General features: G+C 73.0%; 113 protein-coding genes (2 of these 113 cut by a window edge). 55 read left to right on the forward strand and 58 right to left on the reverse strand.

The annotated features are described in order from the left end of the window. The 5 genes in view from ACIBFB_RS09185 to ACIBFB_RS09205 are tightly spaced (each overlapping or abutting the next) and all read left to right on the forward strand, a layout consistent with a single transcriptional unit that may run on beyond the window. On the forward strand, positions 1-818 hold the 3' portion of the coding sequence (locus ACIBFB_RS09185) for an ABC transporter substrate-binding protein (protein ID WP_397228013.1). It extends 667 nt beyond the left edge of the window; only the last 818 of its 1,485 coding nucleotides appear in the window; the start codon falls outside the window, past its left edge; the stop codon is at positions 816-818. Beyond that, positions 818-2,620 (forward strand): ABC transporter permease subunit, encoded by a 1,803-nt coding sequence (locus ACIBFB_RS09190; RefSeq protein ID WP_397228015.1) that lies wholly within the window; start codon positions 818-820, stop codon positions 2,618-2,620. Before ACIBFB_RS09185 ends, ACIBFB_RS09190 begins: the two co-directional genes overlap by 1 nt. After that, a complete protein-coding gene (locus ACIBFB_RS09195; RefSeq protein ID WP_397228017.1) occupies positions 2,617-3,657 on the forward strand; it encodes an ABC transporter ATP-binding protein in 1,041 nt (346 codons plus the stop codon). The genes ACIBFB_RS09190 and ACIBFB_RS09195 overlap by 4 nt, the downstream gene beginning before the upstream one ends. Next, on the forward strand, positions 3,654-4,478 hold the full coding sequence (locus ACIBFB_RS09200; RefSeq protein WP_397228019.1) for an ATP-binding cassette domain-containing protein: 825 nt from the start codon (positions 3,654-3,656) through the stop codon (positions 4,476-4,478). Before ACIBFB_RS09195 ends, ACIBFB_RS09200 begins: the two co-directional genes overlap by 4 nt. Beyond that, positions 4,475-5,743 (forward strand): MDR family MFS transporter, encoded by a 1,269-nt coding sequence (locus ACIBFB_RS09205; RefSeq protein WP_397228021.1) that lies wholly within the window; start codon positions 4,475-4,477, stop codon positions 5,741-5,743. Before ACIBFB_RS09200 ends, ACIBFB_RS09205 begins: the two co-directional genes overlap by 4 nt. On the opposite strand, the gene dhaL is transcribed toward ACIBFB_RS09205, so the two are convergent. The 4 genes from dhaL to ACIBFB_RS09225 all read right to left on the reverse strand — a co-directional run bounded on the left by dhaL (position 5,704) and on the right by ACIBFB_RS09225 (position 9,326). Further along, entirely contained in the window at positions 5,704-6,345 is a 642-nt protein-coding gene (gene dhaL / locus ACIBFB_RS09210; RefSeq protein WP_397228023.1) for a dihydroxyacetone kinase subunit DhaL, read from the reverse strand. The two genes, ACIBFB_RS09205 and dhaL, sit on opposite strands and share 40 nt — an antisense overlap. A 29-nt stretch (positions 6,346-6,374) precedes the next feature. Further along, positions 6,375-7,373: a dihydroxyacetone kinase subunit DhaK gene (locus ACIBFB_RS09215; RefSeq protein WP_397228025.1), complete on the reverse strand. Its 999-nt coding sequence runs from the start codon at positions 7,371-7,373 to the stop codon at positions 6,375-6,377. Positions 7,374-7,552: 179 nt separating this feature from the next. Next, the gene (locus ACIBFB_RS09220; RefSeq protein ID WP_397228027.1) at positions 7,553-8,224 is read right to left on the reverse strand and encodes a lysophospholipid acyltransferase family protein; all 672 of its coding nucleotides are present in this window, start codon (positions 8,222-8,224) and stop codon (positions 7,553-7,555) included. A gap of 172 nt (positions 8,225-8,396) precedes the next feature. Further along, complete coding sequence (locus ACIBFB_RS09225) at positions 8,397-9,326, reverse strand: threonine/serine dehydratase (RefSeq protein WP_397228029.1); 930 nt, start codon at positions 9,324-9,326, stop codon at positions 8,397-8,399. A gap of 103 nt (positions 9,327-9,429) precedes the next feature. Here ACIBFB_RS09225 and ACIBFB_RS09230 point away from each other — a divergent pair, with 103 nt between their 5' ends. Then, positions 9,430-10,368, forward strand: coding sequence for a LysR family transcriptional regulator (locus tag ACIBFB_RS09230; protein ID WP_397228031.1), 939 nt, complete (start codon positions 9,430-9,432; stop codon positions 10,366-10,368). On the opposite strand, the gene ACIBFB_RS09235 is transcribed toward ACIBFB_RS09230, so the two are convergent. Continuing rightward, positions 10,365-10,997: a trimeric intracellular cation channel family protein gene (locus ACIBFB_RS09235; RefSeq protein ID WP_397228033.1), complete on the reverse strand. Its 633-nt coding sequence runs from the start codon at positions 10,995-10,997 to the stop codon at positions 10,365-10,367. The genes ACIBFB_RS09230 and ACIBFB_RS09235 overlap by 4 nt on opposite strands. Before the next feature lie 183 nt (positions 10,998-11,180). Here ACIBFB_RS09235 and ACIBFB_RS09240 point away from each other — a divergent pair, with 183 nt between their 5' ends. After that, entirely contained in the window at positions 11,181-12,539 is a 1,359-nt protein-coding gene (locus ACIBFB_RS09240; protein ID WP_397228035.1) for a dihydrolipoyl dehydrogenase family protein, read from the forward strand. 102 nt (positions 12,540-12,641) lie between these two features. On the opposite strand, the gene ACIBFB_RS09245 is transcribed toward ACIBFB_RS09240, so the two are convergent. Then, entirely contained in the window at positions 12,642-13,652 is a 1,011-nt protein-coding gene (locus ACIBFB_RS09245) for an N-acetylglucosamine kinase (protein ID WP_397228439.1), read from the reverse strand. A 212-nt stretch (positions 13,653-13,864) separates the two neighbouring features. Here ACIBFB_RS09245 and ACIBFB_RS09250 point away from each other — a divergent pair, with 212 nt between their 5' ends. The 5 genes from ACIBFB_RS09250 (at position 13,865) to ACIBFB_RS09270 (ending at position 17,905) form a co-directional block, all read left to right on the forward strand. Continuing rightward, positions 13,865-15,145: a GNAT family N-acetyltransferase gene (locus ACIBFB_RS09250; protein WP_397228037.1), complete on the forward strand. Its 1,281-nt coding sequence runs from the start codon at positions 13,865-13,867 to the stop codon at positions 15,143-15,145. A 267-nt stretch (positions 15,146-15,412) separates the two neighbouring features. Continuing rightward, positions 15,413-15,607, forward strand: a complete 195-nt coding sequence (locus tag ACIBFB_RS09255; RefSeq protein ID WP_397228039.1) for a DUF1918 domain-containing protein — start codon at positions 15,413-15,415, stop codon at positions 15,605-15,607. 297 nt (positions 15,608-15,904) lie between these two features. Continuing rightward, positions 15,905-16,696, forward strand: coding sequence for a hypothetical protein (locus ACIBFB_RS09260; RefSeq protein ID WP_397228041.1), 792 nt, complete (start codon positions 15,905-15,907; stop codon positions 16,694-16,696). A 67-nt stretch (positions 16,697-16,763) separates the two neighbouring features. Next, positions 16,764-17,036, forward strand: a complete 273-nt coding sequence (locus ACIBFB_RS09265; protein ID WP_397228043.1) for a hypothetical protein — start codon at positions 16,764-16,766, stop codon at positions 17,034-17,036. Then, entirely contained in the window at positions 17,033-17,905 is an 873-nt protein-coding gene (locus ACIBFB_RS09270; RefSeq protein ID WP_397228045.1) for a hypothetical protein, read from the forward strand. The genes ACIBFB_RS09265 and ACIBFB_RS09270 overlap by 4 nt, the downstream gene beginning before the upstream one ends. A gap of 24 nt (positions 17,906-17,929) precedes the next feature. Here ACIBFB_RS09270 and ACIBFB_RS09275 read toward each other — a convergent pair whose 3' ends face one another. Next, positions 17,930-18,988 carry an aminotransferase class V-fold PLP-dependent enzyme gene (locus ACIBFB_RS09275; RefSeq protein ID WP_397228047.1) on the reverse strand — a complete coding sequence of 353 codons (1,059 nt, stop codon included), beginning with the start codon at positions 18,986-18,988 and terminating at the stop codon, positions 17,930-17,932. Positions 18,989-19,055: 67 nt separating this feature from the next. Beyond that, positions 19,056-19,595 carry a MarR family winged helix-turn-helix transcriptional regulator gene (locus tag ACIBFB_RS09280; protein WP_397228049.1) on the reverse strand — a complete coding sequence of 180 codons (540 nt, stop codon included), beginning with the start codon at positions 19,593-19,595 and terminating at the stop codon, positions 19,056-19,058. Positions 19,596-19,867: 272 nt separating this feature from the next. Here ACIBFB_RS09280 and ACIBFB_RS09285 point away from each other — a divergent pair, with 272 nt between their 5' ends. From ACIBFB_RS09285 to ACIBFB_RS09310, 6 genes are all read left to right on the forward strand, one after another. Next, entirely contained in the window at positions 19,868-20,827 is a 960-nt protein-coding gene (locus ACIBFB_RS09285) for an MBL fold metallo-hydrolase (protein ID WP_397228051.1), read from the forward strand. A 146-nt stretch (positions 20,828-20,973) separates the two neighbouring features. Next, positions 20,974-22,665, forward strand: a complete 1,692-nt coding sequence (locus tag ACIBFB_RS09290; protein ID WP_397228053.1) for an FAD-dependent monooxygenase — start codon at positions 20,974-20,976, stop codon at positions 22,663-22,665. A gap of 46 nt (positions 22,666-22,711) precedes the next feature. After that, a complete protein-coding gene (locus ACIBFB_RS09295) occupies positions 22,712-23,917 on the forward strand; it encodes a homogentisate 1,2-dioxygenase (protein ID WP_397228055.1) in 1,206 nt (401 codons plus the stop codon). After that, positions 23,914-24,765 carry a hypothetical protein gene (locus tag ACIBFB_RS09300; RefSeq protein ID WP_397228057.1) on the forward strand — a complete coding sequence of 284 codons (852 nt, stop codon included), beginning with the start codon at positions 23,914-23,916 and terminating at the stop codon, positions 24,763-24,765. The genes ACIBFB_RS09295 and ACIBFB_RS09300 overlap by 4 nt, the downstream gene beginning before the upstream one ends. 24 nt (positions 24,766-24,789) lie before the next feature. Beyond that, the gene (fahA, locus tag ACIBFB_RS09305) at positions 24,790-26,004 is read left to right on the forward strand and encodes a fumarylacetoacetase (protein ID WP_397228441.1); all 1,215 of its coding nucleotides are present in this window, start codon (positions 24,790-24,792) and stop codon (positions 26,002-26,004) included. Positions 26,005-26,163: 159 nt separating this feature from the next. Beyond that, a complete protein-coding gene (locus ACIBFB_RS09310) occupies positions 26,164-26,580 on the forward strand; it encodes a hypothetical protein (RefSeq protein ID WP_397228059.1) in 417 nt (138 codons plus the stop codon). On the opposite strand, the gene ACIBFB_RS09315 is transcribed toward ACIBFB_RS09310, so the two are convergent. The 6 genes from ACIBFB_RS09315 to ACIBFB_RS09340 form a co-directional block, all read right to left on the reverse strand. Beyond that, entirely contained in the window at positions 26,567-27,262 is a 696-nt protein-coding gene (locus ACIBFB_RS09315; RefSeq protein ID WP_397228061.1) for an alpha/beta hydrolase, read from the reverse strand. The two genes, ACIBFB_RS09310 and ACIBFB_RS09315, sit on opposite strands and share 14 nt — an antisense overlap. 135 nt (positions 27,263-27,397) lie before the next feature. Continuing rightward, on the reverse strand, positions 27,398-27,823 hold the full coding sequence (locus ACIBFB_RS09320) for a VOC family protein (protein ID WP_397228443.1): 426 nt from the start codon (positions 27,821-27,823) through the stop codon (positions 27,398-27,400). 199 nt (positions 27,824-28,022) lie between these two features. Beyond that, a complete protein-coding gene (locus tag ACIBFB_RS09325; protein WP_397228063.1) occupies positions 28,023-28,472 on the reverse strand; it encodes a carboxymuconolactone decarboxylase family protein in 450 nt (149 codons plus the stop codon). A 49-nt stretch (positions 28,473-28,521) separates the two neighbouring features. Further along, positions 28,522-29,709: an aminotransferase class V-fold PLP-dependent enzyme gene (locus ACIBFB_RS09330; RefSeq protein ID WP_397228065.1), complete on the reverse strand. Its 1,188-nt coding sequence runs from the start codon at positions 29,707-29,709 to the stop codon at positions 28,522-28,524. A 1-nt stretch (position 29,710) separates the two neighbouring features. Beyond that, positions 29,711-31,030, reverse strand: coding sequence for a pyridoxal-phosphate dependent enzyme (locus ACIBFB_RS09335; protein ID WP_397228067.1), 1,320 nt, complete (start codon positions 31,028-31,030; stop codon positions 29,711-29,713). Further along, entirely contained in the window at positions 31,027-32,514 is a 1,488-nt protein-coding gene (locus tag ACIBFB_RS09340) for a hypothetical protein (RefSeq protein WP_397228069.1), read from the reverse strand. Before ACIBFB_RS09340 ends, ACIBFB_RS09335 begins: the two co-directional genes overlap by 4 nt. 548 nt (positions 32,515-33,062) lie before the next feature. Here ACIBFB_RS09340 and ACIBFB_RS09345 point away from each other — a divergent pair. Further along, complete coding sequence (locus ACIBFB_RS09345) at positions 33,063-35,390, forward strand: FGLLP motif-containing membrane protein (RefSeq protein ID WP_397228071.1); 2,328 nt, start codon at positions 33,063-33,065, stop codon at positions 35,388-35,390. Positions 35,391-35,432: 42 nt separating this feature from the next. On the opposite strand, the gene ACIBFB_RS09350 is transcribed toward ACIBFB_RS09345, so the two are convergent. Beyond that, positions 35,433-36,056 carry a TetR/AcrR family transcriptional regulator gene (locus ACIBFB_RS09350; RefSeq protein ID WP_397228073.1) on the reverse strand — a complete coding sequence of 208 codons (624 nt, stop codon included), beginning with the start codon at positions 36,054-36,056 and terminating at the stop codon, positions 35,433-35,435. Positions 36,057-36,116: 60 nt separating this feature from the next. Between ACIBFB_RS09350 and ACIBFB_RS09355 the strand changes: the two genes are divergently transcribed. Continuing rightward, positions 36,117-37,529, forward strand: a complete 1,413-nt coding sequence (locus tag ACIBFB_RS09355; protein ID WP_397228075.1) for an aldehyde dehydrogenase family protein — start codon at positions 36,117-36,119, stop codon at positions 37,527-37,529. A 19-nt stretch (positions 37,530-37,548) separates the two neighbouring features. Here ACIBFB_RS09355 and ACIBFB_RS09360 read toward each other — a convergent pair whose 3' ends face one another. Both ACIBFB_RS09360 and ACIBFB_RS09365 read right to left on the reverse strand, forming a co-directional pair. Next, on the reverse strand, positions 37,549-39,099 hold the full coding sequence (locus ACIBFB_RS09360) for a polysaccharide deacetylase family protein (protein WP_397228445.1): 1,551 nt from the start codon (positions 39,097-39,099) through the stop codon (positions 37,549-37,551). Positions 39,100-39,373: 274 nt separating this feature from the next. Then, on the reverse strand, positions 39,374-40,438 hold the full coding sequence (locus ACIBFB_RS09365) for a pyroglutamyl peptidase (RefSeq protein ID WP_397228077.1): 1,065 nt from the start codon (positions 40,436-40,438) through the stop codon (positions 39,374-39,376). Between the two features lie 236 nt (positions 40,439-40,674). Here ACIBFB_RS09365 and ACIBFB_RS09370 point away from each other — a divergent pair, with 236 nt between their 5' ends. Next, positions 40,675-42,222 (forward strand): aldehyde dehydrogenase family protein, encoded by a 1,548-nt coding sequence (locus tag ACIBFB_RS09370; RefSeq protein ID WP_397228079.1) that lies wholly within the window; start codon positions 40,675-40,677, stop codon positions 42,220-42,222. A gap of 224 nt (positions 42,223-42,446) precedes the next feature. On the opposite strand, the gene ACIBFB_RS09375 is transcribed toward ACIBFB_RS09370, so the two are convergent. Further along, positions 42,447-42,986, reverse strand: a complete 540-nt coding sequence (locus ACIBFB_RS09375; RefSeq protein WP_397228081.1) for a hypothetical protein — start codon at positions 42,984-42,986, stop codon at positions 42,447-42,449. Between the two features lie 224 nt (positions 42,987-43,210). On the opposite strand from ACIBFB_RS09375, the gene ACIBFB_RS09380 reads away from it, so the two are divergent. Together ACIBFB_RS09380 and ACIBFB_RS09385 are read left to right on the forward strand one after the other, a co-directional pair. After that, positions 43,211-43,690: a MarR family winged helix-turn-helix transcriptional regulator gene (locus ACIBFB_RS09380; RefSeq protein ID WP_397228083.1), complete on the forward strand. Its 480-nt coding sequence runs from the start codon at positions 43,211-43,213 to the stop codon at positions 43,688-43,690. 60 nt (positions 43,691-43,750) lie between these two features. Beyond that, the gene (locus ACIBFB_RS09385) at positions 43,751-44,179 is read left to right on the forward strand and encodes an organic hydroperoxide resistance protein (RefSeq protein ID WP_397228085.1); all 429 of its coding nucleotides are present in this window, start codon (positions 43,751-43,753) and stop codon (positions 44,177-44,179) included. Between the two features lie 97 nt (positions 44,180-44,276). Here ACIBFB_RS09385 and ACIBFB_RS09390 read toward each other — a convergent pair whose 3' ends face one another. From ACIBFB_RS09390 to ACIBFB_RS09405, 4 genes are all read right to left on the reverse strand, one after another. Further along, complete coding sequence (locus ACIBFB_RS09390) at positions 44,277-45,284, reverse strand: hemolysin family protein (RefSeq protein ID WP_397228087.1); 1,008 nt, start codon at positions 45,282-45,284, stop codon at positions 44,277-44,279. Then, complete coding sequence (locus ACIBFB_RS09395) at positions 45,281-46,660, reverse strand: hemolysin family protein (RefSeq protein WP_397228090.1); 1,380 nt, start codon at positions 46,658-46,660, stop codon at positions 45,281-45,283. Before ACIBFB_RS09395 ends, ACIBFB_RS09390 begins: the two co-directional genes overlap by 4 nt. Before the next feature lie 226 nt (positions 46,661-46,886). Beyond that, positions 46,887-47,447, reverse strand: a complete 561-nt coding sequence (locus ACIBFB_RS09400) for a TrmH family RNA methyltransferase (protein WP_397228092.1) — start codon at positions 47,445-47,447, stop codon at positions 46,887-46,889. 135 nt (positions 47,448-47,582) lie between these two features. Beyond that, positions 47,583-48,245: a class I SAM-dependent methyltransferase gene (locus tag ACIBFB_RS09405; RefSeq protein WP_397228094.1), complete on the reverse strand. Its 663-nt coding sequence runs from the start codon at positions 48,243-48,245 to the stop codon at positions 47,583-47,585. A 140-nt stretch (positions 48,246-48,385) separates the two neighbouring features. Between ACIBFB_RS09405 and ACIBFB_RS09410 the strand changes: the two genes are divergently transcribed. Continuing rightward, complete coding sequence (locus tag ACIBFB_RS09410) at positions 48,386-48,892, forward strand: dsRBD fold-containing protein (protein WP_397228096.1); 507 nt, start codon at positions 48,386-48,388, stop codon at positions 48,890-48,892. A gap of 214 nt (positions 48,893-49,106) precedes the next feature. Further along, on the forward strand, positions 49,107-50,366 hold the full coding sequence (locus tag ACIBFB_RS09415) for an APC family permease (RefSeq protein ID WP_397228098.1): 1,260 nt from the start codon (positions 49,107-49,109) through the stop codon (positions 50,364-50,366). Here the strand turns inward: ACIBFB_RS09415 and ACIBFB_RS09420 are convergent. From ACIBFB_RS09420 to ACIBFB_RS09440, 5 genes are all read right to left on the reverse strand, one after another. Then, positions 50,354-51,142, reverse strand: a complete 789-nt coding sequence (locus ACIBFB_RS09420) for an NUDIX domain-containing protein (protein WP_397228100.1) — start codon at positions 51,140-51,142, stop codon at positions 50,354-50,356. The two genes, ACIBFB_RS09415 and ACIBFB_RS09420, sit on opposite strands and share 13 nt — an antisense overlap. Then, positions 51,139-51,873 carry an HAD family hydrolase gene (locus ACIBFB_RS09425; RefSeq protein WP_397228102.1) on the reverse strand — a complete coding sequence of 245 codons (735 nt, stop codon included), beginning with the start codon at positions 51,871-51,873 and terminating at the stop codon, positions 51,139-51,141. The genes ACIBFB_RS09420 and ACIBFB_RS09425 overlap by 4 nt, the downstream gene beginning before the upstream one ends. Positions 51,874-52,015: 142 nt before the next feature. Next, positions 52,016-52,963, reverse strand: coding sequence for a VWA domain-containing protein (locus ACIBFB_RS09430; RefSeq protein ID WP_397228104.1), 948 nt, complete (start codon positions 52,961-52,963; stop codon positions 52,016-52,018). A 78-nt stretch (positions 52,964-53,041) separates the two neighbouring features. Next, on the reverse strand, positions 53,042-54,010 hold the full coding sequence (locus ACIBFB_RS09435) for a DUF58 domain-containing protein (protein ID WP_397228106.1): 969 nt from the start codon (positions 54,008-54,010) through the stop codon (positions 53,042-53,044). A gap of 5 nt (positions 54,011-54,015) precedes the next feature. Further along, a complete protein-coding gene (locus ACIBFB_RS09440) occupies positions 54,016-55,083 on the reverse strand; it encodes an AAA family ATPase (RefSeq protein WP_397228108.1) in 1,068 nt (355 codons plus the stop codon). Between the two features lie 150 nt (positions 55,084-55,233). On the opposite strand from ACIBFB_RS09440, the gene ACIBFB_RS09445 reads away from it, so the two are divergent. The 5 genes from ACIBFB_RS09445 to ACIBFB_RS09465 all read left to right on the forward strand — a co-directional run bounded on the left by ACIBFB_RS09445 (position 55,234) and on the right by ACIBFB_RS09465 (position 60,997). Further along, on the forward strand, positions 55,234-55,956 hold the full coding sequence (locus ACIBFB_RS09445; RefSeq protein WP_397228110.1) for a hypothetical protein: 723 nt from the start codon (positions 55,234-55,236) through the stop codon (positions 55,954-55,956). Positions 55,957-56,275: 319 nt separating this feature from the next. After that, positions 56,276-57,043, forward strand: a complete 768-nt coding sequence (locus tag ACIBFB_RS09450; RefSeq protein ID WP_397228112.1) for a HipA family kinase — start codon at positions 56,276-56,278, stop codon at positions 57,041-57,043. Next, the gene (locus ACIBFB_RS09455) at positions 57,040-57,477 is read left to right on the forward strand and encodes a DUF3037 domain-containing protein (RefSeq protein ID WP_397228114.1); all 438 of its coding nucleotides are present in this window, start codon (positions 57,040-57,042) and stop codon (positions 57,475-57,477) included. Before ACIBFB_RS09450 ends, ACIBFB_RS09455 begins: the two co-directional genes overlap by 4 nt. Positions 57,478-57,722: 245 nt before the next feature. Continuing rightward, positions 57,723-58,892, forward strand: a complete 1,170-nt coding sequence (locus ACIBFB_RS09460; RefSeq protein ID WP_397228447.1) for a multidrug effflux MFS transporter — start codon at positions 57,723-57,725, stop codon at positions 58,890-58,892. 158 nt (positions 58,893-59,050) lie between these two features. Then, positions 59,051-60,997: an AMP-binding protein gene (locus tag ACIBFB_RS09465; protein WP_397228116.1), complete on the forward strand. Its 1,947-nt coding sequence runs from the start codon at positions 59,051-59,053 to the stop codon at positions 60,995-60,997. 247 nt (positions 60,998-61,244) lie between these two features. On the opposite strand, the gene ACIBFB_RS09470 is transcribed toward ACIBFB_RS09465, so the two are convergent. Beyond that, positions 61,245-61,907 carry a response regulator gene (locus ACIBFB_RS09470; RefSeq protein ID WP_397228118.1) on the reverse strand — a complete coding sequence of 221 codons (663 nt, stop codon included), beginning with the start codon at positions 61,905-61,907 and terminating at the stop codon, positions 61,245-61,247. Continuing rightward, entirely contained in the window at positions 61,859-63,127 is a 1,269-nt protein-coding gene (locus ACIBFB_RS09475; protein WP_397228120.1) for a histidine kinase, read from the reverse strand. The genes ACIBFB_RS09470 and ACIBFB_RS09475 overlap by 49 nt, the downstream gene beginning before the upstream one ends. A 335-nt stretch (positions 63,128-63,462) precedes the next feature. On the opposite strand from ACIBFB_RS09475, the gene ACIBFB_RS09480 reads away from it, so the two are divergent. Together ACIBFB_RS09480 and def are read left to right on the forward strand one after the other, a co-directional pair. Beyond that, positions 63,463-63,906: an SMI1/KNR4 family protein gene (locus tag ACIBFB_RS09480; protein ID WP_358564603.1), complete on the forward strand. Its 444-nt coding sequence runs from the start codon at positions 63,463-63,465 to the stop codon at positions 63,904-63,906. Positions 63,907-64,015: 109 nt separating this feature from the next. Then, positions 64,016-64,684: a peptide deformylase gene (def, locus tag ACIBFB_RS09485; RefSeq protein WP_397228122.1), complete on the forward strand. Its 669-nt coding sequence runs from the start codon at positions 64,016-64,018 to the stop codon at positions 64,682-64,684. 63 nt (positions 64,685-64,747) lie between these two features. Here def and ACIBFB_RS09490 read toward each other — a convergent pair whose 3' ends face one another. Beyond that, positions 64,748-65,122 (reverse strand): VOC family protein, encoded by a 375-nt coding sequence (locus tag ACIBFB_RS09490; RefSeq protein ID WP_397228124.1) that lies wholly within the window; start codon positions 65,120-65,122, stop codon positions 64,748-64,750. A 246-nt stretch (positions 65,123-65,368) separates the two neighbouring features. Between ACIBFB_RS09490 and rnhA the strand changes: the two genes are divergently transcribed. Then, positions 65,369-65,839 (forward strand): ribonuclease HI, encoded by a 471-nt coding sequence (gene rnhA, locus ACIBFB_RS09495; RefSeq protein ID WP_397228126.1) that lies wholly within the window; start codon positions 65,369-65,371, stop codon positions 65,837-65,839. A 97-nt stretch (positions 65,840-65,936) separates the two neighbouring features. Here the strand turns inward: rnhA and soxR are convergent, their stop codons facing one another. Together soxR and ACIBFB_RS09505 are read right to left on the reverse strand one after the other, a co-directional pair. Next, entirely contained in the window at positions 65,937-66,413 is a 477-nt protein-coding gene (gene soxR / locus ACIBFB_RS09500; RefSeq protein WP_397228127.1) for a redox-sensitive transcriptional activator SoxR, read from the reverse strand. A 9-nt stretch (positions 66,414-66,422) separates the two neighbouring features. Next, positions 66,423-66,935, reverse strand: coding sequence for an ABC transporter ATP-binding protein (locus tag ACIBFB_RS09505; protein WP_397228129.1), 513 nt, complete (start codon positions 66,933-66,935; stop codon positions 66,423-66,425). A 744-nt stretch (positions 66,936-67,679) separates the two neighbouring features. On the opposite strand from ACIBFB_RS09505, the gene ACIBFB_RS09510 reads away from it, so the two are divergent. Continuing rightward, positions 67,680-68,633, forward strand: a complete 954-nt coding sequence (locus ACIBFB_RS09510) for a GlxA family transcriptional regulator (protein ID WP_397228131.1) — start codon at positions 67,680-67,682, stop codon at positions 68,631-68,633. A gap of 136 nt (positions 68,634-68,769) precedes the next feature. Next, complete coding sequence (locus ACIBFB_RS09515) at positions 68,770-69,756, forward strand: DUF2332 domain-containing protein (protein ID WP_397228450.1); 987 nt, start codon at positions 68,770-68,772, stop codon at positions 69,754-69,756. A 51-nt stretch (positions 69,757-69,807) separates the two neighbouring features. Here the strand turns inward: ACIBFB_RS09515 and ACIBFB_RS09520 are convergent, their stop codons facing one another. Both ACIBFB_RS09520 and ACIBFB_RS09525 read right to left on the reverse strand, forming a co-directional pair. Beyond that, positions 69,808-70,797 (reverse strand): adenosine deaminase, encoded by a 990-nt coding sequence (locus ACIBFB_RS09520; protein WP_397228133.1) that lies wholly within the window; start codon positions 70,795-70,797, stop codon positions 69,808-69,810. 455 nt (positions 70,798-71,252) lie between these two features. Next, positions 71,253-71,849, reverse strand: a complete 597-nt coding sequence (locus ACIBFB_RS09525; protein ID WP_397228135.1) for a TetR/AcrR family transcriptional regulator — start codon at positions 71,847-71,849, stop codon at positions 71,253-71,255. Positions 71,850-71,932: 83 nt separating this feature from the next. Between ACIBFB_RS09525 and ACIBFB_RS09530 the strand changes: the two genes are divergently transcribed. Further along, positions 71,933-72,775 (forward strand): NAD(P)H-binding protein, encoded by an 843-nt coding sequence (locus ACIBFB_RS09530; protein ID WP_397228137.1) that lies wholly within the window; start codon positions 71,933-71,935, stop codon positions 72,773-72,775. A 58-nt stretch (positions 72,776-72,833) separates the two neighbouring features. Here ACIBFB_RS09530 and ACIBFB_RS09535 read toward each other — a convergent pair whose 3' ends face one another. Beyond that, a complete protein-coding gene (locus ACIBFB_RS09535) occupies positions 72,834-73,145 on the reverse strand; it encodes an SHOCT domain-containing protein (RefSeq protein WP_397228139.1) in 312 nt (103 codons plus the stop codon). A 134-nt stretch (positions 73,146-73,279) separates the two neighbouring features. Between ACIBFB_RS09535 and ACIBFB_RS09540 the strand changes: the two genes are divergently transcribed. Further along, positions 73,280-74,479 carry a sensor histidine kinase gene (locus ACIBFB_RS09540; RefSeq protein ID WP_397228141.1) on the forward strand — a complete coding sequence of 400 codons (1,200 nt, stop codon included), beginning with the start codon at positions 73,280-73,282 and terminating at the stop codon, positions 74,477-74,479. Next, positions 74,476-75,129 carry a response regulator gene (locus ACIBFB_RS09545; protein ID WP_397228143.1) on the forward strand — a complete coding sequence of 218 codons (654 nt, stop codon included), beginning with the start codon at positions 74,476-74,478 and terminating at the stop codon, positions 75,127-75,129. Before ACIBFB_RS09540 ends, ACIBFB_RS09545 begins: the two co-directional genes overlap by 4 nt. A gap of 109 nt (positions 75,130-75,238) precedes the next feature. On the opposite strand, the gene ACIBFB_RS09550 is transcribed toward ACIBFB_RS09545, so the two are convergent. Then, on the reverse strand, positions 75,239-75,922 hold the full coding sequence (locus ACIBFB_RS09550) for a TetR/AcrR family transcriptional regulator C-terminal domain-containing protein (RefSeq protein ID WP_397228145.1): 684 nt from the start codon (positions 75,920-75,922) through the stop codon (positions 75,239-75,241). A gap of 91 nt (positions 75,923-76,013) precedes the next feature. Here ACIBFB_RS09550 and ACIBFB_RS09555 point away from each other — a divergent pair, with 91 nt between their 5' ends. After that, positions 76,014-76,601 (forward strand): DUF1772 domain-containing protein, encoded by a 588-nt coding sequence (locus tag ACIBFB_RS09555; protein WP_397228147.1) that lies wholly within the window; start codon positions 76,014-76,016, stop codon positions 76,599-76,601. Positions 76,602-76,608: 7 nt separating this feature from the next. On the opposite strand, the gene pip is transcribed toward ACIBFB_RS09555, so the two are convergent. Next, positions 76,609-77,562, reverse strand: a complete 954-nt coding sequence (pip, locus tag ACIBFB_RS09560) for a prolyl aminopeptidase (protein ID WP_397228149.1) — start codon at positions 77,560-77,562, stop codon at positions 76,609-76,611. A gap of 140 nt (positions 77,563-77,702) precedes the next feature. Here pip and ACIBFB_RS09565 point away from each other — a divergent pair, with 140 nt between their 5' ends. Continuing rightward, the gene (locus ACIBFB_RS09565) at positions 77,703-78,107 is read left to right on the forward strand and encodes a pyridoxamine 5'-phosphate oxidase family protein (protein WP_397228151.1); all 405 of its coding nucleotides are present in this window, start codon (positions 77,703-77,705) and stop codon (positions 78,105-78,107) included. Between the two features lie 16 nt (positions 78,108-78,123). On the opposite strand, the gene ACIBFB_RS09570 is transcribed toward ACIBFB_RS09565, so the two are convergent. The 4 genes from ACIBFB_RS09570 to ACIBFB_RS09585 all read right to left on the reverse strand — a co-directional run bounded on the left by ACIBFB_RS09570 (position 78,124) and on the right by ACIBFB_RS09585 (position 82,209). Continuing rightward, on the reverse strand, positions 78,124-79,065 hold the full coding sequence (locus ACIBFB_RS09570; protein ID WP_397228153.1) for a ribonuclease Z: 942 nt from the start codon (positions 79,063-79,065) through the stop codon (positions 78,124-78,126). Positions 79,066-79,172: 107 nt separating this feature from the next. Beyond that, positions 79,173-79,880, reverse strand: coding sequence for an ArsR/SmtB family transcription factor (locus ACIBFB_RS09575; protein ID WP_397228155.1), 708 nt, complete (start codon positions 79,878-79,880; stop codon positions 79,173-79,175). Between the two features lie 55 nt (positions 79,881-79,935). After that, positions 79,936-80,712: a putative protein N(5)-glutamine methyltransferase gene (locus tag ACIBFB_RS09580; protein ID WP_397228157.1), complete on the reverse strand. Its 777-nt coding sequence runs from the start codon at positions 80,710-80,712 to the stop codon at positions 79,936-79,938. A gap of 513 nt (positions 80,713-81,225) precedes the next feature. Beyond that, positions 81,226-82,209, reverse strand: a complete 984-nt coding sequence (locus tag ACIBFB_RS09585) for an aldo/keto reductase (protein ID WP_397228159.1) — start codon at positions 82,207-82,209, stop codon at positions 81,226-81,228. A 92-nt stretch (positions 82,210-82,301) separates the two neighbouring features. On the opposite strand from ACIBFB_RS09585, the gene ACIBFB_RS09590 reads away from it, so the two are divergent. From ACIBFB_RS09590 to ACIBFB_RS09605, 4 genes are all read left to right on the forward strand, one after another. Beyond that, a complete protein-coding gene (locus ACIBFB_RS09590; protein ID WP_397228161.1) occupies positions 82,302-82,904 on the forward strand; it encodes a TetR family transcriptional regulator in 603 nt (200 codons plus the stop codon). Positions 82,905-83,754: 850 nt separating this feature from the next. Beyond that, positions 83,755-84,333 carry a hypothetical protein gene (locus tag ACIBFB_RS09595; RefSeq protein ID WP_397228163.1) on the forward strand — a complete coding sequence of 193 codons (579 nt, stop codon included), beginning with the start codon at positions 83,755-83,757 and terminating at the stop codon, positions 84,331-84,333. Positions 84,334-84,456: 123 nt separating this feature from the next. After that, positions 84,457-85,092: a hypothetical protein gene (locus ACIBFB_RS09600; protein WP_397228165.1), complete on the forward strand. Its 636-nt coding sequence runs from the start codon at positions 84,457-84,459 to the stop codon at positions 85,090-85,092. Between the two features lie 66 nt (positions 85,093-85,158). Continuing rightward, the gene (locus ACIBFB_RS09605) at positions 85,159-85,791 is read left to right on the forward strand and encodes a hypothetical protein (RefSeq protein WP_397228167.1); all 633 of its coding nucleotides are present in this window, start codon (positions 85,159-85,161) and stop codon (positions 85,789-85,791) included. A 62-nt stretch (positions 85,792-85,853) separates the two neighbouring features. Here the strand turns inward: ACIBFB_RS09605 and ACIBFB_RS09610 are convergent, their stop codons facing one another. Beyond that, positions 85,854-87,023, reverse strand: a complete 1,170-nt coding sequence (locus ACIBFB_RS09610; protein WP_397228169.1) for a thiolase family protein — start codon at positions 87,021-87,023, stop codon at positions 85,854-85,856. Between the two features lie 103 nt (positions 87,024-87,126). Between ACIBFB_RS09610 and ACIBFB_RS09615 the strand changes: the two genes are divergently transcribed. Next, positions 87,127-87,615, forward strand: coding sequence for a winged helix-turn-helix transcriptional regulator (locus ACIBFB_RS09615; protein ID WP_397228171.1), 489 nt, complete (start codon positions 87,127-87,129; stop codon positions 87,613-87,615). An 18-nt stretch (positions 87,616-87,633) separates the two neighbouring features. Here the strand turns inward: ACIBFB_RS09615 and ACIBFB_RS09620 are convergent, their stop codons facing one another. The 4 genes from ACIBFB_RS09620 to ACIBFB_RS09635 all read right to left on the reverse strand — a co-directional run bounded on the left by ACIBFB_RS09620 (position 87,634) and on the right by ACIBFB_RS09635 (position 90,265). Beyond that, the gene (locus ACIBFB_RS09620; protein WP_397228173.1) at positions 87,634-88,590 is read right to left on the reverse strand and encodes a LysR family transcriptional regulator; all 957 of its coding nucleotides are present in this window, start codon (positions 88,588-88,590) and stop codon (positions 87,634-87,636) included. Between the two features lie 38 nt (positions 88,591-88,628). After that, entirely contained in the window at positions 88,629-89,324 is a 696-nt protein-coding gene (locus tag ACIBFB_RS09625; protein ID WP_397228175.1) for a type 1 glutamine amidotransferase domain-containing protein, read from the reverse strand. 210 nt (positions 89,325-89,534) lie between these two features. Next, the gene (locus ACIBFB_RS09630; RefSeq protein WP_397228177.1) at positions 89,535-89,816 is read right to left on the reverse strand and encodes an NAD(P)H-dependent oxidoreductase; all 282 of its coding nucleotides are present in this window, start codon (positions 89,814-89,816) and stop codon (positions 89,535-89,537) included. Then, the gene (locus ACIBFB_RS09635) at positions 89,714-90,265 is read right to left on the reverse strand and encodes an NAD(P)H-dependent oxidoreductase (RefSeq protein WP_397228179.1); all 552 of its coding nucleotides are present in this window, start codon (positions 90,263-90,265) and stop codon (positions 89,714-89,716) included. The genes ACIBFB_RS09630 and ACIBFB_RS09635 overlap by 103 nt, the downstream gene beginning before the upstream one ends. A gap of 14 nt (positions 90,266-90,279) precedes the next feature. Here ACIBFB_RS09635 and ACIBFB_RS09640 point away from each other — a divergent pair, with 14 nt between their 5' ends. Continuing rightward, entirely contained in the window at positions 90,280-90,693 is a 414-nt protein-coding gene (locus tag ACIBFB_RS09640) for a hypothetical protein (protein ID WP_397228181.1), read from the forward strand. A gap of 77 nt (positions 90,694-90,770) precedes the next feature. Here ACIBFB_RS09640 and ACIBFB_RS09645 read toward each other — a convergent pair whose 3' ends face one another. Next, positions 90,771-91,541, reverse strand: coding sequence for a Mut7-C RNAse domain-containing protein (locus ACIBFB_RS09645; RefSeq protein WP_397228183.1), 771 nt, complete (start codon positions 91,539-91,541; stop codon positions 90,771-90,773). 4 nt (positions 91,542-91,545) lie between these two features. Further along, positions 91,546-92,535 (reverse strand): GlxA family transcriptional regulator, encoded by a 990-nt coding sequence (locus tag ACIBFB_RS09650; RefSeq protein ID WP_397228185.1) that lies wholly within the window; start codon positions 92,533-92,535, stop codon positions 91,546-91,548. Positions 92,536-92,663: 128 nt separating this feature from the next. Between ACIBFB_RS09650 and ACIBFB_RS09655 the strand changes: the two genes are divergently transcribed. Next, complete coding sequence (locus ACIBFB_RS09655; protein ID WP_397228187.1) at positions 92,664-93,119, forward strand: nuclear transport factor 2 family protein; 456 nt, start codon at positions 92,664-92,666, stop codon at positions 93,117-93,119. Here ACIBFB_RS09655 and ACIBFB_RS09660 read toward each other — a convergent pair whose 3' ends face one another. Together ACIBFB_RS09660 and ACIBFB_RS09665 are read right to left on the reverse strand one after the other, a co-directional pair. Continuing rightward, positions 93,120-93,881, reverse strand: coding sequence for an SDR family oxidoreductase (locus tag ACIBFB_RS09660; RefSeq protein WP_397228452.1), 762 nt, complete (start codon positions 93,879-93,881; stop codon positions 93,120-93,122). It abuts the gene before it with no gap. Positions 93,882-93,971: 90 nt separating this feature from the next. Continuing rightward, entirely contained in the window at positions 93,972-94,514 is a 543-nt protein-coding gene (locus tag ACIBFB_RS09665) for an MOSC domain-containing protein (protein WP_397228454.1), read from the reverse strand. A gap of 391 nt (positions 94,515-94,905) precedes the next feature. Here ACIBFB_RS09665 and ACIBFB_RS09670 point away from each other — a divergent pair, with 391 nt between their 5' ends. Continuing rightward, positions 94,906-95,892: a hypothetical protein gene (locus ACIBFB_RS09670; protein WP_397228189.1), complete on the forward strand. Its 987-nt coding sequence runs from the start codon at positions 94,906-94,908 to the stop codon at positions 95,890-95,892. A 144-nt stretch (positions 95,893-96,036) separates the two neighbouring features. On the opposite strand, the gene ACIBFB_RS09675 is transcribed toward ACIBFB_RS09670, so the two are convergent. Beyond that, positions 96,037-96,153 (reverse strand): methionine/alanine import family NSS transporter small subunit, encoded by a 117-nt coding sequence (locus ACIBFB_RS09675; RefSeq protein WP_397228191.1) that lies wholly within the window; start codon positions 96,151-96,153, stop codon positions 96,037-96,039. Continuing rightward, a complete protein-coding gene (locus ACIBFB_RS09680) occupies positions 96,153-97,697 on the reverse strand; it encodes a sodium-dependent transporter (RefSeq protein ID WP_397228193.1) in 1,545 nt (514 codons plus the stop codon). Before ACIBFB_RS09680 ends, ACIBFB_RS09675 begins: the two co-directional genes overlap by 1 nt. Positions 97,698-98,056: 359 nt before the next feature. Here ACIBFB_RS09680 and ACIBFB_RS09685 point away from each other — a divergent pair, with 359 nt between their 5' ends. The 6 genes from ACIBFB_RS09685 to ACIBFB_RS09710 all read left to right on the forward strand — a co-directional run bounded on the left by ACIBFB_RS09685 (position 98,057) and on the right by ACIBFB_RS09710 (position 103,200). After that, a complete protein-coding gene (locus tag ACIBFB_RS09685; protein WP_397228195.1) occupies positions 98,057-99,211 on the forward strand; it encodes a Gfo/Idh/MocA family protein in 1,155 nt (384 codons plus the stop codon). After that, the gene (locus ACIBFB_RS09690; RefSeq protein WP_397228197.1) at positions 99,208-100,368 is read left to right on the forward strand and encodes a dihydrodipicolinate synthase family protein; all 1,161 of its coding nucleotides are present in this window, start codon (positions 99,208-99,210) and stop codon (positions 100,366-100,368) included. Before ACIBFB_RS09685 ends, ACIBFB_RS09690 begins: the two co-directional genes overlap by 4 nt. Then, a complete protein-coding gene (locus tag ACIBFB_RS09695) occupies positions 100,365-101,294 on the forward strand; it encodes a sugar phosphate isomerase/epimerase family protein (RefSeq protein WP_397228199.1) in 930 nt (309 codons plus the stop codon). Before ACIBFB_RS09690 ends, ACIBFB_RS09695 begins: the two co-directional genes overlap by 4 nt. Positions 101,295-101,391: 97 nt before the next feature. After that, positions 101,392-101,547, forward strand: coding sequence for a hypothetical protein (locus tag ACIBFB_RS09700; RefSeq protein WP_397228201.1), 156 nt, complete (start codon positions 101,392-101,394; stop codon positions 101,545-101,547). Further along, positions 101,538-102,635, forward strand: coding sequence for a mandelate racemase/muconate lactonizing enzyme family protein (locus ACIBFB_RS09705; protein ID WP_397228203.1), 1,098 nt, complete (start codon positions 101,538-101,540; stop codon positions 102,633-102,635). Before ACIBFB_RS09700 ends, ACIBFB_RS09705 begins: the two co-directional genes overlap by 10 nt. 163 nt (positions 102,636-102,798) lie before the next feature. Beyond that, positions 102,799-103,200 carry a DUF2784 domain-containing protein gene (locus ACIBFB_RS09710; RefSeq protein ID WP_397228205.1) on the forward strand — a complete coding sequence of 134 codons (402 nt, stop codon included), beginning with the start codon at positions 102,799-102,801 and terminating at the stop codon, positions 103,198-103,200. On the opposite strand, the gene ACIBFB_RS09715 is transcribed toward ACIBFB_RS09710, so the two are convergent. Beyond that, a complete protein-coding gene (locus ACIBFB_RS09715) occupies positions 103,158-103,889 on the reverse strand; it encodes a MerR family transcriptional regulator (protein WP_397228207.1) in 732 nt (243 codons plus the stop codon). The genes ACIBFB_RS09710 and ACIBFB_RS09715 overlap by 43 nt on opposite strands. A gap of 116 nt (positions 103,890-104,005) precedes the next feature. Here ACIBFB_RS09715 and ACIBFB_RS09720 point away from each other — a divergent pair, with 116 nt between their 5' ends. Beyond that, entirely contained in the window at positions 104,006-105,268 is a 1,263-nt protein-coding gene (locus tag ACIBFB_RS09720; protein WP_397228209.1) for an erythromycin esterase family protein, read from the forward strand. A 118-nt stretch (positions 105,269-105,386) separates the two neighbouring features. Here ACIBFB_RS09720 and thrS read toward each other — a convergent pair whose 3' ends face one another. The 5 genes from thrS to ACIBFB_RS09745 form a co-directional block, all read right to left on the reverse strand. Then, the gene (gene thrS / locus ACIBFB_RS09725; RefSeq protein ID WP_397228456.1) at positions 105,387-106,679 is read right to left on the reverse strand and encodes a threonine--tRNA ligase; all 1,293 of its coding nucleotides are present in this window, start codon (positions 106,677-106,679) and stop codon (positions 105,387-105,389) included. Positions 106,680-106,760: 81 nt separating this feature from the next. Beyond that, entirely contained in the window at positions 106,761-107,792 is a 1,032-nt protein-coding gene (locus tag ACIBFB_RS09730) for a LacI family DNA-binding transcriptional regulator (protein WP_397228211.1), read from the reverse strand. A gap of 74 nt (positions 107,793-107,866) precedes the next feature. Next, complete coding sequence (locus ACIBFB_RS09735; RefSeq protein ID WP_397228213.1) at positions 107,867-108,766, reverse strand: NAD-dependent epimerase/dehydratase family protein; 900 nt, start codon at positions 108,764-108,766, stop codon at positions 107,867-107,869. A 52-nt stretch (positions 108,767-108,818) separates the two neighbouring features. After that, positions 108,819-109,667: a PmoA family protein gene (locus ACIBFB_RS09740; RefSeq protein ID WP_397228215.1), complete on the reverse strand. Its 849-nt coding sequence runs from the start codon at positions 109,665-109,667 to the stop codon at positions 108,819-108,821. Beyond that, positions 109,664-109,927, reverse strand: the 3' end of a protein-coding gene (locus ACIBFB_RS09745) for a Gfo/Idh/MocA family protein (RefSeq protein ID WP_397228217.1). 909 nt of this gene lie beyond the right edge of the window; 264 of the gene's 1,173 nt are visible here — the last part of the coding sequence; its start codon lies off the right edge, out of view — the gene reads right to left on this strand; it ends in the stop codon at positions 109,664-109,666. Before ACIBFB_RS09745 ends, ACIBFB_RS09740 begins: the two co-directional genes overlap by 4 nt.

Here is a 109,927-nt window from a genome sequence, read left to right on the forward strand (position 1 = left end):
CCGACGGCACCGCGCGCGCCGCCGCCCTGCGCACCGGCGAGGCCGACGTGGTCGAGGCGGTGCCCGTCTCCCAGGCCGCCCTGCTGGACCAGGAACTGCTGACCGAGGTGCCGATGCCCCGCACCAACACCCTCCACCTCAACACCGGGAACGGCCCGTTCACCGACCCCGGGGTGCGCGCCGCCGTACGCGAGGCCATCGACCGCCAGGCACTCGTGGAGGGCGTCTACGAGGGCCGCGCCGACGTCGCCGAGGGCCTGCTCGGCCCGGCCATCCCGTGGTCGGCCGACCGGCCCGAGCGCACCGGGTTCACCGAGGCGACCGACCCCGGCGGCGCCTCGATCACGCTGGCCACCTACAGCGACCGGCCCGAGCAGCCCGAGATCGTCACCGTCCTCGCACAGCAGCTGGAGGACGCCGGCTTCGAGGTGGAACAGGTCGTCCGCGAGTACGCCAACATCGAACAGGACATGCTGGCCGGGGAGTTCGACGCGTTCGTCCTCTCCCGCGCGACCGTCCTGGACTCCGGCGACCCGCTCGCCTACATGGCCAGCGACTTCTCCTGCGAGGGCTCGTACAACATCGCGCGGCTGTGCGACGCCGACGTCGACGACCTGCTCGCCGAGGCGGAGCCGCTGGCCGCGGGCGCCGACCGGCGCGCCGCGATCCTGGCGGCCGAGGCGGAGATCCTGGCCACCGACGCCGCCCTCCCGCTGCTGCACGAGCGCGTCATCCAGGGCGACGCCGCGCACGTCGTGGACTCGGCCAAGGACCCGCGCGAGCGCCTACTCGTCACGCCCCGGACCCGGCTGGGCTGATGGGGGCGTCCACCTCGCCGGGCCTCTCCTGGCTCGGCCCCCTGGCCTCCCGCCTCACCGCGCTGGCCGCCGTCACCGTCGTGGTCGGCCTGCTGCCGTGGCTGTCGGACCGCGACCCCGCGCTGGCCCTGCTGCGCGCCAGGTCGGCCGAGCGGGAACCCACCCCCGAGGCGCTCGACGCCATCCGGGAGGAGTACGGCCTGGCGGACGGGCCGGTGGTCCTGCTCGCCCGCTGGTTCTCCGGCGTCCTCCGGGGCGACCTGGGCACGTCCTGGGTGTCGGACACGCCCGTCCTGCCGTCGGTGCTGTCGGCCACGGGCGTGTCCCTGTCCCTGATGGGCGCCGCCCTGGCCGTCGCGCTCGCCGTGGCCGCCGCGCTGTTCGCCCCGTCCCTCGTCCGCGGCGTCCGCGGGAGCGCCCGCCCGGCCGGATCCGGCGGCGGAGCCCTCGCGGCCGCGCTGACCGCCCTGCCGGAGTTCCTCGTCGCCATCGTCCTGATGGTGGTGCTGTCGGTGTGGCGGGGTTGGCTGCCGCCGTACGGCTGGACGGGACCGGAGCACCTCGTCCTGCCCGCGCTGGCGCTCGGGCTTCCGGCCGGCGGACTGCTCGGCCGCCTGGTCGACGACGCGCTGCCCTCGGTCCTCAACGAACGCTGGGTGGCGCTGTGGGCGGCCTCCGGCTGCTCACCCGCCCGGATCGCGGGCGCTGTCCTGCGCCGCGCGGTCCCGGCCCTCGTACCCCAGCTCGGCCTGGTCGCGGTCGGACTCACCGGTGGCGCGGTGGCCGTCGAGACCGTCTTCGCCGTCCCCGGGATCGGCCGCACCGCGCTGGGCGCCGCCCGTTCCCAGGACCTGCCGCTGCTCCAGGGCGCGGTCCTGGCGCTGGTCCTGCTCGGCATCCTGGCCGGACTCCTCGCCCAGACCGCCCACCGCCGCCTGCTCGGCCCCGGCCTGCGCGACGCGGCCCTGTCCCTGGCCCCGCCGCCCACCCTCCCCGCCGGGCCGCTGCGCCGGGCGGTCCCCGCCGCGTGCGGCGCGGTCCTGCTCACCGTGACCGTGTGGGGCCTGACCCGCGACCCGCTGACCGTGAGCACCTCCGACCGGCTCGCCGCCCCCTCCTGGGCCCACCCGCTGGGGACCGACGCGGTCGGTCGCGACGTGCTCGCCCGGCTCGGGCACGGCGCGGCCACCACCGTCGGCCTCGCCGCCCTGGTGTGCCTGCTCGGCCTGGCGATCGCCCTGGTCGTGGGGTTCCGTCCGGCGCTCGCGTCGGGCGCCGTCGAGATGACCAACGCCCTGCCCCCGGTGATCGCGGGGATCCTCGTCGCCGCCGTGACCGGCCCCGGCCTCCTGGGCGCGTGCGCGGCCATCACCCTCGTGTCGTGGCCGATGCTGGCCGCCCACACCGCGGCCCTGGTCCAGGAGACCCGCGCGGCCGCCTACCTGACCGCGCAGCGCGCCATCGGCGCCTCGCCCCGCTGGATCCTGCTCCGACACGTGCTCCCCGCCGTGGTCGGCCCCGTCGCCCGGCACGCCGTGCTCCGGCTGCCGGGGATCGCGCTGGCGCTCGCGTCCCTGGGCTTCCTCGGGCTCGGCGCCCAACCGCCCTCCGCCGAGTGGGGACTCAGCCTGTCGGAGTCCCTGCCCTACGTCGAACGCGCGCCGCTCGCCTCCCTGGCACCGGCGGGGATGCTCCTGCTGCTCGCCGCGTTCGCGGTGTCCCTGTCCACCCTGCCCACGGCGGCACGGCCCCGCGACGGCCGCCGGACGCCGACCGCCACACCGCGAGGAGCGCGGCGATGAACCCCGACCCCGTGCTCTCCGTGCGCGACCTGCGCGTCACCCTCGGTGCCCGACAGCGGACCCGCCCGGCCGGAGCCCGCCACGGCCGGGGCGTGCCCGTCGTGCGCGGCCTGTCCTTCGACGTCCTGCCCGGTGAGGCGCTCGCCCTCATCGGGGAGTCGGGGGCGGGCAAGTCCCTCACCGCCCGGGCGGTCCTGGGGCTGGCGCCGCACGGCGCGACCGTCACCGGCAGCGTACGCGTCGGCGGCCGGGAGGTGGTCGGCGCCGCCCCGTCGACGCTGCGTGCCCTGCGCGGCCAGCGGATGGCGCTCATCCCGCAGGACGCCCTGTCGGTGCTCAGCCCCGTGCACACCGTGGGCGCCCAACTCGTGCACGCGCTGCGCTCGGTGCGGCGCCTGACCCGCGCGCGGGCCTGGGAGCGGGCCGTCGCGGCCCTGGACCGGGTGGGGATCCCCGACGCCGCGCGCCGCGCCCGCGCCTACCCGCACGAGTTCTCCGGTGGCATGCGCCAACGCGCGGTCATCGCCATGGCCACCGTGAACGAGCCCGACGTCGTGTTCGCCGACGAGCCGACCACCGCCCTCGACCCCCGCGCCCAGGCCACAGTGCTGGACCTGTTCGACGAGCTGCGCGCCGCCACCGGCACGGCGGTCGTCCTGGTCACCCACGACCTCGCCTCCGTCGCCGGCCGCACCGACCGGGTGGTGGTGCTCTACGCGGGGCGGCACGTGGAGTCCGGTCCCGTGGGCCGTGTGTTCGGCGCGCCGCGCGCGCCCTACACCGCGGGTCTGCTCGCGTCGGTGCCTCCCGCGCAGGCCCGGGACCGCCGCCTGCCCGCGATCGGCGGAGCGCCCCCGTCGCCCCGGGACCTGCCCGACGGCTGCGCCTTCGCCCCGCGGTGCCCCCTCGCCGCCGACCGCTGCCGCACCGACCTGCCCGAGCCCGAACCCACGGGCGACGGCCGCCTGGTCTCCTGCCACCGCTGGCGGGACCTGCCCGACCCCGCCCACACCCTGTTCGCCGGAGGGACGCCATGACCGGCACCGCACCGCCGCTGCTGCGGGTCCGCGACCTCGTCGTGCGCTACCCGGCGCGCGTCCGGGGGACCGAGCCGATGCCGGCCGTCGACGGCGTCTCCTTCGACCTGCACGCGGGGCAGACGCTCGCCCTGGTGGGGGAGTCGGGTTGCGGCAAGTCCAGCACCGCCGCGGCCGTGCTCGGGCTGCGCCGCCCCGAGTCGGGATCGGTCCGCTTCGAGGGCCGGGAGCTGACCGGCATGGACGAACGGACCCTGCGATCCCTGCGCCCGGCGCTCCAACCGGTCTTCCAGGACCCCTACGGCTCGCTCAGCCCCCGCCTGCGCGTGCGCGACGCCGTCGCCGAACCCCTGCGCGTCCAGGGACGCTGGGACCGCCGGACCGGTCCCGCCCGGGTGGCCGAGCTGCTGGACCGCGTGGGGCTGGACCCCGAGTACGGCGACCGGCTGCCGCACGAGCTGTCGGGCGGCCAGTGCCAGCGGGTCGGCATCGCCCGGGCGCTGGCCAGCGAGCCGCGCCTCATGGTCCTGGACGAGCCGGTCTCGGCGCTGGACTCCTCCGTCCGCGCGGGGGTGCTCAACCTGCTCACCGACCTCCAGGACGAGCTCGGCGTCGGCTACCTGTTCATCTGCCACGACCTGGCCCTGGTCCGCCACCTCGCGCACCGCGTCGCCGTCATGCGGCGGGGGCGGATCGTGGAGACCGGCCCGGCCCGGCGCGTGTGCGCCGAGCCCGAGCACCCCTACACCCGCGAACTCCTGGCCGCGGTGCCCTGGCCCGCTCCGGCGGCGCCCGGCGCCCCCGTCGCGAGCGCGCCGTGACCCCGCGCGCCACGGGCCTTCGCACGCGTCCCCCCGGCGTGGTGGACGACCTGCGCGCGGTCGGGCCGGTCTCCCGACTGCTCATCGGATCGCAGCTGGCGTTCAACGTCGGGTTCTTCGCCGTCCTGCCCTACCTGGCCGCCCACCTCACCGACGCGATCGGCCTCGCCGGGTGGCTGGTCGGCCTGGTCCTGGGACTGCGCACGTTCAGCCAACAGGGGATGTTCGTCGTCGGCGGGGCGCTCACCGACCGGTTCGGGGCGCGCCCGGTCGTCCTGGCCGGCTGCGTGCTGCGCGTGGCCGGGTTCGCCTGGCTCGCGTTCGCCCGCGACACCGCGTCGGTCATCGCCTCCGTGCTGCTCATCGGGTTCGCCGCCGCCCTGTTCTCCCCGGCGGTCGAGACCGAGACCGCCCGTCAGGCGGTCCGCCACGAACAGGCCACCGGCACACCGCGCACCCGCGTGCTCGGCCTGTTCTCCGTCGCCGGCCAGGCGGGCACGCTGATCGGTCCGCCGCTGGGCACGCTGCTGCTGTTCACCGGCTTCCCGACCGCCTGCCTCGTCGGCGCGGGCGTGTTCACCCTGGTCCTGGCCGCCCACCTGCGATGGATGCCGCGCCGCGTCCCGGGAGCTCCGGAGCACGGCGACCGGCCGCGCGTGCGGGAGGGCGTGCGCGCCCTCCTCGGCCACCGCCGGTTCCTGCTCCTGTGCCTGGCCTACAGCGGCTACCTCCTCGCGTACAACCAGCTCTACCTGGCCCTGCCCCAGGAGGTGGAGCGCGCGACCGGCACGCAGACGGCCCTGGGCTGGCTGCTGGCGTGGGCGTCGCTGCTCTACATCGTCGCGCAGTTGCCCCTGCTGCGCTGGGTCGGCGACCGCCTGACCCGCCGGGCGGCCGTCCGGTGGGGGCTGGCGCTGCTCGCGGCCGGGTTCGCCGCCGTGCCCGCGCTCGCGCCGCTCGCCTCCCTCGGCGGCCTGCTGCCCTCCGCGGTCCTCGTCACCGCGCTCACCCTCGGCCAGGTCCTCATCGTGCCGACCGTGCGCGCCTGGGTGCCCGATCTGGTCGACGGAGCCCGCCTGGGGCTGTTCACCGGCGCGATGTCGTCGCTGTCGGGGCTGGTGGTGCTCCTGGGGAGTGTGCCCGTCGGTGCGCTCCTGGATCTCGGCGGCCCGGCAGTGTGGATCGTGCTGGCCGCCGTGCCCCTGCTCGGAGCGGCCTGCGTGCCTCAGTCCGTGTCCGCCAGGGCGTCGAGCGCGGCCCGGTAGAAGAGCCCGATCGTGACGGCCCCCGGGTCGGGCACGCCGAGGGCCGCCTCGCCCACGTAGCTCGTCCGGCCCTTACGGCCCAGGATCCGGCTCGTGCCCTCCGCGCCCCGCTCGGCGGCCTCCGCCGCCGCCCGCAGACCCGCCTCCAGGGGGTCGGCCTCCTCCGCCGACCGCTTCAGGGCCTCGGTGGCGGGAGCGATGGCGTCGACCATCGTGCGGTCGCCGACCTTGGCCGACCCCAGCCGGGTGATCGTCGCCCAGCCCTGCGCGCTGGCCTCGGCCACCGCGCCCAGGGTCAGGAAGTCCACCTGCGCCCCCACCTTGGCGAAGTCGCGGAACCACATGCCGAACAGCGGGCCGCTCGTGCCGCCGCTGTGGGACAGGAAGGTGTCGCTGAGCACGTGGAACGGCTCGCCCGGGGTGCTCGGCCGCTCGGGCAGCGCGGCCAGGGCACGGCGCAGGCCGGTCGTCATGTTCACGCCGAAGTCGCCGTCGCCGCTGCGGCGGTCCATCTCGGTCAGCCGATCGTTCGCGTCCTCCACCGCGGCGGCGAAGCCGCGGACCCAGCGGTCGGCGAGTGCGGGGCTGAGCTGGTCGGCCATGTCGGTTCTCCTCTACGGTCGCGGACGGTTCACCAGGTGAGCGCGGGCGTGGCCACGGGGGCGTCCCACAGGTCGAGGATCTCGTCGTCGGCGCGCACCAGCGTCACCGAGCAGCCCGCCATGTCCAGCGAGGTGACGTAGGAGCCGACCAGGGAGCGCGCGACCCCGATCCCGGCCGCGCCCAGCACCCGCCGGACCTCGCCGAACACGCCGTACAGCTCCAGGTCGTGCGTGCTGCCCAGGCCGTTGACGATCACGATGACCCGTTCGCCCCCGGCCAGCCCCAACGCCTCGATGACCGGCGCGGTCATCTGGGGCACGATCGCACTCGCGGGGCCGAACGCGCGGCGCTCGCGGGCCCTCTCCCCGTGGATGCCCACGCCGAACTCGATCTCGTCGGCGGGCAGCTCGAAGGAGGGTTCGGCCTGTCCGGGGTGGGCTCCGGCGGCCAGGGCCACCGACAGCGTCCGGCTGCCCGCCGCCACCCGGCGCCCGAGTTTGGCGAGTTCGTCCAGGTCGGCGCCGCGTTCGGCCGCCGCTCCGCACACCTTCTCGACCGCCACGACGGCGGCCGTGCCGCGTCGCCCCGGGGCGTCGGGATCGTCGGTGTCGGTGGCCAGGTCGTCGTCGACCAGAACGAACTCGGTGCGCACGCCCTCGTCGGCCAGGAGTTCGCCCGCGATGCGGAAGTTGAGCACGTCGCCGGTGTAGTTCTTGACCACGTGCAGGACGCCCCGGCCGCCGTCGGCGGCCAGCGAGGCGGCCTTGATCTGCATGGCGGTGGGCGAGGCGAAGACCGCCCCGGGCACCGCCGCGTCGAGCATGCCCTCGCCCACGAAGCCGACGTGGAGGGGTTCGTGGCCGGAGCCGCCGCCGGAGACGACCGCGACCTTGTCCCGGGCGGGGGCGGCGCGGACGACGTAGCTCGGCTCCGGGCTCCAGCTGACGTGGTGCGGCCACGCGGCGGCGAAGCCCGCCAGGGCCTCGGGCACCACGTCCCCGGGAGAGTTGATGAATTGTCGCCGCATGCCCTGCCCCCGTCGCGTCGCCCCTGTGCCGGCCGGCGTGGCACATCCAACCACGGCGGACCCCGGAGGTGCCAGAGCCGCGCGGGGAGGGGCCCGTCGGGATCGGCGGGGCCTGCGGGTGTTCTCCGCTCGCCGATGGCGACGGGATCCCGGGCGATCGGGCCCGTCGGGCCCGCGGCCTACTCCTCGGAGCCGAACGAGTTGTACTCGCCCGCCCGCTCCTGCCCGGACAGGCCGTGGATGGCGTCCATGATCCGGTCGGTGATCTCCCGGCGCGCCTTGGCGGGGGAGAGGTGGTCGTAGCCGCGGGAGAAGTCCATCGGCGTGCCGAAGCGCACCGTGAACGGGTGCGGGCGGGGGACCGGGGCGCCGATCGGCTGCACGTGCTGGGTCCCGGCCACCGCCACCGGCACCACCGGCGCCTTGGACTCCAGCGCCAGGTGCGCCACGCCCGTCCGGCCCCGGTAGAGCCGCCCGTCGCGCGACCGCGTCCCCTCGGGGTAGACCACGCACGCCTCGCCGTCGCGCAGCCGGTCGAGCATCGTCTCCAGCGAGAGCATCGCGTCGCGGGCGCTGCCCCGCCGCACGGGCATTGCGCCCAGCGACCCGAACAGCGCCTTGGTGGCCTGCCCCTTGACCCCCGTGCCCTCGAAGTAGTCGCTCTTGGCCAGGAACCGGACCCGCCGCGTCCGCACCGCCAGCGGGATCACCACGCTGTCGACGAAGGACAGGTGGTTGCTCGCGAGCAGGACGGCCCCCGTCGCGGGGACGTTCTCCCGGCCCTCGATGGTCGGTCGGCACAGGGTCCGGGCGAGGACCGCCGCGGTCTGCCGCAACGCACCGTAGAGCACGTGTTCTCCCTCACGAAGGTGGTCGGATGTGACCCCAATGTAAGGGCGACCCATGGGTAACAAGGGCGTGGGGCAGGTGAACGGCCTCACGCCGCGGAGCCGGTGATCGGTCACCAGTGCGTCCACGACGTGCGAAAACGCCATACGAAGGGCGTTGTGGACCTTTGCGGGCTCAGTCCGCGCGCCGCCAGTCCGCGTTGGCCCCGCACACCACCAGGCACGGGTTCTCGCCCGGCACCCGACCCGCCAGCCACGCGGCGAAGGGCACCGCCGCGGCCGGTTCGGTCGCGATCCGGAGCTCCTCCCACAGCCGGTCCTGAGCCTGGATGATCTCCTCGTCGCTGACCAGCGCGGGAGTCACCGGGTGGGCGCGCAGCACCTCGAACGGCACCCGGCCCAGGATCGTCGCGCCCAGCGCCGAGGCCGCGACCGAGTCCACGGGACCCGCGACGGGCCGCCCGGCGGCCAGTGCGGCGTGCAGGCTCTGGCAGCCCTCGGGCTCCACCGCGACCACGCGCCGCTCGCCCGCGCCCAACCGCACCCCCGCGACCAGACCGCCTCCGCCCACCGCCACGGCGACGGAGTCGCACTCGGGGGCGTCGGCGGCGATCTCCAGCCCGATCGTGCCCTGCCCGGCGACGACCAGCGGGTCGTCGTAGGCGTGCAGGTAGCGCACCCCCTCGGCCTCGGCCCGGGTCCGGGCGGCGTCGGCGGCGTCGGCGTACCGCTCGCCCACCCGCACGATCTCCGCGCCCGTCGTGGCCAGCGCCGCCGCCTTGGCCTCGGGAACCGTCTCGGGCACGTACACGGTGGCCCGGATGCCCAGCAGCGAGGCCGCGGTGGCCACGCCCAGGCCGTGGTTGCCCCCGGAGGCGGTGATCACCCGGTCGGTGGGCTCCCCGCCGAGCAGGGCGTTGAGGGCCCCGCGCAGCTTGAACGCCCCGGTGCGCTGCAGGTACTCGAGCTTCAGGGTGAGCGGACGCCCGTCGATCTCGGCGCGCATGACCGGAGTGCGGCGGGCGTAGGGAGCGATGCGTTCGGCTGCGGCACGGACGTCGGTGGCCGTGGGCGTGCGAGCGGCACGCGCGGTACTCGGGCTCATGGCCCCATGGTGCCGCTACTGACCATTAACTTAAAGTTGGGTCTGCTAAAGATTGTTAAGCAGAACTTTGTACCTGATTTTGTTGCGCCTAGGGGGAGCGCCCGTGCTCGACGCCAACCGGCTCCGCGTCCTCGTCGAGATCGCGCACGCCGGATCGATCGCCGCCGCCGCCGAACGGCTCTCGTTCACCCCTCCGGCCCTGTCCCAACAACTCACCAAGCTCGAACGCGAGGTCGGCTGCCCGCTCGTGGAGCGGGGGCGCACCGGCGCCACCCTCACCGAGGCCGGACGGGTCCTGCTCGACCACGGCGAACGCGTCATGGGCGAGCTGCGCGACGCCGAGGCCGCCGTCCGCGCCATCGCGGGCGAACCCCCGCGCCGCCTGTCCCTGGGCGCCTTCGCCAGCGCGGGCAAGGTGCTGCTGCCCGACACGCTGGCCGCTTTCGGCCGCGCCCACCCGCACGTGCGCCTGTCACTGTCGGACATCGAACCGCCGGGCGGGTACGGCCTGGTCACCTCGGGCGACCTGGACCTGCTCGTCACCCACCGCTACCCGGGGGCGCCCCTGCCCCGGATCGGCGGACTGCACCGCGAGCGCGTCCTGGTGGATCCGCTCGTGGTCGTCGCCCCGGCCGGGCACCCCGTCGTCCAGCACCGGTCCCCGACCCTGGCCGACCTCGCCGACGAGGAGTGGATCTGCGGCGCCCCGGGCATCCCCAACCGGGTCAGCCTGGACACCGCCGCCACGGCCGCCGGGGTCCGACTCGGCGTGGCCTACGAGACCCGCGACTACGAGGTCGCGCTGGCGCTCATCGAGGCGGGTGTGGGGGTGGCGCTCGTCCCGCGCAGCGTCCTCGGGGCCGCCAGACGGGGAGACTGGGTCAGCCGCCCGCTCCGGGGGGCCCGCCTGGCCCGGGACATCTTCACCGTGCACCGCCGTCGCCCCTCCGAGCCGGTGTCGGCCATGGTGGCCACCCTGCGGCGCACCGCCGCGGGAGTCCTCGGCCGGGGCGAGCCGTCCGCGGAGGACGGCGACGCCTAGCGCGGCGGCGCCCCGGGCGGGAGCGGGGCGTTCCACCGGTAGCGCAGCGCCAGCACGCGGACGGTGAAGCACGTCGCCGCGCCTACGACCGCGACCCACCCCGCGGCGAACCCGGCCACGCTCATGACCACCACGAACCCCGCGCCCAGCACCGCCGGAATCGCGTACAGCCGCGAGTCGGCGCTGAGCACCGTCGGGATCCGGGTCAGCAGGACGTCGCGGATGGTCCCCCCGCCCACCGCGGTCAGCGCCCCCAGGATTGTCGCCTGGAGGGGGCCGACGCCCAGCTCCAGCGCCCTGGTCGCCCCGATCACCGCGAACAGGCTCAGCCCGGCCGCGTCGAACAGCAGGATCGGCTTGTTCAGGTGGTGCAGCCACCAGCTGAGGAAGTACGCGACCGTGGCCCCCATCAGCGCCGTGACCAGGTAGCGCCAGTCCTGGAAGGTCGCCGGGGTCACCCCCAGCAGCACGTCGCGGATGATGCCGCCGCCGATCGCGGTGACCACGCCCAGCGACATCACCCCCACGATGTCCACCCGCGCCCTGCGGATCGCGGTCAGGGCGCCGTCGAGGGCGAAGGCGAACACCCCGAGCAGGTCGAGGACGAGCAGGAAGGTCTGGGTGGACATACGACCGCGCCGTGACGGCGCCCTTTCCGGGGTGACGAGGTGCGACAACCGGCCAGTACACCATGGCGCCCCGCCCCGGCCGCGGGAGCACCCCCGGATACGTGCGCGTGTCGCCCCTTCCGCCACCGGCCGACAGGCGACACGATCGAGTGGACCGACTGGTACTGGGCGGAGTTGAGGCACATGGAGCACGTCGACGTGATCGTCATCGGCATGGGGCCGGGGGGTGAGACGGTCGCCTCCCGGCTCCTGGACGCGGGGCGCCGCGTCGCCGTGGCCGAGCGCGCCCTCATCGGAGGGGAGTGCGCCTACTACGCCTGCATCCCCTCCAAGGTCCTGCTCCGCCCGCCCGAGGCCCGTCAGGAGGCCGCGGGCGCGGCCGGGCTGGACACGCCCGGCCTCGACTGGCCCGCGCTGCGCGACTACCGCGACGCGATGATCCGCCACCTGGACGACACAGCGCAGGCCCAGGGGTACCGCGACCGGGACGCCCTGGTGCTCCGGGGCACGGCCAGGGTCACCGGGCGCGACCCGTGGCGGGTGGCGGTGGGCGACACCGAGCTGACCGCCGACCACGTGGTCGTGGCCACCGGCTCCGAAGCCGTGCGCCCGCCCGTGGAGGGGCTGGACGAGCTCGGCCCCGCACAGGTCTGGACCAACCGCGAGGCCACCACGCTCGCCGACGTCCCCGGGAGCGCCCTGGTGATCGGCGGCGGCGCGGTCGGCGTGGAACTCGGCCACTTCCTCAACCGGATGGGCGCCGACGTGACCCTCGTCCAGCGCGGCCCGCGCCTGCTGGACCGCGAGGATCCGCGCCTGTGCGCGCTGGTCGGTGGGCGCTTCGCCCGCGACGGCCTCGACGTGCGGGTGGGGACCCAGGTGGTCTCGACGGCCCGCGACGGCTCCGGGGTGCTCTCGACCCTCGACGACGGCGAGCGCGTGCGCACCGACGTGGTCCTCCTGGCCTCGGGGCGCCGCCCGTGCGCCGACGGACTCGGACTGGAGGACTGGGGTGTGGCCCTGCGGGGCACCGCGCTCCCGGTGGACGAGTGGTGCCGGGCCGCCCCCGGCCTGTGGGGCGTCGGGGACGTCACGGGCCGGGCGATGTTCACCCACGTGGCCAAGTACCAGGGACGCCTGGTCGCCGACAACATCCTGGGCCTGGGCAGGATCGCCGACTACACGGCCGTGCCCCGCGTGGTCTTCTCCGACCCCGAGATCGCCGCCGTCGGCCTCACCGAGGAACAGGCGCGCGACCAGGGAATCGACGTGGCCACCGCCGAGGTCGACGTGCCCGCGGCCCTGGCACGCCCGTGGACCTACACCACCGACCCCGAGGGCACGCTCGGCCTGGTCGCCGACCGCGACCTCGGGGTGCTGGTGGGGGCGTGGGCCTTCGGCCCCCTGGTGTCGGAGTGGATCCACACCGCGGCCCTGGCGATCCGGACCCGGGTGCCGATCCGGGTGCTGCTCGACTCGATCCCGCAGTTCCCCACGTTCAACGAGGCCTACCTCGTCGCTTTGGAGAAGCTGGGGGTCTGACCCGCACCGCGCCGGTGCGCCACCCTCGCGCCGACCGCGGTCAGGGCCGGCGGCGGGCCGGGCCGGCCGTCGGGTGCGGGCGCCATCGCACCGTGCCGCGGGTCAGGCGGCGTCGCTGCGACCGCCGCGCCGCCCCACCCGGGTGAACACCTCGTGCAGCGCGCGGTCGGCGCCGGACACACCCGCGCGCACGGCCGCCAGCCACGCGGCCCCGCCCGCCGTGCACCCGGCCATGGCGATCTCCGTCCCCGACGACCCCAGCGCCAACTTGCGGGTGAGCGCGGCTCGCACCGGCTCCGAGTGCGTGAGCACCCCGCCGGACAGCACCACCGGGGTCCGTTCCCCCGGTGTGCGCACCTGGTGCACCGTGTGCGCCAGGTGTCCGGCGGCCGCCTCGACGATCACGTGCGCCGCCGGGTCACCCGCGGTGTGCGCCTGGCTGACCAGAGGAGCCAGCGTCGCCAACGCGATCGGCGGGCCCTCGGTCAGCGTGCGGGCGAAGTTGCGGGCGTGCTCCTCGGGCCGGTGGTCGTCCCCGCCCGCCGGGCGCTGGCCGGGGATGACCCGCTTGGCCACCGTGCGCGCCAGCGGACTGAGCTCCCCGCCCCGGGACAGCTGCCGCGCGGTCTCCTTGGCGGCCTGGTGCCCGATCCAGAACGCCGACCCGTCGTCGCCGATGAGCCACCCCATCCCGTCGGCCGACCGGGTGCGCCGACGGTCCTCGATCCGCGTCGCGATCGCCCCGGTCCCGGCGATGAGCACCGTCCCGTCGGGCAGCGGTGTGCCCGAGGCGAAGGCCACCTCGTCGTCCCCGGTGAACTCCGCCGTCCCAGGAGGCAGACCGGCCTCGGCCAGGGCCTCCTCCATCCGCGCGCGCACGTCCGGGTCGCGCAGCGCCGACACACCGGCCAGCCCGATCACCGTCGCCACGACCTCCTGGCGGGCCCAGCGCTCGGCCCGGTCCAGCGCGCCCTCGACGGCCTCCGTCAGCTGCGCGGCGGCGCGGATCACGCCGTGGGTGTTGGGGTTGGCCCCGCCCGCCCACGACTCGCCCAGCCGTTCGCCGGACAGGGTGGCCACGAGCGCGCGCGTGGTCGTGCCGCCCGCGTCCACCCCCACCACGAGACGCGCGGGGCCTCCGCGCGCGGACCGGGATCGCTGTCGCTGGGGCGCAGAAGGAGGAGTCACACCGTAGAGGTGCCCCACCGCGAAGTCGGCTACTCCTCCGCGGGGTCCGGCCCTCGCTGCTGGACGCTCCGTCCGGTGATGGCGCGGGAGGAAAAACGGGTGGCCACGTGAAGGGCGCTCCTGATAGTCAGGCTGTCATGACGAAGACTTCCGAACCGGACCCGACGCCCGTCCCCGCCCCGGACTGGACGGTACGCGGTATCGACCGTGACGAGTTCCCCAGCGTCGCCCGGGTGGTGGGGGAGGCTCTCCTGGCCTCCGACAGCCCCCAGGGACGGACCGAACGGCTCCGCCCGCTCATGGACGCCCACGGCTACGACCGCTTCCTCGTGGCCGTGGACGGCGACGAGGTCGCCGGGTCCGTCAACTCCTTCCGGTTCGAGATGACGATGCCCGGCGGTCCGCGACCGGTCGCCGGAGTCTCCGGTGTGGGCGTGTGGCCCACGCACCGCAGGAAGGGCGTGCTGAGCGCGCTGATGCGTCGCCAGCTCCGCGACCTGCGCGACCGGGGCGAGAGCCTCGCGGCGCTGTGGGCGTCCGAGGGCGGCATCTACGGCCGGTTCGGCTACGGCGCGGCCTCGATGGAGGCCGAGCTCACCGTCGCCCGGCCGCACGCCCGGCTCGTCCCCGACGCTCCCCGCGATCCGGCGCTGAACCTGCGGCTGCACTACGTCGACGAGGTGCGCGACCGCGTCGTCGAGGTGTTCCGGAAGCTCGCCCCCACCCAGCTCACCCGCTTCCAGCGCGCCGACGTGTGGTGGGACCGCGTCCTGGCCGACACCCCCGAGGCACGCGGGAGCTTCGGCGGTCTGAAGGTCGCTCTGGTCAGCAGTGCCGACGGCCCGCAGGGGTACGCGCTGTACCGCACCCGCGCCGAGTACGACCAGGCGGGTTGGCACAGCGAGTTGCGCGTGCACGAGCTGGTCGCCGGCACGCCCGCCGCACGCGTGGCCCTGTACGACCACGTGTTCAACCGTGACCTGGTCGCCAAGGTGGTCGTGGAGAACACCGCCGTGGACGACCCGCTGTGGAACCTGCTGGCCGACCGGCAGCGGATCAGCGCGGTGCCGACCACGGGCCTGTGGATGCGGCTGGTGGACGTGCCCGCGGCCCTGGCCGAACGCCCCTACGCGGTGCCGGTCGAGGCGGTGGTCGAGGTCGCCGACCGGTACGCGCCGTGGAACGCCGGGCGGTGGCGGATCAAGGCCGACGAGGTCGGCGCCGACGTCGAGCTCACCGACGAGGCCCCCGACCTGTCCCTGGACGTGTCCCATCTCGGGGCCGCCTTCCTGGGGCAGCACACTCTCTCCGCCCGGGTGGCGGCCGGAGTGGCCACCGAGCACACTCTGGGCGCGGCAGCCCGACTGGACGCGGCACTGCGGGTGGCCCACGCGCCGGTGTGCGGCGTGATCTTCTAGGCGGTCGGGGGGCTGGGGGCGTTCACGGGCCGCCGGGGCGACCGAACCGCTGGTCACCACCCGGCCCGAACGGGTCGGGCCGGGTGTGGAGGTGACGTGTCCCGGGTAGGCCTCCACCGTCAATCACAACGCTGAGCTTCCAAACTGACACGGAGGGCGATGTCCGGAGCGGTGGGGCTCGGTCCACGGCCGACCCGAGCCGCGATCGGGACCGCCCGCCAGCCGTGGACGGTCGGAGCCGGCGACGGGCGCAGGGGAGCTGGAGACATGCACGCGACTGTGGGGGACCGGGTCCGGATCAAGGGCCGGGTCGTCGGCATGAGAGAACACGTCGGCGAGATCATCGAGGTCCGCGGGTCACAGGGCGAACCGCCCTACCGGGTGCGGTTCGACGACGGGCACGAGTCCCTGATCTTCCCGGGCCCCGACTGCGTCATCGAGCAGCGTCGCCCCATGGACTGAGGTCGGGGGCGCGGGGACAGGCCCGCGCGCCTGGCCCACCGCGCCCCCGGCGCGTCCTGGCTCGATTGTCCCGCGGCCCCGGGGCGGACTCGGGGAACGCGGAGCGCGCGGGCGATTCCAGGGCGGTCGGCGGACCGGTTTCGGCCCCGCTCGGCGGTGCCCCGGTCCGCATCGCGCACGGCGCGCGGGGCACGCATCGGCTCCCGGACGGACCAGTGACACTCGTTCCGGCCTGGGTTGGTCTGATGCGGACAGATCGATGCCGGGCGAAGAGGGACATGGGAAACTCCTCGGCGCGTGCGCCCCGAACTCAGGATGCTGATCGGTGTCGCGCGAAGTGGTACGACGGCGTTCCTTCATCTCATGTCTCAGAGTCCCCACGTTCGCACGGCCACGTGGTCGATGAAGAGCACCCTTCGTGACGGTCACGTCGACTACGGTGTCTACGATCGCCTCTGCGACCGTCCCGTTCTCTTCTACAAGGCCTCATTCGGTCGGCGTTCGCCGGCCGAATGCCGGTACGATCCGTTTCGATCCGTCGAGGACGTGGTCACGGTTCGGCTCCTCTTCCTGTTTCGCGACCCGGTCCAGTGCTTGAATTCATGGCGCCGTATGGGCTGGGGCAGGGACGTTGAGCTCTTCAGCGTCGCCTACCGGCATGCACTGGACCTGTGCCGGACGGCCAGGGGGAGTTCTGATTCCGCCGTCTGTGTGTCCTATGAGCACCTTGCGGCGCATGCGGATTCGATCTTCCCTCAGATCTTCTCCCACTGGGGAATTCCCTACGAAGGGATGACGGTCGCGTGGGCCGTGCCGGTCGGGGGTCCGAGCATATCCGTGGACTGGCTTTCCGAGCGCCGCCTCAAAATGATGAGGCATCTGGGTTCCGGCCTGCACGCGAGCCTCGTTCGCGGACCTCAAAGGTATCGCTATGTGAGCAACGAGGTTGTTCTGTCGCGCTCTGAGGTGAATGAGGTCGAACGGCTGTTTCGTCGGGAGTACGAAGAGGTCGACGACGCGGGGCGGTGTCGGTTCCCCGCGTCGTCGGGTCTCCTGCGGGAGTCGTGGGAGGGCCCCGGTGGATCTTGAGTGGAGAGACATTCTTCTTTTCCTTCTCGGTGCTATTCTTGGCGCGGTCCTGAACCGGGGGTACCAGTTGGCTGAGACGCCTGTCGCGCAGAAGATCCGCCAACGTGCCGTCGACCGGCGCAAGGCGGCGCTTTCGACCGAGCGCGTGCACCGTTGGCTCATCTCCTACCATGAGCAGCGGGGGACTCTGGCCAGCCTCTACAACTGCCGCATCGGCGACTACGACGTGCGCGTCCCCGTCATCACCAGACACGAGTGGCTGACCAGTGCGCCGGTGCGGCCTGAGCGCGACCCGCTCATCCGGTTCGCGCTCGGCCATGAGCAGAGCTTTCCCGTGTGAGCGGACCTCCTCCGGCGCAGAAAGAGCTTGGACAACGGCTCTTCGGCGAACCGGCACTCTATTTCGACTACCTCGATCTGAGTGATTCGGGTCCGGTGGTCGATGTGAAGCGATGCCGTTACTACGAGGTGGCGAGCAATCTCATCCGATTGGAGGAGGAGACCTTCAGCGCGATCATGCGCGGACGGATGAATGGCCTGCCGCTCCGGGACGAGGCGTTCCTGGACGCCGAGACCGCGCAGGCCGCCGCGGTCAAGCCCTTCCCCGTCGGATGTCCCGTGGTGCTCGCGCTTCGCCGCGGCGACGGTTACCAGGTCGCGGTCCACACCCGTTCCCACGAGACCTCCACGTTCGGCGGCGCCAAGTCCGTCACCCCGAATTTCGGATTGATGCCGGTGGTGGGAAGTTCCGACGGGCGTCCGGTGGGGCTGCTGTACTACAACTTCCTCAAGGAATACCTCGAAGAGCTGTACGGCTACGACGAACTGAACCGGATGACCCTTCAGCGCCGAGCCGATCCCCGCTGGTTCTACGGCATTCCCGAGGCCCGCATGCTTCTGGAGAGCCCCCATTTCTCACTGGAGACCCTGGGCATGGGCTTCAACGCGCTGAACGGAGTGCTCGTACTGCCCATGCTGGCCAGGGTGGACGACGTCGACGTGGCCGCCAGGATCACCGGGCAGGTGAAGGTCAACGGGGAGACCGGCGCCGACCACGGGGACGAACTCGATGGCGGGTTCGTCCCCGTGGACTCACCTCGGTTGGCCGCATGGCCGGTGCAGCGCCGTTACAACCCCGCCTCGGCCTTCGGGCTCGGTGAGGCGCTTCGGCGGCTGGACGCTCCGTCGGGGACGGGTCCGGTGGGGTGAGTCATGGACGGGACGGTCGTCGCGCTATGAGCGCAGTTCCTTGACCAGGCGGTCCACGTCGTCCTCGTCGTTGTACAGGTGGAAGGACGCCCGCATCCGACCGGCGCGCGCGGAGGTGGCGATGCCCGCCTGTGCCGCGCGGCGGGCCGCCTCCTCCGAGACCTCCAGGGACACGATCGCCGACCCGGCCGGTTCCAGACCCATCGCCGTCCGCAGCCGGTCGGCCAGAGCGGTGTCGTGCGCGTGGATGGTCCGCACTCCGACCTCCTCGATCAGCTCCAGCGCCGGGAGCAGCCCGTACCAGGCGGGCCACACCGGCGCGAGGTCCAGGCGGCGCGGCGCGTCGGCCAGCCGCAGCGGCCCTCCGTACAGCGAGCCCCACGGGTCGGCGCCCGCGAACCAGTTCGGCGCGAGCGGGCGCAGCGTGGCCAGTGCCCCGGGCGTGCCGGTCAGGAAGGCGGCGCCGCGCGGCCCGAGCGCCCACTTGTAGACGCTGCACACGGTGAAGTCGACACGGTCCGCGGACAGGGGGAGCCAGCCGAACGACTGGGTCGTGTCCAGCATCAGCCGCGCGCCGTGGTCGGCGCAGGCCGTGACCAGGTCCGCCACGGGCGCGACGGCGCCGTCCGCGGACTGGACGGCCGCCACGGCCACCAGGGACGTGGTCGGACCGACCTCCTCGGGCAGGCGGTCCAGGGGGACCTCACGCACGCGGATCCCGTCGGGCTCCCGGGACATGAACGGGAAGACCACGGAGGTGAACTCGTTCTCCGCGACCAGGACCTCCGAGCCGGCGGGCAGGCTCGCGGCGATCGTCCCGACGAACTGGGAGACGTGCGTGCCCACGGCGATCCGCTCGGCGGGGACGCCGACCAGGCGGGCGTAGACGGAGCGGGCGGACGCGACGACGTCGTCGGCGTCCTTGGGCTGGAAGCGGCCCGCGGCCACGTCGTGGGCGAACCGTTCCAGGGCCCGCCGCGCCCTGTGGGGCGGGAGCCCGTGTGCGGCGGTGTTGAGGTAGGTCACCTCGGGGGAGAACTGCTGTCGCGCGGCGTGCAGGCGGGCACGGCTGGTGTCGTCCATGCCCAGATGCAAACAGTCGTCGAGGGGCGGCTCAAGGGCCAATCGGGCCCGAAGTGGTGTGCCCGGGTCAGCTGCGGAACTTGGCTTGTGCGGTGGTGGATCCGGCCATGAGCTTGTTGAGCAGGCGGACCAGTTCGCGGCGTTCGTCGGGTTCGAGGGCCTCGGCCCAGGCGCTCTCGCGTCGGTTGTGGGCGCGGAAACCGCCGAGGATCGCCCCGTAGCCGGCCTCGGTGAGGCTGAGCTGGAGGGCGCGGCGGTCGTGTTCGGCGCGTTCGCGCACGATGAGCCCGTCGCGTTCGAGGGTGTTGAGCAGGGCCGAGAGGGCGGCTCGGCTCATGCCGGAGATCTCGGCGGTGGTCTTGGCCTCCATCGGCCCGGCCAGCCAGAGCGCGAAGATCACCCGGAAGCCCGGCCAGGTCAGACCCCTGGGCCGGTGGACGGAGGATTCCAGATCGTAGATGACCATGCTCGTCGCGCGGTTGAGGGTCAGGACCATGCGCATCGCCTCCGCGTCGACGGAGGGCAGCTCTCGTTCCGCCTTCTGCACCGCGTAGTCGACGAAGGACCAGAAGGTGAGATCGCTGGGGGGAGCGGTGTTATGGGTCACCCGATCAGCCTAGTACCTGGGCTCGCGCGCGGAGCGGCCGACGCGTGCCCGTCGCGCGTGTGGCGCTGGGGACGCGTGGTGGGGCGAGAGTCGTGGTGAGCGGCCCGTGCGGGGTGTGATGGGTACGCTCGTGTTGTGATCTGCATCACTGGACGATGGGCCGTGGCCCTCTTGGCCGTGTGGTGCGGGGCACGTTATGGTCAGAATCATCAAAGGTTTGATCAATTGGGCGGCCAGTCGCCGTCCGTGAGCGAGTGAAGGGTCCATCGACCATGGCCAAGCCGTTCGCCTCGTCCGCCGACACCGAGGCCAAGCAGCAGACACTGGAGGTCCTGGCCGACGGCGTCTACGCGCTCACCGCCGAGGGCGACCCCAACGTGGGCGCGATCGAGGGCGAGGACTTCGTCGTCGCCTTCGAGGCCCTGGCCACCCCCGCCGCCGCGCGGGACTGGCTCGCCCTCCTGCGCGAGCACACCGACAAACCGATCCGCTACCTCGTGCTCTCCCACTACCACGCCGTCCGCGTCCTGGGCGCCAGCGCCTTCGACGCCGACATCATCCTCACCCACGAGAAGACCCGCGAGCTCATCCGCGAACGCGGCAAGGAGGACTGGGCCAGCGAGTTCGGGCGCATGCCCCGCCTGGCCAAGGACCCGGACTCGGTCCCCGGCCTGACCTGGCCCACCCAGACCTTCGCCGACCGCACCACCATCGACCTGGGCGGCGACCGGGGCGAGCTGGTCCTGGAGTACTTCGGGCGCGGCCACACCGAGGGCGACATCGTCGCCTGGCTGCCCAGGCAGCGGATCCTCTTCGCCGGTGACCTCGTCGAGGCCGAGGCCGCCCTGTACACCGGCGACTCCTTCCACCACGACTGGGCCGGGACCACCCTGGACCGCGTCGCCGCTCTGGAGGCCGAGGTCCTCATCGGCGGCCGCGGCGCCGTCACGCGCGGCCGTGCCGCGGTCGACGCCGCCATCGCCCAGACCCGCGGCTTCCTCACCACGATGATCCGCGAGGTCGGCGCCGTCCACGAGCGCGGCGGCACGCTCAAGGAGGCGTTCCGGGCCGCCCACGCCGCCCTGGAGGGAACCTACGGCCACTGGCCCATCTTCGAGCACTGCCTGCCCTTCGACGTCTCGCGCCTGTGGGACGAGTTCTCCGGCATCGAGCGACCCGTCGTCTGGACCGCCGAGCGCGACCGCGAGGTCTGGGCGCAGCTCCAGGGCTGACCCGCCCACCACCGCCCAGAGGCCGTTCCGCAGGGGGAGCGGGACACCCGGACGCCTCCGGCGCGGTACCCGTTCCCCCCGCCGTTGCCCATCGCCCAGCGACCAGCGCGCCCCGCACGGGCGCCCCACGCCGAACGGAGCCCACCATGCGCCCTCCAGCTCCACGTCCCTCCGCCGACACCGCCGCCGATCCCGTCCTGGTGCTCGGCGCGGGGCCGGTCGGCCAGACAGCGGCCCTGCTCCTGGCCCGGCGAGGGGTGCCCGTGCGGGTCCTGGACACCCGCCCCGAACGCGACGCCGTCGGCTCCAAGGCCATCTGCCAGCAGCGCGACGTCCTGGACGTGTGGGACTGGCTCGGCGCCGGGACCATCGCCGAGGAGGGGCTGACCTGGGACACCGCCCGCACGTTCTACCGTGACCGCGAGCTCTTCAGCGTCCGCCTCCCCGACCCGGGCGCCTCGCCCCTGCCCCCGTTCGTCAACATCTCCCAGTCCCGCACCGAGGAGGTCCTCGACGGCCTCATGGCCGAGACGGGCATCGAGGTCCTGTGGAACCACCACGTCACCGGGATCGCCCAGGACGACGACGGAGTCGACGTACGGTGCCAGACCCCCGACGGCGAGACCGCGCTGCGCGGCTCCCACGCCCTGGCCTGCCTGGGCGCCCACGGCGGCGTCGTCCGCGAGGCCCTCGGGCTCGGCTTCGAGGGCACCTCCTTCGACGACCGCTTCCTCATCTGCGACATCCGCGCGGACCTGCCAGGATGGGAGCGCGAACGCCGCTTCTACTTCGACCCCGAATGGAACCCCGGCCGCCAGGTGCTCATCCACCCCTGCCCCGACTCGGTCTTCCGCGTCGACTGGCAGGTCCCCGCCGACTTCGACCTCGACCGCGAACGCGACAGCGGCCGCCTGGACGCGCGCATCCGCCAGATCATCGGCGACACGCCCTACGAGATCGTCTGGCACTCGGTGTACCGCTTCCACACCCGCGTCGCCGACCGCATGCGCTCGGGGCGCGTCCTCCTCGCCGGCGACTGCGCCCACCTGGTCGCCCCCTTCGGCGCCCGCGGCCTCAACTCCGGCGTCCAGGACGCCGAGAACGCCGCCTGGAAGCTCGCCTACGTGCGCGCCGGGTGGGCGGGCGAGGACCTTCTGGAGAGCTACCACACCGAGCGCCACGCCGCCGCCCTGGAGAACGCCGAGATCACCAGCGCCACCATGCGCTTCCTCGTCCCCCACGGCCCCGCGGAGCACGACCGGCGGCGCACCGTCCTCGAACGCGCCCTCACCGACCCCGCCGCCCACCCCCAGGTCGACTCCGGCCGCCTGGCCGAACCCTTCTGGTACACCGACTCGGCGCTCACCACCCCCTGCCCCGACCGCCCCTTCGGCGGCCGCCCGCCGCGCGGCCAGGTCCCCGACCCCTGCCCCGGCGTCGTCCTGCCCGACGCCCCCGCCGCCCTCCCCGGCGCCGAGGAACCCACCCGCGTGCGGATCCTGCTCCGCGAGGGGATCACCCTCCTGCTCGGCCCCGCCCCCGAGGGCGAGGACCCCGACGCCCTCCTCGACCGGGTGCGCGCCGCCGCCGAACGGGCCTGTCCCGCTCCGAGCACCGCCCTGTACCTGGCCGACGTCGACACCACCGGCGCCCTCACCCGTGCCCTGGACCCGGAACCCGGACAGGTGTGGATCGTGCGCCCCGACGCCCACGTGGCCGCCGTGGTCCCCGGATCGGACCCCGGCGCCGTCCACACGGCGGTGCGCACCGCCCTCGGACTCGCCCCCGGCCGGACCGCCCCGCCCGCGCGCCACCCGCAGACCACCACGACCCGCTGATCCCGAACAGCCACGGCTCGACGACCACGGTAAGGAGATCACCACCATGGCCCACTACCGGAAGGTGGGCGAGGTGCCCCGCACCCGCCACACCCAGCACCGCACCCCGGACGGCGGCCTCTACTACGAGGAGCTGATGGGGGAGGAGGGCTTCTCCAGCGACTCCTCGCTCCTGTACCACCGGGCGATCCCGTCGGCGATCGTCGACGCCGCCGAGTGGGAGCTGCCCGACCTGACCCGCACCCGCAACGCGCCCATGGTGCCCCGCCACCTGAAGCTGCACTCGCTCTTCGCCGACCAGGACTGGAAGGCCGCCGACGTCGTCGAGTCGCGCCGCCTGGTCCTGGGCAACGACGACGTGCGCATCTCCTACGTCGTCGCCGGGGCGCCCTCGCAGCTGTACCGCAACGGCATCGGCGACGAGTGCGTCTACGTCGAGTCCGGCGAGGCCCGCGTGGAGACCGTCTTCGGCGCCCTCGACGTCGGCCGGGGCGACTACGTCGTCCTGCCGCGCGCCACCACCCACCGCTGGGTGCCCACCGGCGACGGGCCCCTGCGCGCCTACGTCGTGGAGGCCAACAGCCACATCTCGCCGCCCAAGCGCTACCTGTCGCGCTACGGGCAGTTCCTCGAACACGCGCCCTACTGCGAACGCGACCTGCGCGGCCCCTCCGAGCCGCTGCTCGCCGACGGCGAGAACGTGGACGTGCTCATCAAGCACCGCGGCGGCGGTCCCGGCGGCATCTCCGGCACCCGCTACACCTACCCCGCCCACCCCTTCGACGTCGTGGGCTGGGACGGGTGCCTGTACCCGTACGTGTTCAACATCGACGACTTCCAGCCGATCACCGGCCGCGTCCACCAGCCGCCGCCCGTCCACCAGGTGTTCGAGGGGCACAACTTCGTCATCTGCAACTTCGTGCCCCGCAAGGTGGACTACCACCCCGAGTCCATCCCGGTGCCCTACTACCACTCCAACGTGGACTCCGACGAGGTCATGTTCTACTGCGGGGGCGACTACGAGGCCCGCAAGGGGTCCGGGATCGGCCAGGGGTCGATCTCCCTGCACCCGGGCGGCCACTCCCACGGACCCCAGCCCGGCGCCTACGAGCGCAGCGTCGGCGTCCACTTCTTCGACGAGCTCGCCGTCATGGTCGACACCTTCCGCCCGCTCGACCTGGGCGAGGGCGGCCTGGCCAGCGACGACGGCGGCTACGCCTGGACCTGGGCCGGAGGGAGGAGGGAGCGGTGAGCCATCCCCTCTACCGCCGCCTGTTCGACGACGCCGCGCTCTTCCCGCCCGGCAACGCGCCCATGGGCGAGGCGGTGCCCGCCCACCGCGAGTACCGCTCGGGGTGGCGCGCGGACCACGTCGGCCCGTTCCTGGTCGCCGACGGCCGCGTGGCCGAACTGCGCGCCGTCCTGGCCCGGGAGGAAGCGGCTCCCGGTCCCCTGGCCGTCGCGGTCACCGTCCCCGGAGGCCCGGACGGCATCGGCTCCGCCGTGGAGTCCGTGCTCGCCGACCCCGCACTGCGCCTGGTCGGGGTCGAGGCCGCCGCCGCGCCCGGCGCCGTCGGGGCCGTCGCCGGACAGCTCACCCGCCACCTGCCGCCGGGCGCGTCCGGGTTCGTGGAGGTCTCCCGCGAGGGGGACGTGCACGCGGACCTGGACGCCCTGTCCGGCACCGGCCACAGCGCCAAGTTCCGCACCGGCGGGCTCACGCCCGGGGCCCACCCCGACGAGGCCGAACTCGCCGCGTTCACGGCCGCGGCCGTGTCCCGCGCCCTTCCGTTCAAGTGCACCGCGGGGTTGCACCACGCCGTCCGGAACACCACCGCCGAGGGCTTCGAGCAGCACGGCTTCCTCAACCTGCTCGTCGCCACCGCCGCGGCCCTCGACGGAGCCGGGACCGACGACCTGGCCGGGATCCTGTCCGACCGCGACGGGGCCGCACTCGTCGACGCCGCCGCCCGGTTGACCCCCGGCCAGGCCGAGGCGGTCCGCGCGCGGTTCCTCTCCTTCGGCACGTGCAGTGTCGTCGAACCACTGGAGGACCTGGTCGTGCTCGGCGCGCTGGTCCCCGAGGCCCGGCCGCACTGACCGCCACCACAGAAAGCAGCGATGATGCCCGAAACCTGGCTCGACCTGGACCCGGACGCGCCGTTCGGCCTGGCGACCCTGCCCTACGGGGTGTTCGGCACCGACCCCGACCCCGCGCCGCGCGTCGGTGTGGCGATCGGCGGCCACGTCCTGGACCTCGGCGCGGCCGCCCGCGCCCTGGGCGCGCCGTTCGCCGACACCGTCTCAGGGGCCGGCCTCGACGCCCTCCTGGCCGCCGGGAGACCCGTCTGGGATGCGGTGCGCGCCGCCCTGACCACATGGTTCACCGATCCCGCGTACGCCGACGCGCTCCGCCCGCACCTGGTCGACCGGTCCCGGACGCGCTTGCACCTGCCGTTCACGGTCGCCGACTACGTGGACTTCTACGCCTCGGAGCACCACGCGAGCAACGTCGGTCGGATGTTCCGTCCCGACCAGGAGCCCCTCACGCCCAACTGGAAGCACCTGCCCATCGGGTACCACGGCCGGTCCGGCACCGTCGTGGTCTCGGGGACCGACATCGTGCGCCCCACCGGGCAGCGCAAACCCCCCACCGAACCCGTGCCGTTCTTCGGGCCCTCCGCGCGGCTGGACATCGAGGCCGAGGTGGGGTTCGTGGTCGGCACGCCCACCGCCATGGGCGAACGGGTCGGCGTGGACGACTTCGCCGACCACGTGTTCGGGGCGTTCCTCCTGAACGACTGGTCCTCCCGCGACCTCCAGGCCTGGGAGTACGTGCCGCTGGGGCCGTTCCTGGGCAAGTCCTTCGCCACCTCCGTCTCCCCGTGGGTCGTGCCGCTGGCCGCGCTGGAGTCGGCCCGCGTCGAGCAGCCCGCCCAGGACCCCGAGCCGCTGCCCTACCTGCGCGGCGGCCAGCCCTGGGGGCTGGACCTGGACCTGGAGGTGCGGATCAACGGCCACGTGGTCTCGCGGCCGCCGTTCGCCACGATGTACTGGACGGCCGCGCAGCAGCTCGCGCACATGACCGTCAACGGGGCGTCGCTGCGGACCGGCGACGTGTATGCCTCCGGCACGGTCAGCGGTCCCGAGCGCGATCAGCGCGGGTGCCTGCTGGAGCTGACGTGGAGCGGCAAGGAGCCGCTGCGGCTGCCGGACGGGACCGAGCGCACGTTCCTGGAGGACGGGGACGAGGTGGTCATCACCGCGACCGCGCCGGGGCCTGGCGGGAGCCGTGTGCACTTCGGCGAAGTCACCGGCCGGATCCTGCCCGCCCGCTGACCCGCGGACCGCGGCCCCGCGCACCCCGGGCGGACGTGCGCGGGGCCGCCACGCGGTCCCTCCGGCTCTCCCGTTCGGGCAACCGTGTGCGCGTCCCCGGCGTCGAAGGTCCGTCGCGCACCACCGGTGCGCGGCGGTAGGAAAGGCCCCGGTCCCCCGATGAAGCTCACGAAGCACCGCGACGGCCCACGCCCCGTCTTCGACCCCACCCTCCCGGCGGACATGCTGCGGGGTCTGCGCGAGGACGCCGTCGGGATCCGCGAGGCGAGCCGGCGGTTGACCCGGATCGGGGAGTACATGCGCCCGGTGGACGCGGCCTCCACCGCGCATCGGGAGTGGGAACAGCTCTCCCGGTTGGCCGGAGGCACGGACGACGACGCCGACCTGGTCGCGCGCACCGGCTCCGAGCCCGCGGGGCCGCTGTCGCATGACCTCCGTGGGGATCCCGCCCTGCACGCGGCGCGGGCCGCCATCGAGGAGCGCGTCCGCGAGGCCCACGAGGCCGCCGTCTGGCTGACCGCGGCGACCCGGGACGACCACGGGAGCGTGCGTCCACGGGGGATCAGGCCTCGGTAGAGAGCTCGACGAGGAGGCGAGCGGTTCCAGCGGGGTCGATGATCTGGTGGAGGTGCGCGCCGGGCAGGTGCGCCACGCGCCAGCCGCGTGCACGGGCCTCGGCGGCGAGGTCGCCGTACGGAGGGCTGAACAGCACGAAGGAACAGGGGTGGTCGTCCCAGCCGGCGGGGACCGGGATGCGCTGCTCGTAGTAGGACAGAGGCAGGGTCGGCTGCTCCTCGGTGACGGTTCGCCTGACCTCCGGGTCGGTGAACATGGGTGCGAGGTCCGACTCGTCCCACCAGTCAGTCCACCGCCGCAGTCGGCCGTCCGCAGCCATGGGACGCAGGAATTCCAGGAACTCGGGTGTGGCGACGGGTGTCGGTCCGATCCGGGCCGGCAGCGCGGCATCGACGAAGGTCGACCCGGTCACCGGATGGTCGAGGCCCGAGCGGATCACCGGCAGGAACATGCCGGCGTTGCTGTGCGCCACCAGTACGACGGGGTGGTCGACGGGGACCTTCCGCAGAGCGTCGCGGACGGCGTCCACGACGCGGGGCCAGAAGGGAGGCCTTCCGGCACCGACATGCAGCAGGGAAGGCACCCGCACCCGGTGTCCCGTCGCTGTCAGGTGCTCGGCCACGGGGCGCCAGGTGGAGGGGCCCACGGCGGGACTGTGCACGAGAACAAAGATCGGCCGCATGGGACGATCCTGCCGCCATCGTCGTGGGATGGGTGAGGTCTCGGCTGACAGCAGAACCCGTCGCTTCTTGGTCGACCCGTCCGGGCCCGGCAGTGCCCGTGTCGACCCGTGTCGGGAGGGCGCGGGCATCGGGCCTCACGCGAGCTGCTGTGCCAGGGCGACGATGATGCCCTCGGGGCCGCGGACGTAGCAGAGCCGGTAGCTGTCCTCGTACCGCGCCACCTCGCCGAGGAGTTCGGCGCCGTGGGCCCGCAGGCGGGCCAGGACGTCGTCGACGTCGTCGACGGCGAACATGATGCGACGGATGCCCAGCGTGTTCGGCGGCGCGTCCTCCGGGGCGGCGCTGATCGCCGTCGGAGCGCGGAACCTCGTCAGCTCGATCCGGCCGTGGCCGTCCGGGGTCCGCATCATGGCGATGTCGGCCCGGACGCCGTCGAGCCCGACGACCTGGTCCACCCACCGTCCCTCGACCGGCGCCTCGCCCTCCAGCTCCATGCCGAGTTCGGCGAAGAAGGCGATGGCGGCTCCGAGGTCGTCGACGACGACGCCGACGTGGTCCATCCGTTGAATCGTCATGCCCCGGAGCATAGGTCGGATGGCCGACGATCGGGCGCGGGACGCGTGCGCGACCACCGCGTGAACCGCGCGCCGCCCTGGCCCGCGCCGCGCGGTTCGGGGATCCGCGGCCCCGCACCCGTGGACGCGCAGGCCGCCCCGGACCGGGGACCGGGGCGGCATCCGCGGAGGTCCGGGACCCGGATCACTCCGGTCGACGACCCACCGCCACGTCCACCTGGTTCACCGCGTTGGCGGAGGCGATGGAGAACAGCAGGTGCGCCAGCTCGCCCTCGCTGAACCGCGCCCTGGCCTCCTCCCACACGCGGTCGGGCACGGGCCCGCGCCCCGCGACGGTCATCGCCTCGACCAGGTCCAGCGCCGCCCGCTCCTTGGGGGTGAACAGGTCGGTCTGCCGCCACACGGCGATCGCGTGCAGCCGGCGGTCGCTCTCGCCCTTGCCCACCGCGATCTGGGTGCGCTGGTCGACGCCGTGGGCGTTACCGGTGAGCTGGGCCGCCCGTACCAGGACGAGTTCGGTCAGCAGGGGGTCCAGGAAGCCCACCGCCTTGTCGAGGAGGGCGGCCAGGGCCGTGTTCAACTGCGGAGCCACCTGACGCGGCTCCATGCGGGGTCCGATCGCAACGTCACTCATGGTGGAGAGATTAGCGCTTTGGGTGACGCAATGGGAGTGGTTTCCATGTTCATAGTTCCCGGAGGACCGCCACCAGCGCGTCGATCTCCTCGGGTGTGTTGTACACGTGCAGGCTCACCCGCACCGACCCGTCTCTCGGCTCCGCCCCCGCCTGGCAGTGGCTGTCCGACCGGACCATGAACCCGCGGCTGTACAAGATGAACCCCAGGTCACCCGAGTCGATCCGCTCGTGCCGGAACGCGACGATCGACGAGCGCCGCGGCACGGCGGAGTCCTCGGCCAGACTCAACTGGCATCCCAGCACCTCGAAGGCGGGCAGTACGCCCAACGCCTCGGTCAGCCGCGCCGCCAGGCCCGCGCACCAGCGGTCGATCCGCTCCACACCGGCCGCGTCCAACCAGTCCAGCGCCGCCGCCAGACTGACGATCCCCGCCGTGTTCGGCGTGCCGTCCCACCCGCCGGGGGTGAAGCGCGGCCCGCGGGCCTGCCGCGCCCACACCGCCCCGCTCCCGGGCAGCGCCAGCGCCTTGTGCCCGGAGAAGACGACGAAGTCCACGTCGAGCTCGGCCACCGACACCGGCAGGTGCCCCACGCTCTGCGCCGCGTCCAGACAGATCACCGCGTCCGGACCGACCGCCTCGCGCACCCGGCGGACGTTCATGTCGCCCCCGTACACGTGGTGCACGTGGGTGAGCGCCACGAACCGCGTGCGCGGCCCGGCCAGCGCGGCCAAGGCGCCGGTGTCGTAGTCGCCGGACCCGGCCTGCCGGGGCATCTCCGCCACCCGCACCCCGACCCCGCACCGCTCCAGCGCGTCGCGCGCCTCCAGCCACGGCGACAGGTTGGCCTGGTGGTCGGCGAACGGCACGACGATCTCGTCCCCGTCCTCCAGCAGCCCGGCCAGCCAGTCGAGGGCGACCCTGCGCAGCCCCTCGGTCGTCCCGCTGACGAAGTGCACGGACGACCGCGCGGGCTCCGGATCTCCGAGGAACGCCTTGACCCGCTCCCGGGTGCGCTCCACCGTCGCCGTCGTCGCGTTCGCCCAGGGGTAGGTGCCCCGTCCGGCGTTGGCGTTGCCGGTGACCAGGTACTCCTGGACCGCGTCCAGCACGGCACGCGGCTTCTGCGAGGTGGCCGCGCTGTCCAGGTAGGCCAGGTCCGGGCGGCCGGTGATGATCGGGAACTGCCCGCGCAGCGACCGCTGCCAGTCCCCGAGCTCCTCCCACGGCCGCCCCACGCTAGTCACGCACCAGCGGGGCGCCCGCGTCGCGCCAGGCGATGATGCCCCCGGCCAGGCTGCGCACGGCGGGGTGGCCCATCCGGGTGAGCAGGGCGGCGTAGCGCGCCGACTGCTCGCCGACCGGGCACGCCAGCAGCACGGGCTGCCGGGTGCTGAACGGCAGTCCGCCGCGCAGCATCTCGTCGAAGAGCTCGTCGACGATGTTCATCGAGCCCTCGATGTGCAGCGCCGCGTAGGCGAACGGGCTGCGCAGGTCGACGACGAGCGGGCGCTCCCGAGCGATCCAGGTGCGTGCCGCGTCCGCCTCCAGCGCCGGTGCGGCCAGGACCTCCTCCTCGGTCAGGCTCGCCACGGAGTTGGCCGCGGGCGGCCGGTGGAACAGATCCGGGCGCAGCCGCCGCACGTAGCTGAGGTAGCTCTCGCACCGGTCGCACACGATGAACACGGCGCTCGCCCGCCCGGTCAGCGTCGCGTCGACCCCGCGCAGGTGGCGCACCGCTCCGAAGTAGGCCGCGCCGCCCGTCGGACCGGACAGGATCCCGCACCGGCGCACCAGTGTCAGCATCCCCTCGACCGCGTCCTCGGCGCCGACGTCCTCGATCGCGTCGTAGACCGCCGGGTCGAACAGCCCCACCTCGTGCACCTCGTCGATGGTGCGGATGCCCGGGATGAAGTCCGACTTGGCTCCGACCAGCCCGACCACGCGCGTGCCCGGGTCGTGCGCGCGCAGCACCCGCGCCACCCCGGTGGAGGAGCCTGCGGTGCCCACGCACGCCACGAAGTACTCCGGGGCGCGTCCGCCCAGGTCGGCGACGATCTCCGGCCCCGTCCCCGCCGCGTGCGCGTCGGCGTTGCCCGGGTTGAAGTACTGGTCGGTGTGCAGGTGGGCGCTGCCGGGGGCCGACAGCTCCTGGTGGATGAGGGTGAGCGGGTCGTCGGTGAGCGTCGGGTCCAGGCACTCGGTGCGCCCCGGCAGCTCCTCGATCTCCGCGCCCAGCAGCAGGAGCAGGTCCTTGATCTCGGGCACCCGCATCCGGTTGGTCACGCTCCGGAACGGCAGTCCGTGCATGCCCGCGATGGCCGCCAGCGCCTTGGCCGTGTTGCCGCTGGACAGCTCCACGACCGTGGCGCCCGACCGCCGTGCCCCGGCCAGCCCCGGCCGCGCCATGTTCCACGCCGCCCGGTCCTTGACCGACCCGAACGGGTTGAGCATCTCCAGCTTCGCGTACAGGTCGATGTTGCGCAGGCCGTGCACGGCCGGGTCAATGCGCACGAGCGGGGTGTCGCCGATGGCGTCGGTGATGCTGTCGTACCTCACGCCGCCCTCCCTTCCGGACGCGAGACGGGGGAGTAGTGCTCGTCCAGGGTCCACCGCCAGCGTCCCGGTTCCCCGTCGACGGCGACCTTGCGCGCCGGCGGCTGGCGCTGGGCGTGCGTGGCGCCGAAGTCCATGCAGTAGCCAGCGGTGTTGGCGAACGCCAGGAGGTCGCCGGGCCGGGGCCGGCGGGGGAGGAAGACCCTGCGGCGGGTGATGAGGTCGCTCTCCAGGCACAGGCTGCCGGTGAGGAACACCCCGGTGGGCTCCTTCTCCCCGGTGCCGGGTCCGCCGCGGTCCGGGCCGGGGCTCCCGCGGTCCAGGAGCACAGGGTCGACGAGCACGCCGTGGTCCTCCAGACCGATGTCGGTGGCCTTGGCGGCGAGCCGCAGCATGGGTGCGCCGGTCTCCGTGCGACGGGTCTCCAGCACGCGCGCCAGGGTGAGGCCGCACTGGTCGAGCAGGGCGCGGCCGGGTTCGACGTACAGGTCGTAGAGGTTCTCCAGCAGCAGGGCGCCCAGACCGCGGCCCAGGGTCGGCGCGGTGCGCGACAGCAGGGCGTCCAGGTAGGCGGGGCCCGCGTCGGGGCGGTAGGCGGGGTACAGGCCGAGCGAGCCGCGCACGGTGCCGCCCTCGGCGCGCAGGCCGTAGCCGTGCCCGCCCCACGTCAGCGGCGGTCGCTCGCCCAGGACGGCGCGGGTCAGCTCGGTGGTGTAGCGGTCCCACCCGTCGCGGTCGTCGACGTAGCCCACCCCGAACCCGCCGCCGACGTCGACGATCCGGGGCTGGAACCCCCGGGCGCGCAGCGCGTTCATCGCGTACAGGCAGCCTTCGAGCGCGACGGCCTTCTCGTCGAGGCTGACGGTGTCCAGGTGGTAGGCCGTGCCGACGGGCTCGACCGCGTCGCGGTGCCGGTCCAGGTCGTCCAGGATGCCGTCCAGTGCGGCGGCGGGCACGCCGAAGCGGCTCTCGCGCGACCGGACGGCCACCCCCGGCGCCGTGAATCCGGACAGCCGGACCAGGACGCGTACCGGCGTCAGCCGGTGGTCGCGGACGAGGCCCGCGAGGGCGTCCAACTCGGCGCGGCCGTCGATGTGGACGGTGGCGCCCACCAGAGCGGCCAGCCACAGGAAGTCGGTGTCCTTGGGGCCGGAGGCGACGATCCGGTCGCCGGTGAACCCGGCGCCGAGCACGTGCCGCAGTTCGCCGACCGAGGCGGTGTCGACGCCCGCGCGGGTCGCCGCCAGCCGCCGGACCAGGGCGCCGGAACGGTTGGCCTTGTGCGCGAAGAACTCGCGTCCGCCCAGCCGGTGTGTGCGGCGGACGTCGGCGAAGCGCTCGGCGTTCTCCGCGATCCGGTCGGGCAACAGGACGTCGAGGGGGGAGCCGAGCGCGTCGGTCAGGGTGTGCAGGAGGTCGGACGAGCCCAGCAGGGGCGCCAGCGGGGGTTCCAGCCGCGGTCGCAGGTACAGGGGGGCCTCGTCCACCCGGCTCTTCCTCCCCAGAGCGGAACACTCTCGACAGTCCTCCCGACTCCTTTCCAGTTGCCGCGTGCCTTACCCCCGCATGACCGCGGCTTCACACGGGGTAGCGCGGTCACGGGGGAGGTCTGTCGAGGAAGACGGTACTGCGACCCCCGCAAACTGTGACCAGGGTCACATTCGGGGTGGGGTTGGGGGCGGGCGCCGGGCCGTGGGCGCGACCTCCGGACGAGGCGGCCCAGACGGGCGCTCCCCGCGCAACCCCGACGGCGGTCGGCGTCCCCTTTCGGCCAATCGCCTGTCAACACCCGGTCCGCTGGTCATAATCAGGTCCACACCCGTCGTCCGATGGGAGATCCCCCGAAATGCCCTCATCGCACAGTCCACGCAGGTCCCACCACACGAGGGGGGACCGTGCGCACGCCGTTCCCCGTCCTCGCGGGCGTGGGAGAGGAGACCGGGCCGCCCACCGCGCCTCCCCGCCGCGGTCCCGACCCGCTGGCGGGCGGATCGGCGTCCTGTCCGTCCCGCGCCCGGCACGCCGCGGCGCGGCCGTGCTCGCCGCCGCCCTGCTCGTCCTCGGACCGGGCGGCGCTCGGGCCGCGGCGACCGACACCGACCCGGTCGCGCCCACGATCGACCCCTTCATCGACCAGTTCACGCCGGATCCCGAACTCCAGGAGACCCCCGAGGCAGAGCACGCGGCGCGGGAGGTGACGACGCACGAGCACCTGCTGTGGGCGCCGACCTCGTCCATCGTCAAGACCATCGTGGTCAGGGACGCTCCTGCCTGCGCCCTCCCCGAGGGAGCGGAAGGCCCCTCCGCGGACGGGAGCAGGGGGGTGCGGCTCGACGGCGCGATTCCCGTCGGCGAAGGGCGCGAAGACGTCCCGGTCCCCGAACCGACCGTGTACTACGCCGACCCCGACGACCTCGTCATCGAGATCGACGAGCCGCTCCAGGCGCCCCCGGGGGAGACGGTCACGATCACGGTCGAATGCCTGACGACCGACGACACGTGGGTGCCGGTCGGCGAGGGTTCGTACTTCGTCGAGTTCGGCACGGACGTCCTCCCCTTCGGCCTGGACTTCCCCACCGCGGTCGACTTCGGTCCGGTCGTGGACAACGGGCGCGTGCCGCTCAGCCTCGCCGAGATCCCCACCGACGGGCCGGTCGGATACCCCGTGACCGACCTGGACATCGCCGACGTGCGCGCGGACCTCGACGGGGAGCCCGCGACGGTCACCGGGACGGACGAGGACGCGCGGGTCGTGTTCCCGCAGGACGCGGAACCGGGCCTGCACCTGCTGACCCTGAGCTACGCCGAGCCCGCCCTCTGGGAGGTGACCGTGCCCGTCATCAACGGGTACGCCGCCCCCGCGGTCGAGCCGCCGCCGATCGCACGGGCCGAGGCTGACGGCGACGGCGACGGCGTCCCCCGTCTGGAGGACCTGCGCACCGACCCGGTCACCCTCCTCGTCGCGGTCGCCGTCACCGCCGCGGCGATCGGCGTCGTGTGGCTGCTGGTCGGCTTCCCCTCCGACATCTTCAACAAGTCGATCGAGGGCAACCAGGGGCGCGTCCGCGGGTGGTGGCACCGCCTCCGCGCCTTCGTCACCGGCCGCCGCGGCGAGCGCCGCGCCTTCCTCACCCTGTCCGCGGGTACGGCCTTCGTCGTCTTCTGGATCCTGTCGGCGGCCCTGCCGGTGCTGCTCAACTGGAACCCCGACCCCGAGGCGACGCCGCTGCTGGACTTCCTCGCCCTCCTGATCGCCGTGTTCGCCGTCACCGTCGTCTACGCGTGGGTGGTCAACGCCCGCGACTGGGCGTGGTCCCAGGTCCCCGGGCGCTTCGAGGTCCTTCCCGCCGGACTGGCCATCGTCGCCGTGTGCTCCGCGGCCTCCGCCGCGGCGGACTTCGAGCCCGGCTACTTCTACGGCCTCATCGCGGGGTTCGCCGCCGTCGCCGACCGCGCCGCGAAGGTGGACCTGCCCGAGGCCGAACGGGACGGCTTCGTCCGGGAGAACGAGGGCCGCGCCACCCGCCTGGGCGCCTTCACCGTGCTCGCCCTGAGCGTCGTGTGCTACCTGTTCTGGAACTCCCTCAGCGCGGTCGTCGAGGACGGCGGCGCGCCCTTCGGGGTCCTGCTCATGGAGAAGGCGCTGTTCGCCACCACCGTGATGGGCGTCCAGACCGTCGTCTTCGGGTTGCTGCCGATGCGGTTCCTCGACGGCCACCGGCTCTGGCGCTGGGGGCGGGCGCACTGGGCGCTGGCGTTCGTCCCGGGCCTGTTCGTCTTCGTCTACCTGCTCCACATGCACCCCGACCAGGTGGCGGGCAAGACCACGCCCGAGTCCCTCCTGTCGACGGCCGCGCTCTTCGTCGGCTTCGGCGTCCTGTCCCTGGTCGTGTGGGCCTTCTTCGTCTGGCGCGCCCGCCGTGCTCCCGTCGAGGTGCCCCAACCCGTGGCGGTGTCCCAGCCCGTCGCGGTGTCCGCGTCGACGCCCGCGGAGGCGGCCGCGGCCGAGCCCGCGCAGGCCGCGCGGACCGATGCCGGCTCGGACGGGGCCGCCCCGGAGGACGGCCCCGCGGAGCCGGTGCCCGCCGATCCCGAGCCGACGTCCCCTGAGCCCGCTCCCGGCCCGGTGGACACGGACCGCGAGGAACCCGCGGAGCCCGAAGGGGGCGAGGCCGACGAGGAGCCGCCGACGGCGGCCCCTCGGGACACGGCCGACGCACCGGAGGAGGCCCCGCGCACCGACCCCGCCGTCGAAGGCGACGCCGGTCCCGTCGGGCCCGCGGAGCCCGCGGAGCCCGCCGAGCCGGTCGACGCGGATCCGACCTCCGCCGCACTGACCGAGGAGGGTTCCCGACAGGACTGACCGGCCGCCGGCCGCAGGCGGGCCTGTCCCGTCGCCGACCGGCTACTCCTTCGCGCCCAGGGCCCGGAGCAGGTACGGGAGCAGGCGGTCGGCCATGTCCGCGCCCGGGTCGGCGCCGGGCACGTGCGGGATGAGGAACGTGTGCGTGACCATCGGCCCGATCACCATCTCCCCGACCACCACCGGGTCCTCCACCGGCGCGATCTCCCCGCGCTCGGCCGCCCGGTCCAGCAGCGCCGCCACCCGGTTCTGGAGGGGCATCACGTACGCGTCGAACAGCACGTCCGCCAGCGCCTGGTTGTGCGCGGCCTCGCCCACGACCGCCCGCAACAGCCGCCCCGAGGGGCCGTCGAGCGCGCGGGCCTTGTCGTGCAGCACCCGGCCCAGGTCCGAGCGCAGGCTCCCCGTGTCGTGGTCCGGCCCCAGGTCCTCGGCCCAGGCCTGCGCGGCCCCCACCACCAGGTGTTCCTTCGACCGCCAGCGCCGGTACAGCGTGGCCGTGGAGACCCCGGCGCGCTTGGCGACCGCCGCCGTGGTCAGTCCGCTGTACCCGTGCAGCTGCAGTTCGGCGAGCGTGGCGTCCATCAGCGCGCGGTCCCGGGCCGCGTCCCGTGGCCGCCCCCGCGCGGGGGCGCCGGACGCGCCGGGCAGATGGTCGGTGGTCATGCCGGAATCCTATGCGCACGGCCTGTTGGAAACGAAACGATTTCGTTTAGTATCGAGCCCATGACGGAGACCCACGCCCACAGCGAACCGCTGACCGACACCACCGCGATCCCCGGGATCGTCGACCGCCTGCGCGCCGCCTTCGCCAGCGGGCGCACCAAGCCGATCGCCTGGCGCCGCGAGCAGCTGCGCGCCCTGCGCCGCCTGCTCACCGAGGAGCGCCCCACCCTGGAGAAGGCGCTCAAGGCCGACCTGGGCAAGAGCCCCGTCGAGGCGCACACCACCGAGATCGGGTTCGTGGTCAACGAGATCGACCACACCCTCAAGCACCTCGCGTCCTGGCTGCGTCCCCAGCGCGTCCCGGTGCCGATGGCCCTGGCCCCCGCCAAGGCGCGCCGCGTGCGCGAACCCCTGGGCACCGTCCTGATCATCGCCCCCTGGAACTACCCGGTGAACCTGTCGCTGGCGCCCCTGGTCGGCGCCATCGCCGCCGGGAACACCGCACTCATCAAGCCCAGCGAGCTCGCCCCCGCCACCTCCGCCGCCCTGGCCGAGCTGCTCCCGCGCCACCTGGACACCGAGGCGGTCGCGGTCGTCGAGGGCGGTGTCCCGGAGAGCACCACGCTGCTCGAACAGCACTTCGACCACATCTTCTACACCGGCAACGGCGCCGTCGCCCGCATCGTCATGGCCGCCGCCGTCAAACACCTGACCCCGGTCACCCTCGAACTGGGGGGCAAGAGCCCCGCCGTCGTCGAGCCCGGCGTCGACCTGGCGACCACCGCCCGCCGACTGGCCTGGGGCAAGTACACCAACGCCGGACAGACCTGCGTGGCCCCCGACTACGTCCTGGCCGTCGGCGACACCGCCGACGGGCTGGAGCGCGAACTGGCCGCCGCCATCACCGAGATGTTCGGCGACGACCCCCGCACCAGCCCCGACTACGGCCGGATCGTCAACGAACGCCACTTCGACCGGCTCACCGCGCTGCTCGGCTCCGGCACCGTCGTCGCCGGGGGAGACCACGACCGCGACACCCTGTACATCGCCCCGACCGTGCTGGGCGGCGTCCCGGCGGACGCCCCCGTCATGGCCGAGGAGATCTTCGGCCCCGTCCTGCCCGTCATCCGCGTCCCCGACCTGGACGCCGCCATCGCCTTCGTCAACGAGCGCGACAAGCCCCTGGCGCTGTACGCCTTCACCGACTCCGAGGAGACCAAGCGCCGCCTGACCGCCCGGACGTCCTCCGGGGCGCTGGCCTTCGGCCTGCCGGTCGCCCACCTGGCCGTCCCCGACCTGCCCTTCGGCGGCGTCGGCGAGAGCGGCATGGGCGCCTACCACGCGGCGGCCTCCGTCGACACCTTCTCGCACACCAAGTCGGTGCTCGACAAGTCCCTCGTCCTGGACACGATGCGGGTCGCCTACGCGCCCATCACCGACCTCAAGGAGCGCATCCTGCGCCGCATGCTCTGAAGCGGCCCGGACCGTCGCCTCACTCGTGCCGGGCGTCGGTGTACACGTCGCCCGGCTCCAGCGTGCCGTCGAACAGCTCGGTGACCGACACGAAGTGGAACCCCTGCCGGTGCAGCTCCGTCAGGACGTCCGGGATCGCCCGCACCGACGACTCGTGGATGTCGTGGAACAGCACCACGCTGCCGGACGTGCTGTGCTCGATGGCGTACTCGGCCACCTCGTGGGTGTCCCGGCTGCGCCAGTCCATGGTGTCCACGTCCCACAGGATGATCGGCAGGCCCACGTTCTTGCGCACGGTCCCGTTCAGCGCCCCGTACGGCGGCCGCATCGAGGGCGGGTCCGAGCCGATCACGTCGCGCACCGCCCTGTTCGTGCGCGCCATGTCCGACTCGATCGCCTCCGCCGACTTCCCGCTCAGGTCGTCGTGGTCCCAGGTGTGGTTGCCCAGCTCGTGCCCCTCGGCGGCCATCCGCTCCACGGCCTCGGGGAACTCGTCGACCAGGGAGCCCAGCACGTAGAACGTCGCCGTGGCGTCGTACTCGCCGAGGGTGTCCATGAGGGCGTCGGTGTGCTCGCCGGGCCCGTCGTCGAAGGTCAGCGCCACGCACTTGAGCCGCCCGCAGTCCAGGGTGTCGCGCTCGTCGGAGGATCCGTCGCCCAGCGGCACGTCGGGGTCGGGCCCGGACAGCGCCGCCTCCCGCGCACGGAAACCCAGCTCGGACAGGACCTCCTCGGCGTCCTCGGGCCCGACCGGCAGCACCACCTCCGCGACACCTCCCGCCCCCGGCACCTGCGTGGGGTCCATGCGCACGGCCAGACCGCCGCCGGTGCTGAACGCCAGGTCCTCCAACGGGGAGCCGTCCCACGCCTCGGCGACCTCCCGCGCCCGTTCGGCGTCCAGGAGGCCGCTCCGCGCCGTCTCCTCGGCCGCCTCGGCACGCGCTCGCGCCCCGGCTCCCGCCGTGTCGGGGGACTCCGATCCGTCCTCGGACCCGGCGTCGGTGGCCTCGGCCTCCTCACGGGCGCGCACGGCGGCCTCGCCGATCACCCCGGGCAGTTCCGCCAGGGGCACGTGGTAGTGCTCCCGGAGCACGTCCGCCAGGTGGACGTGCGCGCGTTCGACGGCCGCCTCGTCGCGGAAGAGCGCCGTCCAGGGCAGGACCCGCCCGGTGTCGGCGTCGAACCACAGGGTGGAGGCCTCCCGGGTCGCCCGCATGCCCGCCGTCGACACGGCGGTCAGCCGTGCCCCGACGACCTCGGTTGAGGCGGCGACCAGGGACACGTCCTGCCGCAGTTCGGGGCGCCCGCTCCCGGACAGCTCCTCGAGGAAGGCGGTCTGCCGCTCGGCCATGGCGGTGCGCACCTCCTCGCTGAGCGGGTGCCCGGAGCCCAGGAGGGGGTAGCGGTAGCCGACCACGCTGTGCTCGGTCTCCACTGTGTGCTCCCTGACGGTGAGCCCCGGCACCTCCTCGGGCGGGATACCGATCGCCTCGGCGTAGGGCGGCGCGTGCCCACCGGCGTGGCAGCCGGGCACCAGCAGGAGCTCCAGCGCCGCGCCGACGGAGAGCATTCGTCGCAGTAGGGTGTCGCACACGTGGGGACCCTATCGAAACGACCGCCCGAAACGTGCGCAGCGCGACGCGAACAGCACGGAGTGTCACGAATTGGCGAAGTCCGCTCCGCGGGGAACCGGGTCGTCCCCCCGCCCGCAACCCCCTCGGCACGGGGAAGAGCGTTCATGAACCTCGGTCACGGCACCGGCGGACACCAGCCGCGACCGAGCGGCCCCGCGCGCCGCGCACGCCCCGGTCCGGGACGGGCGCGCCCCGGCGCGGGGCCCGCCTTCAGCGGACGGTGGCCGCCACGATCTCCCTGACCTGCGCCAGCACCGCGGCGTGCTCCTCCGGGGACCTCGTGCCCGGCAGGTGGACGTGCCCCGCCGGGATCGACCGGCCCGAACGGTCGCGCAACAGGGTGTTGCGGTAGGCGATCTCGTTGGACAGGTAGTCCCCTCCGCCGCCCGCGCGGGCGGACGAACCCGCGGTGGGGCCCTGCGGACGCCGGACCTCCGCGCGCGACCCCGCCGGGACCTCGACCACCTCGGTGTTGGCCACCACCGGATACCGTCCCGACACCGTGTCCGCGATCCGTGCGCACGGCAGCGACGAGCGCGTCCACTCCGGCGCCCGCGACCCCGGCACCGGCGCGCGCCCCGTGCCCGTGCGCCCGACGTTGTCGGTGCCGCCGCCTCGCCACACCCCGTTCCAGACCTCCAGGTCGAACCGGTCGGGCCGCCCCCGGCTCAGGGTGACCACGGCGTCGGCCGCGGTGTGGTGGCGGCCCAGGGCCCGCTCCACCACGCCCTCGTCGAAGTCCGACCACCGCACGGGAAAGATCGCGGCGCGCACCACGGCGGTGCGATCGCCGACCGGGAAGGTCCATCCGTGCACGTCCAGGGCCGCTGCCCCCGAAGGGTTGGAGCACGCGACGTCCTCGTCCAGACGGAAGGGGTCGAAACCGGTCACGACCAGCCGGAGCCACCGCTCGCCCGGCGGGAAGTCGATGTCGGCGAAGCCCCGCGACTCCCACTCCAGCAGCCGCAGCAGATCGGCGCGCTGGCCGTCCGCGAGAGCGAACCCCGGCCGCCAGGCACGCAGCCGGGCGGAGAGCAGCAGGCGGGCCCAGTACAGCGGCCGGTCGTCGGTGTCCCCGGCCTCGGCTCGCGTCGCCTCGGTCCACAGGCGGGAGGCGTGCGCGGCGACCGCCTCCCGGGCCTGGCCGACGTCGGCGCTGTCCGCCAGGTCGGCGGCGAACAGGGGTTCCGCGGCGTCGAACCCGGAGCGGGCCAGGATCCGCCTCGGCTCGGGGAGCTCGGCTCGGGCCTCTTCGGGGGTGGTGTCGTGCTGCACGATTCCCTGTCTGGGTCGGGGAAGGGGAACGCCGATGGGTCGGGCCGGACGAGTTTAACGCCACCGGCGGCGGGCTCGGGGACGGGCCCGCCGCCGTCCGGGCCCCACCCGGGGGCGGGACCGGCGCGGCCGCGGTCGCCGTTGTCCACAACCTCGACATCGGGGGTGGACCACCGGCTCCGGACTTGGCAGTGTGAGACGTGACAGCCCGTCCCTCTCAACGGAGAGAGAAACACATGCCTACTGCTGCCCTCCCCGACACCGACGTCCTCGCCGAGCGCGCACGGACCGCGTTGGAACGGTGCGGAGTCGACCGCCTGCGCGAGCCGATCGGCGCGGCCGGGGCGGCGAGGACGCCCATCACGGGCCAGGTCCTGTTCCCCGTCGAGTTCGACACGCCCGCCTCCGTCGACCGGGCCGTCGGCGCCGCCGGGGAGTGCTTCGGCGCCACCTGGCGGGACACGCCCGCGCCCGAACGCGGGAAGCTCGTCCACCGGTTGGGTGAGCTGCTGCGCGAGCACAAGGCCGACCTGGCCGAGCTGGTGACGGTCGAGGCGGGCAAGATCACCTCCGAGGCGCTCGGCGAGGTCCAGGAGATGATCGACATCTGCGACCTCGCCGTGGGGATGTCCCGGCAGCTGTACGGGCGCACCATGCCCTCCGAACGCCCGGGGCACCGTCTCATGGAGACCTGGCACCCGCTGGGCGTCGTCGGAGTCATCACGGCGTTCAACTTCCCGGTCGCGGTGTGGGCGTGGAACACGTGCGTGGCCCTGGTCTGCGGGAACACGGTGGTGTGGAAACCCTCGGACCTGACCCCGCTGACGGCGCTGGGATGCCACGCCCTGCTCATGCGCGCCGCCGCCGACGTCGGCGCGCCCTCGGACGTCCACGCGGTGGTGCTGGGCGGTCGCGACGTCGGTGAGGCCCTGGTGGACGACGCCCGGGTGGCGCTGGTGTCGGCCACCGGTTCGGTGGCGATGGGCCGGACGGTCGGGCCCCGGGTCGCCGCGCGGATGGGTCGGTGCCTGCTGGAGCTGGGCGGCAACAACGCGGCCGTGGTCGCTCCCTCGGCCGACCTCGACCTCGTGGTACGCGGCAGCGTGTTCGCCGCGGCCGGCACGGCGGGCCAGCGCTGTACCTCGCTGCGCCGCCTGATCGTGCACGAGGACGTGGCCGACCAGGTCACCGAGCGCATCGTGGACGCCTACAAGCAGCTGCGCGAGCGGATCGGCGACCCGTTCGAGGAGTCGACCCTCGTCGGCCCGCTGATCGGCGAGCGCGGGTACTCGGGCATGGTCAAGGCGCTGGACCAGGCCAAGGCCGACGGCGGCGACGTGCTCGTCGGCGGCGGCCGCCGTCTGGAGGAGTCCGGGGCGGACGCCTACTACGTCGAGCCCACCGTGGTGCGGATGCCCGGCCAGACCGAGATCGTGCGGGAGGAGACCTTCGCGCCGATCCTGTACGTGCTGACCTACCGCACCCTGGACGAGGCGGTGGAGCTGCACAACGGCGTGCCGCAGGGGCTGTCGTCGGCGATCTTCACGCAGGACCAGGCCGAGGCCGAGCGGTTCCTGTCCTCGGCCGGATCGGACTGCGGCATCGTCAACGTCAACATCGGCACCTCCGGCGCGGAGATCGGCGGCGCGTTCGGCGGCGAGAAGGACACCGGCGGTGGGCGCGAGTCCGGCTCCGACTCGTGGAAGGCGTACATGCGCCGGGCGACCAACACCGTCAACTACGGTGGCGAGCTGCCGCTGGCCCAGGGGGTGCGTTTCCTCTAGATCCGGACCGGCGGGTCGCCGGTGTCGGGCGGCTGGCCCGTGTCCGGCCCAGCGCCGGATCGGTTCCGCGGGCCGATCGCGTCCGTCGGGTTGCGCGTGACCGTCGGGATGACCGTCCGGAGGGCACCGTGTGTCCGATGGGTCGTCGGTGGCCGTTGGGCCGCCAGTGTCTGGCGGGTTGGCCGTGACCGTCGGAACGCGGCAACAATCCTGCGGGTCTTCGTTCACGTAGGTCCCGATGCAGTCGGGGACCGTTCCGCGAACCGGTCTCCGTGGTGCGCGCGCCGCTCCGGGCGCGTGCACCACGGAGGATGCGCGCCACCCGCCGCGCGGACATCGCGGACTGCGCCGCGGTGCGTCCGTGCCGCCCGCCACACGGCCAGTGCGTCGTGGTGCCCACGATGCGGCTGGTCTCCGAGGAGCTCCGCGTCGGGCACCCGCACGGTGACCAGCAGGAACCACACCCCGTCGCGGCACAGCAGGTCGGACTCGCCGCGTTTGTGCTCGGCCGGCATGGTCAGCTGGTCGGGCGAGCAGGCGAACGGCACGTCCTTCAACCGGCCCTGGAGAATCCACGGCGGGACGGTGCGCTGGTCCAGGGCCAAGGACAGGTTGCGTGCGTCGCAGGGCTGGGCCGCGTCGGGGCGGAACTCCACCGGCGTGGACTCCACGCGCTTTCGCCGCGCCGATCCCTCCCTGCCGTAGGTTCCGGCCGTGAGGTTCGACGTCAGGGTGGTGTAGGCGTCGGCGACCTTCTCGATCACGTGTTGCGCCGCCTGCGGTCCCGCCCCCGCCTGGCGCAGACCGGCGGAGGCGAGCTCGCGCAGGGGCGGCCCGGAGAGCGGGGGGACCGGAGGGCGCGGGGGCGTCCTGAGGGCCCGGGCGACACACGGGAAAAAGATTGTGCAAAACAATGTTGTGCACAATCAATCTCTGCTACGGTGGAGCCGTTCGATGGACGTGCCACCCACGTGAGGGGAGGGGAACCATGGCCGACACCGGCGGGGGCGACCCCCTCGCGCTGGACAACCAGCTGTGCTTCTCCCTGTACGCGGCCTCCCGCGCCCTGACCGGGCTGTACCGCGAGCTCCTGGACGACCTGGGGCTCACCTATCCGCAGTACCTGGTCATGCTCGTGCTCTGGGAGCGCGGGACGCTGAGCGTCAAGGAGCTGAGCCGGGCACTGCACCTGGACTCGGGCACGCTCTCCCCACTGCTGCGCCGCCTCGAGGGCGCCGGACTCCTCGTCAGGGAGCGCGGCGCCGCCGACGAACGCGTCGTCGAGGTCACGGCGACCGAGGAGGGCGCACGACTGCGCACACGGGCCCGGGACATCCCGGACCGCCTGCTGTGCGCCGTCGACCTGCCCGAGGACCGGGTGCGCGAGGTGAAGGGGATCCTCGACCGGATCACCCGGTCCGTGGAGACCGCCGCCAGCGGAAGGGCGCCCCGTACCCCGCGTGACTGAGCACGTCCACCGACACTTCCGTCACCTTCCGACCCCGCGTCGGAGCACAGAAAGGCAGTCATGGCAGTCGACATCCTGTACACCGCCAACGCCACCGTCACCGGTGAGGGCCGCGCCGGAAACGGCAAGACCGACGACGACCGCCTCAGCGTCGACCTGTCCGTGCCCAAGGGCCTGGGCGGCGACGACGGCCCCGGCACCAACCCCGAGCAGCTGTTCGCCGTGGGCTACGGCGCCTGCTTCCACGGCGCCCTGAAGAAGGTCGCCCGCGAGGCCAAGGCCGACGTCAACGGCTCCGTCATCGACTCCCAGGTCAGCCTGGGCAAGGCCGAGGACGGCTTCGCGCTCGTCGTCGACCTGACCGTCACCATCCCCGGCGCCGACCAGGCCGACGCCGAGAAGCTCGTCGAGGCCGCCCACCAGGTGTGCCCGTACTCCCGCGCGACCCGCGGCAACATCGACGTCAACCTCACCGTCAAGACGGCCTGAGGCACGCGCCCTCCGGAGCGCTGACACGCCGCCCACGACGCGGGGGCGGGGGACCCACGTCCCCCGCCCCCGCGTTCACGCGTGCCCGGACCGCCCGCTAGGCGGCGGCCTCCAGCAGCAACAGCCGGTCCAGGATGTCCTGGAGGGTCACCAGACCGATGAGACCCTCCTCCTCGACCAGCGACAGGTGGCTGCGGCTGTCCCGCATGATGCTCATCGCCGCGTACATCGGCGTGCTCGCGTGCAGCATGAGCACCGGTCGCATCAGGTCCGCCGCGGTCGTCCCGGGCGGGCAGGTCAGCGCCTCGCGCACGTGCAGCACACCCACCGGCTCGCCCTGCTCCATGACCACCAGGCGCAGGTGCGTGGAGGAGCGGGAGACCCGTTTGATCTCCTCCAGGTCCGCGTCCGGCGCCACCCACGCGATCTCCTCGCGCGGGGTGACGATCTCGCTCAGCGGACGGGAGTTGACCTCCAGCGCCGTGGCCAGCTGGTCGCGGCGCTCGGTGTCCAGCGCACCGGCCTTGACCGAGTGCTCCACCAGCTCGCGGACGTCGTCGGGGTTGTGCCCCGTGGACACCTCGTCCACCGCCTCGACGCCGATGCGGTGCAGACACCAGTTGGTCACCCCGTTGAGGAAGACCAGCATCGGGCGGGTGAACCACATGAACGCCCGCATCGGCACCGACAGCATCGTCGCCGACTTCTCCGGGTGCGAGATCGCCCAGGACTTGGGCGCCATCTCACCCACCACCAGGTGCAGGAAGGTCACGATGACCAGGGCCAGCACGAAGGAGAGCGTCGAGGCCACCGCGTGCGGCAGGCCGTGGAACAGCGGCTCCAGCAGGTGGTGCACGGCGGGCTTGGAGATCGCGCCCAGCGCCAGCGTGCACAGCGTGATCCCCAACTGGGAGCCCGCCAGCAGCAGGGACAGGTCCCGCGCGTTGCGCAGCGCCGCGCGTGCCGCCACGCTGTGGTCGGAAGCGGCCTCCAGCCGGTACCGGCGCGCGGCCACCAACGCGAACTCGATCGCCACGAAGAAGGCGCTCAGCGCGATGATCGCCGCGGTCAGGGCCAACGCGACCCACGGGTTCATGTCACTCATGCCCGCACCTCCCGGGACTCCTCGTCGGCCAGTTCGCGCAGCCGCAGCTCCACGGTGTGCGGAACGTGCCGCTGCACCGAGTTCACGGTCAGGGTCAGCGCGAAGTCGGGGTCCTCGTCGTGCGCGCTGGTCGGACGGGGCAGGGCGATGTCGACCTGGTCGCCGACCTCGGGCAGCCGGTGCAGCTCGTGGATGACCAGGCCGCCCACGGTCTCGTAGTCGCCCGCGGGCAGGTCGTGCCCGAGCAGACGCTCGGCCTCGTCCACGTGCAGGGCGCCGGGCACCATGTAGCTGCCCTCGCCCTCCAGGTGGGCGGGCGCCTCCTCGTCGGGGGAGTGCTCGTCGGCGATCTCGCCGATGAGCTCCTCGGCCAGGTCCTCGGTGGTGATCACCCCGGCCAGGCCGCCGTACTCGTCCACCACGCAGGCGAACTCCTCGCCCGCCTCCCGCAGTTGGTTGAGCACGCCCGGCAGCGCCAGCGACACCGGCACCATGACCGTCGGCCTGGCCACCTCGGTGACCTTGATGCTGTCCAGGTCGCGCTCGCCCAGGGCGAGGACGTCACGCAGGCAGATCACGCCGATGATGTCGTCCACGCCGTCCCCGAGGACCGGGAACCTCGAATGGTCGGAAGCCATCAGCTCCACGACCCGGCTCACCGGATCGCCCTCCTCCACGGTCGCCACCTCGGGACGCGGGATCATCGCGTGCCCCGCCGTGCGCTCGTGGAAGTCCAGGGTGCGGTCCAACAGGGTGAACAGCTCGGCCGGAAGGTCCCCCGTCTCGCGGGACTCCGCGATGATCCGCTCCAGGTCACGCGGCGTCGCCGCGTGCTGGACGTCCTCGACCGGAGTGATCCGCACCGCCTTGAGCAGCACGATCGCGGCCTGGTCGAACAACCAGATCACCGGACCGAAGACCCGCAGGTACACGTTGGTCGACAGGGCGAGCCAACGGGCGACCGGCTCCGGCTTGGCGATCGCGAGGTTCTTGGGGAACAGCTCGCCGAACACCATCTGCACCACGGTGGAGAACAGCAGTGCGATGACGGTGCCCACGGCCACGCCGGTTCCGGCGGGAACGCCCGCCACCCCCAGGAGCTCGCCGAGCCCCTGACCGATCATCGGCTCGGCCACGTAACCGACCAGCAGACCGGTCACGGTGATGCCCAGCTGGGCCCCGGAGAGCATGAACGAGGTGCGGTCGGTGACCTTCTTGACGCGCCTGGCGCCGAGGTCACCCGCCGCGGCCCGCGCCCGCACACGCGAGCGGTCCACGGCCATGTAGCCGAACTCCTGGGCGACGAAGTAGCCCGTCGCCGCGGTGATCACGAGGACCACCAGCATCCCGACGGCGATGCTGAGAACGGTGCTCATCGGGCACGCACCGCCCGGTTCCGCCGCACGGCGGGGTCTCTACGAAGGTGCGCGCCCCACGAAGAAGGAGGCTCGTCGGAGTCTGGGTCACAGCATCCACGCGGGATGCTGCCGGTACTTCGGGACGGGTCCACTGTTCCTCTCTCTGCGCCTTCGCGCGTTGGGTGTGATTGAAGTGGTCCTGGTGAAGTGAAAGACGATCGGGGCCGGGGAAAAGGTTCCCCGGTCAGCTCCCGACCGGGGCATCGGCCTCTCCGCCGAGGGACGCCCACTCGCGGCGCCGCGCCTCGGACAGGGCGATCGCGGTCGCCACGGCCACGTTGAGCGATCCGACCCGGCCGATCTGCGGGATGTAGGTCACCGCGTCCGCGCCGGACAGCAGCGCCGGGGAGCACCCGTGGTCCTCCGCCCCCACGGCCAGGCACACGTCCGGCTCCAGGGGAGCGGCGTGCAGCGGCACCGCGCCGCTGGCCAGCTCCACGGCGACCACCTTGTAGCCGTCACCGCGCGCCGCGGCCAGGGCCTCGCCGGTGGTGGCGAACCGGGTGTGCGGCACCTTGGCCGCCGTGCCCAGGGCGGTCTTGCCGACCTTGGGGTCATCGGGGTCCGCGCTGTTGCCCGTGAGCCACAGCCGGTCCACACCGAAGGTCGCGCACGTGCGCAGGATCGATCCCATGTTGAACGGCTGGGTGACGGATTCGACGAGAAGGGCGAGCCGCCCCTCGGTGCGCCTGCGCCACTGGCGGTTCAGGCGTTTGACGTCCGTGGGACGCAACTGCGTGCTCAACTGCGGTGTGTTCCTCAGCGGGTCTGCTCCGGGCTGTTCCCGGTGGTCCGGTGTTCGCAACAGGTTACCGTCCACCCGGGGCCACCGCACTCCTGGCCCCGGACACATCAGGCAAAATCGGCGTCCGGCCGCCGATCACGTGTTCTCGGACCGCCGCACGGCCAGGACGCGAAAGCCCGCGCGCGAGGCCACGCGCTCGGCGGGCAGTCCCTGGGCGTCCAGCCACCGCTGCAACGAGTCCGCGCCCAGGTGCTTCTGGACCACCAGGTGCGCCGCGCCCTCGGGCGTCAGCCGACCCAGCCACGTGCGCAGCATCGCGTGCAGCACCCCCTTGCCCACCCGGATCGGCGGGTTGGACCAGACCGCGTCGAAGGGACCGAGCAGCTCTTCGGCCACGGGCGCCTCCTCCGGCGCCCCCGCCTCCCTCTCCGCGGTCAGCCCGCCCTCGGGCGAGACCACCGCGAAACGCGCGTTGCCCAGACCGTGCTCGGCGGCGTTGCGCCGCGCCAGACCCACGGCCCGCGCGTTGACGTCCACACCCAGCACCCGCGCGCCCGGAGCCCGCGAGGCCATCGTCAGGGCGATCGGGCCGTACCCGCACCCCAGGTCCAGAAGCCGGCCCTCCGGCGGGGGCGGGGGCACCGTCTCCAGCAGCACGCGGGTTCCCAGGTCGACCTTGTCGGGGGAGAACACGCCCCGGTCGGTGCGCAGCCGCAGGTGCAGGTCGGGCAGGACCAGGTCCGCCGTCGAGGGGCGGCTGGCGGCGTCGGGGTCGGGATCGAAGTAGTGCTGGGCCACGCCGTGACGCTACCAGGGCCGCGACACTCCCACCGCCGGCGCAAAAACCTCGCATACCACCGGAAACGAAATCACCAAGGCCCCGGACCTGACGACGGAGGACGCAGAAGATGGAGATAGCCGAGGTTTGTGGGGGAAGCATGCGAGCACAGGTAGGTGACCGACTCGTAGTCGAGAGCCCGCGCGCCGACACCCATCGCCGGACCGGGGTCGTGACCGAGGTGCGCGGATCCAGGGGCGAACCGCCGTACCAGGTGCACTGGCTCGACACCGAAGAGGGCCACGACACCCTCGTGTATCCGGGACCGGACGCGCACATCGAGCACACGCCCGGCGCCACGGGCGAACAGGCGGAGGGGGCGAGCAGCATGCAGACGACGAAGCGCTGGGACCTGGACGTCGTCGTGTCGGAGGAGACCGAGGGTGAGACCGCCCGCACATGGGCCGAGGTGGGCCTGGTAGCCGACGACGGGACGGCGCTGAGGGGCCACGGCATGGCCCGTAAGCACCCGGCCGACATGGACGTCCCCGAGATCGGGGAGGAGCTCGCCGTCTCGCGTGCGCTGTCCGACCTCTCGCGCCAGCTCCGTCAGGTGGCGGCCGAGGACATCAACGAGAACACCGGCACCCCGTGGCGGCCCAGCTGAGCCGACCGCCAGGGCCGACGCCCGGGCCCCCGGCACCCCGCCGGGGGCCTTCGCGCGTGCTTCGGCCGGTTCCGGTCACGGCAGGCAACCCTCCGACGCCGCCGCAGGTCACCGGCCAGACCGGAAGTGGCCACCCTCACCACGGGCACACCGCACGGGTTGGTCACCTGGATCGGGCAGACTCGGAACGTCCCCACCGACCCAAGGAGACCCGTTGACCACCTCCTCCGGAGCCCAGGCCCGACCCGCCCGCGTGCTGGGCACCGTCGACGCGGTCGCCATCGGCGCGGGCGCGATGCTCGGCGCCGGGGTGTTCTCCGTCTTCGCGCCCGCGGTGGTGGGCGCCGGCGCCTGGCTCCCGGTCGCGATCCTCATCGCCGGGGCGGTCGCGTACTGCAACGCCGTCTCCTCGGCCCGGCTGGCGGCCCGCCACCCCCGGTCCGGCGGCGCCTACGTCTACGGACGCGAACGCCTGGGCGACCTGTGGGGGTACCTGGCGGGCTGGTCCTTCGTCGTGGGCAAGACCGCCTCCTGTGCGGCGATGGCGCTGACGTTCGCCGCCTACACGCTGCCCGGATGGGAGAAGCCAGTGGCGGTGGCCACCGTCGCGGCGGTCACGGCGCTGAACTACCGCGGCGTCCAGCGCTCCACGCTCGTGCTCAAGATCCTGGTCGCCCTGGTGCTGGCCGTCCTGCTCGCCGTGGTCGTGGCGATGGGGCTCAGCGGGCGCCTGCCCGCCGTCCTGGAGGTGGACGGGCTCGGGCCCTGGCCGGGCTCCTTCGGCGTGCTCGGCTCGGCCGGCATGATCTTCTTCGCCTTCGCGGGGTACGCCCGCGTGGCCACCCTGGGCGGCGAGGTCCGTGATCCGGCCACGACCATCCCCCGGGCGATCGCGCTCTCCCTGGGCGGGGTGCTGGCCCTGTACCTGGTCATCGGAACGGGTGTGCTCATCGTCCTGGGCCGCGAACGGCTCTCCCTGAGCACCGCCCCGCTGGTCGACGCCGTCCAGGTGGCCGGGTTCCCCGGCCTGGTCCCCCTCGTGGTGGCGGGCGCCGCCGTCGCCAGCCTGGGGGCACTGCTCTCCCTCGTGCTGGGAGTGTCGCGGACCACGGCCGCGATGGCGGCCGACGGCCACCTGCCCCGTCCCCTGTCCGCCGTCCACGAACGCTTCGGCGTGCCGCACCGCGCGGAGATCGCGGTCGGCGCCGTGGTCGCCGCCCTGGTCCTGCTGACCGACCTGCGCGGGGCGATCGCCTTCTCCGCCTTCGCCGTCCTCGTCTACTACGCCATCACCAACGCCTCGGCCCTGCGGCTGGGCCCGGACGAGAACCGGCCCCCGCTCCTGGTCCCGGTCGCGGGGCTGGCGGGCTGCGTCGTGCTGGCGTGCAGTCTGCCCCTGCCCGTCGGCGCGGCGGGTCTGGCGGTGCTGGCCGCAGGCGCGGGCCTGTGGTGGCTGCGCGATCAGCGGCGGTGAGGCGCGCGCCGGGGACGGCGCAGGAGGAACTCCAGACCCCGCCGGGCCGTCCTCGACAGCCTCAGACCGGCCAGCTCCTCGGGGGTGAACCAGGCGCAGTCGGCGGTCGAACCGGAGATCTCGGTCACGGTCGGCTCGGTCGGGGAGGCCACGTGCACGTGGGAGAACACCCACACGGCGTGGATCTCCGGTTCGCCGGGGCGCTCGCGGCGGTGGCTGGAGACGGCGATCAGCTCGCCGACGACGCCCTCCTGCCCGGTCTCCTCGAGCACCTCGCGCCGCAGCGCCCGGCGGACGTCCTCCCCGACGTCCACCCCGCCTCCGGGCAGATGCCAGGTGCCCGCACCGGGGAAGCCCTCGGCGATCAGGCTCAACAGCACACGCCCCGCGGGGTCGGTCACCATCCCGTAGGAGGCCATGCGGCTCAGCCGGGGACCCGGACCGGTGTGCTCCTCCTCGGACGCCAGCTGGGCCGCGCGCGGTCGCGGACCGCCGGTCGGGAGCACGGTGGGCCACTCACGGACGGCGTCGGGAACGGCGAAGACCACGCGGTCGATCTGCATGAGGCGGCCCGCCGGAGTGGACGCGGGCTCGGACACGACGTCGACCGCGACCAGGGGGGCGTCCTCGGGCAGACCGCCGAGCGTGCGGGCGACGGTCTCGGGGTCCTCCCCGAACAGCAGCCGCCGCCCGCTGATGGCCGGGCCGGTCGGCCCGTGGCGGACCAGGTGGACGGTGACGCGGCGCGCCGCGGCACCGCCGGGGGCGGAGGTCACAGCGCCCCCGTGGCCGCCGTGCTCGGCAGGCCCACGAGCTGGAGGAGTTCGTCGAGGCCGGAGATCGTGGTGACGCCCTCCAGCCGCTGACGGCCCTGGCGGTCGATCATGACCGGGCTCATGCGCGCGGCCACGGCGCCCACGCCGTCGGACTGGATCTGGTCGCCGACGTGCCAGCAGGCGCGCGGGTCCACGCCCAGGCGCTGGGCGGCGGCCTCGAAGATCCGGGGGTCGGGCTTGCCCGCGCCGACGGAGTCGGCGCACACGACGGTGTGGAAGTACGGGGTCAGTTCCAGGGCCTGCATCTTGGCGTGCTGGAGGGCCTCCACGCCGTTGGTGACCACCGCGAGGCGGTACCCGGCCGAGGCCAGGGCGTTGAGCGCGGGGAAGGTGTCGGGGAAGACCTGCCACCCGGAGCGGTGGGCGTCCAGGTAGAGGCGGTACAGCTCGTCGCAGTGCTGGTCGGCGATGTCGGCGTGGCCGGCCTGGACCGCCAGGGCGCGGATGCGCTGACGGCGCTGCTGCTCCAGGCTGAGTCCGCCGCGCAGGTAGGCGCCGAAGGAGATCTCCGTCTGCACGTCCCAGAGGGTGCGGGCGGCGGCGAAGTCCGGGTGTCCGAGCCGGTCCATGACCGCGCGCAGTCCGGTGGACGACGCGGCGTTGTCGTCGATGAGGGTGTCGTCCAGGTCGAAGCAGATCGCGGTGGGGGCCGCGGCGGGTATGTTCGGCATCGTTCCTCAACTGAATGGGCAGGACAAAACATGCCAACGCTAACCCGTGGACATGACAGAAAAGGTGTAAACCCCGCCTAAAGGGATGTGGCCAGAATCACTGTACGCGGTGTGGCCACCCGTCCCCCCTCAGGTCAGAGCCTTACGGAAGACGCTGGAACCACAGGAGTGACGTCACAGCGGTAGCCGTGCCGAGCAGAATCGCAATCAACACGAAACGCGTCACGATCTCCTCGTGGACCCACTCCGTGCCCAGCGAGGAACCGATGTCCTCGTACACCTCGTTCAGCTCGGTCTCGCTCTCGGCCTCGTAGTAGTGGCCCTCGGTGCCCTGCGCCAGCTCCATCAGCGCCTCGCGGTCGATGTCGGCCGGAACACGGTAGCCGTCGATCTCGATCATCGCCGCGCCGCTGCCGAACGCGATCGTCGACACCGGAACCCCCGCCTCGGCCGCCGCGGCCGAGGCCTCCTCGATCGCCCGGCCGCTGGTGTTCTCCCCGTCCGACAGGAGCACGATCGCCGACGGCGGCGGATCCTCCCGTGCCTCCTCGTCGAAGCCCCGGATCGCCTCCAGCGAGGCGAACACCCCCTCGCCGATCGCCGTGCCCGGGCCCAGCCGCAGGTTCTCGATCGACCCGATCACCGCCTGGTGGTCCTGCGTGGGGGAGGCGACCACCGTCGCCGCGGACGAGAAGGACACCAGACCCACGTTGAACCGGTCGGGAAGGGTCTCCACGAACCCCTGCGCCGACTCCTTGGCCGCGTTGAGCCGGTCGGGCTCGATGTCGGTGGCGGCCATCGACAGCGACACGTCCACCGCCACGATGATCGTCGCCCGTTCCCGGGGCGCCTCCACGGGCATCGCGGGCAGCGCCAGGGAGGAGACCAGCACCGCCAGCGTCGACATGAACAGCGCGGCGGGCACGTGACGGCGTGCGTCCATCCGCTTCGGCACCACCTGGTCGAGCAGGGCGAGGTTGGTGAACCGGGCCGCGTACCGGCGCCGCCGGGTCTGGGCGAACACGTAGGCGCCCACGAGGACCAGCAGGGTCAGCAGCCACCACAGCCGCTGCGGTTCGAGGAAGGTCATGTCACACCCTCCGCGCGTCGGCTCGGTGCCGCGGGACGCCCCCGCGCCGTCGCTGTCGCATCTTCTGCCCTTCCGTGGTCATCGGGGGGTCCCCGGGGTGTGGCGTGCCAGGTGGTGGGCGGTGCGCCGCTGGTGGATGACGAACCGCGCCGTGTCCAGGACCCAGTCGCGGTCGGTCCGCAGCACGAGGTGGTGCACCCCGCACCGCCTCAGCGCCGCGCGGATCGCCTCCCTCTGGGCGTGTGCGGCCTGACGGTACCGTTCGCTGACCGTCCGCGTCAGCCGCATCTGGCTGACGCGTCCGGTGCGCGGATCCCGCAGGGTCACGTTCCCGATCGGCGGCACCTCCAACTCCCGGGGGTCGATCACCTCGACCACCAGCACCTGGTGCCGGGAGGCCATCAGGCGCAGCGGCCGTTCCCAGGGGACCGGTTCACCGGTGACGGGGGTGTCGAGGAAGTCGGAGATGACCACGCGCAGGCCGCGCCGTCGGCGGGTGCGGAACAGGTCGGCGCACGCCTCGGCCAGTGTCGCCTGGTGGGGGGACGGGTGCTCCACGTCCCCGGTGGGGGCCGCCGCCACCGTGGCCAGCAACGACAGCAGGGCCTCCTTGCCGGACCGGGCGGGCCAGCGGCGGACCGTGCCCCGGTGCAGGAAGTGCGCGCCGAACCGGTCGCCGATCCGCTGGGTGAGCAGGTTGGCGGCGACCAGCGCGCCCACCGCCACCTCCCGTTTGGAGCGCAGGCCCGTGCCGAAGTCCATGCTCGGCGACAGGTCCAGCAGCGTCCAGCTCTCCAGCTCCCGGTCGGCGACCAGGTCGCGCACGTGCGGGGTGTCGGTGCGGGCGGTCACGGCCCAGTCCATGCGCCGCACGTCGTCCTCGCCGGGCCGGTACAGCCGCGCCTCGGCGGCCTCGGATCCCGGACCCAGCCGCAGTCCGAGGTGTTCGCCGTGCAGCAGGCCCTCCAACCGGTGCACGATGCGCAGGTCCAGGCGGCGCAGCGCGGCGCGCAGCCGCGGGTCGGTGCCGATGACCGGTTCGGACACGGCCCTCACCTCGGCGCGGCGAGGGAGGCGGACTCTCCGCTGGGCGGTTCGTCCCAGATCACCCGCGGCGCCAGCACCGTGGACAGGATGCGGTCGACGACCTGCTCGGGGGTGATCCCGTCGGCCAGGGCGTCGAAGGTCAGGACGAGGCGGTGGGCGATGACGTCGCGCGCCAGCACCCGCACGTCGTCGGGGAGCACGTAGTCGCGTCCGCGCAGGACGGCCAGGGCGCGGGCGGCGGCGACCAGTCCGAGGGTGGCGCGGGGGCTGGCGCCGACCTCCAGGGCGTTGCGCAGGTCCGGCATCTGGTGCTTCTCCGGCTCGCGGGTGGCCATGACCAGGCGCACGACGTAGTCCGCGATGAGCTGGTGGACGTGCACGCGCTCGGCGTCGGCCTGGAGCTCGCCGAGGGTGACCGGGTCGAGCACCTGGTGGGCGGTGGGCGGTGTGGTGCTCATGCGCCGCAGGATCTCCATCTCCTCGTGCGCGCGCGGGTGGCCGACGTTGACCTTCATCAGGAAGCGGTCGCGCTGCGCCTCGGGGAGGGGGTACACGCCCTCGGACTCCACGGGGTTCTGCGTCGCGATGACGATGAACGGGGAGGGCAGGGGGTAGGTGGTGCCGCCGAGCGAGACCTGCCGTTCGGCCATCACCTCCAGGAGCGCGGACTGCACCTTGGCGGGGGCCCGGTTGATCTCGTCGGCGAGGACGAAGTTGGCGAAGACCGGCCCGAGTTCGACGTCGAACTGCTCGGTGGAGGGGTGGTAGATGCGGGTGCCCACGATGTCGGAGGGCACCAGGTCGGGGGTGAACTGGATCCGGGCGAAGGAGCCGCCGGTGACCTTGGCCAGGGTGGACACGGCCAGGGTCTTGGCGATGCCGGGCACACCCTCGATCAGGCAGTGGCCCTTGGCGACCAGGGCGATGAGGGACCGCTCCACCATGCGTTCCTGGCCGACGATGACCGTGGACACCTCGTGGAGCGCCGCCCGCAGCAGCCTGGTGGGCTCTCCCGGGGCACTGTCCGGGCCCGGGGAGGGCGCGGCGCCGCTTCCGGGTGAGTTCTCTGACATCTTCCGCCTTCCCGACAGGACGCCCCCGCGGGCGGCGCCGAATAGGGTGTGGATCACCTGCCTGTGGCGACATTACCTGCTTCGGTCGGCGCGGTCGGGTACACGGCGTCGGGAGGCGTGCGGCGCCGTACCGCCGGAAGGGGGCGTGACATGGGGGTTCCCACCAAGGGCCTGCGCGAGGGCGATCCTCGCCAGTTGGGTGGGTTCCGGCTGGTCGGCAGGACGCGCGAGTCCGCGCTCGGCGTGGTCTACCTGGGGCGGGACGCCTCCGGGGCCGAGGCGAGCGTGGTGATGCTCAACTCCGCCGCCGGCGGCGACCACGAGGCTCGGGAGCGGTTCGCGCGGGCCGTCCACGACCGGGACGACGTCTTGGCGGCGCGGACGCGCGGCCGGTCGGCGTTGTGGGTGGCGCTTCCGGCCGGAGCCGACGGTGCGGGGGAGGTGCTGGAGCGGACCGCCCGGGGCGGCCCGGTCGCGGAGAACGGCCCCGTGGTCCAGCCGTACTGGGCGTGGGAGCGGCGCGGCTCGGTGGTGCGGTGGGCCCCCTGGCACGGCCGCCGGGACAGCGCGGTCGCGCCGGGGGAGGGGAGTTGGTGGATGGCGGCGGCCCTGGGGCTGGTCCTGGTGTTGCTGCTCCTCCTCGGGGCGGGCGTGATCTGGTGGATGTCGAGGTTTCCGCGTCCGGAGATCCCCGCGCCCGGGCAGCCGGTGGAGATCGAGCAGGAGGAGTCCGAACCGGCGGCGGAGCCCACCTCGGGGGAGGAGGGCAGCGAGGAGCCCGCGCCCCGGCCGGACGAGGAGCAGCCCGACATCCCCGCCCCGACCCCGGAGGGGGAGGGCGAGCTGGAGGGGGATCCGGAGGACAACCTCTGACGCGGGGGTGGGGGGTGCCGCTGGGTCGGCGCCCCCTCTGTCGGCCCATAGTGAAATCTACGCTGTAAAGGTGGCGGGGCTGGTTCCGCCACCCGAAAGACGACGAAATCGCGCGGCTACGCCGCACGCTCTCCCCACCACCCGCACCCGGGCGTGTCGGCGCCTTTCCTCTCGTGGCCTAGAACGTGTTCAGCGTTGCGTAAGACGCCTTGTGGGGCGGTTGTTGATAGATGGATTGGGGTGAGCGATCACGGGCCGCTGCGTGTCACTGAGCCGCGCGACCGTCCCGTGTCCGGACGGCGGGGCCGCGCCGATCCCTATGCTGGACCGCGTGCTGAAAAAGGTGATCGCGACGCGGTACGTGCTGCCGCTGCGCGAAGGAGGTTCGCTCCCCGGGCTGGTCGAGGCCGACGACCTGGGGATGTACGTGGTGAAGTTCGTCGGCGCGGGCCAGGGACGCAAGACGCTGGTCGCCGAGGTCGTCGCCGGCGAGCTCGGTCGGGCTCTGGGGCTGCCCGTCCCGGAGCTGGCGCTGGTGGAGATGGACCCGGTGATCGGTCGGGGCGAGCCCGATCCGGAGGTCCAGGAGCTGCTGCGGGCCAGCGGCGGGCTCAACCTGGGCATGGACTTCCTCCCGGGCTCCCTCGGCTTCGACCCGGTCACCTTCGACGTCGGCCCGGAGTTCGCCGGTCGGGTGCTGTGGTTCGACGCCCTGACCGGCAACGTCGACCGCTCGTGGCGCAATCCGAACATGCTGCTGTGGCACGGCCGCCCCTATCTCATCGACCACGGGGCGACGCTGATCTTCCACCACAACTGGGCCGGGGCCGCGCGGTACGTCACCCGCCCCTACGACGGCCACGACCATGTGCTCGCGTCGGCGGCGCCTGATCTGGCCGCCGCCGACGCGGAGCTGGCTCCGCGCGTGGACGAGGAGCTGCTGCGGGAGGTGGTGGACCTGGTGCCGGACGAGTGGTTGGCCGACGAGCCGGGGTTCGGCTCTCCGGGCGAGGTGCGGGACGCGTACGTGCGGCACCTGCTGGCCCGCGCGACGGATCGTTCCTGGCTGCCGGAGGTGGCGCGGTGAACGAGGTCAGGCGGTACAGCGAGGCGGTGACGACCGGTCGCGTGGGTGAGGAGCGCGATCGGGCGGTGTTCGAGTACGCCCTGGTGAGGGTGGTGCCGCGGTTGGAGCGGGGCGAGTGCGTCAACGCCGGGGTGGTCGTGTACTGCCAGGAACGGGCGTTTCTGGCGGCTCGGACGGCCCTCGACGAGCGGCGGCTGCTGGCGATGGACCCGCAGGTGGACGTGGCCGGTGTGCGTCGTGCGCTGGAGGCGTTCGAGGTGATGTGCGCCGGGGGCGCCGCGGCCGGTGCGGTGGGGCGTGAGCGGCCGGGGCAGAGGTTCCGGTGGTTGACGGCGCCGCGGAGCACGATCGTGCAGACGGGGCCGATCCACGGGGGGTTGACGGTGGATCCGGCGGCGGAGGTCGAGCGGCTGCTGGAGCGGTTGGTGCGCTGAGGCGGCGGAGTAGCCGACATCACAGGGTTCGGCCGGGTCGCGGGGGACACTTCCGTCGGTGCGCGGTGTTGGTATGGAGGTGGCCGACGCCCGGTGTTGCGCTGGGAGTGGGCCGTGCCGTTCCCTCCTCAGCCCCGTGTATTGGAGTGTCCGTGTCGTCTGCGCACGCCGCGTCCTCGCCCGCCGACACCGGTGGGTCCCCTACCTCCGGCAGGCCTCGTTCGCGTGGCTGGGTCGCGGGGTTGGTGCTGGTGTTGGGGGTGCTGACGGCCGTGGGGCCGTTGGCGACCGACATGTACCTCCCGGCGTTCCCTGAGATCACGCGTGAACTGGGGGCGACGGAGGGCCAGATCCAGCTGACCCTGACGGCGATCATGTTGGGGATCGCGGTCGGTCAGTTGGTGATCGGTCCGATGAGCGACGCGTGGGGGCGGCGTCGGCCGCTGCTCGTGGGCGTCGCGTTGTTCACGGTGACGTCGGTGCTGTGCGTGTTCGTGCCGGACGCGTCGACGTTCGCGGTGGTGCGGTTCGTGCAGGGTGTGGCCGGTGCGGCGGGTGCGGTGATCGCGCGTGCGGTGGTGCGGGACCTGTTCGCGGGTGATGACGCGGTGCGGTTCTTCTCGCGGTTGGCGCTGGTGATGATGTTGGCGCCGCTGCTGGCTCCGTTGGTGGGGGCTCAGCTGTTGCTGGTGGGTCCGTGGCAGTTGAGTTTCTGGGTGCTGGCCGGGGTGTCGGCGTTGAGCTTCGTGTTGGTGCTGGTGTGGTTGCCGGAGAGTCTGCCTGTCGCGGAGCGGCGTGCGCGGGGGCCTCGGGAGCTGTTGGCGACGGTGGGGCGGTTGTTGCGTGATCCGCGGTTCGTGGGTCCGGTGCTGACCGTGGGGTTGAGCTTCGGGATGTTGTTCACGTACGTGTCGTCGTTCTCGTTCGTGTCGCAGGAGGAGTTCGGCGCCTCGCCGCAGACCTACGCGTGGCTGTTCGCGGTGAACTCGTTGGCGATGATGGCGGGCACGCAGGTCAACGGGGTGTTGGTGGGTCGTGTGGAGACGCCGCGCCGGTTGGGGTTGGGCCTGGTGGTCGCGCTGTCGGCGGTGGTGGCCCTGGTGGTGGTCGCGTGGTCGGGTGTGGCTGGCCTGGGCTTGGTCGCGGGTTTGTTGGGGCTGATGATGTTCAGCGTCGGGTTCATCATGCCGAACGCGACCGTGAGGGCTTTGGACGGTCAGCCGGTGGCGGTCGCGGGGACGGCGTCGGCGTTGATGGGGGCGTTGCAGTTCGCGTTGGGCGGTGGTGTGGCCGCGTTGGCGGGGATGACGCCGTCGGGTGAGGCGTCGGTGCGGAGTATGGCCGTGGTGATGGTGGCGGCGGCTGGTCTGTCGTTCGCGGCGTTCGTGTGGTCGGCTCGCGCAAAGGTCCGATGACCCTGCATATGGGGCTTCTGCGCAGGGTTTTTACCAGATCGCTCCGGGTTGCCGTTGGGCGGGGAGTACGGGCACAGTAGGGCTTCTGTTCCCCTTTTGTGTGACGGGTCCCATGCCTGGGGTGGCCCGTCCTCCGACGTAGCAGGTGATGTGTGGGTATGGGCGAGGCGGGTGTCAGCCCGGGTGTGCGGGCGCGGGAGCTGTCGGGGCTGGGCGATCTGGTGTACGAGGCGGCCAACGCCGACGCCCACGCCGAGGTGTTCTCGGTGCCGACGCCGGAGGCGGGATGGGACCGGAGGACGGCGGGTGCCTTCGCCACGGATGTGACGGGGATCGCCAAGGGCCTGGTCGCGGCGGGTGTGTCCGAGGGTGACCGGGTGCTGGTGGTGGCGGGTACGCACCATGAATGGGCGAAGTTGGCGTTCGCGGTGTGGTCGGTGCGGGCCGTGCTGGTGCCGGTGTCGGCGTCGGCGTCGGTGGAGCGGGTGACGCATGTGGTGCGTGAGACGCGTCCGACGGCGGCGGTGGTCGAGGGCGGGCGGTTGTTGGCCGCGGTGGCGGCGGTGCAGCGGGAGCTGCCGGATCTGGGGCGGGTGTGGCCGCTGGAGGAGGGGCTGGCGGAGGTCGTCCGGCTGGGGCAGTACATGGACGCTTCGGCTGTGCGGTTCCGGCGGGACGCCACGATGCCGGAGGACGCGGCGGTGGTGCTGTATCCGATGAGCACGGTCTCGCGGCGGATGCGGGGTGTGGTGCTCTCGCACGGGGCTCTGCTGTCGGCGACGGCCGGTGTGGTGGATCGGATGTGGCCGCGGTTGTCGGAGTTGGGTCCGGGGCGGGCCAGTGCGTTGGTGGATCTGCCGTTGTCGGAGATCTCGGGGTTGGCGTCGTTGTTGGCGTGTGTGGTGGGCCGGGTGCGGGTGGGGTTGTCCGCGCCGGGTTCGTTGCCGGGGTTGGTGAAGTCGTTCCGTCCGACGGTGGTGGTGTGCTCGGCGGGGTTGTTGGAGCGTGCCTTCGAGGTGGAGCGGGTGCGGGCGCACTCGACGGGGTGGGACTCGTTGGGGACGTTCAACGCGGCGGCGGAGGCGGCGGTGCAGTTCGACCGGGCGCCGAAGAAGGGCGCGTGGCGGAAGTTGTCGCGGTCGATGTACGACTGGTCGTTCGCCAAGGTGCGGGAGCTGTTCGGCAACCGGGTGCATCTGGTGGTGTGCTGGGGTGGGGAGCTTTCCCAGCGTCTGGATCATTTCTACAACGGTGTGGGCCTGCAGGTGATGCAGGTGTTCGGTGTTCCGGAGACGGCGGGGGTGTTCGCGGCGAACGCCCAGGGGGACCGGTCTGCGGGGTCGGTGGGGCGTGCGCTGCCCGATCGTGAGGTGTGGGTGTCGCGGGAGGGCGAGATCCACGTGCGCGGCGGTGGTCTGTTCTCGGGGTACTGGGCTGATGGTGAGGCTTCGGGTTCGGCGATCCGTGAGGGTTGGTTGGCGACGGGTGTGGCCGGTGAGGCGGATCAGGGCGGGTTCGTGCGGGTGACCGGGCGGTTGCGGCCGCAGGCGGCGGTGGCGGAGGTGCCGGGTCGGTTCGTGGTGGCGCGGCGGGTGGCGTCGGGTCCGTCGGAGGGGGCGGTGGTGGGGGCTCCGGTGGTGCCGGTGGCCGATGGTCCGGAGGCGGTGGCCGCTGACGGGGCGGCGGTGGAGTCGGGTGGTGACGCGGGGCTGGTGGCGGAGTTCGAGGCTCGGTTGCGGGCGCATCCGTTGATCAGTCAGGTGTTGGTGATCGTGGAGGGGCGGCCGTTCGCGAGTGCGTTGGTGACGTTGGTGCGTGACCAGTTGGAGTACTGGCGGTTGGTGAACGGTCGGCCGTTGTCGATGGCGCCGGAGGAGATCGCGGGGGACCGGGATCTGTTGCGTGAGGTGCAGGGGTTGGTGTACGAGGCGAACCGGAGTGTGCCGCGGCATCTGGCGGTGCGGTCGTTCCATGTGTTGGCGGAGGAGTTCACGGTGCAGTCGGGTTTGGTGGCTCCGTCGGGTGAGCTGCGGCGTGAGGCTGTGCTGCGGGCGTTCTCGGAGGAGATCGACGGGTTGTACCGGGTGCGTCGCGACCAGCGGTAGGGCGTGGGGTTGGTTTCTGGTCGGTGAAGCCGCGGTCCTGTGGGGGCCGCGGCTTCGTCGTGTCCGCTTGCCGTCGGGCTGGCGTCTGCTCTGGCCTGGGGGCGGGGGTGTCCGGGCGGAGCCTGTGCGTCACCGGGGGTTGGCGCTTCGCGGGGCGGCCGACGCGGAGGGCGGTGCGTGCTGGCGGGTCTGCCCGGTTCCGGGGCCCTTGGTCGTCGGGGCGACGCGGGTCGGGCGCGCGGGGTGTTCAGGTCGGCGGCATCTTGGTGGAGGACAGGTAGGCGAGGACGGCGAGGACGCGGCGGCTGTCGTCGGCGGAGGGCGGGAGGTCGAGTTTGGTGAAGATGTTGTTGATGTGCTTGCTGACGGCTTTTTCGGTGATGTAGAGGCGGCCTGCGATGGCGGAGTTGGAGCGGCCTTCGGCCATTTCGGAGAGGACTTCGCGTTCGCGGGGGGTGAGTTGGGCGAGGGGGCCGCTCTGGTCCTGGCGGGCGAGGAGTTGGGAGATGACGGCGGGGTCCATGGCGGTTCCGCCGGCGGCGACGCGGCGGACGGCTTCGATGAACTGGCCGATGTCGAGGACGCGGTCCTTGAGGAGGTAGCCGACGGCGCCGGTGTCGTCGGAGAGGAGTTCGCGGGCGTAGAGCTGTTCGACGTGTTGGGACAGGACGAGGATGGGCAGGCCGGGGATCTGGGCTCGGGCGGCGAGGGCGGCCTGGAGGCCTTCGTCGGTGAAGGTGGGCGGGAGGCGGACGTCGACGACGGCGACGTCGGGTTTGTGTTCGGTGAGGGCGTTGTGGAGGTCGGGGCCGTTGTCGAGGGCGGCGACGACGGTGAAGTCGTGGGCCTGGAGGAGGCGGATCAGTCCGTCTCGGAGGAGGGCAAGGTCTTCGGCGATGACAACGCGCACGGGATCTCCAGGGTCACGATGGTGGGGCCGCCCGGTGGGCTGGTGATGTTCATCGTGCCATCGAATGCGTCGAGGCGGCGTTTGATGCCGGTGAGGCCGCTGCCGGGGGTGGCGGCGGCGCCGCCGGTGCCGTTGTCGGTGATGGTGATGACGAGTCGGTGGCGGCCGTGGTTGATGCGGATCCAGGCGTGGGTGGCGTTGGCGTGTTTGGCGGTGTTGGTGAGGAGTTCGACGATGGCGAAGTAGGCGGCGGATTCGACGGGGTCGGCGGGGCGGCCGGGGAGGTCGACGTCGACGGTGGTGGTGAGGGGGTGGGTGAGGGCGAGGGCGTGGACGGCGCCGTGGAGGCCGCGTTCGACGAGGACGGGTGGGTGGATGCCGCGGACGAGGTCGCGGAGTTCGGTGAGGGCCTGGCGGGTGGTTTCGCGGGCTTCTGTGAGCATGTCGCGGGCGGTGGTGGGGTCTTGGTCGATGATCTGTTCGGCCATGCCGAGGTTCATGCCTAGGGCGACGAGGCGGGCTTGGGCGCCGTCGTGGAGGTCGCGTTCGATGCGGCGGATTTCGGCGGCTTGGGTGTCGATGGTGTTGGCGCGGCTGGTGGCGAGGTGGGCGACTCGGGCGGTGAGGCGGGCTTTTTCGTTGGGGGCGAGGAGGAGTTGGTTGAAGGTGAGGTAGAGGTGGAGGGCTTTGGGGGCGGTGTAGAGGGCGAGGGCGGTGAGGAGGGCGCCGGTGAGGAGGGGGAGGAGGGTTTCGGTGGTGGTGTGGGGGGTGTAGAGGCCGTAGAGGGGTTTGTGGGGGTTGGTGATTGTGTGGGCGATTTGGTAGGTGCCGTGGAGGAGGAGGGCTGGGGGGATGGCGATGAGGAGGAGGTTGGCGACTCCGGCGGTGAGCCAGAGGATGTCTTTCCAGGTGGCGGGGTCGGTGAGGTGGGCGGTGGCGCGGCGGTTGATGCTGCCTGGGGGGATGGGGCGGTAGGCGGAGGGGACGGGTCCGTGGGGGAGGAGGTGGCCGAGGGTGCGGCGTTGGGCGTCGGCGAGGGCGCGCAGGAGGGTGGCGGTGAGGATGACGAAGGGGAGGCCGATCCAGAGGAGGGTGAGGACGGCGGTGGCGAGGATGATGGGGGTGAGGAGGAGGGCGGCGGTGTTTTGGGAGAGGAGGAGGAAGAGGTAGGCGAGGGTGGTGAGGGGGCCGGGTCGGTGGCTGCGGTGTGTGGTGGTCATGGGTGGTGGGTGGTGGGTGTCCTTGTGGGGTGTGGTGTGGGCGCGGGGTTATTCAATCGTGGTGGGGTGGGGGTGTGCACGCGTGGTTGCGGTGGGGCGGGCCGGTGCGGTGGTCGCCTCTCGGCGTGTGGCACAACGCGGCTCCTGTCCGCCCGGTGGGCGCGGTGTTCCGCGAAGGCTGTGGTTGGAGCCCGGGGGACACTTGCTACCGCACCGGCCCGCTGTGGGGTGAACGGGGTGTGGCCTGCGGGTATTCCCGGTGGGGTGGGGTGGGCGGGGTGGTTTCGGGGGTCGACTCGCCGTTGGCGATTTCCCGTGGGTTGCCACGACCTGTGATGATCGGGGGTGTGTGGCGTGAACTGATCCTGCAGATGTATCCCGAAGCCGATCTGAGTGGTCCGGCTGATGAGGTGACCCTGGCGGAGGTGGAGCGGCGGTTGATGCTGCCGTTGCCGTTCGAGTTGGCGTCGTTGTTGCGGGAGACCGACGGGGTGACCAACGAGTACGGGGATGCGGTGGTGTGGAGTGCGCGGCGTCTGGTCGAGGACAATCTGGCGATGCGTGTGGAGCCGGACTATCTGGAGCTGTACGCGCCGTTCGACGAGATGATCTTCTTCGGGGATTCGGACATGGGTCCGCAGTTCGCGTATGTGCATACGGACTATGGGCCGGGGATCGTGGTGTGGGATCACGAGTCGGATCGGCGGCGGTTGGTGGTGGTGTCGTTGCGGGACTACCTGGCGCGGTGTCTGATCCAGGGGAATTCGTGGTTTCGTTGAGGTGGTGGATACTGTGCGTGGTTGACCAGCCGTTTTGTGCTATTTTTCGGGTGTTGGGGTGGTGTTGTGCCACCTGTTGTCTCCCCGAGCACGTTGTGAGAGTAGGACCATGTCGGAGCAGTCGACGCCCGCGCAGGTGGCCGCCGTCGTCCAGGGGCGGGAGGTGGCGGACTTTCCGGCGTTGGCCCCGGAGGCGGGGCGTGGCCGGGTGTTGCGGGTGACCGTGACGGGTGAGGACGTGTTGCACCGGCCCGGTGCGGACGTGCCCGAGGAGATGCTGGGCGGGGCGGAGCTGGGTCGGCTGGTCGACGACATGTTCCGGACGATGTACGCGGCCGAGGGTGTGGGGTTGGCGGGTAGCCAGGTCGGGGTGGACTGGCGGGTGTTCGTGTATGACTGCCCGGATGACGATGGTGTGCGGCATGTGGGGCATGTGGTGAACCCGGTGCTGGAGGAGCGTGATCTGGGCGACGCGGTCGTGGTGGAGAGCGAGGGGTGTCTGTCGGTGCCGGGTCCGCACGCGGATCTGGGGCGGGCCGAGCACGCGACGGTGCGGGGTGTGGACCGGGACGGTCGGCCGGTGGTGGTCAGCGGCAGTGGGTACTTCGCGCGGTGTCTGCAGCACGAGACGGATCACACGTTGGGGCGGTTGTATGTGGACCGGTTGTCCAAGCGTGAGCGCAAGCGTGTGTTGAAGAAGATGAACGAGATGTCGGCCAGTGTGTTCGAGCGGCGTGCGGAGCGGGCCGCGGAGTTGGAGCGTGAGCTGGCGGGCTGATCGTTCGCGGGTGTGTGCGGGGGCGCCTCCGGTGGTGGGCCGGGGCGCCCCCGTTCGTTGTGTTCAGCGCTCGTGGTCGGCGCGGACGATGCAGAATTCGTTGCCTTCGGGGTCGGCGAGGACGGTCCAGCCGGTGCCGTCGGGTGTGCGTTGGTCGTCGATGAGGGTGGCGCCGAGGTCGATGAGGCGTTGGGTCTCCTGGTCGCGGGTGCTGTCTGGGCCGGGGCTCAGGTCGAGGTGGAGGCGGTTCTTGGTGGTCTTGGGTTCGGGGACGCGGAGGAAGAGCAGGGGTGGGCCCTGGGGGCGGTGGATGAGGGCTTCGGAGGCGCCGGGTGTGTCGTCGGGGTGCAGGGGGTGGCCCAGGACGTGGGACCAGAAGGTGGCGAGGGTGTGGGGGTCGGCGCAGTCGACGGTGATGGCGCTGATGTCGAGTTTCATCGGGGTCCTCGGTGTGTGGGTGTGTGGCCTGGGTCATTGTCGTGGGGTGGTGCGGGGGTGGGCAAGGGTATTTCGGGTGGTGGCGGGTGTGGTTGGGGGTGGGGTCCGGGTGGGTGCCATTGACGGGTTCGGTGGTCCGGTGTGGGGTGTGGGAGGGCTCCACTGGGTTGTTTTGGCCCTGTTTGTGGCCTGGTTCGGGTGGTCTGTGGCCTTGTTGTGATCGGTGGGGGCGGTAGATTGCGCGGCATGGACATCGGGCAGGACCAGGGGGACCTGGAGCAGCGGGTGGTCATTTACACCGACGGGGCGTGCAGCGGCAACCCCGGCCCGGGCGGGTGGGGTGTGTGGCTGCGCTACGGCGGGCACGAGAAGGAGTTGTACGGGGGCGAGGAGAGCACGACCAACAATCGGATGGAGCTGATGGCGGCCATCCGGGCGTTGGAGAGCCTGAAGCGGCCGTTGCCGGTGGTGGTGCACACCGACTCCAGTTACGTGCGCAACGGGATCACGTCGTGGTTGGCGAACTGGAAGCGGCGCGGGTGGCGCACGGCGGACCGGAAGCCCGTGAAGAACGTGGACCTGTGGCAGCGGTTGGACGAGGTGGCCTCGCGCTACGAGGTGGAGTGGCGGTGGGTGCGCGGCCACAGCGGTGACGAGGGAAACGAGCGGGCGGACGCGTTGGCGCGGCGTGGTCGGGACGAGGCCGCGGGCGTGTAGGCGCGGTGCGGGTGGCGGCGATCCGGTGGGGTCGCCGCCATCGGTGTGTTCGGGGTGTGCGCCGCGGTGCGGTCCGCCGGATCGGGTGAGGGCGTGCTCAGTCCTGGGGGGCGGTTTCGTCCTTGAGGGCGTCGACGAGGAGGCGGCGGGCTCCGGAGCCGGTGCTGGACAGGACGTCCTCGGGGTTGGACAGGGTGCACGAGCTCAGGGACAGGCAGCCGCAGCCGATGCAGTTGGTCAGGTCGTCGCGCAGCCGGGTGAGTTGGTCGATGCGGGTGTCGAGTTCGCCGCGCCACTGTTGGGACACGCGTGCCCAGTCCGCGGGGGTGGGGGTGCGGTTGTCGGGCAGGGAGTCCAGGGCCTGGCGGATGCGGGCCAGGGGGATGCCGACGCGTTGGGAGATGCGGATGAAGGAGACGCGGCGCAGGGTGTCGCGCCGGTAGCGGCGTTGGTTGCCGGCGGTGCGTCGGCTGTGGATGAGGCCTTGGCGCTCGTAGAAGTGCAGGGCGGAGACGGCGACTCCGGCGCGTTCGGCGACCTGTCCGACGGTGAGTTCCTTGGCGATGGGTGGCACGTGCCCAGTCTAGGTGGGGTCGGTGGTGCGGTGGGGGCCGCGGAGTGCGTAGAGGCGGGCGTAGGCGCCGCCGCGTGCCAGGAGTTGGTGGTGGGTGCCGGTTTCGGTGACGCGGCCGTGGTGCAGGAGCAGGATGCGGTCGGCGGTGCGGGTGGGGTGGCCGGTGAGGTGGATGAGGGCGGTGGGGGGCGGGGGTGTGGGTGGTGTGGGTCCGGTGTGGATGAGGAGGCGGGCGTTGGCGGGGTGGGGTTCGGTGGTCAGGTGGGCGGGGGTGTGGGTGGTGATGTGGCCGTGGGTGGGGGTGGTGTGGCCGGTGAGTAGGTGGGTGAGGGCGTTGGTGGCGGTGGGGGACAGGCCGATGAGGGCGATGTGTTCGCCGGGGCGGACGGTGAGGTCGAGGTGGGTCAGCAGTGGGGTGTGGCCGTGGGTGAGGGACACGTCGTGGAGCTCGACGAGGGGTGGGTGGGGTGTGGTGGCGGGGGCGGGTGTGGCGTGGAGGTGGCCGCGGTCGGAGAGCCTCACGGGTGTCCGTTCGTAGGGGTGGTCGTCTGGTGCGTGGGATCGCCGTGGGCGTGTGAGAGTTCTGGCGGGGTGTTCGTGTCCTTGGTCTCGGTGGGTGTGGGGGTTGTGGCTGGTGGGGCTGGTGTGGCGCGGGTTTGTTGTCAGGACGTTAGCCGACGGGCGGGGTGGAGTGGGTGGCCGGGCCCGCTGACCGGGTGCGGAGGCGTGCGGCGTGGGTGTCGTGTGTGGGTGCGGGGCACGTGTTCGGGCGGGGTGTTCCCGAGGAGTCGTTGGCGGCGTTGTGGGAGCGGGTGGAGCCGGGCGGGCGGGTGCTGTTCGGTGAGGCGTTCTGGGAGCGCACGCCCTCGGACGGGGAGTTGGCGTTGTTCCACGAGGGTGGGCGGCGTGGGCACCACGTGGGGTCGGCGGCGTTGGTGGAGGCGGCGACGCGGGTGGGGTTTCGGCCGTTGCGGGTGCACACGGCCACGCCGGTGGAGTGGGAGGACTTCGAGTCGGCGCACCTGGCGGCGGCTGAGGCGTGGTTGATGGGGCACGCGGGTGATGGGCGGGCGGGCGGAGGCGGTGCGGGCGTCGGCGGAGGCGTTTCGGCGGGTGCATCTGCGGGTGGGGCGGCGGATCCAGGGGTTCGCGTACCTGTTGTTGGGGCGGCCGGAGGGTTCCTGATCGGGGTGGTGCGCGGGGGTGGCAGGAAGGGTGGGGTGTGCGACCTTGTGGTCGCCTCGGGTGGGTGGTCAGGATGTGGCCATGGTTCGTGAGGTGGTCATCGTCGTCTTCGACGGTGTGCAGAGTCTGGATGTGAGCGGTCCTTTGGAGGTGTTCTGGGGGGCGTCGCGGGCGCCGGGTTCGCCGTATCGGGTGCGGACGGCCTCGGTGGGGGGTGGTGTGGTGACCACGTCGTCGGGGTTGGGGTTGGTGCCGTCGGTGGCGTTGGAGGAGGTCGGGCAGGTCGACACGTTGGTGGTGCCCGGGGGTGAGGGGACCCGGGCGGTGGATGGGGCGTTGGTGGCGGCGGTGCGGCGGGTGTCGCGGGGGGCGCGGCGGACGGCGTCGGTGTGCACGGGGGCGTTCGTGCTGGCCGAGGCGGGGTTGTTGGACGGGTTGCGGGCGACCACGCATTGGGCTCACTGCGGTGCGTTGGCGCGGCGGTATCCGCGGGTGGTGGTGGATCCGGTGCCGATCTTCGTGCGGCAGGGGCCGGTGGTGACGTCGGCGGGGGTGAGTGCGGGGATCGATCTGGCGTTGGCGTTGGTGGAGGAGGACGTGGGGCAGCGGGTGGCGTTGGCGGTGGCGCGTCATTTGGTGGTGTTCCTGCGTCGGCCGGGCAATCAGGCGCAGTTCTCGACGCATCTGGCGGTGCAGACGGCGCAGCGGCCGGCGGTGCGGGAGTTGCAGCACTGGATCGTGGCGCATCCGGCGCAGGATCTGTCGGTGGGGTCGTTGGCGGAGCGGGCGGGGTTGTCGCCGCGTCAGTTCGCGCGGGTGTTCACGCGTGAGGTGGGGGTGACGCCGGGGCGGTTCGTGGACCGGGTGCGGTTGGAGACGGCGTGCCGGTTGTTGGAGGAGAGCCAGGCGGGGGTGGTGGCGGTGGCGCGCAGGTGCGGTTACGGGTCCGATGAGGTGATGCGGCGGGCGTTCGTGCGGACGTTGGGGTGTGCGCCCAGTGAGTACCGGGAGCGGTTCCGGGGTGCGGGCGGGTGAGTGGTGTGGCGGGCCCGGGGGTGTGGTCCCCGGGCCCGTCGGTGCCGGGGCGGGGTGAGCGGGGTCATGGGGCGGGGTGGCGGGGGGCGGGGTAGGGGCGGGGTGAGGACCTGTGGCCGTGGGAGGGGTGGTCGTGGTGGAGCGTGTGGCGGACGTGGCCGACGACGTGGAGTCGGTGGTGGGCCAGTACCGGGGGTTCGCGCGGCACTACGCCGCGGGGTCCTCGCCGTCGTACGCGCGGATCGCGTCGGCGTTGGCTCAGGACCGGCGGGTGTTGGACCTGGTGATGGGGTTGCCCGCGGGTAACAAGCGGCAGCCGAACCTGTTGTTGGGTGCGGTGCGGTTCCTGGGTGGACCGGTGGGGGACTGGCCGGAGTTTCGGGCGTGGTTGGTGGAGCACTGGGCGCGGGTGGAGCGGGTGGTGTTGGAGCGCGCCACGCAGACCAACGAGGTGCGGCGGTGTGCGACGTTGCTGCCGGTGTTGGCGGCGTTGCCGGGGCCGTTGGCGTTGGTGGAGGTGGGGGCGTCGGCGGGGTTGTGCCTGTATCCGGATCGGTACCGGTACTCCTACGACGGTGGTGCGCCGGTCGGGCCGGTGGACGGCGCGGCGGTGTTGGAGTGTGCGACGCGGGGGCCGGTGCCGGTGCCGGATCGGGTGCCGCAGGTGGTGTGGCGTGCGGGGATCGATCTGAACCCGTTGGATGTGGCCGACGGGGAGGATGTGCGGTGGTTGGAGTCGTTGATCTGGCCGGGTCCGCAGGAGGCGGTGCGGCGGGAGCGGTTGCGTGCGGCGGCGCGGGTGGTCGCCGAGGATCCGCCGTGGTTGGTGGCGGGGGATCTGGTGGAGCGGTTGGCGGGGGTGGTGGCCGCGGCGCCGGAGGAGGCGACGGTGGTGGTGTTCCACAGTGCGGTGCTGCCGTATGTGCCGCGTGCGGGGGTGGACGCGTTCGTGGAGGTGGTGCGGGGGGTGCGGGGGCACTGGGTGTCGAACGAGGGGTGGCGGGTGTTCCCGGACTGGGAGCGGGCGCGGCCGGGGGTGTCGGGGCGGTTCACGTTGGCGTTGGACGGGCGGGTGGTGGCCTATACGGGTGAGCACGGCCAGTCGGTGAGTTGGGTGGGGTAGGAGTGGGCGGTGGTGGGCCCCGTGCCGGTGTGGTGCGGGGCCCTTGGTGTGTCAGTGGGCGGGGTGGGTGTCGAGTTCGGCGATGAGGGCGTCGCGGCGTTGGGTGGGCAGGAAGGAGGCGGTGAAGGAGTTGCGGGCGAGTCGGCGCAGGGCGGTCTCGTCCAGGCCCAGGTGTTGGCGCAGGCCCTGGTAGTTGTCGTGGATGTAGCCGCCGAAGTAGGCGGGGTCGTCGGAGTTGACGGTCACGAGCAGGCCGGCGTCCATCAGGGCGGGCAGAGGGTGGTCGGCCAGGTTCTGGACGGCGCGCAGGCGCACGTTGGAGAAGGGGCACACGGTGAGGGGGGTTTGGGTGGCGGCCAGGTGGGCGACGAGGTCGGGGTCCTCCAGGCAGCGGATGCCGTGGTCGATGCGGTCGACCTTGAGCAGGTTCAGTGCCTGCCAGATGTAGGAGGCGGGGCCTTCCTCGCCGGCGTGGGCGACGCAGCGCAGTCCCAGGTCGCGGGCGGCGTCGAAGACGTGGGTGAACTTCTCGGGCGGGTGGCCGGCTTCGGCGGAGTCCAGGCCGACGGCGGTGATGCGGTCCAGGTGGGGGCGTGCCTGTCGGAGGGTGTTGAGGGCTTCGGTGGCGGGGCGGTCGCGGAGGAAGCACAGGATGAGGGCGGTGCTGATGCCGTGGTGTTGCTCGCTTGTGTCCAGGGCGGCGCCCAGGCCGTTGAGGACCGTGTCGAGGGAGATGCCGCGGGTGGTGTGGGCTTGGGGGTCGAAGAAGATCTCGGCGTGGCGGACGCCCTGGGCCGCGGCGCGGGTGAGGTAGGCCTCGGCCAGGTCGGTGAAGTCTTGTTCGGTGCGTAGGACGTCGGTGAGGGAGTAGTAGAGGTCGAGGAAGGACTGCAGGTCGGTGAAGGAGTAGGCGGCGCGTAGGTCGTCGATGGTGGGGTGGGGCAGGGTGATGCCGTTGCGTTCGGCGAGGGTGAAGGCGAGTTCGGGTTCGAGGGTTCCTTCGATGTGGACGTGGAGTTCGGCTTTGGGGAGGACGGGCATGGGCGGTGCTGCCTTTGCGTGGTCGTGGGCGGTGGTGATGGCTGCGGTGTGGCGTGTGGTCTCGCCTCGCCTAGGGGCGCATCGATGCCGTACTGTACGCCGGTCAGCAGGTCGCAGCGATCTGATCCGCGGGGGCGCGGAGGGGCGGGTGCGGGGTTCGCGCCTTGTGTCGGGTTCTTCGGGGACCGGGTACCGGCGGGTGTGTGGGGGCGCCGCCCTGGGTGTGGGCCGACGCGCCGCCGGGGCCACCGTCACCGATCTCACCGGTCGGCTGCTCGGCCGTGCGGGGACGATCTGCCCGGTCTTGACGATCTGGGGGCGCCGTCCCGGGCGCACCGGGTTGCCTGCGGTGCGGTGAGTTGATCAGGTGGGGGTTCCCTCGACCGGCCCGGGTGTGGAATCCGCGGCCTGTTCCGCTGTGTTCGGCGCCTTCGCGTGCCTTGGGCGGGGCGCGGTCACGGTGTCTGGTCGGCGGGGGCCAGGGTGTCGATCCAGTGGGTGAGGCGGGCGCCTTGGCGGGTGGTGATGTCGGGGTCGCGCAGGGCGTTGGTGAGCAGGGACATGCCCTGGTAGTGGGAGAGGAGGGTGAGGGCGAGGTCGTGGGGGTCGGCCAGGCCCAGGGTGCGGAACTGGTGTTCGGCCCAGTCGAGGAGTTGGCGCAGGGTGTGGGCGACGTCCTGGTCCAGGGTGGTGTCCTGGCGCTTGTCGAGTTCGACGGCGAGGGTGCCGGTGGGGCAGCCGTGGCGGGCGGTGGTGTGGCGTTGGGCGACCCAGGCGTCGACCAGGGCCTTGAGGCGTTGGCGGGGGTCGGGGAGCTGGTCGAGGCGGCGGGTGAGCTCGGCCAGGTGGGTGGTGTGTTCGGTCAGGGCCGCGCGGACGAGGTCGTCCTTGGTCTTGAAGTAGTAGTAGACGTTGCCGACGGGGATGTCCGCGGCGTGGGCGATGTCGGCGATGGTGGTGCGTTCGACGCCTTGTTCGTGCAGGACGCGGGCTGCCGCGGCGGCCAGGCGTCGGCGTTTGTCGGTGGCGCGCGGGTGTGGTGAGTCGGTCATCTGACTCATTCTATGGACGCGGGCGGTGGGCGGGTGCTAGCGTTCGGATCAGTCAGTCAGCTAACTAACTGAGGGGTGTGGCCATGATCGTGGTGACGGGAGCGACCGGGAACGTGGGGCGGCCGTTGGTGCGCGCGCTGGCGGAGGCCGGCGAGAAGGTGCTGGCGGTCGCGCGGACGGTCGCGGAGCGGGACGTGCCCGCGGGTGTGCTGGCCCGGCGTGCCGACCTGGCCGACCCGGGGGCCCTGGCGGGCCTGCTGGAGGGCGCCGACGCCGTGTTCGTGCACGACGGCGGCGCCGCGGGCGGGCTGGACGCGCGCGGTGTGGTGGCGGCGGCCGGTGAGGCGGGGGTGGGGCGCCTGGTGCTGCTGTCCTCCCAGGCGGTGGCCACCCGGCCCGCGTCGGCCTCGCACGGGGGCACGGCGGGGTCGCTGGAGGACGCGGTGCGCGCCTGGGGCGGCGAGTGGACGATCCTGCGGCCCTCGGGGTTCGCCACCAACGCGTTGGCGTGGGCGGGGTCGGTGCGTTCGGAGCGGACCGTGCGGGCGCCGTTCGGGGACGTGGCGCTGCCGGTGGTGGACCCCGAGGACGTCGCGCGGGTCGCGGCGAGGGTGTTGGGCGGGGGCGGGCACGACGGGCGGGTGTACACGCTGACCGGGCCCGCGGCGGTCACTCCCCGGCGGCAGACGGAGGCGATCGCCGCCGCGTTGGGTGAGCCGGTGGCGTTCGTCGAGCTGACCCGGGAGCAGGCGCGGGCGGCGATGGCGCGGTTCATGCCCGAGCCGGTGGTGGAGACGACCCTGTCCATCCTGGGGGAGCCCACCGCCGAGGAGCGGCGGGTCAGCGATGGGGTGGAGCGTGTGCTGGGCCGGCCGGCGGGGTCGTTCGCCGACTGGGCGCGGCGCAACGCGGCCGCGTTCGGCTGAGCGGGCGTGCGTGTGGGCCGCCCCGTGTGCGCGGGGCGGCCCTGGTGGTGGGCGGGGGCTATGGCCTGGCGCCGGGTCCGCTGTCGGCGCCGGGCGTCCAGTTCAGGGCGCTGGCGCGTTCGAGGAACTCCTCGACGGTGATGTCGCCGCGGGCGAAGCGGTCGGCCAGGGTGCGGCGGGCCTGTTGTTCGGGGCCCTCGGGGCGGTGGGCGGCCCAGGGCGGCCGGTGGCCGCGGCGGCGGGCGAGGGTGAACAGCAGTGCGCCGACGGCCAGGGCGGTGAGCAGGCAGAGCATGAGTGCTCCCAGGGGTGCGAAGGGCGGCGGTCCGTCGGCCCAGTGCGGGGCGGTGGCGGTGATGGTCGTGTCCATGGGTTCACTGTGCCGGTGGGTGGGGGTCGCGGTCGTCGCCCGTGGGGCGGCTCGCGGGGTACGCGCGGGTGCGTAGGCGGTGTACGCGGTGGGGGTGATGCCGGTGCGGGCGGGGTCGGCCTAGGGTCTGTGGTGTGAGCGAGCGGCGGGGTCGGGTGCGGGTCCTGGTGTGGGACCTGGTGTTGGGTGTGTGTCTGGGTGCGGTGGTGTCGGTGGCCGCGCGGGGTCAGGCGGCGTGGCGGGCGGCGCATCCGGGGTGGGAGGGCGGCCCGTGGCGGCCGGGGCCGCCGGTGGATGTGGACTGGGGCGCGGCGGCGGTGCCCTGGGGTGTGTGGGTCGGTGTGGTGGTGCTGGTCGTGGCGGTGGCGTCGCGGCGGGTGTGGCCGCGGGTGGCGTTGGTGGTCGCCGCGGTGGGGGCGGGGTTGTTCGCGGCGTTGGGGCAGGTGTGGGTGCCGGTGGTGGTGATGCCGGCGCTGGTGGTGTTCAGTGCGGCGGCGCGGATGGCCGCGGGCCGGTTCGTGGTGTGGGCGGTGCCGTCGGTGGTGGGCGTCGGTGTGGTCTCGCAGGCGGGTGAGCCGTGGTGGGGGTGGGCCGATGGGGGTGCGCTGACGGCGGTGGTGTTGGCGGTGGGGGCGATGGCGGGCCCGGCTGGTGCGGGGGTGTTCGTCGCGGCGCGTCGGCAGACGCGTCGGCGTGTGCGGGCCGAGGAGGTGGAGCGGCACCGGTATGAGGAGCGGTTGCGGATCGCGCGTGAGGTGCACGACGTGGTGGGGCACAGCCTGTCGGTGATCAGCATGCAGGCGGGGGTGGCGTTGCATGTGGTGGATCGGCGTCCGGAGCAGGCGGCGGTGGCGTTGGAGGCGATCCGGGACAGTAGCCGTGCGGCGTTGGAGGAGTTGCGGGGCACGTTGGCGGTGTTTCGTGGCGAGGGTGGGGCGGAGCGTGCGCCGGTGCCGGGGTTGGGGCGGTTGGGGCCGTTGGTCGAGCAGTGGCGGGCCGCGGGGCGTCGGGTGGAGTTGGAGTGGCGGGGGCGGGGGCGTCGGGTTCCGGGGGCGGTGGACCAGGCGGCGTTTCGGATCGTGCGGGAGGCGTTGACGAACGTGGGTCGGCACGCGGGGCAGGTGCCGGTGCGGGTGGGTGTGGATGTGGGTGAGGGGGAGTTGGTGGTGCGGGTGCGTGATGGGGGCCGGTTTCGGGGTCCGGTGCGTGAGGGGTCGGGGATCGCGGGGATGCGGGAGCGGGCCGCGGCCGTCGGCGGTGTGTTGAGTGTGGGGGAGGGTGAGGGTGGCGGGTTCGAGGTGGTGGCGGTGTTGCCGTTGGGGGGTGAGCGGTGACGGTGCGGGTGGTGGTGGCCGATGACCAGGCGCTGGTGCGGATGGGGTTGCGGGTGTTGTTGGAGGCTGAGGAGGATCTGGAGTTGGTGGGGGAGGCGGGTGATGGGGCCGAGGCGTTGCGGGTGGTGCGGCGGGAGCGGCCGGATGTGGTGCTGATGGATGTGCGTATGCCGGTGGTGGACGGGTTGGAGGCGTTGCGTCGGATCAGCGCGGACGCGGAGTTGGCTGACACGCGGGTGGTGGTGTTGACGACGTTCGAGTTGGACGAGTACGTGTTCGAGGCGTTGCGGGCGGGGGCGTCGGGGTTCCTGATCAAGGACAGCGACCCGGCGCAGATGTTGGCGGCGGTGCGGGTGGCGGCGCGCGGTGAGGCGTTGTTGTCGCCGTCGGTGACGCGGCGGGTGGTGGCGGCGTTCACGTCGTCGGCGTGGGTGGGGGGTGAGGCGCCGCGTGTGGAGGTGTTGACGGAGCGGGAGCGCGAGGTGGTGGGGTTGGTCGGTGAGGGGTTGAGCAATGAGGAGATCGCGGGGCGGTTGGTGGTGTCGCCGGCGACGGCGCGCACGCATGTGAGCCGGTCGATGGTGAAGTTGGGTGCGCGGGATCGGGCGCAGTTGGTGGTGTTCGCGTTCCGGGCGGGGTTGGTGCGCTGACCGGGCGCCGGTTCTGGTCGGGGCGCCGGACAGCGATGGCGTCGCGGGCGAATCCGCGGGGCCCGGCGAGGTCCGGTGCGTGCGGCCGCGTCGCGGCCGGGTTGGCGCATCAGGTCCTTGGGGCATCGTCCGGTGGCGGGTGGCCGGGGTCGTCGTGTGGGGCGCGGGGGGTGTGCCGGGTGAGGGTGAGGAAGCGGTCGACGGCGGTCTGGGCCTGGGTGCGGATGTCGTGCGCGGTGGGTGGGTGTTCGCCGAGGAGCACGCGGATCTGCAGGTCGCGGACGGTGAGTCCGTAGAGGAGTTGGAAGGCCTCTTGTGGGTCGTCGATGTGCAGGTGGCCCTGGTCGGCGAGTGTGCTCAGGTAGGCGGCGATGCGGGGGCCGGTGGTGTGGCGGCCGTGGCGCAGGAGGAGTTCGGCCAGTTCGGGTGAGGTCATGGCTGCTCGGTTGAGCGCTGTGGAGGTGTCGCCGGTGAGCAGGGTGAGCAGGTTGCGGGTGATGGCGGTGAGGGTGGTGCGGGGGTCGGCGGTGTGGTCGATGGCCGCGGTCAGGGCTGTGTCGACGTGGTGGGCCTGTCGTTCGATGAGTGCGGCGAGCAGTCCTTGGCGGTTGCCGAACCAGGTGTAGAGGCTTTCCTTGGAGGAGCCGGCGCGGGTGGCCACGGCGTGCATCGTGGTCCTGGCGATGCCGTGTTCGAGGAGTTCGGCGAGTGCGGCGTCGAGTGCGGTGTGGCGTCGTGCGGCCTGTTCGCCGGTGCGGGGGCGGCCTCGGCGGGGGTGGTCGTCGGTGGTCATGGTCGGCTCCGGGTCTTCCCATGATTCGAACTCATGGGTACGATTAAAAGCGAACTCAGTAGTTCGATTCTAGTCGCGGCCGGAGGCCCCCATGGCGCAGCTCCCCTCCCCCTCCCCGTCCCCGGGCTCTGCGCACGGGACCGTCCGGCACACTCGAGGATGGGCGCTGGCCTGGGCCGCCGTGGCCGTGGGGCTCATCGCGGGCTTCTTCTACGCCTACGCCTGCTCGGTCATGGTCGGACTGGCCCGCGTCGAGGACCGCACGTTCATCGAGGCCATGCAGTGGATCAACGCCACGGTGCGCAACCGGTGGTTCGCCCCGGGCTTCTTCGGCGCGCTGGCGCTGACCGCCCTGGCCGTGATCGTGCACCTGCCGCGCGGCGGGCGGCGGGTGCTGCCGTGGGCGGTGGCCGCCCTGGTGCTGTACGCCGCGGCCTTCGGCGTCACCCTGGGGGTGAGCGTCCCCCTCAACGAGGACCTGGCCGCGGTCGGCGACCCGGCCCTGCTCGACGATCCCGCCGCGGTCCGCGCCGCCTTCGAGGAGCGCTGGGTCGGGTGGAACATCACCCGCGCTGTCGCCGCGACCGCGGCCCTGGCGTGCCTGCTGCGGGCGCTGGTCCTGCACGGCAGGGCGTCCGGGCCCCGCCCGCCCGTGCCCGCCGGGGCCGAGGCGGTCTGAGCAGCGCTCAGGCTCGGGCGAGGCGGTCGGTGGCGGCTCGGGCGGCTTCGAGCAGGGTGGGTTCGCCCGTGGCCTGGCCGGCGGTGTGCCCGGCGCCGGACAGGATGGTCAGGTCCGCGGTGGTCCAGCGTCGGGCGAGGTTGACGGCGGTGTCGGCGGGGCCGCTGATGTCGAGGCGGCCGTGGACCATGGCGCCGGGGATGCCCTGGAGGGTGTGGGCGCCGTCGAGCAGGCGGCCCTCGGGCAGGAACGCGGCGTTGCTCCAGTAGTGGGTGACCAGGCGGGCGAAGGTCATGCGGAATTCGGGGTCCTGGTAGCGGGGGTTGGGGCGGGCGCCGGGGACGGTGCGCACGTGGGTGTCCTCCCATCGGCACCAGGCGCGGGCGGCGGCCTGGTGGACGCGCGGGTCGGGGTCGGCCAGGAGGCGGGCGTAGGCGGTGGCCAGGTCGTGGGGGTCGGCGCCGGGTCCGGCGGCGTGGCGGAAGCGGTCCCATTCCTCGGGGAAGACGCGGCCCATGTCGTGGGTGATCCAGTGGACCTCGGCGGCGGTGGTGGTGGTGACGGCGACCAGGACCAGGCCGTGGACGCGGGTGGGGTGGGTCTGGGCGTAGGCCAGGGCGAGGGTGGAGCCCCAGGAGGCGCCGAGGACGAGCCAGGTGGTGACGCCCAGGTGGGTGCGCAGGGTTTCGATGTCGGCGACCAGGTGGTGGGTGGTGTTGGCGGTCAGGTCGGTGGTGGGGTCGTGGGCGGGCGGGGTGCTGCGGCCGCAGCCGCGTTGGTCCAGGAGGATGACGCGGTGGCGGGCGGTGTCGAAGAAGTCGGTCCAACCGGGGTGGCAGCCGGATCCGGGGCCGCCGTGCAGGACGAGGGCGGGGGTGCCGTGGGGGTTGCCGTGGGCTTGCCAGTACAGGCGCTGGCCCTGGCCGACGTCGAGCATGCCGTCGGCGTGCGGTGCGGTCATGGTGGCTCCTTGTGGTGGGGTGGGTCGAGCCTAGGGGGTGGGGCGGGTGGGTGGCAGGTGGTTTTCGGGGGCTGTGGGAGGGGTGGTGCGGGGGTGTTGGGATGCTGGTGTCTTCGATGTCGCCGTGGGGGGAGTGCGCTGTGAGCGGGTCGACCGTGGTCGCTGAGGAGTTCGTCGAGTTCTGGAGTGAGCGCCGGTTGTGCATGTTGGCCAGTCCGCGTCCGGACGGCAGCATCCACCTGGTGCCGGTGGGGGTGACCTATGACGCTGAGCGGCGTGTGGCGCGGGTGATCTCCGACGGGGGGAGTTACAAGGCGCGCAACCTGGCGGCGCACCCGGGGGTGCGGGTGTCGGTGAGCCAGGTGGAGGGGCGTCGCTGGTCGACGTTGGAGGGCGCGGCGCGGGTGAGCCGGGATCCGGGGGCGGTGGCCGAGGCGGTGCGGCGCTACGCCGAGCGGTACCGGCGGCCGCGGGAGAACCCGGAGCGGGTGGTGATCGAGATCGCGGTGGACCGGGTGTTGGGCAACGTGCGGCCGGGTGGGTGAGCCCTGGGGCGGCGGGTCAGGGGTGGTGCGTGGTGGCGCGGGGCGGGACGGGGACGCGTTCGAGGTCGCAGGCGAGCACGATGGTGCCGTCGAACTCCTGTGCGGCCTGGGCGACGAAGTGGGGTTCGTCGGTGTGGTCGTAGCGTTCGGACAGGTGGGTCAGGACCAGGGTGCGGACCTGGGCGCGGGCGGCGATGCGTCCGGCCTGGCGGGCGGTGAGGTGCTGGTAGGCCTGGGCCAGGTGGGTTTCGGCGTCCAGGAAGGTGGCTTCGATGACGAGCATGTCGGCGCCGCGGGCGAGTTCGACGGCGTTGGGGCATTCGCCGGTGTCCATGACGAAGGCGAAGACCTGGCCGGGCCGGGGTCGGGCGCAGTCGGCGAGGGTGACGGTGCGTCCGTCGTCGGTGGTGACGGCGCCCTGGCGCAGGAGTGCGGAGATCTGGGGGCCGTGGACGCCGTGGGCGTGGAGCCGGTCGGGGAGCATGCGCCAGCCGTCGGGTTCGGCGATGCGGTAGCCCTGGCAGGGGATGGAGTGGTCGAGCGGCAGGGTGGTGATGCGCAGGTCCTTGTCGCCGGGGACGTCGGTGGCCTGCGGGGTGAGGGGTTGGCCGATGATGACGCTGGTGTCGTGGAAGACGGAGGCGTGGCGCAGGCGCCGCCAGTAGGGTTCGCCTTCGGCGGGGTAGGCGACGCGGACGGGGTGGGGGACGCGGTCGCGGGCCAGGCGTTGGATGATGCCGGGCATGCCCAGGCAGTGGTCGCCGTGGAAGTGGGTGACGCACACCCGGGTGATGTCGGTGGCGGCGATTTTGGCCAGGCGCATCTGGCGCTGGGTGCCCTCTCCGGGGTCCAGGAGGATGCCGTGGCTGTCCCAGCGCAGGAAGTAGCCGTTGTGGTTGCGGTTGCGGGTGGGGACGGCGCTGGACGTGCCCAGGACCACGAGTTCGCGAACAGACATGGGTGGGATCCTGTCACTGGCGGGGTGGTGCGGGCACGGGGATTTCGGGGTGTGTCAGGCCGGGCCGGTGCAGGACCCGCCGGTGGTGTGCGGACCGGCGGCCGGTGTCAGCGCAGGGTGTGGGGGTCGATGCCGAGGAGGTCGGCCAGGGCGCGTTCGCCACGGGGGGTCAGGCGCACGGCGCGGGTGGAGCCCACCGGTGCGCACCAGTGGGCGGTCAGGGCGTGGCGGCACAGGGCGGCTCCGGCGGCGCCGGCCAGGTGGGGGCGGCGTTCGGTCCAGTCCAGGCAGGAGCGGGCCAGGGGGCGGCGGGTGGTGCGGCGCAGGGTGATGCCCTGGTCGTTGAACCAGTCCACGCCGGTGTCGGTGAGTGCGAAGCCGGTGTCCTGGCGTAGCAGGCCCTGGCGGGTGAGGGCGTCGGTGATGGCCACGCCCAGGCGTCCGGCCAGGTGGTCGTAGCAGGTGCGGGCGCGGGCCAGTGCCCGGGTGGCGCGGTGGGCCCGCAGGGTCGTGGCCGGTGGCGGGTCGGCGGGGGCGGTGTGGGCGGCCAGGGCTTCGACGAGGTGGGCGGTGTGGGGGTCGGCGAGGCGGACGTAGCGGTGGCGGCCCTGGCGTTCCTGGGTCAGCAGGGCCCCGTCGACCAGCCGGGTGAGGTGTTCGCTGACGGTGGGTGCGGACACGTGGGCGTGGTGGGCGAGTTCGGTGGCGGTCCAGGCGCGTCCGTCGAGGAGGGCCAGGCAGATCCTGGCGCGGGTGGGGTCGGCCAGGAGGTGGGCCAGGGCGGCCAGGCGGGCGCCGTCGTCGGGTGCGGTCATGGTTCCAGGATGGGGCGGGAATGCTTCGGCCCGTGCCGAAGCACTGTGGTGGGTGTCATCGGCGGCCGACGAGGATGGTGGCGTCGGTGCGGGGGCAGGTGACGGCTTGGGGGGTGAGGCCGCCGCGGGTGAAGGCGGCGCTGGCCTGGGGGAGCTGGTGGTCGTTGACCTCGATGAGCAGGTGGCCTGCGGGGGCGAGCCAGTGGCGGGCGTCGGCGGCGACGCGGCGGGCCAGGTCGAGTCCGTCGGGGCCGCCGTCCAGGGCGTGGCGGGCTTCGTGGTCGCGGGCTTCGGGGGGTAGCAGGGCGATCTGGTCGGTGGGGACGTAGGGGACGTTGGCGACCAGGACGTCGATGTGTCCGCGCAGGCGGTGGGGTAGGGCGGTGAACAGGTCGCCGTGGTGGACGTGGTGTCCGGGCAGGTTGCGGCGGGCGCAGGCGACGCTGGCGGGGTCGATGTCGGCGGCGTGCAGGGTCAGGCCGGGGTGGGTGCGGGCCAGGTGGGCGCCCAGGGCGCCGGTGCCGCAGCACAGGTCGACGGCGGTGCCGTGGGGTGGGAGCAGGGTTGCCGCGTGGTGGGCCAGGTGTTCGGTGCGGGGTCGGGGGACGAACACGCCGGGGTCGACGGCGATGCGCATGCCGCAGAAGCGGGCCCAGCCCAGGACGTGTTCGAGGGGGGTTCCGGCGCAGCGTCGGTCGGTCATGGCCGCGAGCTGGTCGGGGGTGTGGGCCGTGGTGGCGAGCAGGTGCGCCTCGTCCTCGGCGAAGACGCAGCCGGCGGCGCGCAGGCGGTGGGTGAGGGACGACAGGGTGGGGGTGTGGGGCGAGGCCACGGGCGCCTTTCGGTCAGGGTGGTGGGCCGCCCGCGGTTTCAGGGGTTCGTGGTCGGTTCGATCCCTGGTGAGGGCGCCCAGCGGTTGACTGCGAGGATCGCTGCTCACCTCCCCTGGTCGTCGTTGTGGGTGTCACCGTACACCACGGGGTGGGGGCGACGGGGGTTCGGGGAGGGCGGGCCGTACACGGGCGGGGCGGCGTTCCTCGGCCGGGGCTGCCTCCGCGGGGCCCTGCCCTTTCTTTCCGTCAGTGGGGCGGACAGGCCGGGTCCGGCGGCGGGGCTGGAGCGGCCGTCGACATGGTCGGGGGGTAGGGGGAGGACAGGGGCGAGCACACCGGGACGGACGAGGACGACGCCGGGTGGAGCCTGGTCGTCGCCGGCCTGATCCGTGCGGCCTGGGCCCTGGACGGCGAGCGGCCCAAGGCGGGCCCCTGGCACTGTCGTGTCCTCGGTGCGGGCACGGACCCCGTGAAGGGTCCGTGCCCGCGTTCCCGGCGGCGGCACCGGGGCGTCAGATCCAGGTGGGCACGTGCCCGTCGGCGTAGCGGGCGCCGAACCCGCCCTCGGGCAGGATCTCCTTGATCGTAGCGAGGTCTGCGCCGGTCAGGGCGATCTGGGCGGCCCGGGTGTTCTCCTGCACCCGCTCGGGGCTGCGGGTGCCCGGAATCGGGACGATGTGCTCCCCCTGGGCCAGGAGCCAGGCCAGAGCCAGCTGGGCGACGGTTGTGTCCCTGGCCGCGGCCAGCTCGCGGAGCCGTTCCACCGCTTCGACGTTCCTTTCGAAGTTGCCCGGCTGCCAGCGCGGGTCGGCGTTGCGCATGTCGGTGGCGTGGTACTCCCCGGCCGGCCTTGCCGTGCCGGTGATGAACCCGCGCCCGAGCGGGGAGTAGGCCACGAAGCCGATGCCCAGCTCCTCCAGAACGGGGAAGAGCCGTTCGGCGTCGCGCTCGAAGAGCGAGTACTCGGTCTGCAGGACCGAGACCGGCTGCACGGCGTGCGCCCGGCGCAGTGTTTCGGACCCGGCCTCGGACAGTCCGAAGTATTTCACCTTGCCCGCCTCGATCAGCTCCTTGACGGTGCCCGCGACGTCCTCGACGGGCACGTCGGGGTCCACGCGGTGCTGGTACAGGACGTCGATGTGGTCCACACCCAGGTAGCGCAGGCTGTTGTCGGTGACCGTGCGGATGTTGTCGGGGCGGCTGTTGAGGGCGCCGGTGAACTGGCCCGTGGAGAAGTCGAAGCCGAACTTGGTGGCGATCACGATCTCGTCGCGGAAATCCCTGACGGCCTGGCCGACCAGCTTCTCGTTGGAGCCGGAGCCGAAGCCGTAGACCTCGGCGGTGTCGAAGTGGGTGACACCGAGCTCGTGGGCGCGGCGGATCGAGGCGATGCCTTCCTGTTCGTTGCCGGGCCCGTAGGCCATCGTCAGACCCATGGTGCCGTAGCCGATCGCCGAGCTGGTCAGGCCCTGGGTGCCGAGTGTCCGGTGCTGCACGACGCACTCCCTTCATCAAACCAAACTGTTTGGTTTGATGCTAGGCCGTTTGGGTCGCCAGGGCAAACCAAACGGTTCGGTAATCTGGGGGGATGACTCCTCCATCCGGTGCCGATTCGACCCGCGACCGCATCCTCACCGCGGCCACGGCCGAGTTCTCCCGGCACGGGATCGCCGGGGCGCGCATCGACCGCATCGCCAGGGCCGCCCGCACCAGCAAGGAACGCGTCTACGCCTACTTCAGCGGCAAGGAAGCCCTGTACCGTGTGGTCTCCGCCCGGGAGCTCGCGGCGGTGGCCGAGGCCACCCGTCTGGATCCCACCGACCTTCCCGGCTACGCGGGCCGCGTGCACGACTACTTCGCTGCCCACCCCGACCGCTACCGCCTGATGATGTGGGGTCAGCTGGAGCTGGACCCGACCGGGGCGCCAGAGGACGACCCGGTGCGACAGTCCGTGGCCCATAAGACCGAACAATTGCGCCGGGCCCAGGACGAGGGGCACCTGGACCCGGCCTGGGACCCGCTCGACGTTCTGGTCCTGGTCAACCAGATCGCCATGGCCTGGGCGGGCAGGAGCGAACGGGACGGGAGCACCGACCGGCAGGAGCACGAGCGCTTCCTGGCGGATCGCCGGGCGGCTGCCGTCATCGCGGTCCGGCGGCTCTTCCCCGCAGCGGCGGCAGGAAGCCGCTGACCCCTTCATCCACGCGACCGGCGGTCGAACCAGCCGCTCGGCCCCAGCACGCCTCTGGGCCGCAGGGCCTTCCCGGACCGCGCCCCTGGCGGCCGGGGCCAGGACGCTGAGGTCGATCCCGCCCGAAGCGGGATCGAACGCCTCCGGTGCGATACCCGACACGCCGGTGGCGTGGGCGCCGAACCGATGCGGGCGCGCATGCGGGGGACCGTGCGGCGAGCTCCTGGGCGGTGATGGTCCGCCCCCGCGCGATCGGGTCGCGCACCACCCCGGCGATGTCCTGTGCGTTGTGGCAGACGACCGACCGGCGGAGTGCGGGGCTCGATGAGCTCGTCCCGCCCGCCGTGGCCACGGCGGGAAGCCGCCCATCATCAGTACAGCGTGTGCTGTATCTGACGCGTTCTCGCGGGTCAGGGCAGGTGGCTGAATAACGTTGCGGCACCGGCGCGGCGCCGTGTGGAGGGTGGGGCGCCCCTCCGTGGCTGACCTCTGAGAAGGTTCACTTATCGGAGGTCAGGGTTGGGGGTCTCCGAGCCCGGGTTCCGTTGGAGAACACGGCAATACGTTATCTAGAAACGTTTCCAACGTAACGAAACAACGAAAGGCGGTGCCCAGCGTGGTGCCGTGGTCCACGGGAGGGGGCGGCCGATGCGTGGGTGTCCAGCAGTGCGGCACCTGCCGTGAACCCCGATTGAGTAACCCGTGGGTTGCTTGTCCGCCGGGTCTTCGGGAGAACCGGGCCGGATGGGACGGCACAAGGACTTGGAGAAGGCCGGCGTCTCGGAACCGCTGCGAGCCGTGAGCCGTCCCATTCTCGTGCCGAGACCCGAACCGGGGAGCTGAACGCCGAGTGACGGCGCGCACGACCCGTCCGGGGCGCCGTCGGGCGGTGACCGTGCTGGCCGCGTTGACCGCCGCCGGATTCGTACTGTTCGCGCTGGTGCGCGTTCTGGGACTGGAGCGCGGATTTCCGCTCGTCCCCCTGCTCGCCTACGCCCCGCTCGTGCTGTTCGCGGCGCCAGTGGCGCTGCTGGGCGCCGCCCTGCTCCGGCGCTGGTGGTCGGCCGCGGCCATCGCCCTGGCCGGGGTCCTGCTGGCGACCGCCATCCTGCCGCGCGCCTTCGCGGGCGGACCCGTGGCCGTGGAGGGACCACCCCTGCGGCTGCTCACCCTCAACGTCCACTTCGGGCACGCGGATCCGGACGCCGCTGGGCCGGTGGAGGTGGTGTCCGTCCACCCGATGTCCCCGCGCCGCCCCTCCACGGTGGCCGCCTGGCGGGACGGGCTGCGCGGTCTCCCCGAGGCCGCCATCGACCACGTGCTGGTGGACGAGCGGGTCGCCGTGGTGGAACTGGAGATCCTGGACGTGGCGGGAACCACGCACCGCGCCCTGTTGACCGGCCTCATCCTGCCGGGCGGCCCGGCCTGAGGGCTGGGCCGGGGGCTTGTGCCGGTGCGTGCGGTTCCCGGTGCCGGGAACCGTTGCCCCGTTCGCGTCGTCAACCATGGAGGGCGCGCTGCACGCCTCCCCCCACATGAGGAGGGACCCCCCATGGCTCTTCTGCACCTGCTGGCCCGGTACCGGGTCGGGATCCGGACGTGGATCGTGGGTACCGCGGCGATGCTCGGGCTGTCCGGCGACTACATCGGCACGCTCGAGGGTTCGGCCTGGTACCAGCGCGGATGGATGATCGCCGTCGGCGTGGTCATCTTGGCCGCGCACGTCGGGGTGGAGATGCTCAGCACCCGCGAGGACCGGCGCCTGGCCCGCGCTCTGGAGGAGGCACGCGACCAGTTGGGCGAGGCGAGGCAGGACCTTCGGGAGCTGCGCGAGCGCAGGCAGGAGTTGGAGCGCAGCGTGGGCGTCCTGCGGCGCGAGTCGCAGGTCTACCGGGCCGAGCTGGCGCGGTCGACCCGGGAGTCGGACGGCCTTGCCTGGCTGGTCAGTCCCCAGGGGCGTGCGGCGTTGGACGGTCTGCGCGAGTTCGCCGACCAGTTGGTGACCGCGCACGGCTCCGACGGCGCGAGTCAGCGGGTGCGGCGCCACCGGGAGGAGGCCCGCGCCGAGGCGGGGCGTCCGGCGGTGGGCCGTGTCGTGGTGCGGGTGGTGATCCAGGTGGCGGTGGGGTTGTTGTCGGCGGTGTTCCTCGGGTTGCTCATCCTGGGGATCGAGGTGTACTTGGACTGATCCCCGGAGGAAACCCGGGGCGCCCGGTGGGCGTCGAAGGGGGTGCGCTACTCGACGAGGTGAATCATGCGCGACCTTTCCCGGCACTTCCTTCTTCCGCTTCCCGTCCTGGGTCTGCTCGTCACGGCGACCGCGTGCACGGTCGCGCCGACCGACACCGCCGACATCGTGAGCTTCACCGACGTCACCGGATTCGCCTGCACGTCGGTGGTGGTCGTCTCTCCGGGCAGCGACGATCCGAATGTGGACGAGGGCGACGAGACCGAGAGCAGTACGGACTGCGAGACGCCTCCCGAGGGTCGGGCGCCCGTGGAGCGGGACCGGCGTGCCCTGCCCGACCCGCGCCCGGACGAGGAGTGGGAGTGGGTGGAGATGCTCACCGCGACCGACGCGCACGGGCGTGCGTGCACGCTCGTCGCGATCCGGCTGGGCACGGGCAGTATCGACGAGACGAGTCTGGACTGCGACTACCCGCCCGAGGGTGTGGAGCCCGGTGCGGACACGCGGCGGCCGCCGCCGGACCCCGACCCCGAATCCGACCGGGACCGTGTGCAGGTCGTCGCGTTCGCCGACGAGCACGGGCGGGCCTGTGTCACCACCACCGCCCGGGGTGGGATCGGGACCGAGGTCGCTGTGACGTGCGAGTACACCGACGGGGAGCCGTTGCCGGATCCGGTGGAGACGGTCATGCCGCGCTGAGGGGCCGCAGTCTCCCACCGCGGGGGCATCCGAGGCGCCCCTGTCTCCGGGGAGGGGAGCGGTCACAGGCGTTCGATGATCGTGGCGTTGGACAGTCCTCCGGCCTCGCACATGGCCTGGAGTCCGTACCGGCCGCCGTGTTCGTGCAGGGCGTGCACGAGGGTGGTCATGAGTCGGGCTCCGCTGGCGCCGAGCGGGTGTCCGAGGGCGATGGCGCCGCCGTTGACGTTGACGCGTTGCAGGTCGGCGCCGGTTTCGCGGGCCCAGGCCAGGACGACGGAGGCGAACGCCTCGTTGATTTCGAACAGGTCGATGTCGTCGACGGTGAGTCCGGCGCGGTCGAGGACCTTGCGGGTGGCGGGGATGACGGCGGTGAGCATGAGGAGGGGGTCGTCGGCGGCCAGGGCGAAGGTGTGCAGTCGGGCCAGGGGGGTCAGGCCCAGGGCGGCGGCGGTGTCGGCGCCCATGATGAGGACGGCGGCGCTGCCGTCGCTGAGGGGGCTGGCGTTGCCGGCGGTGATGTCCCAGGTGATCTGGGGGAAGCGGGCGGCGGTGGCCTGGTCGTGGTAGGCGGGGCGCAGGGCCGCCAGGGCGTGGGGTGTGGTGTCGGGGCGGATGCCCTCGTCGGCGGTGAGGCCGTTCAGGGGGGCGAGTTGGGTGTCGAAGGCGCCGCGGCGGGTGGCGTCGGCGGCGCGGGTGTGGCTGGTGAGGGCGAAGTCGTCCATGTGTTGGCGGGAGATGTCCCAGTGGGCGGCGATGAGTTCGGCGGCGATGCCCTGTCCGACGGGGCCGTCGGGGTAGCGCTTGGTGAAGCCCTCGCCCAGGGGGTCGGTGGATCCGGTGAGGTTGGCGCCCATGGGGACGCGGCCCATGGATTCGACGCCGGCGGCGATGGCGATGTCGTAGGCGCCGGCGATGACGCCCTGGGCGGCGAAGTGGACGGCCTGTTGGCTGCTGCCGCACTGGCGGTCGACGGTGGTGGCGGGTACGGATTCGGGGAATCCGGCGGCCAGGAGTGCGCGGCGGGTCGTGTTGGCGGCCTGTTCGCCGTGTTGGGTGACCACGCCGCCGATGACGTCGTCGATCCGGGCGGGGTCCAGGCCGGTGCGTTCGATGAGGGCGCGGAGGGTGTGGGCGAGCAGGTCGACGGCGTTGACGTCGTGGAGGGCGCCGGTGGGTCTGCCCTTGCCGATGGGGGTGCGGACGGCGTCGACGATGACGGCTTCGCGCATGGGTGTGCCTTGTGCGGCGGTCTGGCTATGGTTTGGCATAGTCAGAAGCTAGGATTCTGACTATGGGCTTGTCAAGTCAGGCGGGGCGTCTAGGCTCTGGGGTATGACGATCAAGCTGGACCGCTCGCTGTCCGATCTGCGCGCCTGGCGCCCCACCGAGTGCGCCATGGCCGGGGCCCTGGACGCCGTCGGGCCCCGTTCGTCGATGCTGATCATGCGTGAGGCGCTGCTGTTCGGCGTCCGGCGCTTCGAGCTGTTCGTCGAGCGGGTGGGGGTCACCGAGGCGGTCGCGGCCGCGCGGCTGAGGCAGCTGACCGAGGCCGGGCTGCTCACCCGCCGTCCCTACAAGGAGCCCGGCGCCCGCACCCGGTACGAGTACGTGCCCACCGAGCGGGGGCGCGACCTGACACCGGTGATCGTGGCGTTGATGGAGTGGGGCGCCAAGCACCTGCGCCCGGACGGCGCGCCGCTGTCGGTGGTCGACGACGCCTCCGCCGAACCCGTGCGCGTGGGCTACCTGGCCCCGGACGGGACCGAGCGCGCCGAGGAGGATCTGCGGATCCTGCCGACCCGGCGGATCGGCCGGCGCTGAGCGGGCGCCGCGGCCGGTTCACACGCCGGGGTCGCAGGTGTGCGGGCCGGGTTTGAGCAGGTGGTCGCGGACCCGGGTCACGTGCGGGTTGTAGGGGATGCCGGGGCGTTGTACCAGGTGGGCGGTGTTGATGGGCGGGTCGTCGGTCTCGTGGAGCAGGACGAGCGCCCCGGTGGCGAAGGCGTCGGCGCACAGGTAGGTGGGCAGCACGCTGAAGCCCGCGCCCGCCTTGACGGCGGACAGCACTCCGCGCAGGTCGGGGATGGTGAGCGTGGCGCGGCAGGTGAGGCGCCGGCCGAAGACGTGGCGCCAGTAGCGGCGGACGATGGGCAGGTCCTCGGCGTAGGAGACCAGGGGGACCTCGTGCAGGGCGGAGGGGCCTTCGTCGGCCAGGCGGTCGCGGACGCGGTCGGCCCATACGGGGGCGGCCACCAGCGCGAACTCCTCGTCGGCCAGGGGCTCCGACAGCAGGGTGCGCCCGCGGGGCCGGGCGGTGGAGATGACCAGGTCGTAGCGGCCGGCGCGCAGTTCGTCGAGCAGGGGGTCGGTCAGTCCGGTGGTCACGCGCAGGTACAGGCCGTCGGCGATCAGGGGGGCCAGGGAGGGCAGTACGCACGTGGACAGGTACTCGGCGGGTCCGGCCAGGTGGACGGGTGCGGTGGGGGCGAGGACTTCGGGATCGCATCCGGTGGCGGCGGCCAGTGCGTCCAGGGGTGCGGCCACGCGGGCGGCCAGGTCGTGGGCGAGGGGGGTGGGGGTGGCGCCGCGGGGCAGGCGTTCGAACAGGGCTTGGCCGGTGGTGCGTTCCAGGTTGCGGATCTGGGTGGTGACGGTGGGTTGGGACAGGCCCAGGAGCGCGGCGGCCGCGGTGAAGGACCCGGACCGGTACACGGCCAGGAAGGTGCGCAGGAGGTTGAGGTCCGGCTGCGCCGCCAGGAGCGGTGCGGCCGGGTCGTCGCCGTCCTTGTGTCCCATACCTGTGGATTCTACGGATGCGGGTGGGTGGCCGGCGCTCAGCGCAGCAGCGTGAGGAGTGCGGCGGCCAGCGGCGCCGAGGAGGCGGGGTTCTGGCCGGTGACCAGTGTGCGGTCGGTGACGACGTTGGGGGCCCAGGGTTCACGGGCCTGGACGGTCAGTCCCGCGTCGGTGAGGCGGTCCTGGAGCAGCCAGGGGGCCTTGTCGGCGAATCCGGCCTGGGTCTCCTCGGCGTTGGTGAAGGCGGCGACCCGGTATCCGGCGAAGGCGTTGGCGCCGTCGGGGCGGGTGGCGGCCAGGAGCGCGGCGGGGCCGTGGCAGACCACTCCCAGGGGTGTGCCGTGGTCGAGTGCGCGGGTGAGCAGGGCGCCGGAGTCGGCGTCGACGGCCAGGTCCTGCATGGGGCCGTGCCCGCCGGGGTAGAAGACGGCGTCGAAGGCGGTGGGGTCGACCTCGTCCAGTGCGCGCGGGTGGCGGAGTTCGGTCATGGCCGCCAGGGCGCGGCGGGCGGCGTCGGCGCCGTCGGGGCCTCCGTTGGACTCGGGTGTGAGGCTGGCCTGGTCGGCGGTGGGCAGGACGCCGCCGGGTGTGGCGACGGTGACGCGGTGTCCGGCGGTTGTGAACGCCTGGTGGGGGGTGAGGACTTCCTCGGCCCAGAAGCCGGTGGGGTGTGCGGTGCCGTCGGCGAGTGTCCAGTGGTCGGCGCCGGTGATCACGAAGAGGATGTCCGCCATGGTGGTGCTCCTGTCGGGTGCGGTCCGTCGTGGTGGTGACGGTGTCGAACCTAGGCGATCAGCCTGTGATCGGACCAATGGAAACGCGCATACGTGTCATCGGTTTCCCTATGGCGGGCGGGCGGGTGGGCGGGGCCCAGGGGGCGATCGTCGGCGCGGGCGGGCCGGGGCCGCCCGTTGGGCCGCGCCCCGGTGGAGGTAGCCGCGGGGTCAGCGGGTCGGGCGCAGTCGCATGTCGTGGTCGTAGTCGCCGCCGGTCAGGGACCGGTAGGGGACCGGCGGGTCGGTGAGGAGCCCGTCCAACCGCGCGGTGTAGGCGGCTTTGGCCTCGGCGACGTGTGCGGGACTCATGTGGACGGTGTCGTAGACGGTGAACGGTTCCAGCGGGGTCATGCCGGTGAACCAGGCGAAGCCGTGCTGGAGGGGGTGGAGCACGTTGGACAGGCGGCCGTGGATCCCCCGGTCGGAGAAGGCCGTGGCGCGGGCGCCCACGGTGACCGACAGCAGGGCCCGCCGTCCCGCCAGGGCGCCTTGGGCGGTGTAGGGGGCGGTGGCACGGAGGGGCCGTGGGCCCACTCGTAGGTGAAGACCCGGTCGATCCACCCCTTGAGGACGGCGGGCACCGAGAACCACCGCATCGGGAACTGGAGGATGACCGCGTCGGCCCCGTTCACCTTGGCCTGTTCGGCGGCGACGTCGCGGGTGAGGCGTCCTTGGCGTGTGGCGGTCCCGGAGTCGGCGAGCACGTCGAGGGGGCGGCTGGGGTCGCGGTCGGGGTAGTCGTCGGCGTCCACGCCCGCCTTCCACTTCATCGCGTACAGGTCCGAGACGCGGACCCGGTGTCCGGCCGCGCGCAGGCGGCGGGCGGCGGTGTCGGTGAGGGAGCGGGGTTCGGGGTGGGCGGTGACGATGAGGACGCCGCGTGGTGTCGTGTCGGTCATGGCGCCAGGTTCCCGTGGGCGGGCGGGGGGAGCCGGGGCGGCGTGACCGCAACCAGGCGCGGTTCCTGTTCCTGGATCCGGCCGCGCGGGAGGTGTACCCGGAGTGGGAGGCGCGGGCCCTCGAGGCGGTGGGGCAGTTGCGGGTGTTCGCGGGGCGGTTTCCCGGGGACCGGGAGCTGGGGGTGTTGATCACCGATCTGTCCGCGCGCAGTGGCGACTTCGCGCGGATCTGGGGTTCGGGTGAGGTGGTGGCGTGCGCGGCACCGGGCCGGGTGGTGGGCAGACGGCGGCGTTGGCCCGGTTGGGCGGGGGCGTCTGAGGGCGGGTGGGCCACGCCGGGGGAGACGGGGTTGGTGGTGCACGTGTTCGGCACCGGGCCGGGTGGTGGGCAGACGGCGGCGTTGGCCCGGTTGGGCGGGGGCGTCTGAGGACGGGTGGGCCACGCCGGCTCGGGTCGCGGCGGGGGCGGCTGTGCCGGGTGGGAGGGGGAGGCGGTGTTCTCGGGTCAGTGTGCGGGGAGTGCGGTGGTTCCGCGTGGCTGGGGGACCGTCGCGAGTGTGGCGCGGGCGTCGCGGATGATCTGGGTGAGGTGTGCGTGGTGGGCGCCGCGCCAGTACACGCGGGCGCACGCGGTGCAGCGCGCGAACGTGTCGTAGGTGGCGCGTGTGCCGACGGGGAGGGTGTCGGCGACCTCGCCCTTGGCGACGGGGGTGAGGGGGCCGTTGCACTCCGGGCAGCGGGTCCAGGGGCGCAGGGGCGGGGCGAAGCGTTCCAGGACGTCGGTGAGTTGGCGGTCGGGTTGGTCGTGGTGGATGTGGGCGCCCACGCGCAGGGCCTTGCGGCACAGGAGTTTGCGGTCGCGGGTGAGCAGGACGCGGTGTTGGTCGTTGGCCTGGCGGACGAGGGTGGGGTCGTCGCGGTCGTTGTGGTAGTCGGTGTCCAGGCCGAGCAGGCGCAGGCGGCGTGCGAGGGTGCCCAGGTGCACGTCGAGGAGGAAGCGGGGCGGCTGGAAGCCGGGGGGCAGCGGTTGGGGGCGGGGCAGGGGGGCGACGTCGACGACCTGGCCGGGGCGGGGCTGGTGCGAGGGGTCGACGGGGTGGCCGTCGATGTGGAGGGCGCCGAGTTCGGTGCGGGGGACGCCGAGGGATTCGACGATGTGGCCGAGGGTGGAGGTGCCGTCGCGGTCGACGCGGACGGGGGCGCTCCGGTGGCGTGGGGGAAGGAAGAACCGGAGTTCGGGCGCGAAGCGCAGTGTCAGTCGGGTGTCCTCTTCCATGCTTTCAGGATCGCACGCGGTGGGGTCTGTGGTCGTGGTGTTCCCGGGTGGTGCGGAAGCGGGCCCGGTAGGCGGAGGGGGTGATGCCCAGGTGGCGCAGGAAGGCGCGGCGTAGGGATTCGTCGCTGCCCAGGCCGCTGCGCTGTGCGGCGGTGGTGATGCTGGCTCCGGTTTCGAGGAGGGTTTGGGCGGCTTCGAGGCGGACGGCTTCGACGTGGGCGGCGGGGGTGGTGCCGATCTGGTCGCGGAAGAGGCGGGTGAGGTGGCGCGGGGTGACGCCGGCCAGGGTGGCGAGGGCGGGTGTGGAGTGGTGGGCGGCGGGGTCGGCGGCGATGGTGTCGAGGACGGCGCGCAGGCGGTCGTCGCGGGTGGGCGGGGTGCGGGAGGGCACGGAGAACTGGGACTGTCCGCCGGGTCGTTGGAGGAAGACGACCAGGTCGCGGGCGGTGTCGCGGGCGAGGGTGGGGCCGTGGTCGTCCTCGACCAGGGCCAGGGAGAGGTCGATGCCGGCGCTGACCCCGGCGGAGGTGAGCAGGTGGCCGTCGCGGACGTGGAGGGCGTCGGGTTCGACGTGGATCTGGGGGTGGAGGCGGGCCAGGAGTGCGGTGTGGCGCCAGTGGGTGGTGGCGCGGCGTCCGTCGAGGAGGCCGGCGCGGGCCAGGGCGAAGGCCCCGGTGCACACGGAGGCGACACGGGTGGCGCGGCGGGCCAGGGCGCCGATCGCGGTGAGGAGTCCGTCGGGTGCGGGGGTGCGGGGCAGGGTGGGTGATCCGGGGACGATCAGGGTGTGGGGGGCGGCGATGTCGTGGGCGGGGGCGTCGGCCGTCAGGCGGGCGCCCGCGGCGGTGGTGACGGGGAGGCCGTCGGGGGAGCACAGGGTGAGGCGGTAGTCGGCGCCGAACCCGGTGGCGGTGGACAGGACCTCCAGGGGTGCGGTGACGTCCATGAGGCGGGCGCCGTCGTAGGCCAGGACGGCGATGGTGCGTGGCGGCATGCGGGCGACGGTATCCGATCGGCGTGTCCGAATGTGTGGGAGATGTGTCCGCTGGGACATCGCGGTGGGGGTGGTGCGGTGGGCAGGCTGGGCGGCGTGGGACAAGCCGCGTCTGAGGAGAGTGCGTTATGGGCCGTCCGCCCGTCCCCCCGTTCACCGAGGCCGATGCCCGTGTCAAGGTGCAGGCCGCCGAGGATGCCTGGAACACGCGGGACGCTGCCCGGGTGGTGCTCGCCTACACACCGGATTCGGTGTGGCGCAACCGGGACGTGTTCGTCACCGGTCGGGCGCGGATCGAGGCGTTCCTGCGGCGCAAGTGGGATCGCGAGTTGGAGTACGCGCTGCGCAAGGAGCTGTGGGCGTTCGGGGACGACCGGATCGCGGTGCGGTTCCAGTACGAGTCCCGGGACGCGGCGGGCCGGTGGTGGCGCAGTTACGGCAACGAACTGTGGGAGTTCGACGGGCAGGGGTTGATGCGGCGGCGGGAGGCGAGCGTCAACGACGTGCGGATCGCCGAGGGGGAGCGGCGGATCTTCGGTCCGCGTCCGGTCCAGGAGCGCGGGAGGCCGTTCCCGCTGGCGTGATCAGCGCCGGGGTGCGGGCGGGTGCTGGGCGAGGTACTCGGCGAAGGTGGTTCGTCCGACGTCGCGGGTGGGCGCCAGGTGGTGTCCGGCGGCGAAGGCGGCGAAGGTGCGGCCCGGCAGACGGAGCGGGAGGGGGCGGCGGTGCTGCCCGGCCGCGTCGAGGTGGGCGCGGGCGAGGTCGGTCAGGGGTTCCACGCGGGGTCCGCCCATGTCGGGGACGCGTCCGGCGGGGTCGTGTTGGGCCAGGTGGGCCAGGCGGGCGGCGACTTCGGCGGTGTCGACGGGTTGGACGTCGAGGTCGGGCACCGGCATGAGGGGCAGGCGCGCGGCGTGGGACAGCAGGCGCGCGATGAGGTCGTGGAACTGGGTGGAGCGCAGCAGGGTCCAGCCGAGTCCGGAGGCTTCCAGGGCGCGTTCGACCGTGTGCTTGGTCTGGTAGTAGGGCAGGGGGACGCGGTCGACGCCGACGATGGAGACGTAGACGATGTGGTCGACTCCGGCACGGCGGGCGGAGCGGATGAGGTGGGTGGCGGCGGGGATGTCGCCGCCGGTGGGGTCGGTGGCGCAGTGCACGACGACGTGGGCGCCGGCGGTGGCCGCGTCGAGTCCGGTGCCGGTGCGCAGGTCGACGGCTTGGGAGTGGGGGTCGCCGGGGTCGGGGTGGCGGCTCAGGGCGCGTACGCGGTGTCCGGCCTGGCGGAGCTGTGCGGTGAGGGGGCGGCCCAGGGTGCCGGTCGCGCCGGTGACGGCGATCGTGGTCAGGGCTGCCTCCCGGGTGTGCGTGCGCCGGTCCTGACGCTAGCACCGGGGGTGGGGGCGCCGGCGGTGGCCGGGTGGGGTGTCGGGGGACGTTCAGACGCGTTGGAGTGGCAGGTGGGGTCCCTGGGGCGGGTGGATGGTGATGTCCATGCCGGGTTGTACGGTTCCGCTGGTCAGGACGGTGCCCATGATTCCGGCGCGGCGGGTGGTGGTGAGGTCGTCCTCGCGGTGGACCAGGTGCGCGAGCAGGCCGTGGGAGAGGCCGTTGATCTGGGCGCAGGGGTTGCGCAGGCCGGTGACGCGGATCCGTGCGCGGGGTCCGAGGTGGAGGACGGTTCCGGTGCTCAGGGAGAGCAGGTCCAGGCCGTGGGTGGTGATGTTCTCGCCGAGTTGGCCGGGTTGGACGTGGTGGCCGTGGGCGGCGACCTCGTCGAGGAGTTCGGCGTGGATGAGGTGGACCTGGCGCAGGTTGGGTTGGGTGGGGTCCTGGGCGACGCGGGAGCGGTGTTTGACGGTGGTGCCCAGGTGGGCGTCGCCCTCGACGCCGAGTCCGGCCAGGAGGCGGATGCTGGTGCGGGTGGGTTTGCTGAAGGTGTGGGTGGGGCTGGCGCTGACCGATGTGACGGTGGGGTGCATGGTGGCCTCGTGCGTGGGGTCGGGCGCGAGCGGGTGGGCGGGGGCGGGTGTCTGGGGGCGCATCGCCTCCAGGTCCGGGGTCCGGTCGCGGTCGGCGCGGGCGCGCTCTGGTTCGGCCGGGCTCCGGTGGAGTCGTGTGTCGGCGGGTTGGCGGTGTTCCTGGTGGAGGGCGCCGGTCGTGGTCCGGTGGTGCAGGGTCGGGCCGGACGCGGCGGTCGTGCGCTGCGCCCGTCGCGGACTCCTGTGCGCCTTCGACCGGGGACGTCGAATTCTTGCAGGCTCCCGGCGGTGTGTGCACCGGGTTTTCGGTCTCCTGTCCTAGGTTCGTGCAGAGCGGACGCGGCGGCCGTGCCCGCCGCACGATGGGAGGACGAGGATGCGACGTCGGTTGATGACACGCGGTGTGGCGCCGGCCGCCGCGGTGCTGGGCGTGCTCGCGCTCACCGCGGGAGGTGTCGACGCCTCCTCGGGTGGAGCTTGGACCGGCCGGAGCGAGATCAGGGCGCCGCGCGAGTTCAGCGGCATCGCCTGGCTCGCCACGGCCGCCGGGGGTAGCGGCGGGGAGCCCCAGCAGGTCTTCCTGGTCTGCCACGACGCGAGGGACGACTACGCCGAGCGCGACCTGCCGCGCCTGTCGATCGTGCGGACCCCTGTCGGCACCGATGGGATCATCGTCCGGGAACTCGATGTCGCGTTCCCCGATGTGCCCAATGACCTGGAGAGCATCGCCCGGGTGCCCGGTCGCGACGAGGCCCTGCTGGTGGAGAGCAACGCCGACGGCACCGACCCCGATCCCACCATCTATCTCGCCCGGTGGGATGAGGACCTCGACGTCACGATCGCGGGCGCGGTGCCGTGGCCCAGGACGCCCGAACCGCTGGTGAACGTCGAGGCGACGGGCGTCGTGACGGTCCGGGGGAGGGACTACTTCGTGTACGCCGAGCGGGCGCAGGGAAGCGACACCACCCGTGTCAACATGACCCGTGTGCGGATCGAGGAGAGCGGCCGGATCGAGTTCGGGCGGAGGTGGACGTCGGTGTCCTTCACGGCGCCCGAACCGCCGGACGCGCGCCCCGCCTCGGGCCTGGACATCGACGGGGAGGGCAACGTCTACATCTCGTCGGCCTATGATCCCGGTGACCTCGGCCCCTTCGACAGCGCCGTGTACCGCGCCGCGGTGGTGCGTCCGGGCGGGCCCGTCGGCGCCCGGCTGCGTCCGGTCGATCCGCCGGAGGAGCTCGCGCGCAGTTCGGGGCTCAAGGTCGAGGGCGTCGCGTTGGTCGACGGTTCCTTCCCGATCTTCATCAGCGACGACGACGAGGACTACGGCGGTCTGCTCCGCCAGCTGCGGGTGGCGGGGCAGAGCGGCCGCGGTTGAGCGTTCGCCCGCGTCGATCGGCGGCGCCGTCCCGGAAGGCGGGCGGGAGGCGGAGCGTCCGGTGGCGGGTCGACGCGGCGCTTGTGGTTCCGGCGGGTCCGTGCCGGCCCGGGGCGGCGGGGTGCCCGCCGCCCCGGGGGCCGTCTATTCGTGGTGTTCGGGTTCTTCGGGGTTGCGGCGCAGGTTGACGATGGCCGCGACCAGGCCGCCCCAGACAAGGACGATGGACACGACCATCATGACGATGGCACCGGTGGACATCACTGGTCCCCTTCCGTGGTCGGGTTGTGGTCGGCGCGTGCGTCCTGGGCGGCGAGTTCGTCGGCGCGCTTCCACGGCAGGAGCGAGATGGCCACGCCGATGACGATGGCGCCGATGGCCACGCCCCAGCCCGCGCTGAGCAGGAACGGGGTGGGGTACTCGCCGTAGTTGGCGTCCAGTTCGGTGCGCAGGCTGTCCCACATCATGTAGCCGAGCAGGGCGGGGGTGACGGCGCCTAGGGTCAGGCGCCACCACAGGCCCAGTCGCAGGGAGGACACCGCGTTGGCGTGGGCCTGGAACAGCGGCAGTTTCCTGGCGATCCAGGAGACGGTGATGATGAGCACGAGCCCGGCCAGGGCGATGCCGTACTGGTTGATGAAGTGGTCGGCCACGTCGAGGAAGAACAGGCCCTCGTGTGTGGGGAAGAGCAGGATCGAGGCCAGGGCGGTGGCGCCGCCGACGGCCAGGACGGTCGGGACGCGGCCCATGCCGGTGCGTTCGTGCACGGCCGAGACGATGACCTGGACGATGCTGAGCAGGGAGCTGATTCCGGCGACCACGAGGGAGCTGAAGAACAGCACGCCGAAGAGGCTGGCGCCGAAGGGCAGGCTGGAGATGATCTGGGGGAAGGCGACGAAGGCCAGGCCCAGACCGGAGGTGGCGACCTGGTCGACGCTGGTGCCCGCCGCGGTGGCCATGAAGCCCAGGGCGGCGAAGACGCCGATGCCGGCCAGCAGTTCGAAGGAGCTGTTGGCGAAGCCCGCGACGAGCGCGGAGCCGGTCAGGTCGGACTTGCGGCGCAGGTAGGAAGCGTAGGTGACCATGATGCCGAAGCCGATGGACAGGGAGAAGAAGATCTGTCCGTAGGCGGCGATCCAGACGCTGCCCTCCCTCATGGCGGCCCAGTCGGGGGTGAACAGGGCGTCGAGGCCCTGGGTGGCGCCGTCGAGAGTGAGGGCCTGGACGACCATGACGAGGAAGAGGACCAGCAGCAGGGGGATGAAGATCCGGTTGGCCTTCTCCACGCCGTTGCGGATGCCCAGAGCCAGGACGCCCAGGACGACGGCCCAGACGGCGATCAGGGGCCAGGCGACTCCGGAGACGTAGCCGGAGACCATGCCGGGCGTCTCCGCGGTCTGGAGGAACGTGCCGAAGAAGAAGGCGTTGGGGTCCTCGCCCCACTGCTGCCCGAAGGAGAAGAAGGTGTAGCGGATCGCCCAGGCGATGATCACCGCGTAGTAGACGGCGATGACGAAGCAGATCGCGACCTGCCACCAGCCGATCGCTTCGGCGGGGCGCAGGAGGCGCCGGTAGGACAGGGGCGCCGAGGAGCGGTACCGGTGTCCGATGGCGTATTCGAGGATGAGCAGGGGGATGCCGGCGGTGAGGAGGGCGACGAGGTAGGGCACCAGGAAGGCGCCGCCGCCGTTCTCGTAGGCGACGTAGGGGAATCGCCAGATGTTGCCGAGGCCGATGGCGGATCCGATCGCCGCCATCAGGAAGCCCGCGCGCGTCCCCCACTGCTCGCGCGTCTGTTGGACCATGTTCAGGTCTCCTAAATCATCATGTTGTTCGCGATCCGCACGCTAGCAGGAGTTGGGCGGTTGGGCATCGTGTGGGCGGCGCGGGGCGACGCTTTGTCGTGTCGCGGCGGGTTCGGGGTGTGGGATCGTCCAGCTCTGGTGGTTGGCAATCGGGGCTTACGGGCCGTGGTCAGCCTGCCTTGCCGAGGGGGCCGGTGCGGTCAGGGGCGGTGCGCACGCGCTGTCCGCAGGGTTCGCGGCGTGTCTGGGTGGGCGCCGCTCCCGCGCCGGTCAGCGCTGGGAGGCCAGGGGCCCCTGGTGCGAGGGGGCGGTTTGCCGTAGGCTGGAAAGCGCTTTCATACGGAAAGGGGTAACCACCCATGGGTGATCACGTGTTGGGTGTGGCCATGAACGGCGTCACCGGACGCATGGGGTACAGGCAGCACCTGGCCAGGTCGATCCTGGCCATCCGCGAGGCGGGGGGCGTGTCTCTGCCCGACGGGACCCGGATCATCCCCGAACCGATCCTGGTCGGGCGTTCGGAGCGCAAGCTCCGCGAGATCGCCGAGCGCCACGGCCTCGAACGCTACTCGACCGACCTGGACGCGGTGCTGGCCGAGGACGCGGTGTCGATCTACTTCGACGCCCAGATCACGCACGCCCGCGAGGCGGCCGTACGCGCCGCGATCGCCGCGGGCAAACACGTCTACGTCGAGAAGCCCACCGCCGGCACCCTGGCCTCGGCCCTGGAGCTGGCCAAGCTCGCCCGCGACGCCGGGGTGCGCAACGGGGTCGTCCAGGACAAGCTCTTCCTGCCGGGCCTGCTCAAACTCCGCCGCCTGGTCGAGTCCGGCTTCTTCGGCCGGATCCTGTCGATCCGCGGCGAGTTCGGCTACTGGGTCTTCGAGGGCGACTGGCAGCCGGCCCAGCGGCCCAGCTGGAACTACCGCGCCGAGGAGGGCGGCGGCATGGTGCTGGACATGTTCCCGCACTGGCACTACATCCTGGAGCACCTGTTCGGCCCGGTGCGGACGGTCACCGCCAAGGTGGCCACGCACATCCCGCGCCGCTGGGACGAGCGGGGCGACCCCTACGACGCCACCGCCGACGACTCCGCCTACGGCATCTTCGAGCTGGACGGCGGCGTCCTCGCCCAGATCAACTCGTCCTGGAGCGTGCGCGTGGCCCGCGACGAGCTCGTGGAGTTCCAGGTCGACGGCACCCACGGCAGCGCCGTGGCGGGGCTGCGCACCTGCCGCGTCCAGCACAGGTCGGCCACGCCCAAGGCGGTCTGGAACCCCGACATCGAGGACCCGGGGCGCTACCGCGACCTGTGGGAGCAGGTGCCCGACAACACCGAGTTCCCCAACGGCTTCCGCGCGCAGTGGGAGGACTTCCTCAAGCACGTCGTCACCGGCTCCCCCTTCCCGCACGACCTGCTCGCCGGTGCCCGCGGCCTCCAGATGGCCGAGGCCGGGCTGCAGTCGGCGCGCACCGGGTCCACCGTCGAACTGGACGAGGTCACCCTGTCGTGAACACCCTGCGCATGCCCACCGCTGACGGCGGTGTGGAGGACTACACGCTCACCGGCACCCCCGTGGACACCGCGCCCGTGCCCCCCGCACGGTCGCGGACGGCCTACGCGGCCGCCCACGTGGTCGCCGACCCCGCGGCCCCCAACGCCCCCGGGGCGCCCCCCCGCCTGGACTGGGACGCCACCCTGGCCTTCCGCCACCACCTGTGGGACCAGGGGTTGGGCGTGGCCGACGCCATGGACACCGCCCAACGCGGCATGGGCCTGGACTGGACGGCCACCGCCGAACTCATCCGCAGGTCGGGCGCGGAGGCCGCGGCGCGCGGCGCCGCCCTGGCCTGCGGAGTCGGCACCGACCAGCTCGACCCTTCGCACACCAGCCTGGAAAGCGTTATCACCGCGTACGGGGAGCAGCTCGGCGTCGTCCAGGGCTCCGGTGCCACGCCCGTCCTGATGGCCTCCCGCGCTCTGGCGGCCGTCGCTTCCGGCCCGGACGACTACGTCAAGGTCTACGGCCGCCTGCTCCGCGAGGCCGGCCGACCGGTCATCCTGCACTGGCTGGGCACCGCCTTCGACCCCGCGCTGGCCGGGTACTGGGGGTACGGGGACCCGGCCGAGGCGATCGAACCGGTGGCCGCCCTCATCGCCGAGCACGGGGACCGGGTGGAGGGCATCAAGGTCTCCCTGCTGGACGCCTCCCTGGAGATCCGGCTGCGCCGCCTGCTCCCAGAGGGAGTGCGCCTGTACACCGGCGACGACTTCCACTACCCGGAGCTGATTCTGGGCGACGAGCACGGACACTCCCACGCCCTGCTCGGGATCCTCGCGGCCATCGCGCCGGCCGCCGCCCGGGCGCTGGCCGCCCTGGACGAGGGCGGCACGGCCCGCTACCGGGCCCTGATGGACCCCACCGTCCCCCTGGCCCGGCACCTGTTCGCCGCCCCCACCTTCTACTACAAGACCGGGATCGCCTTCCTGGCCTGGCTCAACGGCCATCAGAAGGGGTTCCACATGGTGGGCGGCCTGCACAGCGCCCGCGACCTGCCCCACCTGGCCCAGGCGGTGCGCCTGGCCGACGCCGCCGGGGTCCTGAGCGACCCCGACCTGGCGGTGGCGCGCATGCGGTCCCTGCTGCGGGTGTCGGGGGTGGACCAGTGAGCGCCGACGTCCCCTCCCCTCCCCCGGGCGCCGGCGAGATCGTTCCCGCCGCCGTGGACCTGCCCTGGGGCCGGCCCGCCGCGGTGCCCACCCCCCGGCCGGGGGATCCGGCCCTGTCCCGCCTGTCCCTCAACCAGGCCACCGTCAAGTACTGGAACCTCGTCCAGGCCGTCGACGGCTGCCTGCGCGCCGGGCTCCCCGCCATCGGCGTGTGGCGCGAGCCGGTCGCCGAGATGGGGCTGGCCGAGGCCGCCCGGCTGCTGCGCCGGTCGGGTCTGCGGGTGTCCTCCTACTGCCGGGGCGGGTTCCTGACCGGCTCCGACCGGGGCGCGGCTCTGGACGACAACCGCCGGGCGATCGACGAGGCCGCCGAACTGGGCGCTCCTTGCCTGGTCATGGTGGTCGGGGGGCTGCCCGGAGGCGAGCGCGACCTGGCCGCGGTGCGCGAGCGCATGGTCGAGGCGCTGGCCGAGCTGGTGCCCCATGCCCGGGAGCGCGGGGTCCGGCTGGCGTTGGAGCCCCTGCACCCCATGTTCTGCGCCGACCGCGCGGTGCTGTGCACGCTGGGCCAGGCGCTGGACGTCGCCGAGCGGTTCGAGGCGCAGGCGGTGGGCGTCGTGGTGGACGCCTACCACGTCTGGTGGGACCCGGCGGTGCACGGGCAGATCGCCCGCGCCGGTGCGGGCGGGCGCATCGCCTCCTTCCAGGTCTGCGACTGGGAGTTGCCGCTGCCCGACGACATGCTCCTGGGGCGGGGCATGGTCGGTGACGGCCACGCCGACGTCCGCGGGCTGCGCCGCGCGGTGGACGCGGCCGGGTACACCGGCGACATCGAGGTGGAGATCTTCAACGAGCGGGTCTGGGCGGCCGACGGCGACGAGGTGATCGCGACCCTGGCCCGCCGCCACGTGCAGTACGTCCTGTGAGTGTCCCCGGGGGCGCCCCGCCCCCGGGGGGCACCGGGACCCGCCGACCGCTCCGACGCGGCGTCGACAAGAACCCCCATCGCGACAGGAACGACTCATGAGTACATATGAACACCCGTACACACTCAGTTGTGAACATCTCACCACCCCCTTCGACACCCGGGCAGGGGTCAGCGCGGGCGTGTCGGCCCCGCCCGCGCTCGTCGGGGCCGGTCTGCGGCTGGTGGAGGAGGGCTGGGCGGAGTGCGTGTGAGCGAGGTGTCCGCGCGGGCCTTCCGGTTGCCGCTGCACCGGGCATGGGACGGGGGCGTGGACCGCAACGACCTGGTCGTGGTGCGGGTGCGCACCGACGGCGGGCAGGTGGGGACGGGGTTCGCGTGGACGCCGCTGATCGGCGCCCGGGCGGTGGAGGCTCTGGTCAACGATGACTGTCCGGCGGCCCTGGTCGGGCGGGAGGCCCATCCGGCACGGTGGGAGGAGCTGTGCTGGCACCTGCGTGAGGCGGGCACCAGCGGTCTGACGCTGATGGCCGCGGCGGGCGTGGACATCGCCCTGTGGGATCTGGTGGCGCGGTCGGCCGGGGTGAGCCTGGTGGACATGGTGGGCCGGCGGCGGGAGGAGGCCCGGTCCTACGGCAGCGGGGTGAACCTGGAGTATCCGCTGCCGGACCTGCTGGAACAGGTGCGGGGATGGGTGGCGGCCGGTCACCGCGCGGTGAAGATCAAGGTCGGGTCGGCGGACGTGGGCCGGGACGTGGAGCGTGTCGCGGCGGTGCGCGAGGTGCTGGGCCCGGACCGGCTGCTGATGGTGGACGCCAACCAGCGGTGGGACGTGCCCACGGCGGCCCGTGCGCTGGCGGCGCTGGAGCCGTTCGACCTGCACTTCGTGGAGGAGCCGTTGGCGGCGGGGGACCTGGAGGCGCACGCGCGGTTGCGGGAGCGCACGCGTGTGCCGTTCGCGGTGGGGGAGAACCTGCGTACCGCGGCGGAGTTCGACAGGGCGGTGGAGTTGGGGGTGTGCGACGTCGCCCAGCCCAACGTGGTGCGGGTGGGCGGGGTCACGCCGTTCCTGAGGATCGCGGAGTCGATGGCGCGACGGGGCGTGCCGGTGGCTCCGCACCTGTTGCCCGAGCTGTCGGGACAGTTGGCGCTGTGCCTGCCCCGGGTGGCGATGGTCGAGGACGTGGACCGCGCCTCCTTCGCCGCGCTGGGCGCGTTGGCCCGCCCCAGCGGGGTGGAGTTCGCGGGGGGACGGGTGCGCGCCGACACCGGGCCCGGCCACGGCCTGGTGTTCGCCGACACGCTCACCCCGGTCGCGTCCGTCTCCCCCTGGCACCGCTGACGCGGCTGGGGCGGGCCGTCGTGGGTTGCGGACGGGATGGGCGCGCGCGATGAGCGCGGGCAGCCGCCTGGTTCAGCGCGTGCAGCGTCGTGAGTAGGGGTACTCAGGGCGGCTGGGGGCGGGTACCGATGCGGCCGGAGCGGCCCGGCCCTAGGTTCGGCGTATGGCTTTCCTGCTGATCGGGCACACGGCGACGGCCCTGCACTTCGCGTTCTTCTCCTTCGTGGTCCTGGGTGGCTTCCTGGCGTGGCGACGGCCCGGGGTGTTCTGGGTCCACCTGGGTGCGGCGGCCTACGCGCTGGGGATCGTGATCGTGGACTGGCCGTGCGTGCTGACCGAGGTCGAGAACTGGTCGAGGTCGGGCACGGGGCGCCCGGTGATGGAGGCGGGGTTCATCGACTTCTACTTCACCGGCACGCTGTACCCGCGGGAGCACCTGATGACCTCCCGGGTGGCGATCGGGGGGATCATCGCGGTGTCGTGGGCGGGAGCGTGGTGGCGCGCCCGTGTCCGCAGGTCGGGTCAGGAGGCGTCGCGCGCGGCGGTGCCGGTGAGGTCCAGGTAGTGCGCGAGTTCGGCTCCGGCCGCCAGCACGGCGCGGGAGCGTCGGTTGAGGTCGGTCCGCCAGGTGCGCAGTGCCTCGTCCAGTGATGTCACCCCTCCGGCGTTCCTGATCTGGTCGGTGACGGCGGCGATGCGGGCGAGCGGGTGGCCGCCGCGGCGGAGTTGGCGGGCGAGGTGGGCGTCGCGGACCGCGTCGGGGGGGTAGTGGCGGTGGCCGGTGGCGGGGTCGCGGTCGGGGCGCACGATCCCGGCCTTCTCCCATGCGCGCAGGGTGGCCGGGCGGATGCCGAGCTGGTGGGCCAGGGCGCCGATGGTCGGGGCGCGTCCGTGCGCCGGGGCGGGGGCCTGGCCCGAGGTGAGGTCGTCCAGGGCGGCGGTGACCTCGTCGAGGGTGGTGCGGTCGCGCAGGGCGCGGACGTGGCTCTGGTCGACGAGGCGCAGGACGGTGTCGTGGTCGCCGGTGTTGGCGGCCCGCATGATCGCGGCGGCGAGCTGGTGGCCGTGCCCGGTGCGCAGGGCGAGGAAGGCGCGCAGGGCCTGGGCGTGGGTCGGGGTGTACTGGCGGAACCCGTGGCCGGTGCGCGGTGCGGCGGGCAGGATCCCGTCGTCCTCGTAGTTGCGCACGGCCTGGGTGGACAGGCCGTGTTCGCGGGCCAGGTCGACGGGCCGGAGCCGTTCGCGGTGCGGCATGCTTCTCCCGGTTTTGAGACTTTGGTGGATCTTTTCCCGGTGTTCGCGGTGAAAGTTTCCACCGAGAGTTCAAGGATACGGTCGAAGGTGTTGTCCACGGCCCTTGGAGGTTCACGATGTCGGTGTCGTCTGCTGTCCACCCGTTGGGACCGGCTTCGGGAGGGTCCGGCCTCGTCCCGGGGCTGGATGCCTTCCTCGAATCCAGGCGGTGCCTGCCGCGGCTCCTGGGGTGGGGGGAGCCCACCCACGGCGTCGAGGCCTTCCCCCGCCTGCGCAACCGGGTGTTCCGTCACCTGGTGGAGCGGTGGGGGTACCGGTCGATCGCGGTCGAGAGCGACTGCCTGGCGGGGCTGGCGGTCGACGCCTACGTCCGAGGGGGAGACGGTGACCTGGACGAGGTGCTGTCGACCGGTTTCAGTCACGGCTACGGCGAACTGGCCGCCAACCGGGAGCTCGTGGAGTGGCTGCGCGTGTACAACGGGGGGCGGGAGCCGGCCGACCGGGTCGGGTTCCACGGGTTCGACGGCCCGCTCGAGATCTCGGGCGCGGCCAGCCCGCGCACGGCTCTGGCCGGGCTGCACGCCTACCTGAGGGCCCACCTGGGCGCGGACCGGATCCGGCACGGGTGGGAGCGCGTGGACGCGCTGATCGGTGACGACGGGGAGTGGACCGAGCCCGCCGCGATGATGGATCCCGGTCGGTCGATCGGCGCGGGCGGACGGGCGCGGGAGTTGAGGATCGTCGCCGACGACCTGGCCGGACTCCTGTGGTCCGAGGCCCCGGACCTGGTGGCGTCCGGTTCCGGCGAGGAGTACCGGCGGGCGCGTCTGTTCGGGCGCACCGCCCTGGACCTGTTGCGGTACCACGCGGTCATGGCGGACTCCTCGGTCGACCAGCCCGGGCGGATGGAGCGGTTGGGGGGCGGCAGGGACGCCATGATGGCCGCCAATCTGCTGGCTCTGGTGCGCGCCGAGCGGGACCGGGGGCCGGTTCTGGTGTTCGCCCACAACCAGCACGTGCGGCGCGAGCGCGCCGCGATGACCATGGCGGGGTCGCAGGTGGGCTGGTGGTGCGCCGGGGCGGTCGTCGCGACGGCCCTGGGCGAGGAGTACGCGGTGGTCGCCTCCGATGCCGGGACCGCTCCCTGGCCGGGTCTGGGGGATCCGGGCCCCGACACCGTGCGGGGGGCGCTGCGGGAGGCGACGGAGGGCGCGGCGCTGTTCTCGGCCGACCGGGTGGCGGCCGCTCTGGAGGGGCGGCCCGGGTTGACGGTTCCGGACACCGCGCGGGACTACCGGTATTTTCCGCTGGGTCTGGCGGACCTGGGCGGGGTCGACGCGGTGGCCTTCCTGGAGGACGCGGTGTCCGGGGCCGGGTGACGGGGGAGGTGTCGGCCGTGCGGGGGCGGGGCCGGTCCCGCACGTGTGTCGCCCCCCGTGGGTCAGGGTGTGGCAACCACTCCTGGGAGCCAGGAGGATCGCGGCCCGGCCTGTCGGGTCACCACAGGTCGGTGCGGTGGGCGTTGACCAGGTCCCGCACGTGCGCGAGGACCTCCTCGGCGGGACGGGGGGCGAGTCGGCGTCCGTCGCGCAGGCGCAGGGCCAGGTGGTCGTCGGCCGCCTCACGGGCTCCGGCCACAGCCTGGTAGGGGACCAGTCGGGCCTGGCGGATGCGGGCGCCCAGGCTGCCGCGTTCGGGGTCCAGGATCTCGGCGCGCAGCCCGTGGTCGGCGCACCTGCGGGCGACGGCGCGGGCGTGGTCGTGCTGGTCGGCGGAGACCGGTAGGACCGCCACCTGGGTGGGGGCGAGCCAGGCCGGGAAGGCGCCGCCGTGCTGTTCGATCAGGTGCGCCACGGCGCGCTCCACGCTGCCGACGATGCTGCGGTGCACCATGACCGGCCGGTGCCGGGCGCCGTCCGCGCCGACGTAGCGCAGGTCGAAGCGCTCGGGTTGGTGGAAGTCGACCTGGACGGTGGACAGGGTGGATTCGCGGCCCGCGTCGTCGGTGACCTGGACGTCGATCTTGGGGCCGTAGAAGGCGGCCTCGCCCTCGTCCGCGTCGTAGGGCAGGCCGAGGCCGTCCAGGACCCGGGTCAGCAGGTCGGTGGAGCGGCGCCACAGCTCGGGGGAGTCGACGTACTTGCCTCCGGGGCCGGGCAGTGAGAGCCGGTAACGGGCCGGGGTGATGCCGAGGTCGGTGTGTGCCCGCCGGATCATCCCCAGCGCGGCCGCGGCTTCGTCGGCGGCCTGGTCGGGGGTGCAGAAGACGTGCGCGTCGTTGAGTTGGATGGCCCGCACGCGGGTCAGCCCGCCGAGTACGCCGGAGGGTTCGCAGCGGTACATGCCGCCGAGCTCGGCGATGCGCAGGGGCAGGTCGCGGTGGCTGCGGGGGCGGGACCGGAAGACGAGCGCGTGGTGCGGGCACAGGCTGGGCCGCAGGACGACCTGTTCGGAGCCCAGTTCCATCGGCGGGAACATGTCGTCGCTGTAGTGGGACCAGTGGCCGGAGATCTCGTACAGTTCCCGTTTTCCCAGTACGGGTGAGTAGACGTGTCGGTATCCGGCGCGCCGTTCGGCGTCGCGGACGTACTCCTCCAGGGTGTGGCGTACGGTCGCTCCGTCGGGCAGCCAGTAGGGCAGTCCTGCTCCGATCAGCGGGTCGGTGTCGAACAGGTGCAGTTCCCGGCCGAGCTTGCGGTGGTCGTGCACGGTGGTCTCCTCGCGTTCGGCGGGCGGGTGACCGGACGACGAAGCCCCGGGGCACTCGCCCCGGGGCTTGGTGTCAGACAGTGGTCAGCGCGCCGGGACTGGGTCCGGCGTCGTCGTGACGGTGGCGCGCTGCTGCATGGTGGACACGGTAGCAAAGTCCGCTCAGTGTGTGGGCGGCGCCGTGCTGGCGCGTTCGACGACCTGGCCCTTCACCGTCACCAGGCGCGGTTCGTCGCTGGGTTCGCCGTCCAGGGCCAGGGCCGCGGCCTGGCGTCCGATGTCCTCCAGGGGGAGCCGGACCGTGGTCAGGGCCGGGGTGAGGTCGCGCAGGGTGGGGATGTCGTCGAACCCGGCGACCGACAGGTCCTCGGGAACGCGCAGCCCCAGGTCCCGCAGGGCCGCCACCGCGCCGGTGGCCATGACGTCGTTGACCGCGAACAGGCAGGTGGCGTTGGTTCCCACGGCCATGAGGCGGCGGGTGGACTCGTGGCCTCCGTCGCGGGTGAAGGCGCCGTGGACCACGTTGTGGTGGGCCAGTTCCAGCCCGGCGGACGAGAGCGCCGAGTGGAATCCGTCCAGGCGTTCGCGGGCGGTGCGCAGGTCGGTCGGTCCGGCCAGGATCGCGAACTCGCGGTGGCCCTGGGCGATGAGGTGGCGGGCCAGGTCGGCGGCTCCGGTGTGGTTGTCGGGGCAGACGGTGTCGGCGGGCAGCCCCTTCTGGGACACGCACGCCACCCTGCCGCCCTGCTTGCGGAACACGCGGATCTCCTCGGCCAGGCGCCGGTTGCTCTCCTCGTCGGTGGAGCGGGATCCGACCAGGACCACCGCGCGCGCCCGGTGGGCCCGCAGGGTGGCCAGGATCTGGTTCTCCCTGTGGGGGGAGCGGCCGGTGGTGCCCAGGACCAGGACGAGTCCCTGGTCCTCGGTGTGCTGGGTGACGCCCGAGGCGATCGAGGAGAAGTAGGGGTCGGCGATGTCGTGGACGATGAGCCCGACCAGCGAGCTGCTGTTGCGGGCCAGGGTCTGTGCCGAGGCGTTGGCCAGGTAGCCCAGTTCCTGTGCGCTGGTGGTCACCTTGTCGCGTAGGCGCTGGCTCACCTGCCGGGTGCTGCCGTTGATGACCCTCGACGCCGTGGCCAAGGAGACCCCGGCGTGCTGGGCGACCTGTTCCAGTGTCACGTAACCGGACTCCACGCCGATTCGCCTCCTGCTGCGCGCCACCTTGGAAAACTCTTTCCCCTGTAGCGTAGCGGAGTTGTGTCCGCCACTCACCGACGGTCGGTCGCCGCACGGTCGGTCATCTGGTCGCGCCACGTGCGGGTGGGGTTCCAGTTCAGGACGGTGCGGGCCCGCTCCGCGGAGAAGGCCGACCTGCCGTCGGCCAGGGCGGGGGCGGCGTCGGCGGTCGCGGGGTGGTGGCGCGGGAGCAGGGTGTCGATCGGTCCGGTGGCCAGCGGGTCCGGCGCCACGGCGTTGAACACCTGGCCGCCGGTGACCTTGTCGGGGTTCTCCGCCACGAGCGCGAACAGCTCGGCGGCGTCGCGGGCGTCCACGTAGTTGAACAGGGAGGTCGCGGCCAGGGCTGGGTCGGCCAGGCGTTCGGCCATGGTGTGGCCCTGCTGTGTGACCGCACCGGCCCACTCCTCGGGGGCGACCACGTACCCGGGCCGCACGCACGAGAGCACGCAGTCGTCGGTGGTGCGGGCCAGCGCGCGCACGGTCTCCTCGATGACGGCCTTGCTCAGCCCGTAGGCGTGCCAGGGCTCGACCGGGTGGTCTTCGTCCAGCGGCAGGTAGCGGGGCCGCCAGGAGGGGGTGTTGTACCCGTAGACCGTGGGGCTGGAGGCGGCCACCGCCGAGTGCGCGCCGTGGGTCACCGCCCCGGACAGCACCGCCCACGCCAGGCGGGTGTTGACCGACAGGGTGTCCAGGTCGGGGTGGGTGAAGGGCACCGCGATCCCGGCCAGGTGGACGACGGCCTCGGGGCGGGCCCGGGTGAAGACCTCGTCGCGGGCGGTCTCGTCGAGCAGGTCGGCGACGATGCCCTCCACGTCCGGGTCGGGGGAGGGGGCGGTGTCGACCGACAGGACGTGGTGGCCGCGTTCGGTCAGGGTGGCAACGACGCTGCGGCCGAGACGTCCCGAGCCGCCGGTCACGAGGACGCGCATGGGTGCCGCCTTCCTGGGTTCGTTCATCCGTGGTGGGGGGTGTGGAGGCGGGTCAGGCCAGGTCGAGGGCGCGCCGGGCCAGGTCGCCGGGGCCGGTGGTGTGTCCGTCGTGGACCGCGGTGCGCAGCCGCCGCTCCAGGGTGGCGCCCTCGGGCACGGGCAGCCTGGTGTCCCAGGCCAGGGCGGGTCCCACCCCGGGGTACTCCTCGGCGCGCAGGAACCAGGGGTCGGTGCGGGGGCCGGGTTGGAGGAGGACGAGGGTCCACGGGGCGCCGTCGGCCGTGGATCCGGCCATGGCGAGCCAGGGGGCGCGGGAGCCGTGCAGGGCCTTCTCCCCGTCGAGTCCTCCGGCGCCGGTGCAGGTGGGTGGGGTGGGGGAGATGGGGGCACGCCAGAACAGGCCGCCGTAGCCCGCGCCGGGGCGCCCGTTGGTGGCGGGGCTGCCCACGCTCAGGTCCCGGCCGCTGGTGTTGGTGAGCCGGACCCGCAGGTCCAGGACCCAGGTGCGCTCGTCCAGGGGCAGGGCTCGGGTGGTGCGCTCCTCCCGCAGAAGCTCGTCGCCTCCGGGGCCGGTCCACGAGAGCACCTCGACGTGGTGGTCGGGTTCGCGGACCGTCCAGGAGACGTGGCTCTGGCGGCCGTGGTTGTCGAGCAGGACCGGTCCCCGGTCGCGGGTGAAGGTGGTCCCGCCCCAGAAGCTGACGCCGGACACGTCGGGGACGGCCGCGCTGACGCCGACGTGGTGCCGGTGGTCGCCGGGAGACTCCTCGGTGACCACGGTTCCGCCCGTGGTGCGGACGGGGTGCAGGTAGGGGCGTGGCGACAGGTGCGGTTCGATGCGGGTGCCGTCCTGGAGGCGGGCCAGGACGGCGCCCTGGAGTGACAGGTCGACGGTGGTCACGGCCGGGCCTCCGGGGTGGGGTCGGATGCCCGGTCTGCGGGGGGCCAGGCGGGGTCGAGTTCGGAGAACAGCGCCAGTTGGTCGGCGCTGCGGCGGACGAGGGCGTCGATCCCGGTGATCACGCGCCGGGTGCCCTCGGAGTGCCGGGTCACCCGCTGGTGCGTGTCGGGGACCGCGACGGGGTCGGGGGCGGTGCGCACCGCCTCCAGGACGTGCATGAACGCGTGGGTGGCGCGGGGCGGGACCAGGAGGGGGGCGTC

Source organism: Nocardiopsis sp. NPDC050513 (genome assembly GCF_044457925.1).
Classification (GTDB): domain Bacteria; phylum Actinomycetota; class Actinomycetes; order Streptosporangiales; family Streptosporangiaceae; genus Nocardiopsis.

Excerpts from the sequence above, each read along its gene's own strand:
- ACIBFB_RS09525 (WP_397228135.1), bottom strand. The coding sequence starts at position 71,849 with ATGACCGACTCACCACACCCGCGCGCCACCGACAAACGCCGACGCCTG.
- ACIBFB_RS09235 (WP_397228033.1), bottom strand. The coding sequence starts at position 10,997 with ATGTCCACCCAGACCTTCCTGCTCGTCCTCGACCTGCTCGGGGTGTTC.
- ACIBFB_RS09315 (WP_397228061.1), bottom strand. The coding sequence starts at position 27,262 with ATGCGGCCGATCTTTGTTCTCGTGCACAGTCCCGCCGTGGGCCCCTCC.
- ACIBFB_RS09250 (WP_397228037.1), top strand. The coding sequence starts at position 13,865 with ATGACGAAGACTTCCGAACCGGACCCGACGCCCGTCCCCGCCCCGGAC.
- ACIBFB_RS09410 (WP_397228096.1), top strand. The coding sequence starts at position 48,386 with ATGCGAGCACAGGTAGGTGACCGACTCGTAGTCGAGAGCCCGCGCGCC.
- ACIBFB_RS09620 (WP_397228173.1), bottom strand. The coding sequence starts at position 88,590 with ATGGGACACAAGGACGGCGACGACCCGGCCGCACCGCTCCTGGCGGCG.
- ACIBFB_RS09355 (WP_397228075.1), top strand. The coding sequence starts at position 36,117 with ATGACGGAGACCCACGCCCACAGCGAACCGCTGACCGACACCACCGCG.
- ACIBFB_RS09650 (WP_397228185.1), bottom strand. The coding sequence starts at position 92,535 with ATGCCGCCACGCACCATCGCCGTCCTGGCCTACGACGGCGCCCGCCTC.
- ACIBFB_RS09380 (WP_397228083.1), top strand. The coding sequence starts at position 43,211 with ATGGCCGACACCGGCGGGGGCGACCCCCTCGCGCTGGACAACCAGCTG.
- ACIBFB_RS09625 (WP_397228175.1), bottom strand. The coding sequence starts at position 89,324 with ATGGCGGACATCCTCTTCGTGATCACCGGCGCCGACCACTGGACACTC.
- ACIBFB_RS09590 (WP_397228161.1), top strand. The coding sequence starts at position 82,302 with ATGACTCCTCCATCCGGTGCCGATTCGACCCGCGACCGCATCCTCACC.
- pip (WP_397228149.1), bottom strand. The coding sequence starts at position 77,562 with ATGACCGCACCGCACGCCGACGGCATGCTCGACGTCGGCCAGGGCCAG.
- ACIBFB_RS09530 (WP_397228137.1), top strand. The coding sequence starts at position 71,933 with ATGATCGTGGTGACGGGAGCGACCGGGAACGTGGGGCGGCCGTTGGTG.
- ACIBFB_RS09635 (WP_397228179.1), bottom strand. The coding sequence starts at position 90,265 with ATGACCGACACGACACCACGCGGCGTCCTCATCGTCACCGCCCACCCC.
- def (WP_397228122.1), top strand. The coding sequence starts at position 64,016 with ATGTCGGAGCAGTCGACGCCCGCGCAGGTGGCCGCCGTCGTCCAGGGG.
- ACIBFB_RS09570 (WP_397228153.1), bottom strand. The coding sequence starts at position 79,065 with ATGTCTGTTCGCGAACTCGTGGTCCTGGGCACGTCCAGCGCCGTCCCC.
- ACIBFB_RS09680 (WP_397228193.1), bottom strand. The coding sequence starts at position 97,697 with ATGGTCCAACAGACGCGCGAGCAGTGGGGGACGCGCGCGGGCTTCCTG.
- ACIBFB_RS09290 (WP_397228053.1), top strand. The coding sequence starts at position 20,974 with ATGCGCCCTCCAGCTCCACGTCCCTCCGCCGACACCGCCGCCGATCCC.
- ACIBFB_RS09390 (WP_397228087.1), bottom strand. The coding sequence starts at position 45,284 with ATGAGTGACATGAACCCGTGGGTCGCGTTGGCCCTGACCGCGGCGATC.
- ACIBFB_RS09665 (WP_397228454.1), bottom strand. The coding sequence starts at position 94,514 with ATGCACCCCACCGTCACATCGGTCAGCGCCAGCCCCACCCACACCTTC.
- ACIBFB_RS09200 (WP_397228019.1), top strand. The coding sequence starts at position 3,654 with ATGACCGGCACCGCACCGCCGCTGCTGCGGGTCCGCGACCTCGTCGTG.
- ACIBFB_RS09425 (WP_397228102.1), bottom strand. The coding sequence starts at position 51,873 with ATGCCGAACATACCCGCCGCGGCCCCCACCGCGATCTGCTTCGACCTG.
- dhaL (WP_397228023.1), bottom strand. The coding sequence starts at position 6,345 with ATGGCCGACCAGCTCAGCCCCGCACTCGCCGACCGCTGGGTCCGCGGC.
- ACIBFB_RS09670 (WP_397228189.1), top strand. The coding sequence starts at position 94,906 with ATGACACGCGGTGTGGCGCCGGCCGCCGCGGTGCTGGGCGTGCTCGCG.
- ACIBFB_RS09215 (WP_397228025.1), bottom strand. The coding sequence starts at position 7,373 with ATGCGGCGACAATTCATCAACTCTCCCGGGGACGTGGTGCCCGAGGCC.
- ACIBFB_RS09285 (WP_397228051.1), top strand. The coding sequence starts at position 19,868 with ATGGCCAAGCCGTTCGCCTCGTCCGCCGACACCGAGGCCAAGCAGCAG.
- ACIBFB_RS09685 (WP_397228195.1), top strand. The coding sequence starts at position 98,057 with ATGGGTGATCACGTGTTGGGTGTGGCCATGAACGGCGTCACCGGACGC.
- ACIBFB_RS09490 (WP_397228124.1), bottom strand. The coding sequence starts at position 65,122 with ATGAAACTCGACATCAGCGCCATCACCGTCGACTGCGCCGACCCCCAC.
- ACIBFB_RS09440 (WP_397228108.1), bottom strand. The coding sequence starts at position 55,083 with ATGTCAGAGAACTCACCCGGAAGCGGCGCCGCGCCCTCCCCGGGCCCG.
- ACIBFB_RS09195 (WP_397228017.1), top strand. The coding sequence starts at position 2,617 with ATGAACCCCGACCCCGTGCTCTCCGTGCGCGACCTGCGCGTCACCCTC.
- ACIBFB_RS09710 (WP_397228205.1), top strand. The coding sequence starts at position 102,799 with ATGGCTTTCCTGCTGATCGGGCACACGGCGACGGCCCTGCACTTCGCG.
- ACIBFB_RS09445 (WP_397228110.1), top strand. The coding sequence starts at position 55,234 with ATGGGGGTTCCCACCAAGGGCCTGCGCGAGGGCGATCCTCGCCAGTTG.
- ACIBFB_RS09675 (WP_397228191.1), bottom strand. The coding sequence starts at position 96,153 with ATGTCCACCGGTGCCATCGTCATGATGGTCGTGTCCATCGTCCTTGTC.
- ACIBFB_RS09240 (WP_397228035.1), top strand. The coding sequence starts at position 11,181 with ATGGAGCACGTCGACGTGATCGTCATCGGCATGGGGCCGGGGGGTGAG.
- ACIBFB_RS09510 (WP_397228131.1), top strand. The coding sequence starts at position 67,680 with ATGGTTCGTGAGGTGGTCATCGTCGTCTTCGACGGTGTGCAGAGTCTG.
- ACIBFB_RS09295 (WP_397228055.1), top strand. The coding sequence starts at position 22,712 with ATGGCCCACTACCGGAAGGTGGGCGAGGTGCCCCGCACCCGCCACACC.
- ACIBFB_RS09430 (WP_397228104.1), bottom strand. The coding sequence starts at position 52,963 with ATGACCTTCCTCGAACCGCAGCGGCTGTGGTGGCTGCTGACCCTGCTG.
- ACIBFB_RS09715 (WP_397228207.1), bottom strand. The coding sequence starts at position 103,889 with ATGCCGCACCGCGAACGGCTCCGGCCCGTCGACCTGGCCCGCGAACAC.
- ACIBFB_RS09700 (WP_397228201.1), top strand. The coding sequence starts at position 101,392 with ATGAGTACATATGAACACCCGTACACACTCAGTTGTGAACATCTCACC.
- ACIBFB_RS09275 (WP_397228047.1), bottom strand. The coding sequence starts at position 18,988 with ATGGACGACACCAGCCGTGCCCGCCTGCACGCCGCGCGACAGCAGTTC.
- ACIBFB_RS09225 (WP_397228029.1), bottom strand. The coding sequence starts at position 9,326 with ATGAGCCCGAGTACCGCGCGTGCCGCTCGCACGCCCACGGCCACCGAC.
- ACIBFB_RS09655 (WP_397228187.1), top strand. The coding sequence starts at position 92,664 with ATGGGCCGTCCGCCCGTCCCCCCGTTCACCGAGGCCGATGCCCGTGTC.
- ACIBFB_RS09535 (WP_397228139.1), bottom strand. The coding sequence starts at position 73,145 with ATGGACACGACCATCACCGCCACCGCCCCGCACTGGGCCGACGGACCG.
- ACIBFB_RS09720 (WP_397228209.1), top strand. The coding sequence starts at position 104,006 with ATGTCGGTGTCGTCTGCTGTCCACCCGTTGGGACCGGCTTCGGGAGGG.
- ACIBFB_RS09465 (WP_397228116.1), top strand. The coding sequence starts at position 59,051 with ATGGGCGAGGCGGGTGTCAGCCCGGGTGTGCGGGCGCGGGAGCTGTCG.
- fahA (WP_397228441.1), top strand. The coding sequence starts at position 24,790 with ATGCCCGAAACCTGGCTCGACCTGGACCCGGACGCGCCGTTCGGCCTG.
- ACIBFB_RS09310 (WP_397228059.1), top strand. The coding sequence starts at position 26,164 with ATGAAGCTCACGAAGCACCGCGACGGCCCACGCCCCGTCTTCGACCCC.
- ACIBFB_RS09450 (WP_397228112.1), top strand. The coding sequence starts at position 56,276 with ATGCTGGACCGCGTGCTGAAAAAGGTGATCGCGACGCGGTACGTGCTG.
- ACIBFB_RS09475 (WP_397228120.1), bottom strand. The coding sequence starts at position 63,127 with ATGACCACCACACACCGCAGCCACCGACCCGGCCCCCTCACCACCCTC.
- ACIBFB_RS09600 (WP_397228165.1), top strand. The coding sequence starts at position 84,457 with ATGGCTCTTCTGCACCTGCTGGCCCGGTACCGGGTCGGGATCCGGACG.
- ACIBFB_RS09610 (WP_397228169.1), bottom strand. The coding sequence starts at position 87,023 with ATGCGCGAAGCCGTCATCGTCGACGCCGTCCGCACCCCCATCGGCAAG.
- ACIBFB_RS09255 (WP_397228039.1), top strand. The coding sequence starts at position 15,413 with ATGCACGCGACTGTGGGGGACCGGGTCCGGATCAAGGGCCGGGTCGTC.
- ACIBFB_RS09480 (WP_358564603.1), top strand. The coding sequence starts at position 63,463 with ATGATCGGGGGTGTGTGGCGTGAACTGATCCTGCAGATGTATCCCGAA.
- ACIBFB_RS09395 (WP_397228090.1), bottom strand. The coding sequence starts at position 46,660 with ATGAGCACCGTTCTCAGCATCGCCGTCGGGATGCTGGTGGTCCTCGTG.
- ACIBFB_RS09735 (WP_397228213.1), bottom strand. The coding sequence starts at position 108,766 with ATGCGCGTCCTCGTGACCGGCGGCTCGGGACGTCTCGGCCGCAGCGTC.
- ACIBFB_RS09325 (WP_397228063.1), bottom strand. The coding sequence starts at position 28,472 with ATGAGTGACGTTGCGATCGGACCCCGCATGGAGCCGCGTCAGGTGGCT.
- ACIBFB_RS09605 (WP_397228167.1), top strand. The coding sequence starts at position 85,159 with ATGCGCGACCTTTCCCGGCACTTCCTTCTTCCGCTTCCCGTCCTGGGT.
- ACIBFB_RS09385 (WP_397228085.1), top strand. The coding sequence starts at position 43,751 with ATGGCAGTCGACATCCTGTACACCGCCAACGCCACCGTCACCGGTGAG.
- ACIBFB_RS09190 (WP_397228015.1), top strand. The coding sequence starts at position 818 with ATGGGGGCGTCCACCTCGCCGGGCCTCTCCTGGCTCGGCCCCCTGGCC.
- ACIBFB_RS09555 (WP_397228147.1), top strand. The coding sequence starts at position 76,014 with ATGGCGCAGCTCCCCTCCCCCTCCCCGTCCCCGGGCTCTGCGCACGGG.
- rnhA (WP_397228126.1), top strand. The coding sequence starts at position 65,369 with ATGGACATCGGGCAGGACCAGGGGGACCTGGAGCAGCGGGTGGTCATT.
- ACIBFB_RS09550 (WP_397228145.1), bottom strand. The coding sequence starts at position 75,922 with ATGACCACCGACGACCACCCCCGCCGAGGCCGCCCCCGCACCGGCGAA.
- ACIBFB_RS09645 (WP_397228183.1), bottom strand. The coding sequence starts at position 91,541 with ATGGAAGAGGACACCCGACTGACACTGCGCTTCGCGCCCGAACTCCGG.
- ACIBFB_RS09350 (WP_397228073.1), bottom strand. The coding sequence starts at position 36,056 with ATGACCACCGACCATCTGCCCGGCGCGTCCGGCGCCCCCGCGCGGGGG.
- ACIBFB_RS09520 (WP_397228133.1), bottom strand. The coding sequence starts at position 70,797 with ATGCCCGTCCTCCCCAAAGCCGAACTCCACGTCCACATCGAAGGAACC.
- ACIBFB_RS09615 (WP_397228171.1), top strand. The coding sequence starts at position 87,127 with ATGACGATCAAGCTGGACCGCTCGCTGTCCGATCTGCGCGCCTGGCGC.
- ACIBFB_RS09360 (WP_397228445.1), bottom strand. The coding sequence starts at position 39,099 with ATGCTCTCCGTCGGCGCGGCGCTGGAGCTCCTGCTGGTGCCCGGCTGC.
- ACIBFB_RS09575 (WP_397228155.1), bottom strand. The coding sequence starts at position 79,880 with ATGACCGCACCCGACGACGGCGCCCGCCTGGCCGCCCTGGCCCACCTC.
- ACIBFB_RS09370 (WP_397228079.1), top strand. The coding sequence starts at position 40,675 with ATGCCTACTGCTGCCCTCCCCGACACCGACGTCCTCGCCGAGCGCGCA.
- ACIBFB_RS09320 (WP_397228443.1), bottom strand. The coding sequence starts at position 27,823 with ATGGACCACGTCGGCGTCGTCGTCGACGACCTCGGAGCCGCCATCGCC.